Source organism: Arthrobacter sp. NPDC056727, from assembly GCF_042790555.1.
Taxonomy (GTDB): domain Bacteria; phylum Actinomycetota; class Actinomycetes; order Actinomycetales; family Micrococcaceae; genus Arthrobacter.
Window position 1 is genome coordinate 64,334 of sequence record NZ_JBHTZA010000004.1, and the last position, 113,014, is coordinate 177,347.

General features: G+C 66.9%; 102 protein-coding genes and 2 tRNA genes (1 of these 104 only partly in view). 37 read left to right on the forward strand and 67 right to left on the reverse strand.

Going from position 1 to position 113,014, the window contains the following annotated elements; genetic code table 11:
- Positions 1-74: 74 nt before the first annotated feature.
- Positions 75-1,109: a LacI family DNA-binding transcriptional regulator gene (locus ACFRAH_RS05240; protein ID WP_377989857.1), complete on the reverse strand. Its 1,035-nt coding sequence runs from the start codon at positions 1,107-1,109 to the stop codon at positions 75-77.
- A 129-nt stretch (positions 1,110-1,238) separates the two neighbouring features.
- On the opposite strand from ACFRAH_RS05240, the gene ACFRAH_RS05245 reads away from it, so the two are divergent.
- Both ACFRAH_RS05245 and ACFRAH_RS05250 read left to right on the forward strand, forming a co-directional pair.
- The gene (locus ACFRAH_RS05245) at positions 1,239-2,423 is read left to right on the forward strand and encodes a Gfo/Idh/MocA family protein (RefSeq protein ID WP_377989858.1); all 1,185 of its coding nucleotides are present in this window, start codon (positions 1,239-1,241) and stop codon (positions 2,421-2,423) included.
- A gap of 2 nt (positions 2,424-2,425) precedes the next feature.
- Positions 2,426-3,439: a Gfo/Idh/MocA family oxidoreductase gene (locus ACFRAH_RS05250; RefSeq protein ID WP_377989859.1), complete on the forward strand. Its 1,014-nt coding sequence runs from the start codon at positions 2,426-2,428 to the stop codon at positions 3,437-3,439.
- 40 nt (positions 3,440-3,479) lie between these two features.
- Here ACFRAH_RS05250 and ACFRAH_RS05255 read toward each other — a convergent pair whose 3' ends face one another.
- Entirely contained in the window at positions 3,480-4,760 is a 1,281-nt protein-coding gene (locus ACFRAH_RS05255; RefSeq protein WP_377989860.1) for an alpha/beta hydrolase, read from the reverse strand.
- A 152-nt stretch (positions 4,761-4,912) separates the two neighbouring features.
- On the opposite strand from ACFRAH_RS05255, the gene ACFRAH_RS05260 reads away from it, so the two are divergent.
- Complete coding sequence (locus ACFRAH_RS05260; protein ID WP_377989861.1) at positions 4,913-6,223, forward strand: alpha/beta hydrolase; 1,311 nt, start codon at positions 4,913-4,915, stop codon at positions 6,221-6,223.
- On the forward strand, positions 6,220-8,814 hold the full coding sequence (locus tag ACFRAH_RS05265; RefSeq protein WP_377989862.1) for a bifunctional lysylphosphatidylglycerol flippase/synthetase MprF: 2,595 nt from the start codon (positions 6,220-6,222) through the stop codon (positions 8,812-8,814). Before ACFRAH_RS05260 ends, ACFRAH_RS05265 begins: the two co-directional genes overlap by 4 nt.
- Here the strand turns inward: ACFRAH_RS05265 and ACFRAH_RS05270 are convergent.
- The 7 genes from ACFRAH_RS05270 to ACFRAH_RS05300 form a co-directional block, all read right to left on the reverse strand.
- The gene (locus tag ACFRAH_RS05270) at positions 8,811-9,362 is read right to left on the reverse strand and encodes a DoxX family protein (protein ID WP_377989863.1); all 552 of its coding nucleotides are present in this window, start codon (positions 9,360-9,362) and stop codon (positions 8,811-8,813) included. The genes ACFRAH_RS05265 and ACFRAH_RS05270 overlap by 4 nt on opposite strands.
- A 141-nt stretch (positions 9,363-9,503) precedes the next feature.
- Positions 9,504-10,538, reverse strand: a complete 1,035-nt coding sequence (locus ACFRAH_RS05275; protein ID WP_377989864.1) for a Gfo/Idh/MocA family oxidoreductase — start codon at positions 10,536-10,538, stop codon at positions 9,504-9,506.
- A gap of 26 nt (positions 10,539-10,564) precedes the next feature.
- Entirely contained in the window at positions 10,565-11,491 is a 927-nt protein-coding gene (locus tag ACFRAH_RS05280; RefSeq protein WP_377989865.1) for an ATP-binding cassette domain-containing protein, read from the reverse strand.
- Positions 11,492-11,507: 16 nt separating this feature from the next.
- Positions 11,508-12,557, reverse strand: coding sequence for an ABC transporter permease (locus ACFRAH_RS05285; protein ID WP_377989866.1), 1,050 nt, complete (start codon positions 12,555-12,557; stop codon positions 11,508-11,510).
- Between the two features lie 56 nt (positions 12,558-12,613).
- Positions 12,614-13,612: a substrate-binding domain-containing protein gene (locus ACFRAH_RS05290; RefSeq protein ID WP_377989867.1), complete on the reverse strand. Its 999-nt coding sequence runs from the start codon at positions 13,610-13,612 to the stop codon at positions 12,614-12,616.
- 136 nt (positions 13,613-13,748) lie between these two features.
- Positions 13,749-14,543, reverse strand: a complete 795-nt coding sequence (locus ACFRAH_RS05295; RefSeq protein WP_377989868.1) for a TIM barrel protein — start codon at positions 14,541-14,543, stop codon at positions 13,749-13,751.
- Complete coding sequence (locus tag ACFRAH_RS05300; RefSeq protein ID WP_377989869.1) at positions 14,540-15,673, reverse strand: Gfo/Idh/MocA family oxidoreductase; 1,134 nt, start codon at positions 15,671-15,673, stop codon at positions 14,540-14,542. Before ACFRAH_RS05300 ends, ACFRAH_RS05295 begins: the two co-directional genes overlap by 4 nt.
- Before the next feature lie 108 nt (positions 15,674-15,781).
- On the opposite strand from ACFRAH_RS05300, the gene ACFRAH_RS05305 reads away from it, so the two are divergent.
- Positions 15,782-16,777: a LacI family DNA-binding transcriptional regulator gene (locus tag ACFRAH_RS05305; RefSeq protein WP_377989870.1), complete on the forward strand. Its 996-nt coding sequence runs from the start codon at positions 15,782-15,784 to the stop codon at positions 16,775-16,777.
- Between the two features lie 56 nt (positions 16,778-16,833).
- On the opposite strand, the gene ACFRAH_RS05310 is transcribed toward ACFRAH_RS05305, so the two are convergent.
- On the reverse strand, positions 16,834-17,310 hold the full coding sequence (locus tag ACFRAH_RS05310; RefSeq protein WP_377990045.1) for a MarR family winged helix-turn-helix transcriptional regulator: 477 nt from the start codon (positions 17,308-17,310) through the stop codon (positions 16,834-16,836).
- A gap of 96 nt (positions 17,311-17,406) precedes the next feature.
- Here ACFRAH_RS05310 and bcp point away from each other — a divergent pair, with 96 nt between their 5' ends.
- From bcp to ACFRAH_RS05355, 9 genes are all read left to right on the forward strand, one after another.
- Positions 17,407-17,883: a thioredoxin-dependent thiol peroxidase gene (bcp, locus tag ACFRAH_RS05315; protein WP_377989871.1), complete on the forward strand. Its 477-nt coding sequence runs from the start codon at positions 17,407-17,409 to the stop codon at positions 17,881-17,883.
- A 130-nt stretch (positions 17,884-18,013) separates the two neighbouring features.
- Positions 18,014-18,095: transfer RNA gene (locus ACFRAH_RS05320), tRNA-Leu, on the forward strand.
- A gap of 180 nt (positions 18,096-18,275) precedes the next feature.
- Entirely contained in the window at positions 18,276-18,956 is a 681-nt protein-coding gene (locus ACFRAH_RS05325) for a fasciclin domain-containing protein (protein WP_377989872.1), read from the forward strand.
- Between the two features lie 193 nt (positions 18,957-19,149).
- The gene (locus tag ACFRAH_RS05330; protein WP_377989873.1) at positions 19,150-20,826 is read left to right on the forward strand and encodes an ABC transporter substrate-binding protein; all 1,677 of its coding nucleotides are present in this window, start codon (positions 19,150-19,152) and stop codon (positions 20,824-20,826) included.
- Positions 20,827-20,903: 77 nt separating this feature from the next.
- Positions 20,904-22,409: a malate:quinone oxidoreductase gene (locus tag ACFRAH_RS05335; RefSeq protein WP_377989874.1), complete on the forward strand. Its 1,506-nt coding sequence runs from the start codon at positions 20,904-20,906 to the stop codon at positions 22,407-22,409.
- A gap of 78 nt (positions 22,410-22,487) precedes the next feature.
- Complete coding sequence (locus tag ACFRAH_RS05340) at positions 22,488-25,706, forward strand: efflux RND transporter permease subunit (RefSeq protein ID WP_377989875.1); 3,219 nt, start codon at positions 22,488-22,490, stop codon at positions 25,704-25,706.
- 45 nt (positions 25,707-25,751) lie between these two features.
- Positions 25,752-26,036 (forward strand): hypothetical protein, encoded by a 285-nt coding sequence (locus ACFRAH_RS05345; protein WP_377989876.1) that lies wholly within the window; start codon positions 25,752-25,754, stop codon positions 26,034-26,036.
- 127 nt (positions 26,037-26,163) lie between these two features.
- Positions 26,164-27,309, forward strand: coding sequence for an LLM class flavin-dependent oxidoreductase (locus tag ACFRAH_RS05350; protein WP_377989877.1), 1,146 nt, complete (start codon positions 26,164-26,166; stop codon positions 27,307-27,309).
- The gene (locus ACFRAH_RS05355; RefSeq protein WP_377989878.1) at positions 27,306-27,803 is read left to right on the forward strand and encodes a MarR family winged helix-turn-helix transcriptional regulator; all 498 of its coding nucleotides are present in this window, start codon (positions 27,306-27,308) and stop codon (positions 27,801-27,803) included. The genes ACFRAH_RS05350 and ACFRAH_RS05355 overlap by 4 nt, the downstream gene beginning before the upstream one ends.
- Positions 27,804-27,830: 27 nt before the next feature.
- Here ACFRAH_RS05355 and ACFRAH_RS05360 read toward each other — a convergent pair whose 3' ends face one another.
- The gene (locus tag ACFRAH_RS05360) at positions 27,831-28,637 is read right to left on the reverse strand and encodes a transglutaminase family protein (protein ID WP_377989879.1); all 807 of its coding nucleotides are present in this window, start codon (positions 28,635-28,637) and stop codon (positions 27,831-27,833) included.
- 68 nt (positions 28,638-28,705) lie between these two features.
- Positions 28,706-29,509: a hypothetical protein gene (locus ACFRAH_RS05365; protein ID WP_377989880.1), complete on the reverse strand. Its 804-nt coding sequence runs from the start codon at positions 29,507-29,509 to the stop codon at positions 28,706-28,708.
- Positions 29,510-29,620: 111 nt separating this feature from the next.
- Between ACFRAH_RS05365 and ACFRAH_RS05370 the strand changes: the two genes are divergently transcribed.
- Positions 29,621-30,283 carry a DUF1684 domain-containing protein gene (locus ACFRAH_RS05370; RefSeq protein WP_377989881.1) on the forward strand — a complete coding sequence of 221 codons (663 nt, stop codon included), beginning with the start codon at positions 29,621-29,623 and terminating at the stop codon, positions 30,281-30,283.
- Between the two features lie 46 nt (positions 30,284-30,329).
- The gene (locus ACFRAH_RS05375) at positions 30,330-31,202 is read left to right on the forward strand and encodes a fumarylacetoacetate hydrolase family protein (RefSeq protein WP_377989882.1); all 873 of its coding nucleotides are present in this window, start codon (positions 30,330-30,332) and stop codon (positions 31,200-31,202) included.
- 8 nt (positions 31,203-31,210) lie between these two features.
- On the opposite strand, the gene ACFRAH_RS05380 is transcribed toward ACFRAH_RS05375, so the two are convergent.
- The 5 genes from ACFRAH_RS05380 to ACFRAH_RS05400 are packed head-to-tail and all read right to left on the reverse strand — an operon-like array spanning position 31,211 to position 37,044.
- Entirely contained in the window at positions 31,211-32,374 is a 1,164-nt protein-coding gene (locus tag ACFRAH_RS05380) for a cysteine desulfurase family protein (protein WP_377989883.1), read from the reverse strand.
- A gap of 7 nt (positions 32,375-32,381) precedes the next feature.
- Positions 32,382-33,254, reverse strand: a complete 873-nt coding sequence (gene nadC / locus ACFRAH_RS05385; RefSeq protein ID WP_377989884.1) for a carboxylating nicotinate-nucleotide diphosphorylase — start codon at positions 33,252-33,254, stop codon at positions 32,382-32,384.
- Complete coding sequence (gene nadB / locus ACFRAH_RS05390) at positions 33,247-35,016, reverse strand: L-aspartate oxidase (protein ID WP_377989885.1); 1,770 nt, start codon at positions 35,014-35,016, stop codon at positions 33,247-33,249. The genes nadC and nadB overlap by 8 nt, the downstream gene beginning before the upstream one ends.
- Positions 35,017-35,026: 10 nt before the next feature.
- Entirely contained in the window at positions 35,027-36,337 is a 1,311-nt protein-coding gene (nadA, locus tag ACFRAH_RS05395; RefSeq protein WP_377989886.1) for a quinolinate synthase NadA, read from the reverse strand.
- Complete coding sequence (locus tag ACFRAH_RS05400) at positions 36,334-37,044, reverse strand: NUDIX domain-containing protein (RefSeq protein WP_377989887.1); 711 nt, start codon at positions 37,042-37,044, stop codon at positions 36,334-36,336. The genes nadA and ACFRAH_RS05400 overlap by 4 nt, the downstream gene beginning before the upstream one ends.
- 193 nt (positions 37,045-37,237) lie before the next feature.
- Here ACFRAH_RS05400 and ACFRAH_RS05405 point away from each other — a divergent pair, with 193 nt between their 5' ends.
- The 3 genes from ACFRAH_RS05405 to ACFRAH_RS05415 all read left to right on the forward strand — a co-directional run bounded on the left by ACFRAH_RS05405 (position 37,238) and on the right by ACFRAH_RS05415 (position 40,342).
- On the forward strand, positions 37,238-38,620 hold the full coding sequence (locus ACFRAH_RS05405) for an amino acid permease (protein ID WP_377989888.1): 1,383 nt from the start codon (positions 37,238-37,240) through the stop codon (positions 38,618-38,620).
- Between the two features lie 121 nt (positions 38,621-38,741).
- Positions 38,742-39,569 (forward strand): alpha/beta fold hydrolase, encoded by an 828-nt coding sequence (locus tag ACFRAH_RS05410; protein ID WP_377990046.1) that lies wholly within the window; start codon positions 38,742-38,744, stop codon positions 39,567-39,569.
- Positions 39,570-39,688: 119 nt separating this feature from the next.
- Positions 39,689-40,342, forward strand: a complete 654-nt coding sequence (locus ACFRAH_RS05415; protein WP_377990047.1) for a phosphoribosyltransferase — start codon at positions 39,689-39,691, stop codon at positions 40,340-40,342.
- Positions 40,343-40,355: 13 nt separating this feature from the next.
- On the opposite strand, the gene ACFRAH_RS05420 is transcribed toward ACFRAH_RS05415, so the two are convergent.
- The 3 genes from ACFRAH_RS05420 to ACFRAH_RS05430 all read right to left on the reverse strand — a co-directional run bounded on the left by ACFRAH_RS05420 (position 40,356) and on the right by ACFRAH_RS05430 (position 43,901).
- Positions 40,356-41,687, reverse strand: coding sequence for an MFS transporter (locus ACFRAH_RS05420; protein WP_377989889.1), 1,332 nt, complete (start codon positions 41,685-41,687; stop codon positions 40,356-40,358).
- A gap of 178 nt (positions 41,688-41,865) precedes the next feature.
- Positions 41,866-43,320 carry a 4-hydroxyphenylacetate 3-monooxygenase, oxygenase component gene (gene hpaB, locus ACFRAH_RS05425; RefSeq protein ID WP_377989890.1) on the reverse strand — a complete coding sequence of 485 codons (1,455 nt, stop codon included), beginning with the start codon at positions 43,318-43,320 and terminating at the stop codon, positions 41,866-41,868.
- Positions 43,321-43,373: 53 nt separating this feature from the next.
- The gene (locus ACFRAH_RS05430; RefSeq protein ID WP_377990048.1) at positions 43,374-43,901 is read right to left on the reverse strand and encodes a flavin reductase family protein; all 528 of its coding nucleotides are present in this window, start codon (positions 43,899-43,901) and stop codon (positions 43,374-43,376) included.
- Between the two features lie 134 nt (positions 43,902-44,035).
- Here ACFRAH_RS05430 and ACFRAH_RS05435 point away from each other — a divergent pair, with 134 nt between their 5' ends.
- Entirely contained in the window at positions 44,036-44,770 is a 735-nt protein-coding gene (locus tag ACFRAH_RS05435) for an IclR family transcriptional regulator (protein WP_377989891.1), read from the forward strand.
- Here ACFRAH_RS05435 and ACFRAH_RS05440 read toward each other — a convergent pair.
- From ACFRAH_RS05440 to ACFRAH_RS05455, 4 genes are all read right to left on the reverse strand, one after another.
- Positions 44,758-46,161 (reverse strand): MFS transporter, encoded by a 1,404-nt coding sequence (locus ACFRAH_RS05440; protein ID WP_377989892.1) that lies wholly within the window; start codon positions 46,159-46,161, stop codon positions 44,758-44,760. The two genes, ACFRAH_RS05435 and ACFRAH_RS05440, sit on opposite strands and share 13 nt — an antisense overlap.
- A 79-nt stretch (positions 46,162-46,240) precedes the next feature.
- Entirely contained in the window at positions 46,241-49,300 is a 3,060-nt protein-coding gene (locus ACFRAH_RS05445; protein WP_377989893.1) for an AAA family ATPase, read from the reverse strand.
- Positions 49,297-50,478: an exonuclease SbcCD subunit D gene (locus tag ACFRAH_RS05450; protein WP_377989894.1), complete on the reverse strand. Its 1,182-nt coding sequence runs from the start codon at positions 50,476-50,478 to the stop codon at positions 49,297-49,299. Before ACFRAH_RS05450 ends, ACFRAH_RS05445 begins: the two co-directional genes overlap by 4 nt.
- A 55-nt stretch (positions 50,479-50,533) precedes the next feature.
- Positions 50,534-51,499 carry an MIP/aquaporin family protein gene (locus ACFRAH_RS05455; protein ID WP_377989895.1) on the reverse strand — a complete coding sequence of 322 codons (966 nt, stop codon included), beginning with the start codon at positions 51,497-51,499 and terminating at the stop codon, positions 50,534-50,536.
- Between the two features lie 162 nt (positions 51,500-51,661).
- Here ACFRAH_RS05455 and ACFRAH_RS05460 point away from each other — a divergent pair, with 162 nt between their 5' ends.
- Complete coding sequence (locus ACFRAH_RS05460; protein ID WP_377989896.1) at positions 51,662-52,774, forward strand: ADP-ribosylglycohydrolase family protein; 1,113 nt, start codon at positions 51,662-51,664, stop codon at positions 52,772-52,774.
- On the opposite strand, the gene ACFRAH_RS05465 is transcribed toward ACFRAH_RS05460, so the two are convergent.
- Both ACFRAH_RS05465 and ACFRAH_RS05470 read right to left on the reverse strand, forming a co-directional pair.
- Positions 52,761-53,276, reverse strand: coding sequence for a DUF4395 domain-containing protein (locus tag ACFRAH_RS05465; RefSeq protein ID WP_377989897.1), 516 nt, complete (start codon positions 53,274-53,276; stop codon positions 52,761-52,763). The genes ACFRAH_RS05460 and ACFRAH_RS05465 overlap by 14 nt on opposite strands.
- Before the next feature lie 9 nt (positions 53,277-53,285).
- Entirely contained in the window at positions 53,286-54,320 is a 1,035-nt protein-coding gene (locus ACFRAH_RS05470) for an exonuclease domain-containing protein (RefSeq protein WP_377989898.1), read from the reverse strand.
- A gap of 68 nt (positions 54,321-54,388) precedes the next feature.
- On the opposite strand from ACFRAH_RS05470, the gene ACFRAH_RS05475 reads away from it, so the two are divergent.
- Positions 54,389-55,162, forward strand: coding sequence for a VTT domain-containing protein (locus ACFRAH_RS05475; protein ID WP_377990049.1), 774 nt, complete (start codon positions 54,389-54,391; stop codon positions 55,160-55,162).
- 81 nt (positions 55,163-55,243) lie between these two features.
- Here ACFRAH_RS05475 and rdgB read toward each other — a convergent pair whose 3' ends face one another.
- The 6 genes from rdgB to clpS all read right to left on the reverse strand — a co-directional run bounded on the left by rdgB (position 55,244) and on the right by clpS (position 59,635).
- Positions 55,244-55,888: an RdgB/HAM1 family non-canonical purine NTP pyrophosphatase gene (rdgB, locus tag ACFRAH_RS05480; protein ID WP_377989899.1), complete on the reverse strand. Its 645-nt coding sequence runs from the start codon at positions 55,886-55,888 to the stop codon at positions 55,244-55,246.
- A gap of 14 nt (positions 55,889-55,902) precedes the next feature.
- The gene (rph, locus tag ACFRAH_RS05485; RefSeq protein ID WP_003805875.1) at positions 55,903-56,661 is read right to left on the reverse strand and encodes a ribonuclease PH; all 759 of its coding nucleotides are present in this window, start codon (positions 56,659-56,661) and stop codon (positions 55,903-55,905) included.
- Positions 56,662-56,763: 102 nt separating this feature from the next.
- Positions 56,764-57,561, reverse strand: coding sequence for an MBL fold metallo-hydrolase (locus tag ACFRAH_RS05490; protein WP_377989900.1), 798 nt, complete (start codon positions 57,559-57,561; stop codon positions 56,764-56,766).
- Positions 57,558-58,616 carry a glutamate racemase gene (gene murI / locus ACFRAH_RS05495; protein ID WP_377990050.1) on the reverse strand — a complete coding sequence of 353 codons (1,059 nt, stop codon included), beginning with the start codon at positions 58,614-58,616 and terminating at the stop codon, positions 57,558-57,560. The genes ACFRAH_RS05490 and murI overlap by 4 nt, the downstream gene beginning before the upstream one ends.
- Positions 58,617-58,704: 88 nt before the next feature.
- Positions 58,705-59,271, reverse strand: coding sequence for a DUF2017 domain-containing protein (locus ACFRAH_RS05500; RefSeq protein WP_377989901.1), 567 nt, complete (start codon positions 59,269-59,271; stop codon positions 58,705-58,707).
- A complete protein-coding gene (clpS, locus tag ACFRAH_RS05505; RefSeq protein WP_377989902.1) occupies positions 59,264-59,635 on the reverse strand; it encodes an ATP-dependent Clp protease adapter ClpS in 372 nt (123 codons plus the stop codon). The genes ACFRAH_RS05500 and clpS overlap by 8 nt, the downstream gene beginning before the upstream one ends.
- A gap of 38 nt (positions 59,636-59,673) precedes the next feature.
- On the opposite strand from clpS, the gene ACFRAH_RS05510 reads away from it, so the two are divergent.
- Together ACFRAH_RS05510 and ACFRAH_RS05515 are read left to right on the forward strand one after the other, a co-directional pair.
- Entirely contained in the window at positions 59,674-61,002 is a 1,329-nt protein-coding gene (locus tag ACFRAH_RS05510; RefSeq protein WP_377989903.1) for a nicotinate phosphoribosyltransferase, read from the forward strand.
- A 9-nt stretch (positions 61,003-61,011) separates the two neighbouring features.
- Positions 61,012-61,659: an isochorismatase family protein gene (locus ACFRAH_RS05515; RefSeq protein ID WP_377989904.1), complete on the forward strand. Its 648-nt coding sequence runs from the start codon at positions 61,012-61,014 to the stop codon at positions 61,657-61,659.
- Between the two features lie 15 nt (positions 61,660-61,674).
- Here the strand turns inward: ACFRAH_RS05515 and ACFRAH_RS05520 are convergent, their stop codons facing one another.
- The 8 genes from ACFRAH_RS05520 to ACFRAH_RS05555 form a co-directional block, all read right to left on the reverse strand.
- Positions 61,675-63,453 (reverse strand): DEAD/DEAH box helicase, encoded by a 1,779-nt coding sequence (locus tag ACFRAH_RS05520; RefSeq protein ID WP_377989905.1) that lies wholly within the window; start codon positions 63,451-63,453, stop codon positions 61,675-61,677.
- A complete protein-coding gene (locus ACFRAH_RS05525) occupies positions 63,453-63,794 on the reverse strand; it encodes a DUF3039 domain-containing protein (RefSeq protein ID WP_377989906.1) in 342 nt (113 codons plus the stop codon). The genes ACFRAH_RS05520 and ACFRAH_RS05525 overlap by 1 nt, the downstream gene beginning before the upstream one ends.
- 50 nt (positions 63,795-63,844) lie before the next feature.
- On the reverse strand, positions 63,845-64,627 hold the full coding sequence (gene nagB, locus ACFRAH_RS05530; protein ID WP_377989907.1) for a glucosamine-6-phosphate deaminase: 783 nt from the start codon (positions 64,625-64,627) through the stop codon (positions 63,845-63,847).
- A gap of 98 nt (positions 64,628-64,725) precedes the next feature.
- Positions 64,726-66,297, reverse strand: coding sequence for a transporter (locus ACFRAH_RS05535; RefSeq protein WP_377989908.1), 1,572 nt, complete (start codon positions 66,295-66,297; stop codon positions 64,726-64,728).
- Positions 66,279-67,043, reverse strand: a complete 765-nt coding sequence (locus ACFRAH_RS05540) for an ABC transporter ATP-binding protein (RefSeq protein WP_377989909.1) — start codon at positions 67,041-67,043, stop codon at positions 66,279-66,281. Before ACFRAH_RS05540 ends, ACFRAH_RS05535 begins: the two co-directional genes overlap by 19 nt.
- An 87-nt stretch (positions 67,044-67,130) precedes the next feature.
- Positions 67,131-68,234 carry an NADH:flavin oxidoreductase/NADH oxidase gene (locus ACFRAH_RS05545; protein WP_377989910.1) on the reverse strand — a complete coding sequence of 368 codons (1,104 nt, stop codon included), beginning with the start codon at positions 68,232-68,234 and terminating at the stop codon, positions 67,131-67,133.
- Positions 68,234-69,217 (reverse strand): co-chaperone YbbN, encoded by a 984-nt coding sequence (locus ACFRAH_RS05550; RefSeq protein WP_377989911.1) that lies wholly within the window; start codon positions 69,215-69,217, stop codon positions 68,234-68,236. Before ACFRAH_RS05550 ends, ACFRAH_RS05545 begins: the two co-directional genes overlap by 1 nt.
- A gap of 80 nt (positions 69,218-69,297) precedes the next feature.
- Positions 69,298-71,061 carry a hypothetical protein gene (locus ACFRAH_RS05555; protein ID WP_377989912.1) on the reverse strand — a complete coding sequence of 588 codons (1,764 nt, stop codon included), beginning with the start codon at positions 71,059-71,061 and terminating at the stop codon, positions 69,298-69,300.
- Between the two features lie 191 nt (positions 71,062-71,252).
- Between ACFRAH_RS05555 and ACFRAH_RS05560 the strand changes: the two genes are divergently transcribed.
- Positions 71,253-72,569 carry an AI-2E family transporter gene (locus ACFRAH_RS05560; RefSeq protein ID WP_377989913.1) on the forward strand — a complete coding sequence of 439 codons (1,317 nt, stop codon included), beginning with the start codon at positions 71,253-71,255 and terminating at the stop codon, positions 72,567-72,569.
- Here ACFRAH_RS05560 and ACFRAH_RS05565 read toward each other — a convergent pair.
- Entirely contained in the window at positions 72,566-73,366 is an 801-nt protein-coding gene (locus ACFRAH_RS05565) for an alpha/beta hydrolase (RefSeq protein WP_377989914.1), read from the reverse strand. The genes ACFRAH_RS05560 and ACFRAH_RS05565 overlap by 4 nt on opposite strands.
- A gap of 68 nt (positions 73,367-73,434) precedes the next feature.
- Positions 73,435-73,791 (reverse strand): ATP/GTP-binding protein, encoded by a 357-nt coding sequence (locus ACFRAH_RS05570; protein ID WP_377989915.1) that lies wholly within the window; start codon positions 73,789-73,791, stop codon positions 73,435-73,437.
- 128 nt (positions 73,792-73,919) lie between these two features.
- Between ACFRAH_RS05570 and nucS the strand changes: the two genes are divergently transcribed.
- Positions 73,920-74,615 (forward strand): endonuclease NucS, encoded by a 696-nt coding sequence (gene nucS / locus ACFRAH_RS05575; RefSeq protein WP_377989916.1) that lies wholly within the window; start codon positions 73,920-73,922, stop codon positions 74,613-74,615.
- Between the two features lie 282 nt (positions 74,616-74,897).
- Positions 74,898-75,101, forward strand: coding sequence for a cold-shock protein (locus ACFRAH_RS05580; protein WP_003804766.1), 204 nt, complete (start codon positions 74,898-74,900; stop codon positions 75,099-75,101).
- A gap of 95 nt (positions 75,102-75,196) precedes the next feature.
- Here the strand turns inward: ACFRAH_RS05580 and ACFRAH_RS05585 are convergent, their stop codons facing one another.
- From ACFRAH_RS05585 to ACFRAH_RS05640, 12 genes are all read right to left on the reverse strand, one after another.
- Positions 75,197-75,628 (reverse strand): DUF2550 domain-containing protein, encoded by a 432-nt coding sequence (locus ACFRAH_RS05585; RefSeq protein ID WP_306924354.1) that lies wholly within the window; start codon positions 75,626-75,628, stop codon positions 75,197-75,199.
- Between the two features lie 10 nt (positions 75,629-75,638).
- Positions 75,639-75,923 carry a F0F1 ATP synthase subunit epsilon gene (locus ACFRAH_RS05590; RefSeq protein WP_306924356.1) on the reverse strand — a complete coding sequence of 95 codons (285 nt, stop codon included), beginning with the start codon at positions 75,921-75,923 and terminating at the stop codon, positions 75,639-75,641.
- A 1-nt stretch (position 75,924) separates the two neighbouring features.
- A complete protein-coding gene (atpD, locus tag ACFRAH_RS05595; RefSeq protein ID WP_377989917.1) occupies positions 75,925-77,379 on the reverse strand; it encodes a F0F1 ATP synthase subunit beta in 1,455 nt (484 codons plus the stop codon).
- A gap of 79 nt (positions 77,380-77,458) precedes the next feature.
- A complete protein-coding gene (locus tag ACFRAH_RS05600; protein WP_377989918.1) occupies positions 77,459-78,349 on the reverse strand; it encodes a F0F1 ATP synthase subunit gamma in 891 nt (296 codons plus the stop codon).
- Positions 78,350-78,425: 76 nt separating this feature from the next.
- Complete coding sequence (gene atpA, locus ACFRAH_RS05605; protein WP_377951347.1) at positions 78,426-80,063, reverse strand: F0F1 ATP synthase subunit alpha; 1,638 nt, start codon at positions 80,061-80,063, stop codon at positions 78,426-78,428.
- An 83-nt stretch (positions 80,064-80,146) separates the two neighbouring features.
- Positions 80,147-80,974 (reverse strand): F0F1 ATP synthase subunit delta, encoded by an 828-nt coding sequence (locus ACFRAH_RS05610; RefSeq protein ID WP_377989919.1) that lies wholly within the window; start codon positions 80,972-80,974, stop codon positions 80,147-80,149.
- Positions 80,974-81,531 carry a F0F1 ATP synthase subunit B gene (locus ACFRAH_RS05615; protein WP_377989920.1) on the reverse strand — a complete coding sequence of 186 codons (558 nt, stop codon included), beginning with the start codon at positions 81,529-81,531 and terminating at the stop codon, positions 80,974-80,976. The genes ACFRAH_RS05610 and ACFRAH_RS05615 overlap by 1 nt, the downstream gene beginning before the upstream one ends.
- 53 nt (positions 81,532-81,584) lie before the next feature.
- Positions 81,585-81,803 carry an ATP synthase F0 subunit C gene (atpE, locus tag ACFRAH_RS05620; RefSeq protein ID WP_003804776.1) on the reverse strand — a complete coding sequence of 73 codons (219 nt, stop codon included), beginning with the start codon at positions 81,801-81,803 and terminating at the stop codon, positions 81,585-81,587.
- Between the two features lie 78 nt (positions 81,804-81,881).
- Positions 81,882-82,682 (reverse strand): F0F1 ATP synthase subunit A, encoded by an 801-nt coding sequence (gene atpB / locus ACFRAH_RS05625; protein ID WP_102972065.1) that lies wholly within the window; start codon positions 82,680-82,682, stop codon positions 81,882-81,884.
- Between the two features lie 81 nt (positions 82,683-82,763).
- Positions 82,764-83,102, reverse strand: a complete 339-nt coding sequence (locus ACFRAH_RS05630; RefSeq protein ID WP_377989921.1) for a hypothetical protein — start codon at positions 83,100-83,102, stop codon at positions 82,764-82,766.
- Positions 83,099-83,581: a hypothetical protein gene (locus tag ACFRAH_RS05635; protein ID WP_377989922.1), complete on the reverse strand. Its 483-nt coding sequence runs from the start codon at positions 83,579-83,581 to the stop codon at positions 83,099-83,101. Before ACFRAH_RS05635 ends, ACFRAH_RS05630 begins: the two co-directional genes overlap by 4 nt.
- A gap of 91 nt (positions 83,582-83,672) precedes the next feature.
- Positions 83,673-84,800, reverse strand: coding sequence for an MraY family glycosyltransferase (locus tag ACFRAH_RS05640; RefSeq protein WP_377989923.1), 1,128 nt, complete (start codon positions 84,798-84,800; stop codon positions 83,673-83,675).
- Positions 84,801-85,113: 313 nt separating this feature from the next.
- Here ACFRAH_RS05640 and ACFRAH_RS05645 point away from each other — a divergent pair, with 313 nt between their 5' ends.
- Positions 85,114-86,010 (forward strand): glycosyltransferase, encoded by an 897-nt coding sequence (locus tag ACFRAH_RS05645; protein ID WP_377989924.1) that lies wholly within the window; start codon positions 85,114-85,116, stop codon positions 86,008-86,010.
- Positions 86,011-86,042: 32 nt separating this feature from the next.
- On the opposite strand, the gene ACFRAH_RS05650 is transcribed toward ACFRAH_RS05645, so the two are convergent.
- The 10 genes from ACFRAH_RS05650 to argS all read right to left on the reverse strand — a co-directional run bounded on the left by ACFRAH_RS05650 (position 86,043) and on the right by argS (position 98,943).
- Positions 86,043-86,813, reverse strand: coding sequence for a WecB/TagA/CpsF family glycosyltransferase (locus ACFRAH_RS05650; protein WP_377989925.1), 771 nt, complete (start codon positions 86,811-86,813; stop codon positions 86,043-86,045).
- On the reverse strand, positions 86,810-87,592 hold the full coding sequence (locus ACFRAH_RS05655; protein WP_377989926.1) for an L-threonylcarbamoyladenylate synthase: 783 nt from the start codon (positions 87,590-87,592) through the stop codon (positions 86,810-86,812). The genes ACFRAH_RS05650 and ACFRAH_RS05655 overlap by 4 nt, the downstream gene beginning before the upstream one ends.
- A gap of 15 nt (positions 87,593-87,607) precedes the next feature.
- Complete coding sequence (prmC, locus tag ACFRAH_RS05660) at positions 87,608-88,522, reverse strand: peptide chain release factor N(5)-glutamine methyltransferase (RefSeq protein WP_377989927.1); 915 nt, start codon at positions 88,520-88,522, stop codon at positions 87,608-87,610.
- Positions 88,523-88,537: 15 nt separating this feature from the next.
- Positions 88,538-89,611, reverse strand: coding sequence for a peptide chain release factor 1 (prfA, locus tag ACFRAH_RS05665; protein ID WP_377989928.1), 1,074 nt, complete (start codon positions 89,609-89,611; stop codon positions 88,538-88,540).
- 162 nt (positions 89,612-89,773) lie between these two features.
- The gene (rho, locus tag ACFRAH_RS05670) at positions 89,774-91,945 is read right to left on the reverse strand and encodes a transcription termination factor Rho (protein WP_377989929.1); all 2,172 of its coding nucleotides are present in this window, start codon (positions 91,943-91,945) and stop codon (positions 89,774-89,776) included.
- Between the two features lie 457 nt (positions 91,946-92,402).
- Complete coding sequence (thrB, locus tag ACFRAH_RS05675; RefSeq protein WP_377990051.1) at positions 92,403-93,368, reverse strand: homoserine kinase; 966 nt, start codon at positions 93,366-93,368, stop codon at positions 92,403-92,405.
- A 14-nt stretch (positions 93,369-93,382) separates the two neighbouring features.
- The gene (gene thrC, locus ACFRAH_RS05680) at positions 93,383-94,486 is read right to left on the reverse strand and encodes a threonine synthase (protein WP_354258548.1); all 1,104 of its coding nucleotides are present in this window, start codon (positions 94,484-94,486) and stop codon (positions 93,383-93,385) included.
- Entirely contained in the window at positions 94,487-95,803 is a 1,317-nt protein-coding gene (locus ACFRAH_RS05685; RefSeq protein WP_354258545.1) for a homoserine dehydrogenase, read from the reverse strand.
- Positions 95,804-97,297 carry a diaminopimelate decarboxylase gene (gene lysA, locus ACFRAH_RS05690; RefSeq protein WP_377989930.1) on the reverse strand — a complete coding sequence of 498 codons (1,494 nt, stop codon included), beginning with the start codon at positions 97,295-97,297 and terminating at the stop codon, positions 95,804-95,806.
- Positions 97,294-98,943: an arginine--tRNA ligase gene (argS, locus tag ACFRAH_RS05695; protein WP_377989931.1), complete on the reverse strand. Its 1,650-nt coding sequence runs from the start codon at positions 98,941-98,943 to the stop codon at positions 97,294-97,296. The genes lysA and argS overlap by 4 nt, the downstream gene beginning before the upstream one ends.
- Positions 98,944-99,110: 167 nt before the next feature.
- Between argS and ACFRAH_RS05700 the strand changes: the two genes are divergently transcribed.
- The 6 genes from ACFRAH_RS05700 to ACFRAH_RS05725 all read left to right on the forward strand — a co-directional run bounded on the left by ACFRAH_RS05700 (position 99,111) and on the right by ACFRAH_RS05725 (position 103,687).
- Positions 99,111-99,593: a hypothetical protein gene (locus ACFRAH_RS05700; RefSeq protein ID WP_377989932.1), complete on the forward strand. Its 483-nt coding sequence runs from the start codon at positions 99,111-99,113 to the stop codon at positions 99,591-99,593.
- Positions 99,594-99,602: 9 nt separating this feature from the next.
- Positions 99,603-100,475, forward strand: coding sequence for an FAD:protein FMN transferase (locus ACFRAH_RS05705; protein WP_377989933.1), 873 nt, complete (start codon positions 99,603-99,605; stop codon positions 100,473-100,475).
- Positions 100,472-102,028, forward strand: coding sequence for an FAD-dependent oxidoreductase (locus tag ACFRAH_RS05710; RefSeq protein ID WP_377989934.1), 1,557 nt, complete (start codon positions 100,472-100,474; stop codon positions 102,026-102,028). Before ACFRAH_RS05705 ends, ACFRAH_RS05710 begins: the two co-directional genes overlap by 4 nt.
- 82 nt (positions 102,029-102,110) lie before the next feature.
- Positions 102,111-102,183, forward strand: a tRNA-Arg gene (locus tag ACFRAH_RS05715).
- 112 nt (positions 102,184-102,295) lie between these two features.
- Entirely contained in the window at positions 102,296-103,336 is a 1,041-nt protein-coding gene (locus ACFRAH_RS05720) for a M4 family metallopeptidase (protein WP_377989935.1), read from the forward strand.
- A gap of 60 nt (positions 103,337-103,396) precedes the next feature.
- Positions 103,397-103,687 carry a protealysin inhibitor emfourin gene (locus ACFRAH_RS05725; protein WP_377989936.1) on the forward strand — a complete coding sequence of 97 codons (291 nt, stop codon included), beginning with the start codon at positions 103,397-103,399 and terminating at the stop codon, positions 103,685-103,687.
- A 12-nt stretch (positions 103,688-103,699) separates the two neighbouring features.
- Here the strand turns inward: ACFRAH_RS05725 and ACFRAH_RS05730 are convergent, their stop codons facing one another.
- Positions 103,700-104,668, reverse strand: coding sequence for a GlxA family transcriptional regulator (locus ACFRAH_RS05730; protein ID WP_377989937.1), 969 nt, complete (start codon positions 104,666-104,668; stop codon positions 103,700-103,702).
- An 81-nt stretch (positions 104,669-104,749) separates the two neighbouring features.
- Here ACFRAH_RS05730 and ACFRAH_RS05735 point away from each other — a divergent pair, with 81 nt between their 5' ends.
- Together ACFRAH_RS05735 and hrpA are read left to right on the forward strand one after the other, a co-directional pair.
- Positions 104,750-104,917, forward strand: a complete 168-nt coding sequence (locus ACFRAH_RS05735; RefSeq protein WP_003804817.1) for a hypothetical protein — start codon at positions 104,750-104,752, stop codon at positions 104,915-104,917.
- 111 nt (positions 104,918-105,028) lie between these two features.
- Positions 105,029-109,009 carry an ATP-dependent RNA helicase HrpA gene (hrpA, locus tag ACFRAH_RS05740; protein WP_377989938.1) on the forward strand — a complete coding sequence of 1,327 codons (3,981 nt, stop codon included), beginning with the start codon at positions 105,029-105,031 and terminating at the stop codon, positions 109,007-109,009.
- Between the two features lie 83 nt (positions 109,010-109,092).
- Here the strand turns inward: hrpA and ACFRAH_RS05745 are convergent, their stop codons facing one another.
- Entirely contained in the window at positions 109,093-110,586 is a 1,494-nt protein-coding gene (locus ACFRAH_RS05745) for an MFS transporter (protein WP_377989939.1), read from the reverse strand.
- A 529-nt stretch (positions 110,587-111,115) separates the two neighbouring features.
- Between ACFRAH_RS05745 and ACFRAH_RS05750 the strand changes: the two genes are divergently transcribed.
- The gene (locus ACFRAH_RS05750) at positions 111,116-112,879 is read left to right on the forward strand and encodes an HNH endonuclease (RefSeq protein WP_377989940.1); all 1,764 of its coding nucleotides are present in this window, start codon (positions 111,116-111,118) and stop codon (positions 112,877-112,879) included.
- Between the two features lie 20 nt (positions 112,880-112,899).
- Here the strand turns inward: ACFRAH_RS05750 and ACFRAH_RS05755 are convergent, their stop codons facing one another.
- Positions 112,900-113,014 carry the 3' end of an HIT family protein gene (locus ACFRAH_RS05755; RefSeq protein ID WP_377989941.1) on the reverse strand. 314 nt of this gene lie beyond the right edge of the window, so 115 of the gene's 429 nt are visible here — the last part of the coding sequence; its start codon lies beyond the right edge, outside the window; its stop codon occupies positions 112,900-112,902.

Here is a 113,014-nt window from a genome sequence, read left to right on the forward strand (position 1 = left end):
GGTGCACCACAAAAGCCCCGCCTTCAAGGTCACAAGCCTGGAGGCGGGGCTTTGTCGTTCCCGGAGCCGTGGCCTCAGGCTCCCCCGGGCGCGCTGCCGGAGGAACCCCTGACTTGCAGCTCGCTGCTGACCAGGTGCTTCCGGCCCGGCAGCCCGGGGTTGCCCAGCCGCTCCAGGATGTACTTGCCGGCCTGGACGCCGACGGCAAGGTTGCCGTTGTCCACCGAGGTCAGGGACAGGTGGCGGATGCGGGCCAGGTACGTGTTGTCGTAGCCGACCAGGGAAAGGTCACCCGGAACTGTCACCCCCGAGTCCGCCGCGGCGGAGAGAACGCCGATGCAGGCAATGTCGTTGAAGGCGAAAATGGCCGTTGGCCGGGCAGCGGCAGTCAGCAGGGTCCTGGCCGCACTGTAGCCGCTTTCCTCACTCATGCCACCTGCCGCCGTGCGGGGTTCCAGCCCCGCAGCGTGCATCGCCTGCTCATAACCCGCCCGCCGCAGGCGTCCGATCTCGCCGGGGCCCTGAAGGTGGGCAATGCGCGTGTGCCCGAGGCCAATGAGGTGCTCCGTGGCCTTCCGTGCTCCGGCGGCGTCGTCGTTGACCACCACGTCCACGCCCGGCAGCTCAGGGTCAAGGGTGCCCGCCAGAACCACGGGAACCACCGCCGAGGCGCTCCTGATGGCCTCCGGCTCCGTGGTGGTTCCCACCACCACCAGACCGTCGATCCGCTGCTCCAGCAGCGCCTCGACTGACGGCCGGCCGATCCGGTGGTCCGTGTAGGAATCGGCAAGGACGGGCGAAACGCCGGCGGAGTGCAGGGAAGCGGAGAGACCTTCGAGGAGCTCGATGAACCAGGGATTCCGGAGGTCATTGAGCAGGACGCCAACTGTACCTGTGCGCGGCATGGAGAGTCCGCGGGCGAGCTTGTTGGGCCGGTAACCGAGCTCTTCCATCGACTCAAGCACCGCCCGCCGTCGGGCTTCACTGACGTTCCCGGAACCCTGCAGAACCAGCGAAACGAGCGATTTGGACACTCCGGCCCGTTCCGCCACATCGCGGATGGTGGGTTTCGCCGCGGGCGGGGCCCCCTTGGGAAACGATGTGCTCACTGTGATCCTCTTCCGGTCTTGGCAGTTGGCGCGGCCCGCCCGGTACCAGCCTAAGGGTTGACGGGCAGGTCGTTCGTCCTCGATCATGGACCGGTCCAAGAAAATTCCAAAGAATCAAAGAGGATCCTCATGAGTGAACCGCACGCACGGTGGCTGGTGGCCGGAATGGTCGGAGGCGGCGCAGGGGCAGACATCGGCAAGACGCATCGCCGGGCCATGCGCCTGGACGGCGAATTCGATCTCCGGGCCGGCGTCTTTGGCCGCCAACCGGAACACTCCGCTGCCCTGGCGTCCGAACTGGGCATTCCGGAGGACCGGCACTACGCCGGCTTCCGCGAAATGGCGGAACAGGAAGCAGGCCGGGAAGACGGCGTCGATGTGGTGGTTGTTGCCACCCCGAATGACAGCCACTTCGAGATTGCCCGCAGTTTCCTTGAGGCCGGTATCTCCGTGGTGTGCGAGAAGCCGCTGACCCGGGATTCAGTGACCGCCGCGGAACTGGTGCGGATCGCCGCCGACAACGGCGCCATCCTGGCCGTCCCGCACTGCTATTCCGCCTACGCCATGGTGCGGCACGCGGCCCGCATGGTGCGGGACGGGCAGCTCGGCACCATCACCTTCGCGGACGTGGAGCACGCCTCGGGCTGGGCGGCCTCTCCCCTCGAGCAGGGCGGCCACAAGCAGGCCACCTGGCGGACGGACCCGGATATCGCCGGCTTCCCCAGCGTCGTGGGAGACCTTGGCACGCACGGCTTCCACCTTCTTCGCTACGTCACCGGGCTTGAAGCGGAGCGGGTGTCCGGCCGGCTGAAGACCCTGGTTCCGGGCAGGCGGGTCTTCGACCACGCCACGGTCGAACTGCAGCTCACCGGTGAGGTTCCCGGCCGGTTGTGGGCCAGCATGGCCGCCGCCGGCCACAACCACGGCCTGCGCATCCGGGTTTTCGGCACGCAGGGGAACCTCGAATGGCAGCATGAGGACCCGCATCACCTGACGGTCCAGGACCTCGACGGGACCACGACGGTGCTGACGGAGGGGCTCAGCACGCTGTCGGAGGACGCCTCCCGCCTCACCAGGGTGGGCCTTGGGCATCCTGAAGGGTTCCTTGAAGCCTTCGCCAACTTCTACCGCGACCTGGCCGTGGAACTGCGCGCCCGCCGGGACGGTACCCTGCCGGAGACCCGGGAGCTGTCCTTCCCCACGGGATACGACGGCCTGGTAGGCGTCAGGTTCGTTGAGGCTGTCGCCGCATCACATGCCGAGGATGCCGCCTGGGTGGCCCCGGCAGGTGCCACGGAAATGGCAGGAGTCTGACGATGCAGCGCTTCGCACTCCTTGGCGCCGGCTTCATTGGTTCCGTTCACGCCGCCAATCTCGCCGCCCACCCGGATGTTGATTTCCAGCTGGTGTTTGATGTTGACCAGGACCGCGCGAAGGCCCTCGCTGCCACGCATGGCGCCCGCGCCGCTGCGGACCTGGCAGAAGTGTTTGACGCCGCGGCCATCGACGCGGTGTTCATCGCATCCTCCACAGATACCCATGCCGCGCATCTGCGCCGTGCCGCCGAGGCAGGACTGGCGGTGCTGTGTGAAAAACCGATCGACCTGGACCTTGGGCAGGCCCGGGAGACTGCCGCCTTTGTTGGCCGGCACGCCGTGCCGGTCATGGTGGATTTCAACCGCCGCTTCGACCGCGACTACGCCGAGCTCAAACGGATCGTCGATGCCGGGGAAATCGGAGACGTCGAGCTCATCCAGCTCACCAGCCGCGGCCCGGCCATGCCGCCGCTCCCCTACATCGCCACGTCGGGCGGCCAGATGCGCGACCAGGCCGTTCACTTCTTCGATCTGGCCCGCTGGCTGACAGGAGCGGACCCTGTTGAGGTTTTCGCCACCGGATCGGCCCTGGCCGAACCGCGGCTGGCCGAGTACGGCGATGTGGATACATCCGTGGTGTCCCTCAGGCTTCCCGGTGGCGCCCTGGTCCAGATCGACTGCGCGCGCCGTACCGGCTACGGCTATGACGAGCGGATCGAAATCATGGGTTCCCGCGGGATGGCTGAGGCCGGCCGCCACCGGACCGGCGCCGTGTCCCGGTATTTCGCGGGGCGGGTGGTGGCCGACGGCATGCATCCGGGCTGGTTCGAGCGGGTGCAGCCCACCTACGCCGCTGCGCTGGGCCATTTCGTCGCAGGTTTGGAGCACGGAACGGATAACGACGGCGGCGCACGGCTTACGCCGTCACTCCAGGATGGCCTGAAGGCACAGGCCATCGCTGAAGCGGCAACGCTGTCCCTACACACAGGAAGGACCGAGACGATCCAGTACTGACGCAGCGGGTTCAGGAGGCGGCCGTTCAGGAGGCAGCCGTTCAGGAGGCAGTGAGCCCGAACCGCGGATAGAGCAGTGGCAGTCCTGTTCGCACGCCGAAGTCCAGGGCATCTCCGCGGTGGCCCACACCGCTGCCCACAAAGCTCCGGGTCCGCATCCCGGCCGCCTTGGCATCCTGCGCGGCCGTCGCAGCCTGGGCTCCGTAGACACGGTCCAGGGATCCACTCGTAAAGATGGCGAGTTCGTCCGGATACCTGCGGGCTTTCATGATGTTGGCAGGTTCTTCCGCGGCGAAGGCTGCGTGGTTGCCCTTGAAAATGACGGCCACCGTGTGGGCCTCGGTTCCGTTGAGCGGCTTCAGCTCGCCGGAGATGTCGAGAATCGAGCCGAACAGATCGGGACGCTTGGCGCCAAAGGACAGCGCGCATTCGCCGCCGTTCGAATAGCCGCCCACCGCCCACTCGGTCCGGCGCGGATCCACGTTCAGGTTCCTGTGGATGTAATTGACAACGTCCTGGGTGACGTAGGTGTAGACCTTGCCCATGTCTGAGTCCACGCAGACGGGATTGTGGAACGGGTTTCCGAGCTGGTCGATGGTGAGCGTGATCGGGGCCAGGCCGTGGTTCTGCCTGGCCAGCGAATCGAGCACCCGGACCGTCGATTTGTCCTGCTCCGGCCCGCCGGGCTGGCCCATCATCATCACGAGGACGGGCAGTTCCGGCGGGTTGGGGACCAGTGCAGCCGGCGGCAGGTACAGGTGGGCGTCGCGGGCATGGAAACCCGAGGCAGTGGCCGGAATCGTGACTGCGCCGCTCCGCCCTGAAGCCGGCATGCCGGCGGGCGCTTTCCAGGTCTTCCACAGCGGCTGCCGGGATGCCGGTTTAGGGTCCAGCTTCGGCAGCGTGAGATGACCCGTTGTGTTCAGGTCCAGCAGTGCGCCCAGCGTGGTGTTCAGGCCGTAGGCGGCATTGATCCCGAGGGCCGCCGTCGAAATAAACAACGCGACGGACGCGACGGCGGCAATCTTGCGCCGCCACCGTGTGCGCCAAAGATTGACCAGGGCCAGGGCAACGCCACCGAAGGCGGCAACCACCCAGGCGCGGGTGTCCATGTCCAGCGGCAAACCGAAGACATTGATCCATGCTTCGCAGATGACGAGAGTAACAACCCCTGCTGCAACGCCGCCGGCAACCGCCAGGGCCGCAGTACGGATCCGCGTCAGGCCCGGCCTGAACAGCAGAAACAGCACAGCAAGGAGGCTTGCTGCATCAAAGGTGTCCAGCAGGGGTCTTTGAAGAATATTGAGGTCCAACAACTGCATCCTGGCTCCTTGCACGCCCCCAAAACAGGAGGGTAAGGCCGGAGCCTGACAGCTGCCTGAATGATTGCCGGGCGACGGCCCGGACCCTCAGCAAAGCTTCAGATTCGGGGTCTATGGTGATACCCGCCTGCAGAGCAAACAGGAGGATTCCGTTGTCGACGTGGCTGTATTCAACCAGTCTCCTGGAGGGCTGGTTCCCCAACACCCTGTGGGTGCTCGGTGCCGTATCGCTTGGATTCCTGCTGCTCCGCAGGCGCCGGCGCTGGTGGATCTTTGCCGGGGTAACGATGGGTGCCTCACTGGCAGCCTGCTTTGGCCTGGCATGGCTGCTGGTCCATGCGTTCTATGTCTGGCCGGAAGACCTTCCTCCGGAGGTTGTCGCCTGGACCGGGCTGGGCGCCTTTGCCGCCGCGGCGGCGGTAGGCAACATAGCCCGTGGCGGCCTTCTCCGGGCTCTGGCCGCGCCGGTTGCCGCCCTCTGTGTCCTGAGCCTGTGTGCCCTGCAGATCAACGCCTACTTTGGTTTTATGCCAACAGTCGGGACCCTGCTCGGGAAGTCCTCGTCCACGCTGCTGCCCCTGGAATCAGCGCTGAAAAAGCACGGCGACGCTGTGTCCTTCGAGACCTCACCCGTGTACGAGCGCTGGCACAGGCCGCTGAACCTTGCCGCGTCCGGCGTCATGCGGCACGCCGAAATCCCCGGCACCGTTTCCGGCTTCTCCGGCCGCCACGCGCACATCTACCTGCCGCCCGCTTACTTGGTGAAAAACCGGCCAAAGCTTCCGGTCCTGGTTCTGGTCGGCAGCCAGCCAGGGTGGCCCGGGGTATGGGCGGTCAGCGGAAATCTGGTCCAGGCGATGAACCAGTTCGCCGGGGCGCACCACGGGCTGGCGCCCGTGGTGGTGATCCCGGACCCGAACGGGACCGAGGACGGAAACACCATGTGCATGGACACGACATTCGCCAAAACCGATACCTACATGAGCGTGGACGTGCCGGACTGGATCAAGCACAACCTCGACGTGGACTCCGACCCGCGCCACTGGGCCGTGGGCGGCTTCTCCTTCGGCGGCACCTGCGCTGTCCAGATGGCCACCCGGCACCCCGGGGTCTACCCGAACTTCATGAGCTTTGCCGGCGAGCGCGAGCCTGCCCTCGCGGTCTCGCGGCAGGAGACGGCAGACAAGGCATTCGCCGGAAACCTGGCCGCGTTCACTGCTGAAGTCCCGCTGACCCTGCTGGCCCAACGGCACTACCCGGACAGCTACGGCTTTTTCGCGGCCGGCGCCGATGACAGCGAATTCCGGGACAACGCCGTCGTACTGTCAGCGGCCGCCGTCAAAGCCGGAATGCATGTCAGGACGGCCATCATTCCGGATGCCGGACATTCGTGGAAGGTCGTGCTGGACTCGATGCAGCAGGCACTGAACTTCATGGCCCGGCCCATGGGGCTGGTCCCGTGAGAGAAACGTTCGCGAAAGAAGCCCGGCCCGGCCGGGCCCCGAGGCTGATGGCGATCGGGCGCCTGTTCCTCAGAATTCCCCTCGCGTCGTGCCTGACCATCACCGTGTGGACTGCCGCCGTCGCATCACATTCAGTTGCTGCCGGCCCGCCGGCGGCAATCCGGAACGCGGTGGCGCCGAGCCTGTCCACTGCCGGCCAGGGCGACTTCCGGGCCCTGTTCCTCTCCATTTTCTTCACCGGGAGTCTGGCCTCCTACCTGCTGGCCAGCGCCGTCATCCTCGCCGCAGTGGGCTTCGCCGAGTCCACGATGGGCAGATGGCGGACGGCGGCAGCTTTCCTCGGCGGCCATTTTGGTGCCCTGGTGCTGTACCTCGCGGCAGTCGAGGCCGGCTCCGCACTCGGCAGCGACTGGCTGGCCAGCATGAAGCGGGCGGTCGTCATGGGGCCGTATGCAGGCGCTCTTGCTGCGGCCATGGCCGCCAGTCCCCTTGTCAGTGCGCTGTGGCGCCGGCGGCTGCGTTCCGTGGCCGTCGCCGTGACGCTGATGCTTCTCCTGTACGTCGGGCATCCGATAACTCTGGTGGCATTCCTGGGTTTGCTGTGCGGGTTGGTACTGGGCCAGGTCATGCACCGCAACACCGCCCGGGCCTCCCGCCTCTCCGCCCATTTCGCCCGTTCGTCAAGCAGGGAAACGAGGGCGCTGCTCTCCATGACTGTGGCTGTCTTTGCGGCCGGTCCGGCAATGGCCGCGCTGGCACAGGCCCCCTCGGGTCCGCTGGCCGTTCTTCGGGACCTGATCGTCAATCCGGTTCCCACCATCGGGCAGCTTCAGGCCAACTGCCCGGCGGCAATCGACCTCAGCTGCGCGCAGGTGGTCCACAGCCCCGGCCTCAACGGACCGGGCGGCGTCGCCCTGTCCGTGGTGCCGTTCCTGATGCTCCTCGTGTGCGCGGAAGGCCTCCGGCGGGGACACCGCCTGGCGCTCTGGCTGACCATCGGCGTGCACGTGGTGATCGCCGTTCTCTCGGCCCTGCACCTGCAGCTCTTCTCACTGTTCGGGACCTACATGCGCACCGGCGGCCGTGTGCTTTCCGTGGACTCGGCGATCGTCGAAGTGCTCCCGGTTGTGCTGGTCCCCTTCGTCATCGCAGCATTGCTGTTCGTCAGCCGCCGGCACTTCATTGTCGACCCGGATCCCGTGCTGCGGCACCGGACGCAGGTCCTGCTCCCGTCCCTTTTCGCCGTGTTTGTCCTCGGATACGTGATCGCATGGTTCGCCGAGGACAACTACCACCGCCGCGCCGGGCTGCTGGCCCTGCTCACCACGCTCCCGAGGATGTTCCTGCCCTACCCGTTTTCCTTCCGCTATTCCGTGTCGGTCTATCCGCACGGATTCTTTTCCACCCTGCTCTTCAGCTTTGGTGGGGCCATCTACTGGCTGGTGGCCATGATGAGCGTCCTCGGGCTCTTCCTCAGCCGCAGGCTGAGGGAGACGCGCCAGGAGTTCGAGCAGGCCCTGGCCAAGGAACTCGTCCGGATGGGTGGCGGCTCGTTGTCGTGGATGGCCCTGTGGCCCAATAACCGCTATTGGTTCAACGACGCCGGGACGGCCGGCATCGCGTACCAGGTCCACTTCAATGTGGCCGTCACCGTAGGCGGCCCCTTCGGCAGCCCCGCGGACGCGTACGCGGCCGCCGAAGAGTTCACGCGCTTTTGTGCAGCCCACTCCCTGGCGCCCTGCTGGTATTCCGTCGCCGATGACCAGTGGGAACACCTGGGGAGGCTGGGGTATCGGCGGGTCGCCGTTGCCGAGGAGACGCTGCTGCCCATCCGTGAACTCGAGTTCAGGGGGAAGGAGTGGCAGAACGTCCGCACCGCAATCAACAAGGCGCGGAAGCTCGGAATCGCCGCGCTCTGGTCGACCTATGGCGAACTGACAGGCAGCCTGCGGGCACAGGTCCACGAGATTTCCGAAGCATGGGTGGCCGACAAGGCCCTGCCGGAAATGGGGTTCACGCTGGGCAGCCTGGAAGAACTGAAGGATGACGAGGTTCTGCTGTGCCTGGCCGTGGACACCCAGGGCACAGTGCACGGCGTGACCAGTTGGCTTCCGGTGTTCGCCGGCGGACGTGTCGTCAGCCGGACCCTGGACTTCATGCGGCGCAGCCGCGGCTCCTTTCCCGGCGTCATGGAGTTCCTGATCGCCTCCGCCGTCATTCACTTCAAGGAGACCCTGGACGTCATATCGCTCTCCGGTTCCCCGTTGGTCAAGGCTGGTACCGCCAGCTCCGGACCGGCCGGCTCCCGTACCCCCGGCCCGGGTCCGGCGGCCGGAGCCGCCACAGCAGCCACAGAAGGGGATGTCCTGGGGAGGTTCCTGAACCTCCTGGGAAGTGGCCTCGAACCCGTTTACGGGTTCCGTTCGCTTGCAGCGTTCAAGGCCCGGTTCCAGCCCAGGCACCGGACCCTGTACATGATGTACCAGGACCCGCTGTGGCTGCCGCGCATCGGGCGCGCTGTCACCGAGGCATACATGCCCAACATCTCCTTCCGGCAGACAGCGAAGCTGGTGCGCGAAATTGTGGGCTAGGCGGCGGGCGGCGGTGGACCTGCCGGTTCCTCCGCAATTGCCCGGGCCGGGGCTGTCAGCGGCGTGCCCTGGCCCCGGTCCCGTGCCCTGGAGGGCGCGTGGGCGATCAATGCCAGTGTCGCGCCGATGAGGACGAGGTTCTTCATGACGAACTCACCGTCCGCTGTGAGGAGCAGCGGGTCGCCGTCGGCAAACATCAGCCCGGGCAGCATCACGAAGGTCAGGAACGTTCCGCACAGGTGCGCAGCCAGGGTCGGGAGTACCAGGCGCAAGGCCACCCCGGCGACGACCGCCGCGCCGAGCAGCACTTCAACTGCACCGAGAACGAGCACCACCATGTGCGGCTCTGCCCAGGGGAGAGTTCCGGCGACCATTTTCGCAACCGGCGAAACGCCTGCCACTTTCAGCGCTCCGAACCACATGAACACGACTCCAAGCAGAATACGCAGCGATGGCAACGCCGCAGGGCGAAGCACCCGCACGAGGCGTGCATCGGCAGCACACCCAAGACGCAACAGCAGCCCGCCCCCGCGCAGCAGATTTTTCATCGTTTCCCTCCCTGGCATTGGGGACAGCCGCCTCCCCGCTTATTGGATGCAGGGAGGCTACGGGAGGGCCCTTGTGTTTTCCTTTGGCACGCAGCCGCGGGGCGGGTCCCCGCAGGCGCCAGGGCGTGGCTCTTTTCCGCGTCAGCCCGCCGTTTGGAGCGCTACCCGCACCGGCTGGCCGGACTGCAGCGACGCCTGGGCGGCGTCGGCCACCATCGACGCCGCGACGGCATCCTCCGGTGTGCAGGGGTTCTCCCGCAGTCCCAGAACTACTTCCACGAAGGCAGCCATCTCGGCGCGGTACGCCCCGTGGAACCGCTCGGCGAAAGTCGTGTGCGGCGGCCCCGCCGGGAAACGCACTCCGGATTCGGCAGAGGACATGGCCATCTGTTCATCCATCCCCACCATGACGGACCCGGCGGATCCCTGGAGTTCCAGCCGGACATCATGGCCGGCCCCGTTGTAACGGGTGGCCGAGACCGTTCCGACGCTGCCGTCGTCGAACGTCACCACGGCCAGCGCGGTATCGACGTCGCCGACGGCGCCGATTGCAGGGTCACCGTTGTTTGACCCCTTGGCGAAAACCTCCACGATTTCCCTGCCCGTGAGCCAACGGAGGATATCGAAATCGTGGACGGAACAGTCGCGGAAGAGCCCGCCGGACGTCGCGAGGAACTCCACCGGCGGCGGCGTCATGTCGCACGTGACGGCCCTGACCGTATGGAGCCATCCCAGCTCCCCGGCGTCTAAGGCGCGCTTGGCCTCCAGGTAGCCAGGATCGAACCGGCGCTGATGGCCGATCTGCACCGTACCGCCCGTAGCCCGGATATGGTCGAGGACGGGCAGTGAATCCTGGACGTTCACTGCCACAGGCTTTTCGCAGAACACCGGAATGCCGGCGTCCACGCCCGCCCCGATCAGGTCCGGATGCGTTGCCGTTCCGGTGGCAATGACGAGGCCGTCGATGCCGGATTCAAGCAGCGCTTCAACGGACGGAACGAATCCGGCGCCTGTTTCAGCCGCCAGGGACCGGGCGTGCTCGGCGGCTACGTCGGTCAGCCTGAGGTTTACAGCCGTGCCCTGCGGCCCCGTCAGTCCGTTCAGCCCAGTGATGTTCCGGGCGTGCATAGCGCCGATCCGGCCCACTCCCACGAGCCCAAGTGTTACTTCTTTCATGCTGCTCCTTGCTGTCACGGGTTTCCCTACTCCGGTGCCCGGCCGGGTTCCGCCGTGGTCTCGTGCACGTCGGCGACCTCGGCCTGGACTTCCTTGAGGGCGTCGGTGTGGCCGCCGAGCTGTTCGAGTTCGTGGGCGAGTTCAGCGAGTTCGGCGCCGCCGGCCATCTGCGCGGTGAGTTCCTCCAGCGTGATGTCCTTCTTTTCGTAGTAGCCGATCGATTTGCCGCGCTTGAGCAGCAGGAACCGGTCCCCCACCGGGAAGGCGTGGTGCGGGTTGTGGGTGATGAAGATGACCCCGAGGCCCCGGTCCCTTGCCTGCAGGATGTAGCGGAGCACGACGCCGGACTGCTTGACGCCCAGGGCAGCGGTGGGTTCGTCCAGGATCAGGACCTTTGCGCCGAAGTACACGGCCCGGGCGATCGCGACACACTGGCGTTCACCGCCGGAGAGCTGCCCGATGGGCTGCTCGACGTCACGCAGATCGATGCCCATGTCCGCGAGTTCCTTCTTGGTGATGTCCTTCATCCGCTGGACATCCAGGCGTTTGAACGGCCCGGCCCCGGTGGTGATCTCCGAACCGAGGAAGAAGTTCCGCCAGATCGGCATCAGCGACACCACAGCCAGATCCTGGTACACGGTCGCGATGCCGACGTCGAGCGCCTCACGCGGGGAGCTGAATTTACGGGCCTCGCCCATGATGTTCAGGACGCCGTCGTCGTGCTGGTGCAGGCCGGCGATGATCTTGATCAGCGTGGACTTCCCCGCGCCGTTATCCCCCAGGACACAGGTGACCCGGCCGTTGTCCACCGCCATCGTCACATCGCTCAGCGCGATGATGTTCCCGTAATGCTTCCCGACTCCGTCGAGGGAGAGCAGATGCACCGGGGTGTGCGTCAGCGGGTCCTTCTCGTCCTTCAGCAGCGTCTGCTGGTCAATCTGATGTGCGTTCATGCCTCTTCGGCCCCTTCTACTTCAGTTCCGCGCGGCGTTTGACGATCAGGTTCACGATGGTGGCCAGCAGCAGCATCAGGCCCAGGAAGAACTTGAACCAGTCCGGGTTCCACTGCGCGTACACAATGCCCTTGTTCGCCATCCCGAAAATGAACGCTCCGATGGCTCCGCCCACAGCCGACCCGTAGCCGCCGGTTAGCAGGCACCCGCCGATCACCGCGGCGATGATGTAGAGGAACTCGTTGCCCACACCCTCACCGGACTGCACGGCATCGAACGCGAACAGGTTATGCATGCCCAGCACCCAGCCGCAGAACCCGACCGCCATGAACAGTCCGATCTTGGTCTTCGTCACCGGGACACCCACCGCCCGGGCAGCGTTCGCGTCCCCGCCTGCAGCGAAAATCCAGTTCCCCACCCGGGTCCGCAGCAAAACCCACGAGGCCACCGCCACCAGGGCAATCCAGATGAACACCGTGATCTTGACCTCCACCCCGCCGAGGGTGATCGAGGACGCGAAGATCGCCTGCGCCGAGGAGAACCCGTCCATCGTGGAGATCGACGGCGACGACACCGACCCGCCGATCAGCCTGGTCAGGCCCAGGTTCAGGCCGGTCAGCATCAAAAACGTCGCCAGGGTCACGATGAAGCTGGGCAGCTTGGTCTTGATCAGGATCCACCCGTTGATGAACCCGATGCCGAGGGAGACCACCAGGGCCAGGCCGACGCCGACCCACACGTTCGTGCTGAAATACCAGCTGAACAGCGACGCCGTCAGCGCCGAACTGATCACCGCCACACCGGTGGAAAGGTCAAACTCCCCGCCGATCATCAGCAGCGACACGCCTACGGCCATGATGCCGATGGTCGAGGACCCGTACAGCACGGTCGCGAACGCGTTCGGCTGGATGAAGGTCTGCGACACCGAAGCGAAGAAGACAAAAAGGACAACAGCGCCCACGAGGGCACCGACCTCGGGCCGGCCGAGGAGCTTCTGCAGCGGATTCTTCCTGCCGATCCGCTCGTCGGCCACGGCGGGTTTAGTCATGGTCTGGGTCATGGTCATTGGAATGCTCCTTGCTGCCCGGTCCGGCCATTGCGCCGGACCGGGCTGGCGGACTGCTAGCGGATGCCCTGCTGGGCGAAAGTGAGGGCGTTGGCGGCTCCGGCTTTGTCCACGATGGTGGGACCGGTCAGCACAGGCTGGCCGCCGCCGACCTTGAAGCCGCCGCGCTTGAACTGCCACAGCGCGTCCACGGAACCGTATCCCTGCAGCCAGGGCTGCTGGTCAACGGTGAATTCAACAGCGCCGTCCGCAATCTTCTGGGCGAGCTCGGCATTCATGTCAAAGGAGGCCACCTTGACCTTGCTGCCGGCCGCGGTCACCGCCTTAAGGATGGTCAGCGTGTAGGGCGCCCCCAGGCCGATGATGACGTCGGCGTCGGCCGTCGCCTGCAGCTTGGCGGTGACGGTGGAGGATACCTGGGTCATATCAGTACCCTGCACATACAGGATCTCCGTCGCCGGTACCTTCGACTTCACACCCGCGCAGCGGGCTTCGAGGCCAACGTGCCCCTGCTCCTGGATGACGCAGATCGCGTGCTTGAGTCCGAGGGAGTTGAGCTTGTCCCCCACGGCTTCACCGGCGAGCTTCTCATTGGAACCGAAGTGCGTGAACGCACCGAGCTGGGCAGAAACGGACTCACCCGCATTGAGGCTCACCACGGGGATGCCGGCGTCGGTGGCTTTCTTAAGGGCGTCCTTAAGGGCGTCCGGCTTGGCCAGGGTCACTGCGATGCCGTCCACCTTCTGGTCCACGGCCTGCTGGATCAGCTGGGCCTGGCGGCCACCCTCGGGGTCGGAGGTGTAGAGCAGTTCCACATTGTCCTTGGCGGCGGCTTCCTCGGCACCCTTGCGGACGATGTCCCAGAAGGTATCACCTGGAGCGGCATGCGTGATGAGGGCGATCTTGATGCGCGGCGTCGACGCGGCCTGGCCGCCGCCGCCCCCGGCATTGGCGTTCTCCGGTGCCCTGCCGCCGCTGGATGAGCAGGCGCTGAGGGCCAGCATCGGTACCACGGCGGCAACCAGGGCCACCCTCCGCCATGAAAATTTCTTCACCGAAAATCTCCTTTGATCCGGGGTCCGTCGGTGCCACACCGCACCGGCCGGAATGTTGATATCTCCGATCATCGTGACTCGGATCACGCTTGTCAATCTTTGTCCTAACATTAGGACGATATTAGTTTTCTCGCGCCTACTCGCCAGCGAAGGCGTGCCGGAACGCTGATAGGGCTTTGTCGCCCGCTGCCGGTCCCGAGCCGCCCGACGCGGCCGCCTCAAGGCCAATAACACCCGAGTAGCCGGCACCTGCGAGCGCTTTGGCCACGGCGCTGTAGTTGATCTCCCCTGTTCCGGGCTCGCACCGGCCCGGGACGTCGGCTACCTGGATTTCCCCGACCCACGGCAGTGCGCCGCGGACAAGTTCGATCAGGTTCCCTTCGCCGATCTGGGCGTGATAAAGATCCAGCATCATCTTCACGTTCGGGTGGCCAACCGCGGACACCAGTGCCTGCGTGTCTTTGGCCCGGGCCAGCGGTATCCCCGGGTGGTCCAGGACCGTGTTGAGGTTCTCGAGCGCAAAGACCACGCCGTGCCGTTCACCCAGGCTGCCCAGCCGCTCCAGGGTGCGGAGGCCGGTCAGCCACATCTGGCCGGTGGCGCGGTGGAGGGGCCGCACAGCAACCCCGCCGCCGCCGAGTTCAGCCGGATGGACGACCATCCGCTCGACGCCGAGCTCCAGCGCCGCCGGAATGAGCTTCGCCGCCGATTCAACAACGCGGTCCGAGCTCTCGGCGTCGATGAGGCTGCCCCCGAAGTAGCCGCTCATGGAGGAAAACCGGGCACCTGTGGCCACCAGAGCTGGAATGTCACGGTTCCGTGTATCCCACAGCTCCACGTCGAAGCCCTGCTCATGAATGCGCCGCACCCGTTCGAGGAAGGGCAGTTCGCCGTAGATCATTTCGGCGCAGGCTGCCAGCCGGAAGTTCATGCGCCGGGCCCCGCGTGCTGCCCCGTGCGCTCCAGCCCCGGCTCGGCCGGGCGCAGCCGCGCCACAGCCGATACCTCAACCGGGACGCCGGTTTCGTGCGACCGGACGGCCGCCAGCGCCACCGCGAGCGCATTGCGGGCATCGACGCCGCCAGGAGCCGGTGTTCCAACCGCTGCGCCGCCGGCGCAGCGCGCCGCAACGCCGTCAACAAAGCGGGCAAGTTCGGCCGTGTACGCATCGTGGAACAGGTCAATGTTCAGCCGCACGGTGTCCGAGGCAATGCCCGCGGCTGTGTAGCTCACGGCGCTCGATGCCTGTGGTCCGCCGGCAGCGACCATGCCCGCGGACCCGAAGACTTCGCCCCGGACGTCGTAGCCATACAGGGCATTGAAGTTGGCTTCGGCCACCGCGATGGCCCCGTTGCTGTAGGTCACAGTCACCACCGCCGTGTCCAGCAGTCCTCCGGCTTTCGCCTCGGGCGCCACGAGGGCGTCAGCCACTGCGTGCACCTTCAGCGGCACCGCTCCCGGATTCAGCCAGTTGAGGGTGTCGAAATCATGGATCAGCGTTTCCAGGAAGATCGTTCCGGGGGCGATGCGCTCCGGGGAGGCAATCCCGGCCGCGGTACCCGGGTCCCGCGTAAGGGAACGCATCAGCTGCGGAGTGCCCACGGCACCGTCGTCGATCAGCTTCCGCGCTGCAGCAAAGTCCGCCGCGAAGCGCCGGTTGAACCCGAACTGGACGTTGACCCCGGCAGCATCCGCAGCAGCCAGCGCCTCATCCAGTTCCTCGACAGTGCGGCCGCCCGGCTTTTCGCAGAACACATCCTTCCCTGCCCGGGCCGCAGCCGCGATCAGGCCGGAATGGAACCTTACCGGTGATGCAATCAGGACCGCATCAATCTCGGGGTCATTGATCACGTCCGCCGGATCTGCGGTAATTCTGGCAACGCCGAGCCTGCCTGCCAAGGCCTCGGCGGCGGCAAGGGCGGGATCAGCGACGGCATCCAGCCGCGCGTTCGGAAGCCGGTGCGCCACGGACTCGGCGTGGAAGGCGCCGATCCACCCTGCTCCAATCAGGCCAAGGCGCACGGGGCGGTTTTCGGCGGCCGGCTGGTGGACGTAGGTCATAATCAATCCTCTTCTGCAGTCTCTAGATCGTTCTAGTGAACTGATCGTGGCACAGCCTTGGTGTTCTGTCTAGATCGTTCTATAGACTGCTGGCAGCAAAGGAGGCACATGACTGAACAGCAACGGCGGCCCACCCTCATGGATGTGGCCGCAGCGGCCGGCGTATCACGGGCCCTGGTTTCCATCGTGATGCGCGGCGCCCCCGGCGCGGCCGAAGCCACCCGGAAAAAGGTGCTCGAGTCCGCACGCGAGCTGGGCTACCGGCCCGACAGCCGCGCCCGGCTGTTGCGCAGCACCCGCACCAAACTCCTGGGCCTCAGCTTCTCCACGGCCCATGCGTTCCATGCCGAGATTGTGGACGCCGCCTACGCCGAGGCCAGCGCCAAAGGCTACGAACTGGCGTTGGGCGGCGTCACGAGCGGCAGGCCCGAGTCCCGGACCATCGAGGCCCTTCTGGACTTCGGGTCCGAGGCCCTGATCCTGGTCTCGCCCACGCTCAGCAGCGACGAACTGGGGCGGTACGCCGGCCAGGTGCCGGTGGTGAGCCTCCTCCGGAACGACGTCGGCGACCTCACCGACTCGGTGAGCAGCGACGACCACGAGGGAATCCGGATGGCCGTGGAGCACTTGGTGTCCCTGGGGCACCGGCGGATTGTGCATGTCGACGGCGGTTCTGCCGTTTCTGCCGAACCGCGCCGCGCTGCCTTCAGGGCGGAGATGGAACGCCGCGGCCTGGAGCCGGCCATTGTTGCCGGCGGCGCGATGGAGGAAGACGGAATGGCCGCCGGCAATTCACTTCGCGAAGACATGCCCACAGCCGTCATCGCGTTCAACGACAGGGCGGCCCTTGGACTCATCGAGAGCCTCCGGGCACAGGGGCTGAACATTCCGGCGGATGTGTCAGTACTGGGCTATGACGACAGCCAGTTCGCGCGGCTCAGCTACGTGCAGCTGTCCTCGATCAGCCAGGACGCCCCGCTGCTGGCTGCGGCAGCCGTGGACCGGGCCGTGGCGCGGATAGAAGGAACCCAGCCAGCCGGGCATGTGGTGCGGATCCCGCACCTGGTGGCGCGCCGAACCACGGCCGCCCCTGCCGGCGGATAGGTGGGGTGCTAGGAATTGGCGGTGCTAGGAATTGGCGGTGCTAGGAATTGGCGGTGCTAGGAATTGGCTTCGACGGTCAGCCCGGCGTCGGCTCCGGCAACAATGGCGCTGGTCTCCGGCGAAGCGAAGCGCTTGGCCAGCTCCCGGACCACGGCCTGAAGTTCCTGGCGGAGCACGTCCGGGTCAATGGACGCCGCGGCGAGGACGGACCGTTCCATGTCCGCTGCAGCCATCACGGCTTCGGTGCCCCGCTCGGTGAGCGACACGACGTGGCTGCGGCGGTCCGATGTGCTGCGCTGCCGCACGATGTGCCCGTGCGATTCGAGGCGGCTGAGCGTCTTGCCCATGGTTTGGGCCTGCACCCGGACGAGCTGGGCAAGCTGCGCCTGCGTCATGGGGCCGCTGTTGTAGAGCACCTCGATGGCGATGACGCCGGCATGGGTCAGGCCGATGGCGCCCAGCTTCTCGTTCCATGAGTGCTCAACAAGGCGGGCCGCCGTGGACAAGAGGCGCCCTGTGGGCCAGCGATCCATATCAGGCATACCACCAAGTATAACTAAGCCTGATTAGTACCCGGCACGAAGCCCTTACTAAGCTGAAATGTCCTGACCTAGAACAAGGAGACAACGTTGGCTGAAAAACTTACGCCGGGCGACACCGCCCCCGGTTTCACGCTGAAGGACGCCACGGGTGCGGACGTCAGCCTCGGCGACTACCGCGGCCGGAACACCATCGTCTATTTCTACCCGGCTGCCGCCACGCCCGGATGCACCAAGCAGGCCTGCGATTTCCGCGACAGCCTGGCATCCCTTCAGGCCGCAGGCTACGAGGTCCTGGGGATCTCGCCGGACCCTGTGGGCAAGCTGGCCAAATTCGCCGACGCCGAGGGCCTCACCTTCCCGCTCCTGTCGGACGAAGACCATGCCGTCGCCGAGGCATACGCCGCGTGGGGCGAGAAGAAGAACTACGGCCGGACCTACGAGGGCCTCATCCGCTCCACCGTGGTGGTGGACCAGGACGGCAAGGTTGCCGTGGCCCAGTACAACGTCCGCGCCACCGGACACGTCGCCAAGCTGCGCAAGGACCTCAAGCTCTCAGAGGCTTGATGACCCTGCGCCCTGACGTTCCCGCTCCTGCCGCGGGAACCGCACAGGTGACGGTACAATTGAGGCTGGCATCCGCCGTCGTACGTTTTTGCTGCTGCCGGCAGCAGGAAGGCTCAACGGGCGGAGCCGGGCGCGAGTGGTGAAATTGGCAGACACGCAGGATTTAGGTTCCTGTGCCTTCGGGCGTGGGGGTTCAAGTCCCCCCTTGCGCACTGCAGATAAGACTGTGCACAAATACAAGAAGAGGAAATCCCGGGCTTCGGCCCGGGATTTCCCCATTTAAGAAACCCTCCGCCAGGAAATTTTCGGGTTCACCCATCCATGGCTGCAGAGCAGGCGAATACCCAGTGAGCCATCTGGCCCGTTCGTCGGCACAACTAAGGAGAACCCAAATGCAGTCCTTCAAGCGCCCCGCCTTCACCGCCGCAAGTCTCGCAGCCGCAGCCCTGCTGAGCCTCACCGCCTGCGGCGGCTCCGCCGGCACATCCGGCAGCTCATCGGCCGCACCCGAACAGTCGAGCATGGCACCGTCGAGCATGGCGCCGTCGCCGTCAGAGACTTCGGCGGCAGCCATGGATCCGGCCGCCAACCTCGCCGGGCCCGGCTGTGCCGACTACGCCAAGCAGGTTCCCAGCGGCAAGGGCTCGGTCGCCGGCATGGCCCTGGACCCCGTGGCCGTAGCCGCATCGAACAACCCGCTGCTGAAGACGCTGACAGCCGCTGTCTCCGGCAAGCTGAATCCGAAAGTCAATCTGGTCGACACGCTGAACGGCAGTCAGTTCACGGTGTTCGCGCCGGTTGACGATGCCTTCGCGAAAGTCGACGCAGCAACGATCGAGACCCTCAAGAAGGACGACGCGCTCCTGAGCAAGATCCTCACCTACCACGTGGTCCCGGGCCAGATCACCCCGGACAAGATCGTGGGAACGCACAAGACCGTGCAGGGCGGATCGGTGACGGTGACCGGCACCAAGGATGCCCTCAAGGTGGACGGGGCCAACGTGATCTGTGGCGGCGTCCAGACGGCGAACGCCACCGTTTACCTGGTGGACTCGGTCCTGATGCCCAAGTAACCGCCGGGCCTGGTCCCGGACGCGTCCCGGACAAAAGCCGCGGTCCGCACCCGAGCGTGCGGACCGCGGCTTTTTGTCTGCCGGGCGTGTCCTGGCTCACGCATAAGCCAGGGGTGTGCGATCCGTCAACTAGACTGGGTGCCGGGCAAGCAGCCGCCCACGCGCACCCCAGCAGTCCAGAGGTGGTAATCGAGTGCCCAGCAGCAGTATCCCGCGCCGTACGGCCCTCAAGACCGGCGCCGTCCTCCTGGGCCTGTCCCTCACGTCCTGCACGAGCGAAGCCCGGCCCACGCCGTCGTCCGCCGCGGCGAGCACCACAACAGCCGCCGCTGCACCGTCAGAGACCTTTACGTTCGGCACGGCCTCGCAGCCCCTGGGCCTGGACCCTGCCCTGGCCAACGACGTCGAATCGCAGCGGGTCACCCGGCAGGTCCTGGAAGGACTCGTGGGTGTTGACCAGACAACGGGCGAGCCCACGCCGCTGCTGGCGACCGAGTGGACAGAATCGGCGGACGGCATGTCCTACACTTTCACCCTTCGCCCGGGCATCAGGTTTCACGACGGCTCCCCTTTCAACGCCGACGCCGTCTGCACCAATTTCGAGCGCTGGTTCAAGTTTCCGGAGGCGCTGCGGAAGCAGGCGCCCGGCACGACCTTCAAGGGCGTCTTCAAGGAACACGCGGACCACGCGGAGCTGTCCGTCTTCAAATCCTGCACCGCCCTGTCCGCCCTGCGCGTGCGGATCAACCTCACGGAGCGCTTCACCGGCTTCCTCCAGGCCCTGACGCTGCCTGCGTTCGCCATTTCCTCCCCCAAGGCACTCGCCGCCGGAAAGGCCGACCAGCTCAGCCTGCGGCGCGGCAGCCAGGCACTGTCGGCTTACGCCACGCGCCCCGTGGGCACCGGCCCCTTCCGGTTCTCCGCCTGGGACAGCGCGGGCGTCACCCTCGCGGCCAACAAGGAGTACTGGGGCGCGCAGGGACAGATCGCCACGCTCAAGTTCATCACCTACGACCACCCGCAGACGCGGCTGCAGGCCCTGCTGGACGGCCGGATCGACGGCTATGACACCGTGACGGTGGGCAACTTCGACCAGCTGGTCAAGCGCGGCATGCAGATCATCCAGCGGGACCCGTTCTCGGTGATGTATCTCGGCATGAACCAGGAAATACCCGTGCTGAAGAACCTCAAGGTCCGCCAGGCGATCGAGCTCGCCATCGACAAGGACACGCTGATCAGGCGCTTCTTCATCGACAACACGGCCCAGGCCTCACAGTTCGTTCCACCCAAGCTCAGCGGCTTCAACAACAACGCACCCGCGCTGGGGCATGACCCCGCCAAGGCGAAGGAACTCCTGGCGGAGGCCGGCTACAGGGGCCAGGCGCTGAAGTTCTACTACCCCATGAACGTCACCCGGCCGTACCTGCCCACGCCGGAGAAGGTCTATGCGGAGATCAGCCGCCAGCTCACGGCAGTCGGCCTGAACATCAGACCCGTCCCCGTCGACTGGACGGACGGCTATCTGCAGAAGGTGCAGAACCCCGGCGACCATGCCCTGCACCTGCTCGGCTGGAACGGTTCCTATGCCGACGCGGACAACTTCCTCGCGCCGCTTTTCGGGGAAAAGAACGGCGAGTTCGGCTACCAGGACCCGCAGGTGTTCGCCAAGATCGACCGCGCCCGCGGCCTCCCGGACGGCCAGGAGCGCACGCAGCAGTACCAGACCATCAACGCCCAGATCGCTGAGTCGTTGCCGGCCGTCCCCATCGCGTTCCCGATCTCCGCACTGGCCCTGTCCGACCGGGTGATCAGCTACCCCGCCTCGCCGGTATTAAATGAAGTTTTCACCAAGGTCCAGCTGAGGCCTTGACGCCGGGGGCCAATTTCAGTTAGTGGGCGGTGCAGGGATATTCTGTGACAGCCAGAGCCGCCTATCGGAGACTGATTGTGACCTTCATTTCCAAGACCCAAAATGCCGACGTCGTCCTCATTGGCGGCGGCATCATGAGCGCCACGCTGGGTGCGTTCATCAAGCAGCTCGAACCCAACTGGACCATCTCCCTGTTCGAGCGGCTTGACGAGGCCGGCCTGGAGAGCTCGGGACCGTGGAACAACGCCGGCACCGGACACGCCGCGCTGTGTGAGCTTAATTACTCCCCCGCAGCCAAAGACGGCTCGGTCAATCCTGCCAAGGCACTGCACATCAACGAGCAGTACCAGCTGTCCCGCCAGTTCTGGTCCCACCTGGTGGACAACTCCCTGATCGGCTCGCCCAAGGGTTTCATCAACACCGTTCCGCACATGAGTTTCGTCATCGGCGACGACAACTCCAACTTCCTCAAGACCCGGTACAACGCGCTCAAGGAGCACACGCTGTTCCGGAGCATGGAGTACTCCGAGGACTTCGCCCAGATCGCCAAGTGGGCGCCGCTGATCGTCAAGGGGCGCGACACGAAGCAGCGCGTCGCCGCCACCCGCGCCGCCGAGGGCACCGACGTCGACTTCGGCGCCCTGACCCGGGAGCTGACCGGCTACCTCGCCAACAACGGCGTCGAGATCAACTACGGCCACGACGTCACCGATGTGCGCCGGGCGTCCGACGGCGGCTGGGACCTTTCGCTCAAGCACCCCGCTTCCGGTGAGCGCGGCAGCATCCGGGCCAAGTTCGTCTTCGTCGGCGCCGGTGGCGGGGCGCTGCACCTGCTGCAGGCCTCGGGCATCCCGGAAAGCAAGGGCTTCGGCGGGTTCCCCGTCTCCGGCCAGTTTTTCCGCTGCACCGACCCGTCCCTCGCGTCCCAGCACAACGCCAAGGTCTACGGCCAGGCTTCCGTCGGCGCGCCGCCCATGTCCGTGCCGCACCTGGACACCCGCTACGTCAACGGCAAGCGCTCCCTGCTGTTCGGCCCGTATGCCGGCTTCTCCACGAACTTCCTGAAGAACGGCAGCTACCTGGACCTCCCGCTGTCCATCCGGCCGAGCAACATCATTCCGATGCTCGCCGTGGCCAAGGACAACATGGACCTGACCGCGTACCTGGTCAAGGAGGTGGCCAAGCGCCACGGTGACAAGGTCGAGGCGCTCCGCGAGTACTACCCCGAGGCCAAGGACGGCGACTGGGAACTTATCACCGCTGGCCAGCGTGTGCAGATCATCAAGAAGGATCCGAAGAAGGGCGGTGTCCTGCAGTTCGGCACCGAGGTGATCGCCGCCCGCGACGGTTCCGTCGGCGCCCTCCTCGGCGCTTCGCCGGGGGCTTCCACGGCCGTGCCGATCATGATCGAGCTCCTGCAGAAGTCCTTCCCCAAGAACTTCAAGGGCTGGCAGTCCAAGCTCAAGGAAATGATGCCGGGCTACGGTGTCAAGCTCAACGAAAACCCGGAGCTGGCGGCTGAACTCGAGAAGGCCACCGCCAAGAGCCTTCAGCTGGAAGCATCGCCCGCAGTCCAGCGTTGACCTACCAGCGCTGACCCGGCGCGGGTTGCGGCAGGCATCACCGAAGGCAAACCGTCCGTCGACCCAGGAGATCATGCGATGTTCCGGCTGGCCCACCTATCCCTCGGGAACCGCGCACTCATCGCGCTGATCACCATCTTCGCCTCGGTGTTCGGCGTGATCACCATGTCCTCGCTGAAGCAGGAACTCATCCCCTCGATTGAGTTCCCGCGGATCACGGTGATCACGTCGATGCCGGGGGCGTCGCCCGAGGTGGTGGACAAGCAGGTCAGCCGACCGCTCGAGACGGCGCTGAACGGCGTCGAAGGCCTGGAGTCGACGTCGTCCACCTCCCGCAACGGCGTCTCGCAGATCAGCCTCGTCTTCACCTATGGCTCCAACCTGGACCGTGCCCGGAACCAGATCGACCGGGCCATTTCCAATGCGAAGCGCACGCTCCCGGACGACGTCCAGCCGCAGGCCATCGCCGGGAGCATCAGCGACTTCCCGATCGTCTTCCTTGCCGTTTCCTCCGACAAGCCGCTGAGTGAGCTGAACACGGATCTTCAGCGCCTGTCGGTGCCCCGGCTGCAAAAGCTCGACGGCGTCCGCGGCGCCGACGTGACCGGAGGCGCCAGCAGGCACATCCTCATCCAGCCGAACGCGGCCCGGATGGCCTCCGGCGGTGCCAGCATCCAGTCGCTCCGAAACGCCCTGACCAACAATGGCGACCTTGTCCCGGCGGGCACGATTGAGGAGAAGGGCCAAAGCCTCTCCCTGCAGATCGGCAGCCCGGTCGACTCGGTCGCAGCGGTGAAGGCCCTCCCGCTCAGCGGGGCCAAAGCCGGGACCACCATCGGTTCCGTGGCCGACGTCAGCATCAGGGACGACGCGCGGACATCGATCACCCGGACGAACGGCCTCGAAACGCTGGCCATCTCCGTGACCAAGAAGCCCGAGGGCGACACCGTGGCGATCTCGCACGCGGTCAAGGACCTGCTGCCGCAGCTCGAGGCGGAGCTTGGCTCGGGCGCCAAGATCACGCCCGTCTTCGACCAGGCACCCTTCATCGAGAAGTCCATCAAGGACCTCACCACGGAGGGGCTTCTGGGCCTCGGCTTCGCGGTGGCCGTCATTCTCCTCTTCCTCATGTCCGTCCGCTCCACCCTGGTCACCGCCGTCTCCATTCCGCTGTCGCTGCTGATCGCTTTCATCGGCCTGTCCGGCACGGGGTATTCACTGAACATCCTCACGCTCGGGGCGCTGACCATCGCGATTGGCCGGGTGGTGGACGATTCCATCGTGGTGATCGAGAACATCAAGCGGCACCTGAGCTACGGCGAAGCCAAGCTAACCGCGATCCTCACCTCCATCCGTGAAGTGGCCGGCGCGATCACCGCTTCCACGCTGACCACCGTGGCCGTTTTCCTCCCGATCGCCTTTGTGGGCGAGCTCGCGGGCGAACTGTTCCGCCCGTTCGCGCTGACTGTCACCATCGCCCTGCTCTCCTCGCTGCTGGTGTCTCTGACCATCGTGCCGGTGCTCGCGTACTGGTTCCTGAAGAACCCCGCGAACGAAGGCACCGGCGATGCCCCGCGGTCCGCCGGGGAAGTCCAGTCGCAGGCCCATGAGGCCGAACAGCGCAGCCTGCTCCAGCGCGGCTATCTTCCCGTGCTGAACAAAACCCAGAAGCACCCCGTCATCACGCTGATCGCAGCGGTCCTGGTCCTCGGCGGGACCGCCGCGATGACGCCGCTGCTCGCCACCGACCTGCTGGGCCGGTCCGGGGAGAACAGCATGACGGTCAAGCAGGAACTTCCCGCCGGCACCAGCCTCGACGACACCAGCGCCGCAGCCCGGAAGGTCGAGGACGTGCTCCTTGGCATCGACGGGATCAGGGACGTCCAGGTGACCTCCGGCAACGCGCAGGCCGGCTTCACCGCACTGACGTCCTCGGGCGCCTCCAATTCCTCCTTCACGGTTGTCACCGACGAAAAAGCCAACCAGGGCAAGCTGCAGGACACGGTCCGCAGCGAACTCGCGGCCGCAGGTGCGGCGGGCAAGATCTCTGTCGGCTCCCAGCAGGGAGGCTTCGGAACGTCCTCCACCGTGGACATCACCCTGAAGGCCGCCACGTCCGAGGACCTTAGGAAGGCCAGCGACGCCATGGTCAAGGCCATGACCGGAGTGCCCGGAAGCAGTGAGGTGACCACCAACCTGGCGGCCAGCCAGCCCGTGGTGCAGGTGAACGTGGACCGGGCCAAGGCCGTTGCCGCCGGCCTGACCGAAGAGCAGGTGGCAGGCGTCCTGGCCTCCACCATCAGCCCCGTCCCCGCGGGCACCGTCCGCATCGACACGGACGATTTCCCGGTCCAGATCGGCGAAGGCAAACGCTTCACCAGCATCGCCGCCGTCCGGGACATCCTGCTCCCCACCGCATCGGGAGCGGTCCCGCTCAGCCGGATTGCCGCCGTCGAACAGGTCGACGTCCCCGTCTCCATCACCTCAAGCAACGGCCAGCGGACGGCGCAGGTGTCCGTCACGCCGTCGGGGTCCAACCTGGGCGCCGTCAGCGCCGACGTGCAGCAGCGCCTCAAGGGCGTGGACCTTCCCGCCGGGGTGACCGCGGAGATCGGCGGCGCCACGACCCAGCAGGCGGAATCGTTCCGGCAGCTCGGCCTCGCGCTGCTGGCAGCCATCGCCATCGTCTACGTGATCATGGTGGCGACCTTCAAGTCCCTGGTGCAGCCGCTGATCCTCCTCGTTTCGGTGCCGTTCGCCGCCACCGGGGCCGTGGCCCTGCTCCTGGCCACGCGGGTGCCACTGGGGCTGCCGTCGCTGATCGGCATGCTGATGCTCGTGGGCATCGTGGTGACCAACGCGATCGTGCTGATCGACCTGATCAACCAGTACCGGAAGCCGCGCGGCGGCAAGCCGGGGATGGGCGTCGCCGACGCCATCACGCACGGCGCCCGGCAGCGGCTCCGCCCCATCCTGATGACCGCGCTGGCCACGGTCTTCGCGCTGACCCCGATGGCCCTTGGCATGACCGGCGGCGGCGGGTTCATTTCCCAGCCGCTGGCCATAGTGGTGATCGGCGGCCTTGTCTCCTCCACGGCGCTCACGCTGGTGCTCGTCCCCGTGCTGTACCGGCTGGTGGAAGGGCGGAAGGAGAAGAAGGAGCTCCTGCGCCAGCTCAAGCAGCGGCCCGGCTTCTCCCCTGCCGATGACGACGTCGATGCCGAGTTCGCCGACTGGACCACGGGCATGGTGCCCAAGCTCACCGGCCGCCGGGCCGCCCCCGGCTCCCCGGACTGATTCCCCTCGACCCAACTGACCGGCCCCGAGGGCTAGAGTGGGCCCATGAGCGAGCAATTCAGCGTTGAGCCGGTAAATGAGCACCAGTTCGTGGTGCGTGCCACCACCGACGGCGGGGTCATCGAATCCTGGTTCCGGGCCGATCCGGAGGTCATAGAAGAGCTGGGCCTGAACGACGTCGACGAAGTGGACATCGTGAAACAGACGGCGGTCTTCCTTGCCGAGCACCAGCCCGTGGAGGATTTTCCGCCGATGCTTGATCTGGTCGACGTCATGGCCAGCTACGACGACTATGCCGACAGGATCCGCGGGCAGCTTCGTTCCAGCTGATGTCCCCCTTTGGGCCGCCGGGAATATCCCCGCGTGGGGGACGTTTAGGTGGGTACATGCAAATGCATGTAAATCGGGTACACTGGTAACACAGGTCCGAACATCTTCGGCGAACGGAAGGCTCATCATGCAGATCGGCGTATTCAGCGTCAGCGACATCACCCAGGACCCCACCACGGGCCGGACCCCTACGGAGCACGAGCGCATCAAGGCCTCCGTGGCGATCGCCAGGAAGGTCGAAGAAATCGGCATGGACGTCTACGCCATCGGCGAGCACCACAACCGGCCGTTCTTCTCCTCCTCCCCCACCACCACGCTCGCCTACATCGCCGCACAGACAGAGCGCATCACGCTGTCCACGGCCACCACGTTGATCACCACGAACGATCCGGTCAAGATCGCCGAGGACTTCGCCATGCTGCAGCATCTCGCCGACGGCCGCGTTGACCTGGTGCTGGGCCGTGGCAATACGGCCCCGGTCTACCCCTGGTTCGGCAAGAACATCCAGGACGGGATCGAACTCGCCATCGAGAACTACAGCCTGCTGCGCAAGCTGTGGGATGAGGACACGGTCAACTGGTCCGGAAAGTTCCGCACGCCGCTGCAGAACTTCACCTCCACCCCGCGCCCGCTCGACGGCGTGGCCCCCTTTGTGTGGCACGGCTCCATCCGCACCCCGCAGATCGCGGAGGTGGCGGCGTACTACGGCGACGGGTTCTTCGCGAACAACATCTTCTGGCCCAAGGAGCACTACCAGCAGCTGATTGGCCTGTACCGCGAGCGCTACGAGCACTACGGCCACGGCAAGGCTGACCAGGCCATCGTGGGGCTCGGCGGACAGTTCTTCATGCGGAAGAACTCCCAGGACGCCGTCAGGGAATTCCGGCCGTACTTCGACAACGCCCCCGTTTACGGCCACGGCCCGTCACTGGAGGACTTCACGTCGCAGACCCCGCTCACCGTCGGGAGCCCGCAGGAGGTCATCGAGAAGACCCTCTCGTTCCGCGAGTTCTTCGGCGACTACCAGCGCCAGCTGTTCCTGATCGACCACGCCGGCCTGCCGCTGAAGACCGTGCTGGAGCAGCTGGACCTGTTCGGCGAGGAGGTCCTGCCGGTCCTGCGCAAGGAGTACGCCGACCGCACACCGGAGCACATCCCGGCTCCGCCCACGCACGCCGGACGGGTTGCCGCCCGGATCGCAGCCGAGGGCGCCGCAGCTGAGGGGATTGGCCAGGACACCGCTGCCGCCGCCTCCCCGACGGATTCACGATGACACCGCGGAACGCACCGGCGGCTTCCGGGCCGTCGGTGTCCGGGCGGTCAATGTCCGCAGTCCGGCTGGCCGCCGAAACCTGGGAGTCCCTGTTCCGGGCGCAGGTGGCCGTGATGCGCCGGCTGCAGTCCGGCCCCGCGTTCCGGAACCTGGCGGTGAATGAGTACGACGTGTTGTTCACCCTGTCGCGGTGCCCGTCCGGCTGGCTCCGGCTGAACGAGCTGAACGACAACGTGCTGCTGAGCCAGTCCAGCCTGAGCAGGCTGGTGGACCGGCTGGAGAAGCGCGGCTACGTGGAACGCATGCCGGCCCCCGACGACGGCAGGGGCGTGCTGCTGAAGCTCACGGAGGAGGGCGCCGCGCTGCAGAAGGAAATCGGCCGCGAGCACGTGCGGGACATCGCCGAGCTCGTCGGTCCGGCACTGACGGCGGCGGAGCAGCGGGAGCTGCTGCGGCTTACCGAAAAACTGCGGGCGTCGCTGCCGTCCCGTTAGGGACGGCAGGCAGTGAGCCGCAACCTGTCAGCGGATGACGGCCAGCTTGTCCGGGTCCTCCGCGGGGAGTTCGCCGTCCACGGTCGCGGACACCCGGATCTCTTTGAGGGACAGGCTTCCGCCCACCGTGGACAGGAACGCGGTGTCCGAGGAGTCACGCCCTGCCGTGATGCGCAGCATGGCCTCCCGGGGAGCCAGGCCGGTGGGGTCGATCACGTGCCAGGCCCCGTTGACATGTGCCTCGGCGACGGCGTGGAAATCCATCGGGGAAAGGCCGGGGGCGTACACTGCTGCCAGCCGGGCGGGCACGTTCTTGGCGCGGAGCAGCGATATCGCCAGGTGCGCATAGTCCCGGCACACGCCCCGCCGGTGCAGGAGTGTCTCCACGGCACCGTCCGTTCCCCGGGACGAACCGCTGACGTACCGCAGTTCGCTGAACACCCAGTTGCGCACAGCCTGCAGGAGCTCCTGCCCCTGGAGTCCGCCGAATTCCGCATAGGACGTGGGCAGCAGCCGGTCGGACTCCGCGTACCGGCTGGGCCGGACATACCGGATCAGTTCCATCAGCGGGGCCTCCGCGGGTTCTGCCCGGCCACCGACGGTTGCCGAGTAATCCACGGTGACTTCCGAGGGGTCCGCGAACTCCATGTAGTGGAACCTGCCGCCATGGTGGTCCGAAAGCTCGGTCAGCGGAACCTGTTCCCCGTCCGCCGTCACGCTGAGGTTCTCCTCGAAGGACGAGTAGCCGGCGTTCCGCGCCACGGAGATGGCCATGGCCACCTTGGTGTCGGCCACGGTCTTAAATACCAGGCGGGCAGCAACAGTTCGTTCCATGGGTCTCCGGGGTGTGAGGCGGTGTGAGTCAGCGGCTGCGGGCTGGGGTGTGCCGGAGCGCAGCGGGACTAGTTCTTGATCTTCAGAGACATTAGCATCCGCTGGACGTTGGCGAATTCGGAGCCCTTGTTGACGTACCCGGCGGCCTGGTCCAGCGTGTCAAAGGCCTTGGCCGGGGCCACCTTTTCATCCGGCGCGAATGCCTTCAGCGAGCGCACGTCGCTGAACGAGTAGTTCCCCTTGCCTGCCAGGCGCTGGACCACATTCTGCAGCTGGCACGCCTTTGAATCGGCGCCGCCCACCAGGTTGGTGATGCCGTAGGAGCCAAAGTAGCGGTAGCCCTGGATCACCCTGAACACCACGTGCGGGTCGATGGTCCCCTCCCCGCCGCTGTGCGGCAGCTCCACCGGGACACTGCTGACCACGACGTAGGGCTTGCGGGCCGACGCCGCGCAGGACGCGGCGCCGGTGCTGGGCAGGCCTGTCTGCAGGGTGGCAAGGTACGTGCCTTCCGCGTCCTTGACCTCGATCTTCACAGCACCCGGAAGGGTCCCCTTGTCAGGGTCCACCGACTGGGCAATCCAGTCCTGCGGAAGCTCGAAGCTCACCGTCTTGGCGGGGTCGGTGAAAACCTTCCACGCCGCCGCCGTGGCTCCGGCCGAGGCGGAGGCGGAGGCACCGGGCGTCGCGGAGCCGCCGGCTGCCGAGGGGCCCGCTGAACCCGTGGCGGCACCGCTCGCCGGGCTGGTACCCGGTTCCGCCGTCCAGGCGGGCGCCCCCTTGCCGTCACTGCTGCAGCCGGCCACCAGTCCCGCCGTCAGCAGCACGACGGCGGCGATGCCCATACGTCCGGAGGCCCTGGTCCCTGTCATGGATCCAGCCTAGCCGGGACGACTGGCCCGTCTGCCGGTTGCCGGCCAGCGTTTCGCCCAGCCACCAGGGGCACCGCAACGCGCCCGGGCAATTAGCAATAGGCTGTGATCATGCCCGAACATGAGTTGGACGCAGCGGAACAGACCCTGGCGCGCATGTCCGCCGTCGACATTGCCGACTGGCGGCTGCGGACGTTCGCCCTCTACGACACCGTGCGGAAAATCGCCGCGGACAGCCCGGCCGAGGCCCACGCCTACTGGCGGCAGGAGCGCGACCGCATGTTCGGCACGCACCCGGCGTCCGCCCTGACGGACCAGGCCAAGGCCTCCTTCTACGGGCTCAAGACGGTTGACTACGACCCCATCTACCGGTTCTACGTCCCCCTGACCAAGGAGGGCGCCGGACGGGAGATGAACGTCGAAACCGGGACGGACGGGCTGGTCAGGTTTGTCCGGCTTGGAACGTTCGACCTTCCCGAGATGGGGCAGCTCGCCGTGTGGAAGCTGCAGGGCTACGGCGGCGGGATCTTCGTCCCGTTCCGTGATGCCACGGCGGGAAAGCCCGGCGGAAGCTACGGCGCCGGCCGCTACCTGCTGGACACCATCAAGGGGGCGTTCCACGGCATCCGCGGTTCCGGGCCGGAGGCCCAGTACGTGCTTGACTTCAACTTCGCCTACAACCCCTCGTGCGCCTACAACGAGGCCTGGGCCTGCCCGCTGGCCGGCCCGGCCAACCGGCTGGCTGTGGAAATCCCCGTCGGCGAGCTGTACTGACGTCACGCAGTTCCTGGCCGCTCCGCCCCGCACATACGATGGCTGAATGACCCCACCTGTCCAGCGGCGGATCGCCCGCGTCCGCCCCCTCGTCCCCGCCCGCTCCTCGGCCCCGGACACGGCACCCGCCAAAGGGACGGCACAGCTTCCCGAGCAGTTCTTCGTGGCCAACGGTGCCGCGGACTTTGCGGGCACCGCGGGACGGACCTGGACCGTGGTGGAGTCGCCGTTCCCTGGCTCGCGGGCCAACGCCGCCAGCAACCACCGCGAGGGGTGGGAGCCCGGCGCCAAGGTCTCCGAGGACAGCTTCACGTTCCTGGCGCCGAGCGTGCCGGCCAATGTCCTGGGGATGGCCCACAACACCGGGCAGGCCGGCAGGGACCTTCCCCCGCAGGCCTTCCACAAGGCGGCCACCAGCGTGATCGGCCCGGGTGAGGCGATTGAACTGCCGGCCGGAATCGGGCTGGTGGAGCCGGAAGCGGAACTCGCCGTCGTCGTCGGCCGCGCAGCGAAAAACCTGACCCTCGACAACGCCCGGACGGCCGTGCTGGGGTACACCATCGCCAACGACGTCACCGCGCGCAAGCTGCAAAAGTCCGATGAGCTCTGGCTCAGCGCCAAAAGCCAGGACACCTTCACACCGGCCGGCCCCTGGATCGTGACCGGGCTGGACCACACGGACCTGCCCATCGGCGTCGTCCACAACGGAACGGAACTGCCCGCGGCAAGCACGGCCGGCCTCGGCTGGAAGGTGGACGAGATCCTCGTCTACCTGACGTCGTTCATGACCCTGCACCCCGGCGACCTGGTGCTCACCGGCTTCCCGGCGGCCAGCGCCGGCATCCGGCCGGGTGACACCGTCAGCTGCCGGGTGGGCGGAATCGGGGAGCTCTCCAACCCCGTCACAGCCGCCAGCTGACCGGAACCCTACCCCGGAATCAGGCCCAGGTTCCGGACGCTTCCGACGGCGGCCGTCACCGCAGCGGCGGCAGCCTCCAGGTCCGCGGCGGTCACCGAGGAATCAAAGCTGAAGCGAACGGCGGTCTGCGCCACCTCGGCTTCGATGCCCAGTGCCACCAGCACCGGCGACGGCGCATCCAATCCCGCAGCGCAGGCCGAGCCGCTGGAGCAGACCACGCCCTGGCGCTCAAGTTCCAGGAGCACGGACTCCCCGCTGGTGCCCGGGAAGCAGAACGACGCGACCGATGGCAGCCGCTGGGACGGATGGCCGGTCAGCATGGCCCCGGGGACGCTGTCCAGGACGGCCTTGATGAACTGGTCCCGCAGGCCCGTGACGCGGGCCGCGAGTGCGCGCTGGTCGGCGTGCGCCAGGGTGAGCGCGGTGGCCAGGGCCACGGCACCGGCGACGTTCTCCGTGCCGGAGCGCCGGCCACGTTCCTGCCCGCCGCCGTGAACCAGGGGCTCCACACGGGTCCGGCCCCGCACGAACAGGACCCCGTTGCCTTTGGGTGCCCCGAGCTTGTGCCCGGAGATGCTCAGCGCGTCCACGCCGAGCGCCCTCACGTCCAGCGGCAGCCAGCCGGCGGCCTGCACGGCGTCGGTGTGGAAGGGGATCCCCAGCCCCTTCGCCAGTGCCGCCAGATCGGCCACCGGCTGGACGGTGCCCACCTCGTTGTTGGCGTACATGATGCTGACCAGCGCGGTTTCGTCCCGCAGCACCGCGGCAAGCGCCCCCGGGGTGATCGTTCCGTTCCCGTCGACCGGCACCACGTCCACGGTGAAGCCGTGGAAGCGTTCAAGGTACCGTGCGGACTCCTCCACGGCAGGATGCTCGACGGCGCTGATCGCCACCCGATTCAGGGCAGGGTCCGCGGCCTGCCGCGCCAGGGCAATCCCCTTGACCGCGAGGTTGTCCGCCTCTGTTCCGCCCGATGTGAACGTGATCTCCCCCGGCCGGCAGCCCAGCACCGCGGCCACGGTCTTCCGGGCATCAGCGAGCGCCCGCGCCGCGGAGTCGCCGAGCGGGTGGTGGCTTGACGGGTTGCCGAATTCGCCGGTGAGGTAGGGCCACATGGCCTCCAGCACCTCTCGGCGGACGGGGGTTGTGGCTGCTGCGTCCAGGAAGATCATGGTGTGCTCACCCCACTGTCAGTTCGACGTCCAGGCCAAGGTCGAGGGCAGTGACGCTGTGCGTCAGGGCACCGACGGAGATCACGTCCACGCCGGCGGCGGCGATGTCAGCCACGGTGCGCAGGTTGACGTTGCCGCTGGCCTCCACCACGGCCCGGCCGGCGACCTGCCGGACCCCGGCGCGGAGTTCCTCGAGGCTGAAGTTGTCCAGCATGATGGTGTCCACGCCGGCGGCCAGGACGGGTTCGATCTGGTCGGCGCTGTCCACTTCCACTTCGAAGTGCGTGGTGTGTCCCAGCTGGGCCTTCGCACCGGCGAGGAGCGCGGTCAGGCGTGCGGGGTCTCCCCCGGTCATGACGGCAAGGTGGTTGTCCTTGGCCAGCACGGCGTCGGAAAGGCTGTAGCGGTGGTTGGCCCCGCCGCCGCACCGGACGGCGTAGCGTTCCAGCACGCGCAGGCCGGGGGTGGTTTTGCGGGTGTCCGTGATGCGGGCCTTGGTGCCGGCGGCCAGGGCCACGAATTCCGCCGTCTTGGTGGCGATGGCGCTCATCCGCTGTGCCAGGTTCAGGCCGACCCGTTCCGCCAGCAGCACGCTGCGTGCCCGGCCGGTGACCCGGGCGAGCTTCGTTCCGGCTGCGAAGGCCTCGCCGTCTGCCACGAGCAGCTCCACCTGCGTGTCAGGGTCCACCATCAGCATCGCGTCGCGGAACACGCTGCCGCCGCTGAAGACTCCCGGGACGCGGGCGTTGAGGACCGCGGTGGCGCGGGCCTCGGCCGGGATCAGCAGCTGCGAGGTGATGTCGCCGCTGGGCGCATCCTCCGCGAAGGCCCGCTCCAGGATCTCGCGGACGGGTGCTGCGGGGAGGGTCAGGCTAGTCATGGACAAGGCTCGCTTTCGGGCTCATTCTGAATTCTTCGTCTAGGGTGTCGGGCTGGCCAGCCAGGCTGAGGGCGGCTTCCGGCAGGCCGTCGTCCCGGTAATGCGCGCCCAGCGAATCGGTCCGCTCCCGCGCCGCATGGACCAGCAGCTGCGCTGCGAGCAACAGGTTGGCATCCTCGTGAACACGCGGGTCCGCACTCAGCGGCGCGATTTCCGGACACACATCTTCGAACCACCCGGCCAGCGCGGTCCCCGCCTCCCGCAGCAACTCGCCGCTGCGAAGCACCCCGGCCTTGGCAGTCATCAACCGCCGCAGAGCAAAACGAGAGAACTCCCCGGATGCCGCATCTCCCAATCCCTCCTCGGGGTAGGGCGCAGCGCTTCCGTCGTCCGCCGCGAAGTCGCGGGACAGTGCTACGGAAGCGTGCGTCAAGGGGAGGCCGCTCGCGGCCGAGCTAGCACGCGGAGTAGTGCTGGCTTGCGACGGCTCACGCTGTTCGCCAAGGAACGCTTCGACAGCCCGCCGCCCGAACACCAGTCCTTCGAGGAGCGAATTGCTGGCGAGCCGGTTGGCGCCTTGGACTCCGGTGCAGGCGACTTCGCCGGCTGCGAAGAGACCCGGGACAGTGGTGCGGCCGTGCAGGTCGGTGGAGACGCCCCCCATCCAGTAGTGCGCGGCCGGCGCGACGGGCACGAGCTCCCGGGTCCAGTCGAAGCCGGCTTCGCGGGTGCGCTGGGTGATGGTGGGGAAGCGCTTCGCCAGGAATCCTGCTCCCCGCGCCTGCTCGAGGACCCGGGCGTCGAGGTAAACGTGCCCGTTGGGTTCGCCGAGTGCGGCCAGGTGCAGGGCGATGCTGCGGGAAACAACGTCGCGCGGGGCGAGCTCGCCGTCGGGGTGGTAGCCGTGCAGGAAGCGGCGGCCGTGCGCATCAATGAGGATGGCCCCCTCACCGCGGACGGCCTCGGAAATCAGCAGCGGGTCGCTGGCGGCGTCGGTGTTGGCTCCCGTGCCGGGCGTGGCCAGGCAGGTGGGGTGGAACTGGAAGAACTCCAGGTCCGCGACGGCGGCACCGGCGCGCCAGGCGAGGGCCAGTCCGTCGGCCGTGGCAACGGACGGGTTCGTGGTCTGCGCGAACAGCTGCCCCGCCCCGCCGGTGGCCAGCAGCACGGCGTCGGCCTGGATCCTGCCCGCCCTTCCGTCCTGCAGGAACTCCACACCGGTTACCCGCCGTCCCTGCTGCAGGAGGGCGGTAACGGTGGCGTGGCCCAGGAGCCGGATCCTGCCTGTGGCCTGCGCCGCCAGCACCGCACAGATCAGGGCGTTGGCGATGCCGGCGCCGGTGGCGTCGCCGCCGGCGTGCAGGATCCGCGGCGCCGAGTGGGCGGCCTCCAGGCCCAAGGCGGGACCGCCGTCGTCGTCCAGGTCGAAGCGGACGCCGAAGCGTCCGAGCCCGGCGATGTCCCGGCGCGCCTCGGTGCAGAGAACGCGAACGGCCGCCGGGTTGCAGTGGCCGGCACCGGCCTTCAGCGTGTCGGCAATGTGCGCGGCCACGGTGTCTCCGGGCGCCGGCTCATCCAGGACGGCGGAAATGCCGCCCTGGGCGAAGTACGTGTTGCTCTCCGCGAGCGCGCCCTTGGTCAGCAGCACCACGTCGGCGCCTGCCTCCGCCGCGAGCAGGGCGGCATAGAGGCCGGCGATGCCGCTGCCGACGACGGCGAGCCGCCGGCGTCCGGCCGTTCCGTTTTCGCTGGGGATGGTCATTGCGGGCTCTCTATTGGGGCTTGGCGGCAAGCATGCGCTCGAGTGCCGTCCTGGCGTCCTGCTGCACGTCGTCGTCCACGGTGATGCGGTTGACCACCCGGCCGGCGACGAGCTCTTCGAGGACCCAGGCCAGGTAACCGGGGTGGATCCTGTACATGGTGCTGCAGGGGCAGATCACCGGGTCCAGGCAGAAGATGGTGTGCTGCGGGTACTGGGCCGCCAGCCGGTTCACCATGTTGATCTCGGTGCCGATCGCGAAGACCGTGGGCTCGGTGGCCGCCGCAATGGCCTTCTGGATGAAGTCCGTGGACCCGGCAGAGTCGGCTGCGTCCACCACTTCCATGGGGCATTCGGGGTGCACAATGACGTTGACGCCGGGGAAGTCGGCACGGGCCTTCTCGATCTGGGCCACGCTGAAACGCTTGTGGACCGAGCAGAATCCGTGCCACAGGATCACGCGGGAGTCCAGCAGGGCCTGTTCGTCGTTGCCGCCGAGCTCCTTGCGCGGGTTCCACATGGGCATCTGCCCGAGCGGGACGCCCAGCGCCTTGGCCGTGTTCCGGCCGAGGTGCTGGTCCGGGAAGAACAGGACGCGCTGACCACGCTCGAACGCCCACTCAAGGACCGTCTTGGCGTTCGAGGAGGTGCAGACGATGCCGCCGTTCCGGCCGCAAAAGGCCTTCAGGGCCGCGGAGGAATTCATGTAGGTGACGGGGATGACCGGAACGCGGCCTTCGGCGTCGGGCTCAGTGCCGAAGATCTCCTGAAGCTGTTCCCAGCACTCCTCCACGGAATCGGCGTCGGCCATGTCCGCCATCGAGCAGCCTGCGGCGAGGTTGGGCAGGATGACAGCCTGCTCCGGCGTGGAGAGGGTGTCGGCGGTCTCGGCCATGAAGTGCACGCCGCAGAACACGATCGCTTCGGCGTCGGGCCGCGTCAGTGCGGCGTTGGCCAGCTGGAAGGAGTCACCCACAAAGTCGGCGTACTGGACAACCTCGTCGCGCTGGTAGAAGTGGCCCAGGATGACGGCACGGTCGCCGAGTGCCGCCTTGGCGGCCCGGATCCGGGCATCGAGCTCGGCGTCGGTGGCCAGCTTGTACTCCTCAGGCAGCTGCCCCTGGCGCGGCGTGGAGGCGGGAGCGACGTCGGCGCTGGAAGCTCCGGGACCGTAGGCCGGAACACCGGCGAGGGCTTCCGCGACGTCATACTCCCAGGGACCCTGGGCAAGCGCGGAACTGCAGGTGCCGCCGGCGCCGGCTGCAGTGGCCTTCTCGGCCTGTTCACGCGTGATCAGCTGGATGGCAGTGTTGACGCTGCTCATGGGGTGCTCCTGTTATCTGGGTCGAGGCCGGGGCGGCCGGTAAATCGGTAAAGACGCGGCGGGCGGTGCTTGCCGCCCTGGAGGTATTCACCGGTTTCTTCGATTTCCGGCGTCGACTTGATCTGCCGGCGGAAGTTGGCGGGGTCCAGTTGCGTGTCCAGCACGGCTTCATAGACCTCGCGGACCTGGGCGAGGGTGAAGTACTCCCCCAGGAAGTGGTAGGCGATGGAGCCGTAGGCCAGCTTGTTCCGCAGGCGCCACAGGGCGTAGTCCACAATCCCGTTGTGGTCGAAGGCCAGGCTGCCGAGCTTGTCGGCACGGAACCACCGGACATTTTCGGATTCGTCCGCCAGGGCAGCTTCCGTGGGCTGGACCAGCGCCCAGTAGACGATGGACACCACGCGCTGGGTGGGCGAGCGGTGCAGGCCGCCGAAGGCGTAGAGCTGCTCGAGGTAGCTGGGGGCCAGCCCGGTGGTTTCCCGCAGGTTCCGCGAGGCCGCGTCCTGCAGCGACTCAGAGTGCGTCAGCGGACCGCCGGGCAGGGCCCACAGGCCTTTGAACGGTTCCCGGATCCGGCGGACCAGCGGCAGCCAAAGCGTTGGCCGGCCGGAGGATTCGCTGGGACGGAGGGCGAAAATCACCGTGGAAATGGCGAGCGACGGCGGCGCGGACTGCCGCTCGGCCACGTTGGCTGAGGTGGTGTACACGGTAATCACCCGCTTCGCTGCGACGGCCGGCCCTCAGGTCTGCCCTGGATTAGTTATGGTCAATTTGACCTGAACTGATTTTACGGCCCGTTCCCCTGGATGACAAATGTTTCGGACTTCGGGGCCGGAAGTTGGGTGTAAATTCGAAAGGTCCCAAAAGGACCAGTTCCCCAACCCCAAGAAGGTACGCAGCATGACGATGAAGTCCACGGCAGAGCGACCCGCAGTCCAGCTCCGCCACAGCATGAAGCCCCGCCAGCTCACCATGATGGGCCTGGGCAGCGCCATTGGCGCCGGGCTCTTCCTGGGCTCCGGTGCCGGCGTCCAGGCGGCCGGCCCGGCAGTCCTGGTTTCGTATCTGGTGGCCGGCACGCTCATCATCCTGGTCATGTGGGCACTCGGCGAAATGGCGGCAGCCAACCCCAACAGCGGCGCGTTCTCCGTGTACGCCGAACGCGCCATGGGCAAGACGGCCGGGGCAACCGTGGGCTGGCTGTGGTGGCTGCAGTTGGTGGTGGTCATCGCCGCCGAAGCACTCGGCGCCGCGGGGCTCCTGTTTTCGGTCTGGCCGGTGGTCCCGGTGTGGGCGCTCTCGCTCGTGTTCATGGTGGTGTTCACCGGCATCAACCTGGCCGGTGTGAAGAACTTCGGCGAGTTCGAGTTCTGGTTTGCCATCCTCAAGGTGACCGCCATCGTCCTGTTCCTCGCCATCGGTGCCGCGCTGCTCCTGGGACTCCTGCCGGAGGTGCAGTCCCCTGGGCTGGCCACCATCACCGGCGACTTCGCACCGGCGGGCCTGGGCGGCATCGCCACGGCCCTGTTCGTGGTGATTTTCGCGTTTGGCGGCACGGAAATCGTGAGTGTCGCAGCCGCGGAAACCGAAGATCCCGAGCACAGCGTCACCAGGGCCATCCGGACTGTCGTCTGGCGGATCCTTGTCTTCTACATCGGCTCGGTCTTCGTGATCGCCGCCGTCCTTCCGGCCACCTCGGGGGCCCTGTCCTCGCCGTTTGCCGGCGTCCTGGACGCCGCCCGCATCCCGGGTGCCGCCACGGCAATTACCCTGGTGGCCGTCGTCGCACTTCTGTCCGCCCTGAACGCCAACCTGTACGGGGCGTCCCGCATGGTGTTCTCGCTCGCGGAGCGGGGCGAGGCTCCCGGTTTCCTGTCCCGCCTCAGCGGCGCGGGGGTGCCGATGGCCGCCGTCGGCGTTTCCGTCGCGTTCGGATTCATCGCCACGGTCCTGGAGCTGCTCTTCCCCGAGCGCATCCTGCCCGCCCTGTTCCAGCTCGTCGGGTCCACGTGCCTGGTGGTCTGGGGTTCGGCACTGGTCTCCCAGCTCATTCTGCGCCGGCGGGCGGACCGCGACGGCACTCCCCTGCCGCTGCGGATGAAGGGCTTCCCCGGGCTCACGGTGTTCGGCCTCGTGCTCCTGGGGCTGGTGTTTGCGGTGGGCTTCAGTGCCGAGAGCAGCCGCATCCAGCTGATCAGCACGATCCTGCTGATTGCCGGGATCGCCGCCGCGTGCTGGGCGGGGGCACGGATCGCTGCGTCGCGGCGCGCCCGGCTCCGCTAACCGTGGATTTGCCCAGTCCGCCGACAGGTAGAGTGGTGCCCATCCACGGCGGACCGGCGACGAAGCAGTGCCGGCGAGCCCTGCACCTGACAAGGATTGAGACTTGACGAGGACTGAAGCGATGAGCGGCAAACACACCGGCGAACAGCACTCCCACACGGTCGAGGGCACCGACCCGCAGCTCTACGTCGAAGTGCATGACCCGCAGAACGACGCCGGGCTCCGCCCCATCCTCCTTATCCACGGCTTCTCCGCGTCCAGCAAGCTGAACTGGGAGGACACCGGCTGGATCCCGGCGCTGCTGGAGGCCGGCCGCCGGGTCATCGCCGTCGACCTGCCCGGCCACGGCCGGAGCGGCGCGCCCGAGGACATGGACTCCTACTCGCCCAGCCGGATCCGGGCAGACCTCCTGCAGATCGCGTTCGACGCCGGCGCCCGGCCCCTGCGCCACGGCGACCCCGCAAGCGGGCTGGACGTGATCGGCTATTCCCTGGGTTCCCGGCTCGGTTGGGAGTTCGGCGCCACCCAGCCGGAGCTGGTCCACCGCCTGGTCCTGGGCGGCCCGAACGTGGCCGACCCGCTGGCAGCATTCGACCTCGTGGCCGCCCAGCGCTACCTGGCGGACGGCACGCCCATTCAGGATGCGTCCACAGCCGGGCTCCTCAGCATGGCGCAGGCGCTGCCGAGCAACAACATCTTTGCCCTGCTGTCCCTCGTGGAGGCCATCAAGGGTGAACCGTACGACCCCGCCGAGGCGGTGCCGCACATGCCGGTGCTCCTGGTGGCCGGCGAAAACGACGAACGCGCCGCGTCCATGCCACAGCTGGCCGAGCTGGCCCGGAACGCCGGTTCCATGGCCGAACAGCTGGTGCTGCCCGGACGCACGCACACCAGCGCCATCACCAGCCGCGCCTTCAAGCAGGCGGCCATCTTGTTCCTCGGGAGCTAGGCAGGGCCGGTTTCCCCGCCCCCAACACCTGGCCGGAACGCCGTCGAATATCCCGGCTCCCGCCGGAGCCGACGGGCGTAGGCTGGAACGTGGGGGCGGAAACACCGGAAGAGGAACCCATGGGCATGGTTTTTGAGGACCGGGAAGACGCAGGACGGCAGCTTGCGGCCGCCCTTCCCCAATTCCGCGAGCGCCCGGACACGGTTGTGCTGGGCCTGGCCCGGGGCGGCATCCCGGTGGCCGTCGCCGCAGCTGACGTCCTGCACCTGCCGTTCGGGGCCCTGCTGGTCCGCAAACTCGGCATCCCCGGCCATGAAGAGACCGCGTATGGTGCGCTGGCCTACTCGGGCGGAAGGATTGTCCGCCTTCTCAACAGGCCTCTCGTGGAGCGGATTCTCGACGACGGCGTGCGGCAGGAGTGGCTCGACCACGTCGAGCACCGGGAGCGGAACGAACTGATGCGCCGCGCCGAGAGCTATCCGGCTGTGCACCCCGATATCCACGGCAAGACGGCCCTGCTCGTGGACGACGGACTGGCGACGGGGGCCACGATGCGGGCAGCCGTCGAGGCCGTCCGGATGGCAGGCGCGGCAACCGTGGTGGCTGCCGCGCCCGTCGGCTCGATCGAGGCGGAGAAGTCATTGTCCCGGGTCTGCAATGTCCTTTGCCTGCACCTGCCGGGAAGGTTCCGGGCCGTGGGGGCTTTTTACCGGCACTTTGATCAGCTGAGCGACGAGGACGCCATCGCCCTGCTGCACGGCGCACGCATCTAGTGGTCGCCAGGCATCAGTGCCGGCTGATGCCGAGCGGGCGGCCCCGCGTCTCCTTCGCCAGGACCACGCCGATGCCCGAGATGACGCACAGGATCATGATGTAGATGCCGATAGAGCCGGCCCACTTGGTGCTCTGCAGGAGTGACTCGGCGATGGTGGCGGCGAAGGCGCCGCCCAGGATGGCACCGAACGCATAACCGATCGAGATGCCCGAGTACCGCACGTTGGCGGGGAACATCTCCGCGTACATGGCGGACATGGGCCCGTAGGAAAGCCCCAGGCCGACCGTGAGGACGAACAGCGCCACGCCGTAGAGCACGATGTCCTTCGTGTCGATGAGGGCGAACATTGGGATCATCCATGCGAAGACGATCGCGTAGCCGGCCAGGAAGGTCTTGACCCGGCCGATCTTGTCCGAGAGCCAGCCGCCCACCAGGGTGAAGATCAGCCAGCCGAAGGATGCGAGGGTGGTGGCCAGCAGGATCTGCGGCGTGGGCATCTTCAGCGTCCTGGTGGCGTAGGCGATGAAGAAGGCAATCAGGAGGTAGCCGGCGGCGTTGTTGCCGATGAAGATCATCGTGGAGTAGAGGACGGCCTTCTTGTGGCTCCGGATGAGCTCGCCGAGCGGGGCCTTGCTTTCTTCCTTGCGCGCCGTCATTTCCTTGAAGACCGGGCTCTCACCCACGGCGCGGCGGATCAGGTAACCCACCACGATCAGCACGATGGACAGCAGGAAGGGAACGCGCCAGCCCCAGGAGGCGAAATCTTCCTTGGACATGCCGGTGTTGAGGAAGTACAGCAGCCCGGTGGCCAGGATCATGCCGACGGGGACGCCGATCTGGGGGTAGGCGCCGAACAGGCCGCGCCTGCTCTTGGGGGCGTGTTCCACCGCCATCAGGGCCGCGCCGCCCCATTCGCCGCCGGCAGAGAAGCCTTGGACAACGCGGAGGGCGATCAGCAGCACCGGCGCCCAGAATCCGATCTGGGCATACGTGGGCAGCATGCCGATCAGTGCTGTGGCGGCTCCCATCATGATGAGGGTGAACACCAGCATGGCCTTGCGGCCCAGCCGGTCGCCCAGGTGCCCGGCAACGATGGCGCCAAGGGGGCGGAACAGGAAGCTGATGCCGATCAGCGCGAAGGAGAGGATCTGCGCCAGGCCCGGGTTGGATTCGTTCAGCGGGGCCAGGAACAGCGGTGACAGCAGCGTCGCTGTCAGCTGGGCGAAGATGAAAAAGTCGTACCACTCGATGGTTGTGCCCACCAGGGTGCCGGCGAGGACTTTGCGTTCCTCGCGCTTGCTGCTGGGGCCCGCCTCTGAATCGACGTGTGAAGTTGCGGTCATTGAAACTCCGTGGCTGGGGGCAGTGCTACTGCCGGAGGTGGGAGCCGCCCGATTTACTGATCGAACGGTCAGTTAGTGGAAGGATACTATGAAAGTGTGATTTGGCGCACCCCTTGGGCGGCCCTGCGCACAGTCGCCCTTCGCATCGGTTGCCCTGCGCATCAGTCGGTCCGGTGCATCAGTCGGTCCGGTGCAGGAATTCGCGCAGGCGCGCCCTTACCGGTTCGCGGTCGTAGGTGTTGACCAGGGCCCCGGCCATCCGGACAGGGTCCCCAAAGAAGAAGTATTCATAGAGCGACTGCCGGCCGGAGAACCCTGAAATCGAGGCGTCGAACGCCAGCTTGAACAGCCGGACACGCTCAGGGCCGGTCAGCGTCTTCCCTTGCAGGTAGAGGTCGATGTCGGCCCTGGCTTCGCCGTTGACGTCCGCCTCACCGGGCAGTGCCATCAGCCCCGAGGCGGAGAACTTCCGGATGATCTGCGGGAAACGCTGCGCCATCTTCGGGTACCAGTTGCGGGCAGCGTTGAGTGTGGTCCATTTGGGCAACATCACGCCGGCCTCGTTGGGTTTGGCGTCCGCCTCCGACGCGCGGACCAGAGCCTTGCCTATTTCGACGTCGATGATCAGTTCGGCGATGTCCTCCTGGATATGCTGGAACCCGTCGATGCCAATGGAATCGGCGAGCTCGGAGGCCAGGCCCAGGAAGAACTCGCTCTTGGCGATGGTCCGGGTGACGACCTGGTGGGTCATCAGGGCACCTGCGCCGGTATCGGCGTAGAACGCGTTGCAGAGCTGCGGGTTGCCGAGCATGAAGATGCGCTCGCCTGGAACGAAGACGTCGTCAAAGACGGCCACGGCGTCCATTTCCTCGTAGCGGGACGCCAGCGGTTCATCGTGGATGCTTCCGCCGTTGTACAGCGAGGTCCGGCACAGGTACCGGAGCCCGGGCGCGTCATTGGGAATGGCGAACGCAAAGGAATAGGGGGCGTCCTCCGGCGTGCCGCGCAGCACCGTGGACGGAAAGACCAGCAGCTCATCGGCGATGGGCGCGATCGTGGCGAGCATGCGGGCACCCCGGACCACGATGCCGTCGTCGCGCTCCTCCACGATGTGGGCCGTGAGCTGGCCGCCGAGCTGCTCGGAACCCGATACCGACCTGTTCACCTGCGGCGGGATCAGCGTGTGGGTTGCCAGCATGTCGTTTTCGCGCGCCCACTCGTAATACCTGCTGATGTTTTCGGCGAATTTGGGATCCGCCTGCGAGAACCATTTCCCGGCCGTGCCCAGGGCGGTCAGCGCGGAGTTCATGTAGTCGCCGGTGCGGCCGAGGAATCCGTTGGTCGCCTCGGCCCAAGTGGAGGTCGCCCTGCGCCGGTGCTGCAGGTCCTCGATGGTCCGGGGCACCAGGAAGGACGCATTGACGGGGTCCCCCGTGGTGGGCGAGGCGTAGGTCAGCGCTTCCCGGTACCGCTGGTCGTGCTGCATGTCGAACAGCTTCGCGTACTGCCGGGCAACGTTGCGGAAGGCCGGGTGTTCGGCAACTTTCTCGCTGACCACTTCACCGTCGATCGCGATATGCGGGGTCATCGCGTTGAGTTTGTCCAGGTACTGCTGGCCGGTTCTGATGCCCATTGCTGCCTCCAGTCGTCGTTGAACTGTCATTGGTGGTGGTGAAAGCGCGGTGACTACAACAGGTCTTCTATCCCCAACTGGCTCTCCGGGATGGTGGTGAAAGCGCCGTTGGCGAAGGCGAGCGCATCGCCGTTGCGGTGGCCGAAATCCACCACCTCGCCGAGATAGAGGGTGTGGTCGCCGCCGTCGTAAGCTGCCCAGGGCCGGCACTCAAAGTAGGCAAGCACGCCCGCGAGCCGGGGGGCTGTTGCGCCCTCCACCCAGCGGGGCTCCGGGCCCGGACGTCCTGCAAAGTGCGTGGCCAGGTACCTCTGTTCGGCGCCCAGAATGTTGACCGTGAAGGGCCGGCCGGCCAGCTCATCGTGTGCTCTGGCGGTGCGGGCAATGCTGGCCAAAACCAGCGGCGGGTCCATGGAGACGGATGTAAAGGAATTGACGGTGATGCCGTGGCGCTTGGTGAGGCCGTCGAACGTAACGATCGCGACTCCCGTGGCAAACCGGCCCAGGCTGCCGCGGAACCGGTGGGCGCGGGGAACTGCGGTCCGCCCCGGAACGTCGGGGCCCGCTGCTGGATTGGCCATCATCGTTAACTGCCCTATAGTTGGAGTGTTCGATAGTTGAACAGGCAATTCCTATATGGAACCGTAGCCCAAGGTGAGGGGCTGCACAAGCCCTTGTGGCTGGCCTCCCCGCCGACCTGCCTAGGATGGACAGCATGACTCCCAACGCCGGTGCCGCAGCGCAGGTTGCCCCCGCCCAGGCCTCGCCGTCGCAGACCCTCTCCCGTGGCATCCGCGCACTGGAAATCCTCGCCGAAGCTGACCGCCCGCTGACCATCGCCGAACTGGCCGGGGCAATGGGCGTCCACCGCTCCGTCGCCTACCGGATCCTGCGGACCCTTGAGGACCATTCCCTGCTGGTCCGGGACGACGCCGGCCGGGTCCAGCCCGGCCCCGGCCTCGCCGTGCTGGCGCGGGGCGTCTCCCGGAACCTCCAGACAGCCGCCCTTCCGGAGCTGACCCAGCTGGCCAACACACTTAACATGACCGCGTTCGTGGCGGTGTGGGACCACCAGGACTGTGTGACGCTCGTGACGGTGGAGCCCAGGCATTCCGCCGCCACAGTGGTGCAGCATCCGGGGTCCCGCCATCCGATCAGCTCCGGCGCGCCCGGCATCGCCATCCAGTCCGCCCTGACCGAGCATGAGTGGAACCAGCTGGCTCCCGCCGTGACGTACCGAGCGGAGGCTGCCGAGGCGCGGAAGCGCGGCTACGCTGCGAGCCACGACGAAGTCATCGCCGGTGTTTCCTCACTTGCCGCACCCGTCCGGGTGCCCGGCGGACGCCCGGCGGCCGTCGCCGTCGTCTATATCCGCTCAGCGCAGGATCCGGAACTGGTGGCGGCGGCCCTGACCGCCAGCGCCGCCAGGATCGAAGGTCAGCTCGCCTGAGTTGCCCGCTCCCTGGAACGGACGACGACGGCGGCAACCGCCCCGAGCGCGAACAGCGCCGCCGCGGCGGCCAGGGTTACGAGGAAGGCGGCGCTGTGGCCGGCGCCCTGCGCCAGCTGACCGCCGAGGGACGAGCCAAGCGCGGTGCCGGCAACGATGCCGCTGGCCAGCGCCGTCATCACCGTGGCCAGGCGGCCCGCCGGTGCCACCATCCCGCCTATGGCAAAGACCGTGACCATGACCGGGCCCACCGGCAGGCCCAGCGCGAGCAGAACCAGCACCATGCCCCAGCCGTCGGTGGGAAGGAACAGCAGAGTGGACAGCCCGGCCATGGCTGCGGCTCCCGCCACCCACCGGGCTGTCACCGGGAAACCGGCAGGCCAGTAAGCCACCGAGATGGCGGCCGCGGCCGAGCTGATGCCCATGACGGCGTACAGGAGCCCGGCTGCCTCTGATGTTGCGAAACCGGCGGCAAAGGCGCTCAAGGCAGCCTGCGTCGAGCCGAAAAACGTGCCCATGCAGACCATGGCCAGGACCGGAAGTGCCACCGGGGCCATGCCGGCAAGCCGGCTGCCTGGCCGGGACTCGGCGTTGGGCGCGCTGCCGCGGTGAACGCGGCTGCCGGCAGCGCGCCGCGGGACGGCACTGTGGGTCGGGTGGACGGCGAAGGCCGGAACCAGCGTGAGCGTGAGCGCCGCGGCCAGGGCAAGCGGCAGCCACGGGGCGACCAGGCTGGCCAGGACGCCCACGAGGGCCGGACCAAGCACGAACGTCAGCTCATCGGCCGTGCTCTCATAGGACAATGCGACGTCAAGGTCGGTGCTGTCGCCCGCGCGCCGGCTGCCGGCCGTGAGTGCCATCCACCGGACCCGGGCCAGCGGACCAACCTGGGGGCAGCTCAGCCCGGCCAGGAACGCGGCCGTGATGACGACCCACGCCGCGCCGACGTCATGCACGCCGGGAATCAAGTACGCAGCGGCGATGACGGCAAGCACGGCCACGACATTCAGGACAGCCGAGACCAGCAGTACCGGCCGCTGGCTGAACCGGTCGGCCAACCAGCCGAGGACCGGCGCACCGGCGGCCGAGCCGATACCGACGGCGCCCGCAGCGGCTCCGCCAACTGCATAAGAGCCGGTGACCGAGGTGGCAAGCGTCAGGGTGCCCAGCGTCAGCATCGCGAGGGGCAGGCGGGCGAACAGGCCCAGGGGCAGGAATCCCCTGCCTGCCAGCGCCGGCAGGCGCGCGAAGCGGCCGCCGAACTTCGGCGCCGGCGCGTTGGTTTCAGGGGAGCCGGCGCCGGGAGAGTAGGTCCGCGGGGATTCGGTGCCGGCGGGCGGGGTGACGGGACGGGGGTCGGCGTGCGATTGGGACGCCGCTGGAGTGTGCATGTATCCGGGCTCGTTCAGTCATGCGCATCGTCCCTCCTCCCGATGCGCCGAACCCGGTAACAGTCCCATGGTACTGGAATCAGACCGTCACAAGCGCGTCCTCGATGTGCACCGTGGAGCCGTTGCGCTGTTTCACCACCTGGAGCTGGCTGCCGATTCGCTGCTTCATCTCCCCCACATGACTCACGAGCCCCACCACGCGTCCGCCGTCCCGGAGGCCTTCCAGGGCATCCATGACCTGCTCCAGTGACTGCTCGTCGAGGCTGCCGAAGCCCTCGTCAACGAACAGCGTTTCAATGTCGACGCCGCCGGCTTCCTGCTGCACCACGTCAGCGAGGCCGAGGGCCAGTGACAGCGAGGCCATGAAGGATTCACCGCCGGAGAGTGTCGAGGTGTCGCGGCGGCGGCCGGTCCATTCATCCACGACTTCCAGACCCAGCCCGGACTTCGCGTTCCGGGCTGCCCTCGCGTCCGAGTGCTGCAGTGTGTAGCGGCCGTCGCTCATGGCCACGAGCCTTTCCGATGCAGCAATGGCGACCTGCTCGAGCCGCGCGGCCAGGACGTACGCGTTCAGGCTCATGCGGTAGCTGTTGTCGCCGGAACCGCGGGCCGCTTCGGCCAGGCCTTTCAGGATTTCAGCGCGTTCCCTCGGCTCCCGGCCGGATTCAGCGAGCTTTCCATACTCGGCGCGCAGGCGGCCCAGGGTCCCGGCGGCCTGCCGGGCCAGGCCAGCCGCCAGTGCAACGTCCTTGGCAGCCTTGTCGGCCTGAGCAGCTTCGGCGCGCAGCGCGTCCAGATCCACTGCGGCGGCCGCTAAACCGGCTTCGTGATGCCCGGCTGCGTGTTCCACGGCGGCCTGTTCCTTCGTCGCAAGGACGAGCTCCTCGCTGGCGAACAGTTCCTCGAGCCGCATTTCCTCATCCCGCCCGGCCTGGACGGCCGACTCCAGTCGGGCCGCCTCCGGCGCCGGCAGCAGGGCCTGGCGGGCCTCAGCGGCCGATGTAAATCCGGCCTCGGGAAGAGCACGGTCGAGCTCGGCCCGTGCCTCGGCCAGACGTGCCGCGGCCTGCTCCAGCTGCGACTGGGCGGCGTCAGCCTGCTCGAGAATGCCGACGACCCGGCCGATGGCGTTGCTGCGCAGAGCGAGGCTCGCGTGGCCTGCACGGAGCGTTTCGAGCGACGATTCCAGTGCGGCGGACTGCCCCTCGATTTCGGTCAGGGCCGATTCCGTCTGCGCCAGCTGCGACAACGTCTCCACACGCACCTGATCCGTGGAGTCGATGCGGTCGGCCAGTTCCTCCTGCCTGCTCCTGCTGGCCGCCAGTTCCGCTACGGCGGCCGCTGCCTCGGCAGCGGATTCCCGGGCAGCCTTGGCGGCCTCCGCCGCTTCGGCAGGATCCGTATCGCCGCCCTGGCCGGCGAGAACGGCCACCAACTGCCTGGACTCCGACAGCTCGGCGTCCAGTGCAGAAAGCGCCTTCTCGGCTGCCTCGCTACGCTCCTTGGCACGTTCCTCTTTGTCGGCAAGCCCCAGTACCGAGTCCCCGGCGGGCACCGGAGCGGGATGCTCGGGGCTGCCGCAGACGGGACAGGGCGCCCCGTTTTCCAGCTGCGAGGCCAGTTCGGCCGCCGCGTTGGCCAGGCGTTCCTCGCGGACGTCCAGCCACTGACGGCGCAGTTCCTGGCGGTGTTCCCTGCCCCTGAGGTGCCGTTCGGTCACCGCTACACACTCGGCCGAAGCAATTCCGTAGCGCCTGACTACGTCCACCAGCTCATCCGCGGCGGCCGCTTCCTTGGTGCGAAGCACGGATTCCCCTGCCAGCTGTTCCAGCGGCTGCAGGGTGGACCGCAGGGCCTCCATCTCAGTACGGAGGGAAAGCAGCCGGGCGGCGTGGTCGTCGGCGGCACGGGCGAGTTCCTGCCGCCGCCGGGCCAGCCCGGCGGCCCGTTCCCACAGGCCGCCCAGCCGGACCTCATCGGCCAGGCGTTCTCCGATCACGGCGCCAAGGGCGCGCAGGCGCGACAGCTCCGCGGCCACGTCGACGGCGGGGAGTCCCCTGCCCGCCAATTCGAGGCTGGACGTGGCTGCCTCACGCACACTGGCGGAGGCGTGGTCAGCGGCTTTTTCCGCCTGGTCGAACATCGCCTCGGCGGAGGTCACGGACTTCAGCTGGCCGCCGAGGAGCTCCGCCTTCCGGTGCAGGTCAAGCGTGGCGCCCGCCCTCACCAGTCCGGGTGCGGCCGCCTCCGCGTCTGCCCTACGGCGCAGGGCGGCAGCAAGCTTCGAGCGCCTTCCCTCCCTGGCCAGCTCCGCTTCGAGCCGGTCCGCGCAGGCACGGCGCTGTTCCTCGGAGGATTCCGCATCGCCGGCCAGCGCCGAGGCGCGCGACGAGGCTGCCTCCTCCAGCCAGGACAGGAGTTCTGGATCGCCTGCGGATTCCGGTGCTGCATCGGAGCCGACTTCGAGGGCCGCGGCCTCTCCCTGCGCCCTCGCCACCAGCACGCCCAGCCTGCCTTCAAGGTCCGCCACTTCCCTGACAGCCCCGGCGGCCTGGACCGCCAGCTCCCGCTCCACTGCCTCGAAGCGCTCGGTCCCAAAGAGTTTCTGCAGCAGCTCGAGGCGGTCCGAAGCCTTCGAGCGGAGGAATGCTGCGAAGTCCCCCTGGGGGAGCATGACGACGCGGGTGAACTGTTCCCGGTCCATGCCAAGGAGCGCGGTGATTTCCGCCCCTGCTTCATCGTTCCGGCCGGATTTTTCCACCCAGGCGCCGGCGACGCGTTCGCGGAGGAGGGTCTTGGCCTGTTGCGTGGTGAAACCGTTGCGTCCGCGGGCGCTCGGCTTGTCCCAGGCCGGCGACCGGGAAACCTCAAAACGCCTGCCCCGGGCAGTGAATTCGCAGGTCACGCGGGGTTCGGCAGCCGGGTCCGCATGGTCGCTGCGCAGTCTCTTGCCGTCCTGCCGCGCTCCGGGCACGGACCCGTAGAGCGCGTAGCAGATGGCGTCCAGCACGCTGGTCTTGCCGGCGCCGGTGGGGCCATTGAGCAGGAACAGCCCGTGGGCGCTCAGCCGGTCGAAATCAACTTCCTCCGTCCCGGCAAATGGACCGAACGCCGAGATCTCCAGACGGTGGATCCTCACAGTGATGCCTCCTGCAGACGAACATTCTCCAAAGCTTCGGTGAGGGCGGCCTGCTCTGCCGCGTCCGGCTCCCTGCCGCGGACGTGTTCCAGGAATCCGCAGCAGACGGCAAGATCGTCCTCTGCCTCGGCCAGCCGGCTGCTGTAGCTCGACCCGGATACCGCGGTGGCTCCCTCCGGCTCGAATCCGAGGACAAGCGTGTCCGGGAACCTGGCCCGCAGCCGCTCCATCGCCTGGGCCGGCCGCTGGGCGTCCGTCAGGGTCACCTGGCAGTAGGCCTCCTCGGCCCAGGCGTGCTCAGGCGATTCCAGCAGCGCGTCGAGGGTTCCCCTGAGGATGGCAAGCTGCCGCGGGGCGTCCCAGAGGACCTCGTCCACGCCGCTGACGCCGGACTCATTAATGTCCACGAGCCAGCCGCCCTTCAGGTGCTTCGCTTCCGAGAAGGAATACGCCAGCGGCGATCCCGAATAACGCACGTCCGGGGAGAGGGACTGCCGGCCGTGCAGGTGGCCGAGTGCGGTGTAGCTGAAGCCGTCAAACAGGTCCAGCGGGACAGCGCCTACTCCCCCGATGCTCAGGTCACGTTCGCTGTCCGAGCTGATGCCCCCGCTGGCGAAGGTGTGGGCCAGCACCACGGAGTGGACGGTCCGGGACGAGCTGCGCGCGGCGATGTCTGCCCTGATGCGTTCCGTGGCGGCACGGGTGACTTCGAAGTGGCTGGCGGTGTCCACTCCAAGCTGCTCGGCCACCAGCCGGGGCTCGAGCCAGGGGATGCCGTAGATCGCCAGCACAGGACCGTCCTGACCCGGCCGGGCCCCGCCGAGCGGCAGGACGAGGGGGACGTCCAGTTCCTGGAGGCGGGTGCGCAGGTGAACGCCACCTTTCTCCAGCAGCCGGGAGGCGAATCCGAGCCGGATGGCGGAGTCATGGTTTCCGCTGGTCAGCACCACCTGGGCACCCGCCCCGGTCAGCCGGACCAGGGCGTCGTCCAGCAGGTTGACGACGTCAACGCCGGGCAGCGCCCTGTCGTAGACGTCGCCGGCAATCAGCACGACATCGACGGACAGTTCGCTGACCCTCGCAACCAACTGGTCGACAAAGGCGCGCTGGGCGTCCAGCATGCCGACGCCATGGAAAGACCGGCCCAGATGCCAGTCGGAAGTGTGCAATAACCGCATATTCATAAGCTAAACGCGGGCACTGACAATATTGCCGACGCCGCGCTTCGGCGCGTCAAGACTGTTTGCTGCGCGGCCCGTCGAAGAAGTCGCGCGCCTCATCGCGGTCCGCTTCCGGCGCTGCGGCCGGGAGGTCCGCACCTGCTGTGTGGCCGTCATCCGTCCGTGTGCCTGCCGCACCGGGCTCTTCGTCCGAGTCGCCGTCGAAGTCGTCCAGTTCGGTTCCCTCAGGCTCAGCGTCCACCACGGCTGCACTGCGGCCCCGGGCGTCAGCGAACCCACGGAAAACAAGGCCGGCGATACCGGCACCGACGATGGGCGCCACCCAGAACAGCCACAGCTGCTCCAGTGCCCAGCTGCTGCTGAAGAGGGCGGAGGCGGTGGCCCGCGCGGGGTTGAAGGGCGCGTTGCCAAGGGCCTGGCCCAGCTGCAGAAGCACCGCAAATGCCAGCCCGACGGCGAAGGGGGCCGCGGCGGCGTGGTTGTTGCGGCGGGATGTCATGGCAAGGAACACGGACACCAGGACGGCTGCTCCCAGCACTTCGGCGAGCAGCACGCCGGCCATCGAGGTCTGGATCACTGAGTGCTCACCGAATCCGGCCGTAACGGTGTCAAAGGCCGTACGGGCGTCGGGGATGCTGGGTACCGTGCGGAGGATGCCGAACAGGGCGAGCGCGCCGGCCGCCGCGCCGACCAACTGCGCGCCGATGTAGGATGCCGCGGCGGCGATGCCGATCCTGCCCGCCACGAGGTTGCCCAGCGTGATGGCCGGGTTGAAGTGGCCTCCCGAGATGTACGCAAACGCCAGCATCACCGCTGTCACGGCGAGGCCGCCGGCGAGCGCACCGGGGAGCGGGTTGGACTGCGGAAGGGTGAAGAGCGGCACGCCCAGCCCGGCGACCACCAGGAACAGCGTTCCGAACGCCTCCGCTCCGAGCCTGGCCAGGAGTCCGGGCCGGAATCCGTTGTCACCGGCGGAAGGCCGGCCGTCGGTCGGGGGGACGGACACAGGGGTGCTCATGGGGAAATCCTTAGGTTTTGGTCAGCGGGGAACGCCGCTCGGTTCGGGAACCGGCCCCAGCAGTCTGGCAGCAAAGTCTGGACACTTGCTGAATCCGAGCTTATCGTCCGGTGTCCGGACCCCCGGCATCGGGAGGGCAGGATCACAGGTAAATTTGCCTGCATGAGCAATGTTCCCGGCCCCAGCGTTTTTTCTGGCACGGCGCCGTCCCCCGAGTCCCGCATCCATGGCTGCCTGCTGGGCGGCGCCCTGGGCGACTCACTCGGCTACGCCGTCGAGTTCGATCCGATAGAGGAGATCCGGCGCCGGTTCGGCGCCGCCGGCCTCCGGGATTTTGCCGTGCTCGACGGCGGGACCCACTTTTCGGACGACACTCAGATGACGCTGTACACGGTGGACGGGATTGTCGAGGCCCTGGAGTGGGCCAACTCGGGTGTCGGTGCCGACGCCAACGCCTGCGTGTGGCTTGCGTACCTGCGCTGGCTGGACACACAGGGCGAGACCCTTCCTGACTCAGCGCCCCGGCCGCAGCCGCGCTGGATTGACAGCCAGGAAGTGTTGCGGCACCGGCGGGCGCCAGGCAAGGCGTGCCTGAGCGGGCTGGCCACCGGCGAAATGGGAACGGCCGCCCGCCCGGTCAATCCTGATTCGAAGGGCTGCGGAACCGTGATGCGGTCCGCCCCCTTTGGCCTGGTTCCGCACATTCCGGCCGACTCCGTGTACAAGCTGAGCGCCGACGCGGCCTCCCTCACCCACGGCCACCCCTCCGCCCGGCAGAGCGCAGGCGCTTTCAGCCTGATCATCCATGCCCTCGTGCAGGGCAGCAGCCTGGCCGGGGCGGCGAAGGCTGCACTCGCGCGGGTGCTGGCGGATGGGGAGGCGGCGCCCGAACTCCGCGAGCGGCTGGAAGCCGCGGTCCGCCTCGCCGGCGAGGCGGGATCCGGCACCATCCTCAACCCGGAGGACCTGGTCGGTGAACTCGGGGAGGGCTGGGTGGCTGAGGAGGCACTCGCCGTCGGACTTTATGCGGTGCTGGCCACTGCGCCCCAAACACAGGTGGACGGCCTGCCGGACCCAGTGGAGCACTTCAAGGACGCCATCGCGCTGGCCATCAACCACAGCGGCGACAGCGACTCCACCGGGTCCATCGCGGGCAACATCCTCGGCGCGTACTACGGCACGGCCTGCCTGCCGGCAGAGTGGCTGGAGGCGCTTGAGGCCCCCGAGGTGATCCGCGGCATGGCCGGTCAGCTGGTTGCCGTCACAACTGCCTGAGCGGAATGTTGTTGCAGGCCTCGCAGACGTCCTCGGGGATAAGGCCCCGGCGCTGCAGCAGGCCGAAGATGGCACAGCCGAGGCAGACCCCTGCGAAGGCTTCCAGCGAGGCGGCAATAATGAGCACGGCAAGCAGGATCCACGCCGCCGGCGCCAGGCCGGCTGCAAGCAGGACGGCGGCCGCCGTGGACATTGCGGCGCCGATGCCTTGGGCGAAACGCTTAGGCGGTCCGGGCACCAGCTTGACCCGTCCCAGCCTCGGCGCGAGGACGTGGACCGAAAGCAGTGCCAGCGGGGAAATCCTCGGGCCGAACAGCACGCGCAGCCAAAACCCCCCCGCAATGACGGCGAGCCCCCAGCCGAAGCCGGTGAGCAGGGTCGCGGCAGCCAGCAGGACCACCAGCCCGGCGGTGATGCGGGCTGCGTATTCGTTGACCGGATTGGGAAAGGCGAACACCGCACCCACGCCGCCGGGACTGCCCAGTTTGCCTAGCTTGGCCATGCACCGAGCCTAGGATGCGGCCGACGGCGCAGGGAAGCTTTGTTGCGCCATGTGTACCGGCGCGCCGCCCACCATCTGCAGGAACTCCCCTTCGGAAATCACCTCGATGGCCTGGCCGCGGTCGTGCAGTTCAAGGACGCGTTTGGCCTTGCCTGTGAGCCTGCCCGACCGCAGATCGTCGGAGACGAAGCCGTCCCCCACCACCAGGACGCTGGTCCGGGCCGTGACGCGGCTTTCCGGGCGCGCGCCCAGTTCAGCGGACCGCACCTTCGCCTCGGGCCGCGGCATGGCAAGTTGGCCGGTGAACACAACGGTCTGGCCGAACAGCGGATTCCCGGGTTCGGCGTCGGGATTGGGCTCGGGGTTGGGCCCTTCCTCGGGCCACCCGCTGCGGAACGGCCGGGCCGCACTGCTGCCGCCCGCGGAGGCGAGCGCCGCAACGGTCGGTTTGGAAAGCTCGCCGGTGGACGGGTCGAACGCCGGCTGCTGCGGTATGGCCAGCCCCAGGGAAAGATATAGCTCGGCGATGCTGTTGGCCCGGTTGCGCCCCGCGATGTCGATGAGGATCCCGGCGCACGCCCGGGCATCCTCGGCTGCGTCGTGGTGGTTCACCAGGGGCACGCCCGCCTCCTCCGCGGCAAAGGGCAGGGAATTCGAAACCAGCGAGTAGCAGCGCCGGGACAGCATCACGGTGCAGACGTAGTCGTAGGCGGGCCCGGCAAGTCCCGAGACCTCAAGCGCGGAACGGATGACCCCGAGGTCAAAGGCAGCGTTGTGTGCCGCGAGGATGTCGGCGCCGATGAATGCGCCGATCTCCGGAAACAGCTCGCCGAACCGGGGAAGGCCAGCCACCTGCTCGGGCCTGATGCCGTGGACACGGACGTTGTGATAGTCAAAGGAGTCGTGGTTGGCCGGGGGCCGCATGAGCCACGAGGCCTCCTCGACGATGACGCCGCCACGGACCTTGGTGAGGCCAACGGCACACGGCGAACCGCGGAAGCCGTTGGCAGTCTCGAAGTCGATCGCCGTAAAGTCCAAACCCACGGGGACAACTGTAGCCCGGCAGGGGCGCCGAACCCGTCAAGTACCCTTGAAACGTGAACTTTAATGCATTGAGCGACTTTGCCGTGCCCGCGCTGGGTGGCGCCGGCCCCGTCCAGCCGCATCTGGCATCATTCCTGCCGGACTGGCTCAACCCCCAGGTCTTCCTGGCCGATCCGGCCCTTGCCCCGTGGGTTGTTCTGCTGGTCTGCGGCATCATCTTCGCCGAAACCGGGCTGCTGATCGGATTCTTCCTGCCCGGCGATTCCATGCTGTTTACCGCCGGCCTGCTCGTGGCCACGGACACGATCAAATTCAACATCTGGCTCTTCGCCGCGCTGATCGTCGTATCCGCCATCATTGGCAACCAGTCGGGCTACTTCATCGGGTCCAAAGCCGGCCCGGCCATCTTCAACAAGCCTGACTCCAGGCTTTTCAAGCATGAAAACGTGGACAGTGCGCACAAGTTCTTCGAAAAGCACGGCGGCAAGGCCCTGATCCTTGCGCGGTTCGTGCCCATCATCCGCACTTTCGTCCCGGTCATCGTGGGTGTTGCCGGCATGGACAAGCGGAAGTTCTTCCTGTTCAACGTCATCGGGGCGTTCCTGTGGGGCGGCGGAGTGACCCTGCTCGGCTACCTGCTGGGGGACAAAGTCCCGTGGGTCCGCGACAACCTGGACATCATCTTCATCGCCATCGTCCTCATCTCGGTGATTCCGGTCGCCATTGAAGTGGTCCGCGGCATGACGGCCAAGCGGGAGGCTGCGGCCTTCGGCACGGACCCGGTGGAAGAGTTCATCGAGGAGCACGAGCCCGAGGCCGAGCGCAAAACGAACCTCGACTGACGGGGCCGCACTAGCAACGCGGGGTCACTTAGCGCCCAATGTTATGACCGGATTGGGCGGTAAGTGACCCCGCGTTGCTGTTTAACGCAGGGCTTCGACGATCGACGGAAGCAGCGCACGGAACGCCAGCCCGCGGTGGCTGATGGCGTTTTTCTCCTCCGGGCTGAGCTCGGCGCAGCTGCGGTCCAGGCCCACGGGTTCCAGCACGGGGTCGTAGCCGAACCCACCTTCGCCCCGCGGCGCACGGAGCAGCGTCCCGGCCAGCTGCCCGTACTCCACCACTTCACGGGCCCCGTCCCCGGATGCGGACGCCGGCACGGCGAGCGCGGCAGCGCACACAAAGGCGGCGCCGCGGTGGCCGTCCGGCACGTCGGACAGCTGGGCCAGCAACAGGCGCAGGTTGGCGTCGTCGTCACCGTGACGGCCCGCCCACCGCGCGGAAAAGATCCCCGGCGCGCCGCCGAGCACATCCACGGACAGCCCGGAGTCGTCCGCGATCGCTACCAGGCCCGTGGCTTCCGCCACTGCCCGCGCCTTCAGCAGCGAGTTCTCTGCGAACGTCACCCCTGTCTCCGCGACGTCGGGCGCGCCGACGGCGGCCGCGTCCACCACCTGGGTGTCGACGTCGAGCCCCGGGATCTGCCCGCGCAGCAGCTCACGCAGCTCACGCAGTTTGCCGGCGTTGCGTGTGGCCAGCACCAGCCGCGGAGCGTGGGAAGCACTCACGCCGCTGTTTCCACTCACGGCGCTTCGGCCAGGGTCTCGCGCTGGATGGCGGCCAGCTGTTCCGTCCCCAGCAGGGCCAGGTCCAGCAGCTTGTTGAGCTCGTCCCGGTCAAAGGGGGCGCCCTCGGCCGTGCCCTGGACCTCCACGAACTTGCCGGAGCCGGTCACCACGACGTTCATGTCGGTTTCGGCCCGCACGTCCTCGATGTACGGCAGGTCGAGCATCGGAATGCCGTCGATGATCCCCACCGACACGGCGGCGATGGTGTCGATCAGGGGCTGGGCGTTGCGGGCGATCATCTTGTTCTCGCGGGCAAAGCGGATGGCCTCGGCGAGCGCCACGTAGGCGCCGGTGATGGCTGCCGTCCGGGTGCCGCCGTCGGCCTGCAGGACATCGCAGTCCAGCACAATGGTGTTCTCCCCCAGTGCCTTGGTGTCGATGATGGATCGCAGCGAACGGCCAATCAGGCGGGAGATCTCGTGGGTGCGGCCGCCGATCTTGCCCTTGACGGACTCGCGGTCCGAGCGGGTGTTCGTGGCACGCGGGAGCATCGCGTACTCGGCGGTCACCCAGCCCCGGCCTTCGCCCTTGAGCCAGCGCGGAACGCCTTCGGTGAGGGAAGCGGTGCACAGGACCCGGGTGTTGCCGAACTCGATGAGGGCCGATCCCTCGGCCTGCTTGGACCAGCCGCGGGTGATGCTGATGGGGCGGAGCTGGTCCGGGGTGCGGCCGTCGGCACGGATGACGGGGGCAGTGGTTGCTTCGGAAGTCATGCCTTTAGCTTATCTAGGCTGCAGGTCCGACGGCGCCACGTCAGCTGGTGCCAGCTCCGGCGGTCCCAGCCCCGGCAGTCCAGGTCAGACGGAGCAGTGCAGTCAGACGGTGTAGTGCACGCCCGCCACGGCCACGGCCACGTCACCGGCGAAGGCGGGACGGGCCTCGGCCATGACCTTGGTCTGCGAGGTCCATACCGGAATATGGGTGAGGAGCAGGCGGCGGGCGCCGGCGGCGGTTGCCGCCTCCCCGGCCCGCTTGCCGGTCAGGTGGACGTCCTTGATGCCGTCGTCGCGGCCTTCCTCGAAGGCTGCCTCGCACAGGAAGAGGTCGGCGTCCTTGGCCGCCTCCTCCAGCCCGCGGCACGAGTCCGTGTCCCCCGAATAGGTCAGCACGCGCGTCGCCGTACCGCCGGCCGCGTCCGGCTCGGTGACCTCGACGCGCAGCGCATAGGCCTCCTCCACGGGGTGGTTCACGGCGAACGGGGTGACGGTGAAAGGCCCGACCGTGACCGACTGGCGTTCGGTCCAGTTGGTGAAGTCGAACTCCTCGTGCATGCCCGGATCAAGGTCCAGCCCGTAGGCAGTCGCCATCCTGTCGGCGGTGGCGGCGGGCCCCCAGACGGGGATCCTGCCGCGGTCCCAGCCGCCCGGCTTCCACCGCACCGCCACGTGCAGGCCGCAGAGGTCCATGCAGTGGTCTGGGTGCAGGTGTGTGAGGAAGATCGCGTCGATGTCCTCAAGGTCGGTGTAGCGCTGGATGGCGCCCAGGGCCCCGCTGCCGAGGTCCATGACCACCTTCCACACCCGTTCGCCGTCGTTGGCGGTCAGCAGGTAGCAGGAGGCAGGCGAGCCGGGGCCGGGAAACGAGCCCGTGCAGCCGACGATGGTGAGCTTCACAGGAAGGACCCCCCGCCCAGCGGCCCGGCAGCCTGCCCGACAAAGTTGGAGATGCGCGGGCGGGCGGCCGCCTCCCGGGCAGCGGCGATCATTTCAGGGGTGATCCGCGCCAGGCTGCCGGTGGGGTACTGCGCGGCGACGTGGTCCACGTGCTTGACGCTGAGCACCTCCGGTCCGAGGAACCTGCGGGCCAGCGCCTCGAACTGGCCGGGATCGCCGGTGGCGATGAAGCTGTGCCCGGGCGCCGCGGCGTCCGTCCGTTCAAGGCCGTTGCTGGCCAGTGCCCGGTAGACGTCCTTTGCGGTTTCCTCTGCGCTGGAGACCAGGGTGACGTCCTCGCCCATGACGTAGGAGATCACGCCGGTCAGGAGCGGATAATGCGTGCAGCCGAGCACCACGGTGTCCACGCCGGCTGCTCTCAGCGGCGCCAGGTACTCGCGTGCGACGTCGAGGAGTTCCGGCCCGGTGGTGATGCCGGCCTCCACGTAGGGCACGAACGCGGGGCAGGCCACGGAGGTGATCTCCAGGTCGGGTGCGGCGGCAAACGTGTCCTCGTAGGCCCGGGAGCCCACGGTGGCTGAGGTGCCGATCACGCCCACCCGGCCGGTGCGGGTGGCCGCGACGGCCCGGCGCACGGCCGGCTGGATCACCTCGATGACAGGGATCCCGTAGCGCGCCGTGTACCGCTCGCGGGCGTCGCGCAGCACGGCCGCCGACGCCGAGTTGCAGGCTATGGTCAGCAGCTTGACGCCGGAGTCCACGAGTTCGTCCATGACGCCAAGGGCGTTGGCGCGCACCTCCGCGATGGGCAGCGGGCCGTACGGGCCGTGGGCGGTATCACCGACATAGAGGATGGATTCATTGGGCAGCTGGTCGATGATCGACCGTGCCACCGTGAGGCCGCCGACCCCGGAGTCAAAGACGCCGATCGGCAGCGATCCCACATTTACGTCGCCGGCCGTTGCGGACTCCGCTGCAGCTCCCGCTGCCGGATCCATGCTCGATGCTGAAGTCATGATTATTTGAGGATAGGTCTTCCCGTGAGGTGCGGCCATCACTTGTGGCGAGCGACTCATGTCGAATTTGTCACACTCGGCGCGGCGGAAAACGGCCCACGCCGGACCGCGAACCGCGAAAAACCGTTCAGTGCCGCGAGTCCAGCGATTGCAGCATCGCCTGCACGAGCGACTCCTGCAGCCAGGTGGTGAAGTTGTAGACCAGCGCGAGGTAGCTTTCGACGTCCTCGGCCTGGGACCAGTCCTGCATCTGGTGCACGTGGTCGGCGTCCGCCTCGTCCCGGATGTCAAGGCGTTCGGCAAGCACCAGCCGCACGTCGTTCAGGGCCGTGGACCAGTGCCGGGCATCAGCCGGCGTCAGGACCAGATCGTCCTTGTCCAAACCCAGCGCGGCAGCGCGCAGCGCGCCGATCTTGCTCTCCCGCAGCGAGCGTTCGGTGAGCTGGCGGAACTCAAGCGAGGCGGCGGCGTCGTCCTTCACGGCGTTGGGGAGCAGCCGGCGGAGGGCGCGGTCAGACGGTTCCCGGGCCTCCAGGTCCAGTCCGATCAGTGCGGCGAGCGGATCCTCGGAGCCACGGTCCGCCGGCTCCAGCATGGAGATGACGTCGGCGAAGAGGCTGCGCAGCAGTTCCCGCTCGGCCGGTTCCAGGAAACCGGTGATGCCCTTAAGTCCGTATTTAAAAGCCTTAGCCACGTTTTCCCTTGCCCTTGCCCGGCTTGCCGCCCCCGCTGTCTCCGCCGGTGGCCTTCTCCACGGTGGCCCACAGGCCGAACCCGTGCATGGCGACCGCGTGCTGCTCCACCTGTTCCTTGCTGCCGTGGGCAACGATGGACCGGCCCTTCCTGTGGACCTCGAGCATCAGCTTGTTGGCCTTGGTTTCCGAGTAGCCGAAATAGCTCTGGAAAACGTAGCTGACGTAGCTCATCAGATTCACGGGGTCATTCCAGATGACAAGGTTCCAAGGGACGTCCGGGGCGGTCAGGGCCTCGGTGGACACCGCCGTCCCGGTCTGGATGCTCTCCTGGGTGTCAGGGCCGAGCGCAACGCTTGAGGTCATCTGTCCATTCTATGGGGAAGCCTACTAGAGTGATTTTTGTGAGTAACTCCGCCGGCTGGGAGCAGCCCCGCACGTCCCTGTTCACCGACCATTACGAGCTGACCATGCTGCAGGGGGCCCTCCATTCCGGCGCCGCGCACCGCAAGGCAGTGTTCGAGGCGTTCGCGCGGCGGCTGCCGGACGGCCGCCGCTACGGGATTGTGGGCGGCACGGGCAGGCTCCTGGAAGGCATCATGGCATTCCGCTTCGGCGAGGCGGAGCTCGAGTTCCTGGCGCGCACCGGCGTCGTTAATAAGGAGACCCTGGACTACCTGGCCGATTTCCGGTTCACCGGCGACATCTGGGGTTACGCCGAGGGCGAGGCCTACTTCCCCAACTCCCCCATCCTGATCGTCGAATCCACCTTCGCCGAGGCGTGCATCCTGGAGACGTACGTCCTGTCCGTCCTCAACCACGACAGCGCGATTGCCTCGGCCGCCTCGCGCATGGTGATGGCCGCCGGCCAGCGGCCCTGCATCGAGATGGGCTCCCGCCGCACGCAGGAGGAATCCGCCACGGCCGCCGCCCGGGCCGCCGTCATCGCCGGGTTCGACAGCACTTCAAACCTTGAGGCCGGCCTGCGGTACGGCCTCAAGACGGTGGGCACCGCCGCCCACTCCTTCACGCTCCTCCATGACACCGAGCGGGACGCCTTTGAGGCGCAGGTCGCCTCCCTCGGGGCCGGCACCTCGCTGCTCGTGGACACGTACGACGTCGAGACCGCCGTCCGTACGGCCGTGGACATTGCGGGGGACAAGTTGGGCGCCGTCCGGCTGGACTCCGGCGACCTGGTGGAACAGGCGCAGTGGGTCAGGCAGCTGCTGGACGAGCTTGGCAACCACCACACGCGCATCACGGTGACCTCTGACCTGGACGAATACGCGATTGCGGCACTTCAGTCCGCGCCGGTTGATTCGTACGGCGTGGGCACGTCCCTTGTGACGGGCTCGGGGGCTCCCACGGCAAGCATGGTCTACAAGCTGGTCAGCCGGACCAACGACGCCGGTGACTTCGTCCCGGTGGCCAAAGCCGCCAAAAACAAGACGAGCAAGGGAGGGCGGAAGTATGCCCTCCGCCGGCTCAACGACAACGGGACGGCAACCCAGGAGCTCATCGGCGTGGGCCACCGGCCTGCCGATGACGGCAACGACCGCACGCTGCTGCAGCAGTTCATCAAAAACGGTGAGCTCCTGCCCGGCTGGACGGGCCACGAGGGCGTCCTGCGCGCACGGCAGCGCCACACCGATTCGCTGGCCGAACTGCCGGCAGTGGTGCACCGCCTGCACCGCGGCGAGCCTGCTATCCCGACGCTCTACGAGGACAACTGAGGAGAACTGATGGCACGGGCACTCATCATCGTCGACGTCCAGAACGACTTCTGCGAGGGCGGCACGCTGCCCGTGGAGGGCGGGGCTGCCGTGGCCGGGGCCATCAGCGAGTACGTCGAGAACCACCACGGCCAGTTCGACCACATCGTGGCCACACAGGACTGGCACATCGATCCCGGTACCCACTTCTCGGAGGCCCCGGACTTCAAGGACACCTGGCCGCCGCACTGCGTCGCCGGGACCCAGGGTGCCGAGCTGCACCCTGAGCTGGACACCGAACACATCCAGGCGTACTTCCACAAGGGCCTCTACACGGCGGCCTACTCCGGGTTCGAGGGTCTGCTGGCACCCGAGGACGCCGTCCCCACCGGGGAGCGGCAGCCCGGTTCCATGCCCGGTTCAATGTCGGGCGCGGCCGACCCCGGCTACGCGCCCGAAGAGGACGCCATCGGCCTGGACGACTGGCTGCAGAGCCACGACGTGGAGGACATCGTGGTGGTTGGCCTGGCCACCGACCACTGCGTCATGGCAACATCCCTGGACGCCGTCCAGGCCGGCTACTCCGTCACCGTGATCAAACGGCTGACTGCCGGCATCGCCGATGACCTCGACGACACCTACGCCGAAATGGAGCTGGGCGGCGTCGACCTCGAGTAGCTGTGTCCTGCCTGGTTACGTCCTGCCGATGAACCAGTCCTGAAGCTTCTTCAGCCTGGACTGGAGCTGCTCCTCGTTCGCCTGGGCCACCGGCGGGCCGCCGCAGACGGTCCGCAGCTTCGTGTGCACCACCCCGTGCGGGGTACCCGTCCGCGCCGACCAGGCCGCCACGTTCTTGGCCAGCTCATTGCGCAGGTCCATCAGCATCCGGTGGTCGGGTACCGCCGGCGCAGCGGGCGCCGCTGCGGGGCTCTGGCGCTTTTTCCGGCCCTGCTGCTCGTGCTGGCGCTGGCGCAGCAGCGTGCCCACCTGCTCGGCGTCCAGCAGGCCCGGGATGCCGAGGAAGTCGAGTTCGTCCTCGGAGCCGATGTCGCCTCCCATGCCGAACTCGCCGCCGTCGAACAGCACGCGGTCAAAGGAGGCCTGCGAATCCAGGGCCTCGAACTTGCCCTTGGTCAGGCTGTCCGAGGCCTTCTCCTCGCGGTTGGCCTCGTCCATGAGGGACTCTTCGAGGTCCATCAGACCGTCCGGGTCGTCATTCTGCGGCCGGTCCAGGGCATGGTCACGTTCGGCTTCCATGGTGTTGGCCAGCGCCATCAGCGGGGGAACTGACGGCAGGAACACCGACGCCGTCTCGCCCCGCTTCCGGGAACGCACAAAACGTCCCACGGCCTGTGCGAAGAACAGGGGGGTGGAGGTGGACGTGGCGTAGACGCCCACCGAGAGGCGCGGCACGTCCACGCCTTCGGAAACCATGCGCACGGCAACCATCCAGCGTTTGTCGCCCGCGCTGAACTCCTCGATCTTGTTCGAGGCCTTCGCATCATCGGACAGAATGACGGTCGGCGACTCGCCGGTGATCTTCTTGAGCTGGCCGGCGTACGCCCGTGCGTCCTCGTGGTCGGTCGCGATCACCAGGCCGCCGGCGTCGGGAACGGACCGCCGGACCTCGCTGAGCCGTTTGTCCGCTCCCGCCAAAACGGCCGGGATCCATTCCCCCGCCGGGTTCAGCGCGGTCCGCCAGGCCTGGGACGTGATGTCCTTGGTGACCGCCGCCTCGCCGAGGGAGGCAGCCATCTCGTCGCCCGCACTGGTGCGCCAGCGCATCTGCCCGGAATAGGCCATGAAGATCACGGGGCGCACCACGTGGTCGCGCAGCGCGTTGCCGTAGCCGTAGGTGTAGTCCGACTTGGAGCGCCGGATGCCCTCGCGGTCCTCGATGTACTCCACGAACGGAATAGGCGAGGTGTCCGAGCGGAAGGGGGTGCCGGTCAGGGACAGCCGCCTGGCAGCCGGATCGAAGGCCTCGCGGAGACCGTCGCCCCAGGACAGCGCCTCGCCGCCGTGGTGGATTTCATCAAGGATCACCAGGGTGCGGGCGGCCTCGGTCTTGGCCCGGTGCAGCAGGGGCTTGCTGGCCACCTGTGCGTAGGTCACGGCCACGCCGATGAACCCCCGGCCGTGCTGGCCGTCGGAATTCTTGAAGTTCGGGTCGATGGCGATTCCCACGCGCGCCGCGGCGTCAGCCCACTGCCGCTTCAGGTGGTCGGTGGGCGCCACGATGGTTACCCGGTTCACCGTGCCGGCCTCGATGAGCATGGAGGCCACCCTGAGCGCAAAGGTGGTCTTGCCGGCGCCCGGGGTGGCCACGGCCATGAAGTCGCGCGGAGCTTTACTGAAGTAAAGGTCCAGGGCTTCCTGCTGCCAGGCACGGAGCTTCGGGGCGGTTCCCCAGGCTGCACGTTCCGGGTAAGCCGGGGGCAGGGTGGGTCCGCCGAAGAGTGTCTCCGTCACTATTTGTTGTTGCCTGAGTCTCCGCCGGACCCTTTGCCGCCGTCGTTGCCCGGGCGGAGGCCGTCATAGACCTCTTTGCACATGGGGCAGACCGGGAACTTCTGCGGATCGCGGCCGGGGGTCCAGACCTTGCCGCACAGCGCGATGACCGGTTCACCCGTCATGGCGGACTCCATGATCTTTTCCTTGCGCACGTAGTGTGCAAAGCGCTCACGGTCGCCGGGTTCCACTTCCTGGCGCAGTTCCTCGCGCTCAATGGTTGCGGTGGACGATCCGGCGCCGGAAAGCTCACGCATGGGGTCGTTGTCGAGAGGATCCGTCATGCTACTCATGGCATCCATCTTAGCCGTTCTGAAGGTGCGTCCGCGGGAGCCCCGGACACAGGTTCCGCTCAGAGCCCCTGCCACTCCGGTTTGTGCTCATAGGTGTGCCGGTAGTAGTCGGCGAGTTTCAGCGACGACGCTGCGGCCTCGTCCACCACGATGGAGGCATGCGGGTGCAGCTGCAGTACTGAGGCGGGACAGATCGCGGCAACGGGCCCCTCCACCAGGTCATGGACCGCCTGCGCCTTCTGGGCTCCCGTCGCCAGGAGGATGGCATGCCGGGACTCGAGGATGGTGCCCAGCCCCTGGGTCACCACGTGGTGCGGCACCTCGTCGAGGCTGCGGAAGAAGCGGGCGTTGTCCCGGCGTGTCTGCTCGATGAGCGACTTGATGCGGGTGCGGGAGGCCAGCGAGGACCCCGGTTCGTTGAACCCGATATGTCCGTCGGTGCCGAGGCCCAGCAGCTGCAGGTCGACGCCGCCGCGCTCCCTGATCCGCTCCTCGTAGGCCCGGCAGGCGGCGGGAAGGTCAGCGGCGCCTCCGTCCGGTCCGAGGACGTTGTCCGGGTCGATGTTGACCCGGTTCGCGAAGTCGCGGCGGATCACCTCGCCGTAGGACTCGGGATGGCCGGGTTCCAGCCCGACGTACTCATCGAGTGTGAATCCACAGGCCCGGCTGAAGTCCAGGCCGGCCTGCCGGTGGCGCCGGGCGAGTTCGTCGTAGACCGGCAGCGGCGATGATCCCGTGGCTAGCCCCAGGACGGCATCGGGCTTGCTGCGCAGCAGGCTTTCCACCGCGTCCGCCACGAGGGAGGCTATCTGCCTGCCGCCCGGAAGAATGACGACCTCCATGATCAGGCCTTTCTCTCAGCTGTCCTGCTAGTCAACCATGGCCGGAGTCCGCCCGGCAGAGCCACTTAGCGGTTGGCGTTTTCACCGGTTGCCTGGCTTCAGCGGTTTACGGCGACCTGGGCCAGGAGTTCCGGGCCGCGGGCATCGAGCCAGCGCCCGCCCACCCGGACCCCGGCAGTGAACAGTGCGGCGCCGAGGACAGGGCCAACTGCAAGGTTGATCCAGCCAAACAGCTGGTCTCCGGTGAGCATCTGCGCCAGGACCAGGCCGGCCTCGGGGAGGACCAGCACCAGCAGCACCCCCATCCCGCCAAACTGCACGGCGAGGGTCTGTCCCACATTGCCCGGGGGCTTTTTGAACGGGCTGTCCCCGGGAAGCGGCACGGCAATGGTGTAACGGGCGGACACCACGGACGACAGGCCCAGCCCCGTCAGCAGCACCCCCACGGACATCCCCAGGATGGCGGGCCACCACGCCCAGTCCCCCGTGATGAAGAACGGCACGACGGCGAGGATCAGCACTGTGGGCAGTGCGAAAGCCAGGCAGGCAAGGGCGCGCCCCAGCCGGTCATCGACACCGCGCACGCCGGCGGCGAGGTGCAGGGCAAAGGCTGTGTTGTCGTAGGACACATCACCCGAAATGGACCACGCCAGGAGGAACGCCGTGAGCGGCCCGGTGATCATGAGGACCCCGTAGTCGTTGGTCTGGCTCCCCTGGAAAGCCAGCACCACCGGCAACAGCGGAATCACCACCAGCGAACCTGAGTACCTGGGATCACGGAACCAGTAGGTCAGGGAGCGGGCCGTGACGGCCCCGGCCGGCGTCGCAGGCAGCACGGAGAACAGCCCCAGGCGCCCGCCCTTCCGGCGGCTGCTTCCGCTGTACGGAGGCGTCACCAGGGCCCGTGCCAGCAGCACCTTCCAGCACCAGGAAAGCCCCGCGAGCGTGGCCGCGGCGATGAGCAGTTTGAGCCCCGCGGCGCCAGCCTGTCCGGCTTGGAGGTCGCCGCCCAGCGACCACGCCGCCCCCAGAGGCGTCCACGAAATCCTGCCGGCCAGCTCGGACAGGAAGGCCCCGGAGCCCGCCATCCCCTGGAAGATGCCGGCGGTGATCGGGCCCAGGAGAACCAGCGGAACCATGAAGGCGATGCCGCTGACGTCCTTGAACCGCCGCGAGGCCGCCAGGCTGGCAGTGGCGGTGGTGACCACGCGGGAAAACACCACACAGGTGAGCACGCCCAGGACAGCGCCGGCCAATGCGCCGGCCGCGGGCAGGACACCGCGGGACCATGTGACAACGGTGGCCAGGGCGACGAGCAGGGTGGCCAGCCCGGGCAGCCCGATGAGGCCGCCGAGCGCCAGGCCGGCCAGGAGCTGCGGCATGGGCACGGCGGACGTCGTGAACCGGGCCGGGTCCAGCGTCATGTCCACGGCCGAGGCAATGACCGGCACAATCCCCCAGCCGAACAGGGCCGCTGAGCCGCCGAGAACCACCACGGTCCGGGCGAGAACCGGATCCTCCTGCCGCAGCAGGACCAGCAGCACCACGCACGTCCCGACCATTAACAGCGCATAAAGTCCGCCGAACGCCAGCCCGACGAGCTGCCAGGGGCTCCGCCGCAGGCCGTTCCGCAGCAGCGTGAGCTTCAGCCTCAGGAGGTGCGCAACCATTCGAGCCCCTCCGTCCGGCTCCTGCCGCCCACGAGCTGCACGAACCGCTCCTCCAGGGTTGCTCCGGCACGCACCTGCTCAACGGTTCCGGCAGCCAGAATCCGGCCGGCGGCAACCACGGCGACGTGGTCGCACATCCGCTGCACAAGGTCCATCACATGGCTGGACACGATCACGGTGCCGCCGGTGGCCACATACCTGTCCAGGATGTCCCTGATATTGGCGGCGGAGACGGGGTCCACGGATTCGAAAGGCTCATCCAGCACGAGCACTTTCGGAGCATGGATCAGTGCGGAGGCCAGCGCGATCTTCTTGGTCATGCCGGCGGAGTAATCCACCACCAGGGTGCCCGCGTCCTGGCTGAGGTCCAAAGCTGCCAGCAGCTCCCCCACCCGGGCAGCCACCACGTCACGGGCCATGCCCCGGAGCAACCCGGCATAGGTGACCAGTTGCTCGCCGCTGAGCCGGTCGAAAAGCCGCACCCCGTCAGGCAGGATGCCCATCAGCTTCTTGGCTTCGAGCGGCTGCGCCCAGACGTCCACCCCGTGGACCACCGCCGTTCCGAAGTCCGGGCGGAGGAGACCCGTAGCCATCGACAGGGTGGTGGTCTTTCCGGCGCCGTTGGGCCCGACAATGCCGAAGAACGAACCGGCGGGAACGTCGAGGTTGATGCCGTCCACCGCGATCTTGCTGCCGAACCGTTTGGCCAGCCCCCTGATCGAGAGGGCTACTAAGGGAGTGCTCATGCACTCACCCTAGCTGCGGCCGGTCCCCACGGGGATCCTCCGGAAGGAGTAAAACCGGCGGCTAGAAAGCACGGCTAAAAAGCACGGCTAAAAGGCACGGCGCGGCACAGCCCGTTCGTACTGCGGCGCCCAGCGCAGGTCGTGGCCCAGTTCAAAAGCTGCCCGCAGCCACCAGTGCGGATCCCGCAAGGCCGCCCGGGCAATGAAGACGCCGTCGGCCTGGCCGGTGGCGACCACATGCTCTGCCTGTCCGGGGGACGTCAGCAGCCCGACGGTCCCCGTGGCCACTCCCGTTTCGCGCCGGATCCGTGCGGCGAATTCCGTCTGGTACCCGGGCCCCGGCTGGATCCGCTGGTGTGCCACCGCGCCACCGCTGGAGACGTCAACGAGGTCCACCCCGTGCTCGCCGGCCTGCGCGGCCAGCCGGACGGAATCCTCGATGCCGATTCCGCCTTCGGCCCAGTCGGTTGCCGAAATGCGAAGCAACAGCGGCATGGAGTCGGGAATGACGTTGCGTACCGCATCAATGACGGCCAGCGTCAGCCGGTTCCGCCCGGCCGCGTCGCCGCCCCAGGCGTCCGTGCGGCGGTTGATCAGCGGGCTTTGGAACTGGTGGAGAAGGTAGCCGTGGGCACCGTGCAGCTCGATCGTGTCGAAGCCGATGGCGACGGCACGGGATGCCGCGGCGGCAAAGTCGGCGATGACGCGCTGGATGCCATCCTCGGTCATGGCGGCGGGCGAGGCGTAGCCATCGAAGGCCTCGGCGCCCGGTCCCACAGTCTCCCAGCCGCCGTCGGCCGCCGGCACCGATCCGCTTCGTCCGGAGAACGGCCAGTACGTGGAGGCCTTCCGCCCGGCGTGGGCCAGCTGGGCGCCGATCTTCGTCTCGGCGGCACCGTGGCGGTGCACAAAGCGGACGATCCGCTCCCAGGCAGCAGCCTGCTCATCGTTGTAGAGCCCCGCGTCCCGCGGACTGATGCGGCCTTCGGCGTTGACTGCCGCGGCCTCGGTCAGAATGAGGGCCGCTCCCCCGGCGGCGAAGGATCCGAGGTGCATCAGGTGCCAGTCATTCGGCACGCCGGGCGCCTCGTCAGGTTCGCAGCTGTACTGGCACATCGGCGAAACCCAGCCGCGGTGCTGCAGCTCAAGGGACCGGAGCGCCAGGGGCTGGAACAGCGCGGGAACCGCCACTAAAAGAGCACCCGGGCCAGGGCCTGGCGGGCCTTGCCCACGCGTTCATCCGTGGTCCCCACGACCTCGAACAGCTCCAGCAGACGCACACGGGCGGTCTCGCGCTCGGGTCCGAGGTTCCTGCCGATGAATGCAACGACCCGGTTCAGGGCATCCTCCACGTGACCGCCCGCAAGGTCCAGGTCCGCGATGCCCAGCTGGGCCGTGAGGTTGTCGGGTTCATCCGCGGCGAGCTGGCGCAGGGCCTCGCCCTCGGGTCCGGAAAGGCTCTGCAGGCGCTCCATGAGTTCCACCTGCGCCAGTCCCGCCTTTGCCTCGGCATCGGCCGGCATCTCGGCCAGCGCCTGGCGGTAGGCGGCTGCGGCGGTGGCGTAGTCACCCTCTTCGATGGCGTCGAAGGCCTTCTGGTGCAGGGGCGGCAGAGTGGCAGGTGCGGGTTCTTCGGACGCGCCAGCGCCGCCGCCGACGTTGCCCGTTACTCCGTTCGCAGCCGCGACAGTCAGCAGCTCGTCCAGCAGGGGGCGGATCTGCTGTTCGTCGGCGCCGCCCTGGAAGAGCGGAACCGGCTGGCCTTTGAGTACGGCGACGGCGGTGGGGACCGCCTGCACCTGGAAGGCCTGGGCCAGCTGCGGGAACGCTTCGATGTCCGCAGCGGCGAGGACCAGGCTGCCGCCATAGCTCTGGATGATGCGCTCCAGGGCCTCCAGCAGGCTGGTGGATTCGGGCGAATAGCCCGCCCACAGGGCAAACACCACCGGCACTTGGGCGGACAGCTCGATCAGGCTCTGGAAATTTGCCTCGGTGACGTCCACCCGGAGGGCGGGTCCGCCGTCGGCCTGCTGGGCCGGCGGGGCGCCTGCCCCGGCGGCATTGTTCGGCGCCGGCGGCGCCGGCCGCTGCTTGAGCGAGGAGAGGTCGACGGCGCCGCGAAGGTTAATCTGGCTCGCGGCCGAAGGGACAGGACGGGAAGCTGGCGAACTCATAGCTCCCACTCTAGCCACAAGAGCGGCCGCGGTAGCACCGCGGCCGCTCCAGTGACGGCAGGTTTAGGGAAAGCCGTTCCCTACTTGAAGCTGGCGCCAACCAGTCCGCGCGTGGCGGCCACGAGCTTCATCGGATCCTTCGAGTCCGCCGGCGGGACGTACACGGCCACGGATTCGGCGAACTTCAGCACCATGCCGGTGGTGGTTTCCTTGCCGCCTGCGAGGACGGCCGCATCGTTGCCGATGGACAGCTTGTCGCCCTCCGCCTTGGGCGTTCCGTCGAAGTTGAAGGTCAGCCGGCCCAGGACCAGGGCCCCGCCATCTTCCGTGCGGTACACAACAGTGTTCTCCGGAACAACCTTGTGCGTGAACGCGAACTTGCCGTCCACGCCGTCCTTCACGATGTCAGCCTGGTAGGACAGCGTGTCCGCGATGTACGGGGAGGACTCCCCTTCCACGAGCTTGCCCTTGAAGGTGGAGTTGGACTTGGTCAGCCGGTCCGCCAGACCGGCGAGCGCTTCCTGCCCGCTGTAGAGCAGGCCTGACTTGTCCCCTGCGGCGAGCGACTCGGTGCCGCCGCGGACGATCGCCGGGAAAGTGGTGCCGGGCTGCAGCGGGGACGTGCCCACGAGCTTGTAGTTCTCCCGCGGGGACTCCTGCACGAGCGTGAGCAGCTGCGGCACAACATTGCCTTCACCCTGCGTGACGGCAAGGACAGAGCGCGGCCATTCGCGCTTGTCCGTGACCACCGTGGTCAGGAGCTTGGTGGACCGCACGGGCATGCGCGCGTCGTAGGAGGCCACCCGCGACCTGATCTTGTAGTTCTGCGTGCGGACTTCGAGCTCCGTCCCGGCAACGCGGGCGGCAAGCTTCCTGGCGTCCTTGGCGGCGTCGCCGGCGTCAGTGGCGCTGGCCACCTGCTCCAGGATGCGGCGGAACTGGGCGTCCAGGACCACCGGCGTGCCGCCGGCCCGTGGGGCGGCAGAGGCGCCCGTCGTCGCTGCAGTCGTGGAGGTGGGGGCAGAGGACGTACTGGCCTGGGCGGCAGCCGCGGTGCCGGCGAGAACGGCGGCGGTGCTGGCCGCAACCAGCAGACTGAGCCGTGCGGAGGAGGACCGGTCGCCGGCCTTGGCTGCTGCCTTGGCGCGGGCGCGCCGCGCAAACAGGCTGCCCTGCTTCTGGCTGTCCGTGCTGCCGGAGGACCCGCCGTCAGCAGACCCGCCGTCCCGGGGCGCGCCGCCCTTGGGCTTGAGGACCAGCAGTGCGCCGCCGGCCACGATCAGGAGCCCGCCAAGGACCATGAGCGGCACGGCCCACGGCATGGTGGTGTCATTGGGGAACGTCATGGAGATGGACGACGGCGCGGGCTTCTTTCCGTCCGCTGCGAGCAGCAGGGACCACTCGCCGTCGGCCGGGGCGGACCACGTGTAGTCCAGCTCGCCGCTGGCGTTCTCGGTGCTGACCCAAAGGTCGGAGCCGGCAGGCGACGGCGCGCTGGCTTCTCCCCCGGTGTGCTTTACCTGCAGCGATTTCTTGTCGTCGGAGAGCCCCGTGACGGTGTTGTGGGCGGTCTTGCCTACCCACGCGTCGACGTCGTCCGGCCGTCCTGCCGCGAGCAGGAAGCTGCCCTCGCCCTTGACCTTGATGGTGACCGTTCCACCTTCGAGGGTGCGCAGCTTCTGGTCGATAACTGTCAGGGGGGCGGCTTCGCCGGCGGAAGCCGTGGCCGTCACGGTCTCGGCGGGGGCCCAGAAGGTCTTCTGCCCGATGCCGGCCAGCAGTGTCAGGAGGCCGAGCAGCACAAGTGCAACTGCAGTCTTGAAACGCAAAGGAATACCTATCATCAGCGGGGGTTTAGCTTCAATAGTAACCGTTTTGTTACCAATAGGCCGGATCGGGGGCTCGAGAGGCAGGCTGCCACTCCGGGGAAACGCCGCCCGCCCGTCTATTCACAAGGCTGCTGATAGTGTTTGCGATGATCATCACACCCGGCCCGCAGCGGCGGCGCCACGGACGGTAAAGGCATCAAAAAGCAGTGACTGAACACACGGATCCGTCCAAGCGCGGCCCCGAAGATCTGCCCGACGCCGCCTCCTCCCGGAGCCTGCCCGCCCCCCACGAAACTGCAGCCCAGGACACTCCGGCAAAGACGAAGGGCCGCCCGGCCGCCCTGGGCACGGTCCTCAGGCGCCTGCGCCAGCCAATCCCCGGCGCCCAGCCCAGGCTCCGGTTTGAGTTTCCGCCTGAACATCCCGACAACGTCGAGGCAGAGGAAACCGGGGACACCGAACGTTTCGGTTCCCCCGGGCCCCGCATCTCCACCCAGCACCCGCTGTACCTCGGTTTCATGGGCACCGTGGGCGTTGGCCTGGCCCTGCTGGTGTACTGGATCGGATCCCACACCACCCAGCTGCTGCTCTGGATCGTTGCTGCCCTGTTCATCGCGCTCGGCCTGGACCCGGTGGTGCGCTGGCTGGAGGGACGAAAGATTCCCCGGCCCGCCGGCATCCTCGTCTCGGTATCCGTGCTGATGATCGCCGTCGTCGGCTTCTTTGCCACGCTCATCCCCACGATCGTGGAACAGGTGACCGAACTCGTGAAGCAGGCCCCCGTATGGGTGCGGGACTTCATCAATTCAGATTTCTTCCGGACCCTCGACAACCAGTTCGGCGTCCGGGACCGCATCACCGAGGAGCTGGACAAGTTCGTCAAGAACCCCGAGGCCATGAGCGGCATCTTCGGCGGCGTCCTCGGCTTCGGGTCAACGGTGGCCAACGGCCTCTTCGGCACACTGATCGTGCTGGTGCTCAGCCTGTACTTCCTGGCAGCGCTCCCCGCCATGAAGAGATGGGGCTACCGGCTGGCGCCGCGGTCCCGCCGGCACCGCGTGGAAGCCCTCTCTGAGGAGATCACCCGCTCGGTGGGCAACTACGTCATCGGGCAGGCGGTGGTCGCCCTGCTGAATGCCACCTTTGCCTTCATCGTCATGTCCATCATCGGCGTGCCGTTCGCCGTGCTGCTGGCCTTCATCGTGGCACTGCTGGCCTTCATCCCGCTGGTCGGCGGGCTGATCGCCGGCGTGGTGGTCATCCTGATCACCCTGACGCTCGGCTGGCAGTCGGCCCTGGCCTACGCCATCTGCTACTTCGCCTACCTGCAGTTCGAGGCGTATTTCATCTCGCCGCGCATCATGCAGAAGGCCGTGGCGGTGCCCGGCGCCGTCGCCGTGATCTCGGTGATTGCCGGCGGCAGCCTGCTCGGCGTCCTGGGGGCGCTCATTGCCATCCCGACGGCGGCCGCCACCCTGCTGCTCATCAAGGAAATTTATATCGTCCGCCAGGACAAGCACTAGACGCTTGCGGTGGCCACCGGCCCTTCCCATTCCTGCGGGAGGCCCGCGGCGCCGGAGCCGTCCCGGGTGACGTCGTCGACGATCTCGTTCAGCACCCGCGCGGCCTGCTTCTCCCCCACCCAAAGGTGCTTGGCGCCGTCGACCCCCACCACCCTGGCCTGGGGCACAAGGCTGAACCGGGCCTCCGCTGCAGCGGGCCGCAGGTAGTCGTCGTGTTCGGGCACCAGGACAGTCAGCGGCTTGCCGGATGCCGCCCAGAGCTTCAGGTGCTCGTCCGTGGCGCGGTGCAGGGGCGGGGACAGCAGAACGGCGCCCTCCACCGCGGAGGCCACCGGTTCCACGGCGCCGTACATAAGGGCGAGTTCAGTTCCGAAGGACCAGCCCACGAGCCATCGGTTGGGCAGTTGCCGCTCCACGGCGAAGCGAACAGCCGCCTCCACGTCGTACCGCTCGCCAATGCCTTCCTCAAACGTTCCGTCGCTGGTTCCGCGCGGCGAGGAGGTGCCCCGGGTGTTGAATCGCAGCACGGCCACGCCCGCCAGCGCCGGGAGACGGTAGGAGGCTTTGCGGTACACGTGGGAATCCATGAAGCCGCCGTGGGTGGGCAGCGGATGCAGGGTGATCAGCGTGGCGGTGACCGGACCCGATTCGGGCAGCGCCAGCTCGCCCACCAGCGTGTGGCCGTCCTCAGTGCGCATTTCAATGTTCTCGCGCCGGGCAGGAAGCACCGTTGAGGCGCGGATGGCAGTGGATGCTGATGGCTGGCTGAAAACGTACGACGCCGGGTCAAAAGTCATGCGCACCAGCTTATCTTCCGGCCGGGTTGCGCCCGGACACGGTCCCGTCCGTTATCTGAATCGGAGATTTACCGGTACCGGAAGTTCCGCGACGTCCAGCAATTGGTGTGCCAGTGGCGCCGCTCAGCCAGTCCCGCGGCGGCGCCGAACAGGTGGTCGTCCGCCCAGACCACCAGGTGGGCGATGCCCGGCGGAACAGCCGTGGAGCAGCCCGGGCAGATGTACGTTTTTTCGGCGTTGCGGGCGGTCATGGTCCGCACCATCCAGTCCCCGTCCGGCGCGCTTTCCCGGCGGGCAATTCCAGCCCGCGCCCGCTCCAGGTCAAGTTCCGGCGCCGGACCTGCACCATGCTTCCGGCCCCCCGGGGCATTTCCGGCCGCACCGCGACCGGTGTTGGTACGGCGGGGACGGTTGGAGCGGGGCATGCTTCCATTCTGCCCTAGCCGGGGGCCCGCCCCGCCCAGCGTGACCCTGTGCTACTGGCAGCCATGCCGCGCCCCTGCGCTGGGGCCCACTGCGGGGAAGCCACCGCGGAGAAGGTATGGTGTAGGGCGTGCGTCTCGTCATAGCCCGTTGCTCCGTTGATTATGTTGGCCGGCTTAAAGCCCATCTCCCCCTCGCCACCCGGCTCCTGCTGGTGAAGGCCGACGGCTCTGTGCTGGTGCACTCCGACGGCGGCTCCTACAAGCCCCTGAACTGGATGAGCCCGCCCGCCGTCCTCCGCGTCACCTCCCCGGAGGACACCGACGTCGAGGTGGGCGTCGTCGAGCAGTGGACGGTGCAGTCCGCCAAAACGGACGACCGGCTCATCATCAACATCCATGAGCAGATTCACGACAGCTCGCACGAGCTGGGACAGGATCCCGGCCTGATCAAGGACGGCGTCGAAGCGGACCTGCAGCGCCTCCTCGCCGACCAGATCGAAACCCTCGGCCAAGGATTCTCGCTGATCCGGCGGGAGTACTTCACCGCCATCGGGCCCGTGGACATCCTTGCCCGGGACGCCGACGGCGCCACAGTGGCCATTGAGCTCAAACGCCGGGGCGACATCGACGGCGTGGAGCAGCTGACGCGCTACCTTGAACTGCTCAACCGCGATCCGCTGCTGGCACCGGTGCGGGGCATCTTCGCCGCCCAGCAGATCAAGCCCCAGGCCAGGGTGCTCGCCACGGACCGCGGCATAGACTGCGTGACGCTGGATTACGACGCAATGCGGGGCGTTGACGACGTCGAATCCCGGCTTTTCTGACCGCCCGGCTCCGTAGCCACGGGGTGATCAGGCGTTTACCCGGCTTTTGCCCAAAATTTGCCGGAATTCGCGTTTTGACCGTTGACCAGACCGTTTGCCCATGAAATTCTTGTATCAGTCTTTGTGTAGGTGTTTTTCATGCTCGCAAGACATGTTGCGAGCGCGAAGCTCCTGCAATGCAATTCCGGCTATCGGGGGCGCTGCCAGGATTCTTCTCGCGGAGTAACCAAGACCAGTACGAGGTGTGCTGGCCTTAAAAAGTTCCATACTGAGGAGAAATAAATGGCACAGGGAACCGTCAAGTGGTTCAACGCTGAAAAGGGCTTCGGCTTCATCACCCCGGACGACTCCGATGGCGATGTCTTCGTTCACTACTCCGAGATCCAGACCGGCGGCTTCAAGACCCTCGACGAGAACCAGCGCGTTCAGTTCGAAATCGGCCAGGGCGCCAAGGGCCCCCAGGCTACGGGCGTAACGGTCGTCTAGTTTCGGCTTAAACCAAATGATCCTCGGCATTCGTGCCGGGGATCATTTTTTGTCACTAATGTTTTCAAATCCTGAAACATTTACCGCCTGACAGCTCAGCGCCACGTTCCGACGCCAATGACCGGGCCCGCCTCCAGCCACGAGGACAAACCCGTGTAGGCGTCGAACTTCATTGCCAGGAAAACGTCCTGCCCCTCGTAGCGAAGCTCCACAATCACGACGTCAGGCTGCACCTTGACCAGCTCAGCCTCCGTGGGCTGGCGCCGGCCCAGCAGCTCCAGCGAGCTCCGCTTGAAGCGGTGGCGGGGCCGGACACTCAGCGACAGGAGTTTGAACCACTCAAGCTCATTGTCCTGATAACGACAAACCCCCATCCGCCAGCTCTTTCCAGCCGTACGAATGGAGGCGTCCACCGTGCCCAGGGCGCGCCGCAGGTTGAAGCGGCGCACCCCAAACAGGCACAGCGTAAAAATCAGCACCGCAAACACGGTTGCTATCGCGATGAACGGAAAGGAAGTAACGTCCATCAGGGTTGTGCTATCGGATCCCCGCAGTGGCCGCGTCACCCAGTTGGGCGTTGTCAGCAACGATTACCACACGGTTGTTATCGACGGAGAAGAAACCGCCGTCAACATCCACGGCAATGCGGTCGCCGGAAACCGGCTCGATTGCCAGCTGACCCTCGGCCAAAATCGCCAGCACGGGCGAGTGGCCGGGCAGGATTCCGATTTCACCATCGCTGGTGCGGGCCTTGACCATCTTGGCCGCCCCGGACCACACAAAGTGGTCCGCTGCGACAATCTCAACCTCAAGCTCAGCCATATTACTTGGTCTGTTCCTGAATCTTGGCCCACTGGCGCTCGACGTCGTCCAGGCCACCGACGTTGAAGAACGCCTGCTCTGCAACGTGGTCAAGTTCGCCATCGCAGATGGCCGCGAAGCCTTCCACGGTGTCCTTGATGGAAACGGTGGAGCCCTCAACGCCGGTGAACTGCTTGGCGGTGTAGGTGTTCTGGGAGAGGAACTGCTGGATGCGGCGTGCACGCGACACGACGATCTTGTCCTCTTCAGAGAGTTCGTCAACACCGAGGATGGCGATGATGTCCTGGAGTTCCTTGTTCTTCTGCAGGATCTGCTTCACACGGACGGCCGTGTTGTAGTGGTCCTTGCCGATGTACTGCGGATCCAGGATGCGGGAGGTCGACGTCAGCGGGTCAACGGCCGGGTACAGACCACGGGAGGCGATTTCACGGGAAAGTTCCGTGGTCGCGTCGAGGTGTGCGAAGGTCGTGGCCGGAGCCGGGTCGGTGTAGTCATCTGCGGGGACGTAGATGGCCTGCATCGAGGTGATGGAGTGGCCCTTGGTGGACGTGATGCGCTCCTGGAGGAGACCCATCTCGTCAGCCAGGTTGGGCTGGTAGCCCACGGCCGAGGGCATGCGGCCGAGGAGGGTGGAAACCTCGGAGCCTGCCTGCGTGAAGCGGAAGATGTTGTCGATGAAGAGCAGCACGTCCTGGTTCTGCACATCGCGGAAGTACTCCGCCATGGTCAGTGCGGACAGTGCCACGCGCAGACGCGTTCCCGGCGGCTCGTCCATCTGGCCGAACACAAGGGCGGTGTCCTTCAGGACGCCTGCCTCTTCCATTTCAACCCAGAGGTCGTTGCCTTCACGGGTACGCTCGCCGACACCGGCGAACACGGAGGTACCACCGAAGTTGCGGGCAACACGGGTGATCATTTCCTGGATCAGGACGGTCTTGCCCACGCCGGCGCCGCCGAACAGGCCGATCTTTCCACCCTTGATGTACGGGGTGAGAAGGTCGATAACCTTGATGCCCGTTTCGAGCATTTCGGTGGAACCCTCGAGGGACGCGAAGGAGGGGGCCTTACGGTGGATCGGCCAGTAGTCCGAAGCCTGGATCTCGGACTCTTCGACGTCCAGCGGCTTGCCGAGGACGTTGAAGATGTGGCCCTTGACGCCGTCGCCGACAGGCACGGAGATCGGGGAACCGCTGTCCACTACGGACGTGCCGCGGACCAGGCCGTCGGTTGCCTGCAGGGAGATAGCGCGGACGAGGTTGTCACCCAGGTGCTGGGAGGTCTCGAACGTGATGGTCTTGGTCTCACCGTTGAGAGTGATCTCGGTGGTGAGTGCGTTGTAAATCGAGGGGATTGCGTCAGCCGGGAATTCGACGTCGACAACCGGGCCAATGACACGTGCGATACGGCCGGTGGCACCGGCCGTTGCGGCTACGTGTTCGGTAGCGGTGGCAGTCATCTCTCTCACTTCACTCGTAGATGGCGTGGGGTTAAGTTTATCTGTTGTGCAGGTCTGGCTGGATCCGAGATCCGGCCGGTCAGGACGCGAGTGCGTCGGCGCCGGCCACGATTTCGGAAAGCTCCTGCGTAATCTCTGCCTGGCGGGCGGTGTTGCGCAGACGCGTGTACTTCTTGATGAGCTCCGTGGCGTTGTCGCCGGCGGATTTCATCGCCCGCTGGCGTGCAGCGAGCTCGGAAGCCGCCGCCTGCAGCATTGCCGCGAAGATGCGGGATTCGATGTAGCGCGGCAGCAGGGCGTTGAGCACCTGTTCCGGCTCCGGTTCGAACTCGTACAGCGGCAGAAGTTCCGACTCGGAGACTGCCTGCTCTTCCACAACTTCGAGGGGAAGAAGGCGGATGACGGTTGGCTCCTGCGTCACCATGGACTTGAAGCGGGTGTACACAACGTGGATCTCGTCCACGCCGCCCTCTTCGAAATCAATGGCGAAGTCCTCGAGGAGTGCCGCGCCGATTTCCTGCGCCGTGGCGAACTCAGGGGCATCCGTGTTGCCGGTCCAGACTCGCCCGTACGGACGGCTCCGGAAATCGAAGTAAGCCTGCGCCTTGCGTCCCACGAGGTACGTCTTGACTTCCTTGCCTTCGGCGCGGAGCAGTTCGTTCAGGCCTTCGGCCTGCTTGAGCACGCTGGCGGAGTAGGAGCCTGCAAGGCCGCGGTCTGAGGTGATAACCAGAACGGCGGCCCGGCGGATCTGCTCCGGCTCGGTGGTCAAGGGGTGGTCGATTTCGCTTTGGCTTGCAACGGCGGAAACGGCGCGCGTGATCGCGTTCGCGTAAGGCAGTGAAGCTGCTACCCGGGCACGGGCCTTGCCAATGCGCGACGTAGCGATCAGTTCCATCGCCTTGAAGATCTTGCGCATCGACGTCGTCGAGCTGATCTTCTGGCGGTAGACCCGGATCTGGGCTCCCATACTTATCCTTTCCTAAGATCCCGGTGGCCGGGACTGCCGGACCCCCGAAGGGCTCCGGCAGTCCCTGCCAGCGAAACTAGCGCTTCTGCCTGACGATTTTTTCCTGGTCGACCTGACCCTCGGAGATAGCTTCATGCTCCTCGTGGCCGGCACCAACCAGCTTGTCGTCCCCCTCGCCGAAGAAGCCCTTCTTGAAGTCCACAATGGCGGTCTTCAGCGCTTCGACGGTGTCGTCGTCCAGGACGTTGGTCTGAGCCAGCGTCGTGAGGATTGAGGACTTGTGCTTAAGGTGCTCCAGGAATTCGGACTCAAAGCGGCTGATGTCCTCAACCGGGACGTCGTCCAGGTAGCCCTGGGTACCGGCCCAGATGGACACAACCTGGTTCTCGACCGGGAACGGCGAGTACTGGCCCTGCTTGAGCAGTTCCATCAGGCGGGCACCGCGGGTCAGCTGCTGGCGCGACGCGGCATCGAGGTCGGACGCGAACATCGCGAACGCCTGCATGTCGCGGTACTGGGCAAGATCCAGCTTCAAGGTACCGGAGACCTTCTTCATGGACTTGACCTGCGCGGCACCGCCAACGCGGGAAACCGACACACCAACGTCAACAGCGGGGCGCTGGTTGGCGTTGAAGAGGTCCGACTGCAGGAAGATCTGGCCATCGGTAATGGAGATCACGTTGGTCGGAATGTAGGCGGAAACGTCGTTTGCCTTGGTTTCGATGAGCGGCAGGCCGGTCATCGAGCCTGCACCGAGCTCATCGGAGAGCTTGGCACAACGCTCCAGCAGGCGGGAGTGCAGGTAGAAGACGTCGCCCGGGTAGGCTTCGCGTCCCGGCGGGCGGCGGAGCAGCAGCGACACGGCGCGGTAGGCTTCGGCCTGCTTGGACAGGTCATCGAACACGATCAGGACGTGCTTGCCGCCGTACATCCAGTGCTGGCCGATGGCCGAGCCGGCGTAGGGAGCGAGGTACTTGAAGCCGGCCGGGTCGGAGGCCGGGGAGGCGACGATCGTGGTGTACTCGAGCGCGCCGTTGTCCTCCAGAGTCTGGCGGATAGCGGCAATCGTCGAAGCCTTCTGGCCGATCGCGACGTAAACGCAGCGGACCTGCTTCGTCACATCACCGGAAGCCCAGTTGTCCTTCTGGTTGATGATCGTGTCGATGGCAATGGCGGACTTGCCCGTCTGGCGGTCACCAATGATCAACTGGCGCTGGCCGCGGCCGATCGGAATCATGGCGTCGATGGCCTTCAGGCCGGTCTGCATCGGCTCGTGCACAGACTTACGCTGGGTAACGCCCGGTGCCTGGAGTTCCAGGGCACGGGTGGTCTCGGCCTTGATCTCGCCGAGGTCGTCGATGGGAACACCCAGGGGGTCCACAACGCGGCCGAGGAAGGCGTCGCCGACCGGCACGGACAGAACCTGTCCGGTGCGGTGGACTTCCTGGCCTTCTTCGATGCCAGTGAAGTCACCGAGTACGATGACACCGATCTCGCGCACGTCGAGGTTCTGGGCCAGGCCCAGGGTGCCGTCTTCGAAGCGAAGCAGCTCGTTCGCCATGACCGAGGGAAGGCCCTCAACACGGGCGATGCCGTCACTTGCGGTGGTCACACGGCCGACCTCTACGCGCTCTGCGTTTCCGGGTTCGTAGGACGCCGCGAATTCGTTCAACGCATTACGGACGTCGTCGGCGTTGATGGTCAATTCGGCCATCTGCAGTCCCTGCTCTCCTGTATTCGTGATCATCGTTGCTCACGATGACCGGGGTTTCTATCAGTTGTGTTGTGCTTGTCCGGCTAGCCGGCCAGCTGGCGCTGAAGCTCGTTCAGGCGGGTGAGGACCGAAGCGTCGAGCACTTCGTCCCCCACCTGAACCCGGATGCCGCCGATCAGCATGGGATCAACCTTGACGTTGACCTTCAGTTCGCGCCCGTAGAGGGAGTTCAATCCCGCCTGCAGACGGCCTGCCTGCGTCTCCGTCAGGGGACGAGTAACGCTGACCGTCGCAATCCAGCGCTGCTGGCGCTTGGCGGCGAGCTCGGCGAAACGGCTCACGAGCTTGGTTGCCTTGATGCCACGCGGCTGCGTGACTGCCTGTCCGATGAGGACCTTTGCTTCCTCACTTGCGGAAGGAACCAGCCTTTCGGCCAGGACAGTCTTTGCTGCGGCGCTGGCCTGCGGTTCAGACAGGGCGCGCTGCACGTCGTGGTTGGCAGCCACGGCCTGGTTGAAGGAGAAAAGATCGTTCTCCAGCGCTTCCAGGCCGGTGATACCGGAGGCAGAAACGGCCGACTTGTTTTCAGCAACGGCGATGACCACCGTTGCGGCAAGCGTCTCGAGTGCATCGCCGATGTCTCGCGCCGATGCCCAGCGTGAGCTGGCCAGACCGGCTGCGATGTCCACGGCTTCGGCGGAAGCTTTTCCGCTGAAGAGCCGCTTGATCAACGCCGACTTTTCCTCACCGCTGCGGGAGGGGTCAGTCAGGGCACGGCGCAAGCCTGCCGAGCTGTCTACCGTTCCCAGGATCCCGAAAAGTTCCTTTGCCAACTGCAGCGATGCAAACGGAAGCTTTGGCTCCAGCTCGGTCAGCGCCTTGGTCAGCGATTCGCTCGATACACCTGCCATTACTTAGCTACACCTGCGTTCTGGGTCTCCAGATCGGCCAGAAAGCGGTCAACAACGCGTGCTGCGCGTGCGTCGTCCTCGAGGGTTTCCCCAACGATGCGGCCCGCAAGCGTGGTGGCAAGGGTGCCCACCTCCGAACGCAGCGACACAACGGCCGCCTGGCGCTCGGACTCGATCTGCGCGTGTGCCTGAGCGGTGATGCGCGCAGACTCGGCTGCAGCCTTCTCCTTCAGCTCCGCCAGGATCTGGGCGCCTTCGGCACGCGCTTCCTCGCGGATACGGTTGGCCTCAGCACGGGCATCAGTGAGCTGCTGCTTGTACTCTTCGAGTGCAGCGGAAGCCTCAGCCTGAGCCTTCTCAGCCTTGGCGATGCCGCCCTCGATAGCCTCGGCACGCTCTGCGAACGTCTTCTCGAACATCGGGACAACGAACTTGACCACGATGAAAAAGAGGACAGCAAAGCCGGCGAGGACGACGCCCATTTCCCAAACATTGGGAACGAGCGGGTTAGCCGCCGCGGCGCCTTCAGTGGCGGCTGAGATGATCAGCTGATTCATATTTCACCCGTCCTTATCTACTCGGTTCTGAATGTTCGCTTGGTTCTGAAGGTTTACTTGAGAACGAAAGCGAAGACCAGGCCCAGGATGGCGAGGGCTTCAGTCAGCGCAAGGCCGAGGAATGCGATCGGCTGCAGGACGCGCTGGGCTTCCGGCTGACGGGCCACACCGTTGATGTAGGCAGCGAACACGAGACCCACACCGATACCACCGCCGATGGCCGAGAGGCCGTAGCCGATGAGGTTGAGGGAGCCGTTGATGGAGCCTTCCATTTTTCTTCCTTTCAAGATGCCATGTATATGGCAGGTTGTTTGGGTTGCTTCATCCCCGCGAGGGGAAGTTTGAGGTGCCTAGTGGCTGTCGGCGTGGAGTGCGCCTTCGATGTAGATCGCGGTCAGCAGTGTGAACACGTACGCCTGCAGCGCCATGATCAGCGCTTCGAGCATGTACATGGCAATCGCACCGGCGAGAACCAGGACAGAGGTGCCCTTGAGGAGGACGTTCTCCTGCATCACGAGGTATTCGATCCCGGAACCGGCAATCATGACGATCAGGTGGCCGGCCAGCATGGTGGCGAAGAGACGCAGGCTGTGCGTGACCGGGCGGACCAGGAAGTTGGAGATGATCTCGATCGGAATGACGATCGGGAGGATGTAGACCGGGACACCGGAGGGAACGGTGGCCAGCTTGAAGTAGCGCAGGCCGTTCTTCTTGATGCCGATGCCGATCCACGTGACGTACACGATGGCTGCCAGCACGTAGGCACCGCCGACGTGCGAGAAGCTCGGGAGCTGGATCACCGGGATGGCGCCGTAGATGTTGTTCACCAGGATGAAGAAGAACAGGCTGAACAGGAGCGGGACGTACTTGATGAAGTCCCTGCCACCGATGATGTCCTTGGCGATGCTGTTACGGACGAAGCCGTACGCGGCTTCACCTGCGAACTGCAGCTTGCCGGGAACGAGCTGCTGCTTCCGCGCAGCGAGCACAAAGAATGTGGCGATAATGACGACGGACAGGATAACCAGCAGCATCTGCTTGGAGAATCCGTCTGCCGCACCCCACGGCAGGATAGCCGGCAGGTGCATTTCTTCAATTCCGGGAGGAGTGAACTCTCCTGAATTTTGGGCCGGGAGCGCAAGCGCGATCAACGCGTTTCCTCTCTGCAGTGTCCATCGTTGGGCGTTGGTCGGGTTCCGGCGCGCGTCATGCTTGCCCTCCCCCTCGTGAAATTATTTGGCATTACTGTTCCCGTCCTCGGACGGGCCGCTGGCTGCACCGCTCCCGCCAGTTGGTTTCCTTGAACTGGTGAGGCCGTGCATATGGGACAGATAGAACCCTCCTGCTGCTCCAAGCAGAGCGCCTGCGAGCACAATCCAGCGGGTTCCCCACAGATAATCCAGTCCCCAGCCTATCAAACTCCAGACGATGATTCCGCCAATTATGTAGCTAAAGACGGCCATTCCAGCGTTGTAACCGCCGTCGGAATTCTCGCCGGGTACAGCGGCAGGACCGGGCGTCGGTTCGGGAGTCCCAGGCGTATTTTTTCCTGGGTTGTTGCGCTTGGTCATTTGGTGCTGCCCTCGTCCGGTTTGGGGTCGTTGAAGATCTGCAGGCGGGCCTTGCTGAAGCCGTAGATCTCAGCCGCCTGCCATGTGACCACAGCTACGACGGCACCAATGACGAACCACCGGCCGTGCAGCCAGTCGGGAGCCCCGAGGGCGAACAGCACCACGGCGAAGCCGATGACCTTGACGAAGTATGTCGCCACGAACAGGCCGACGGCACCTGAAGGGTTGTTGCGCCCCACAAAGTGTCCGATGAGCAGGCTGATCGCGAAGAACACGATCACCAGCAGGCCGCCGAGGCTGCTGGACACAACTCCGGTCCAGCCATTTAGCAGGGCAGCCACTACGCCGGTGAGAACCAGGGCACCGCCGGCGACCGCAGAACTTAGTCCAAGCAGCCCGAGCCAGAGCGACCGCGTGGGCCCGGAGACGCCAACGGATCCTTTGCCGGACACAGGTCCGGGCTCGGCGTTGGAGGTCATGCGAACCCAATCTTCGGGGCAGGGTGGAGTGGTGCAGGAAAGACCTGCACCTGAATTCTACACGAGATAGAAATTTTCCGAAAAGCGCGTCTTACTCCGGCGCTTGCCCCACTCCGCCGTTCTCCCCGCGCCGGCTCAGGTACGGCCACGCGGTGACCAGCCCCATGATCAGCGTGGCGGCGATCATCACGGCCAGGACAACCTGCCACGGGTAGACGGCAAAGGCCAGGCCGCCGAAGGACAGGACAGCCGCCCACAAGTACAGCAGCATGACCGCGGTGCGGTGGGAGTAACCGATGTCCATGAGCTTGTGGTGCAGGTGTCCGCGGTCGGCGGACCACGGTGAACGGCCGACGGCGGTGCGCCGCACCACCGCGAGGCAGAGGTCCAGGAGCGGCAAGAACAGCACAGCAAACGGCAGCAGGATGGGGATGATCGTGGGGATACCGTTGACGCGGTCATAAAGGCCCGACGTGATCTGCCCGGTGGAGACCACGCCTGCGGAGGCCATCAGCAGGCCTATCAGCATCGCGCCGGAATCGCCCATGAAAATCTTCGAGGGAAACCAGTTGTGCGGCAGGAAGCCCAGGCAGCTGCCCACAAGGACTGCCGTCAGCAGCGTGGCGAGGTCGGAACGGTCCAGGATAGGGGCGTTCCGGTGGACCCAGTAGGCGGTGAGGAAGAACGCGGACCCGCCGATGATGGCCACCCCTGCGGCCAGCCCGTCCAGCCCGTCGATGAAGTTGAACGCGTTCATCGTGACGACGATCAGGCCGGTGGTAAGGGCGATGTTGACCGGGTCCGACTCGAACCGGATCGGCTCCGGAACGAACGGGATGATGGTCATGCGGACACCCCAGACGGCCACCACGAGCGCGGCGAAAGCCTGCCCGATCAGCTTGACCCACCAGCGAAGGTCCAGCAGGTCATCCGCGACCCCCACGACCACGATGACGGCGGCACCCGCCAGGACGCCCCACGGAGCTGCGTTGTTCCGGAAGATGTCTTTGACGAAGAAGGACTGGCTCGCGATGGCCAGCGCCACCAGGACGCCCGCGAAAATCCCGAGTCCGCCGAGCCGCGAGACCGGGCTGGAATGCATGTCCCTGCTGCGGATGGGGGCGAACAGCTCAAGCCGGTTGCCGATCAGCCGGGCGCCCCACGTTGCTCCGTAGGAGACGATCGCGGCTGTCAGCATCATGGACAGGTACATGATCATGGCGCGGCCACCGTCCCCGTGGCGCTGTATTTACTGCCAGCGCTGCGTACCCTGCCACGCTGCAGGCTAGGCGGATGCGGTTTGGGGGTCAGGCCGGGCGGACCATGCGGGCTCGTTAGGTGTGGATCTGACGTGCAATAAATGAAACTTCTCCGTCGCCATGCGCACAGACAGGCAGTGCATAGTGCCTGACGGGGCTGTATTACAGTGGACTCTAGTCAAGATACTAACGCCAACGGGTACATCGCTTCGCGTCACACGGCCTCACGCCGGCGGGAAACTTGCCGACGGCTGTGCTGAAAGGATCCCCGCAATGCCAGTGTCGGTCGCAGTTGCCGCCGTGACGTTTGACCGTCCCCAGGAGCTCGCCGTCCTGCTGAAGGCCATCAATGGCCAGACGGCCCCGGTGTCCACAATCTGCCTCGTTGACAGCGGCACGAAGCCCGCGAAGGACGTCGCGGCACAGCATGCAAACGTGGACTACGTGCGCTCCGAAGCCAATCTCGGCGGCGCCGGCGGCTTCTCCCTCGCGGCGCTCAAAGCCGTCGCCAGCGGCGCGGACTGGGTGTGGATGATGGACGACGACGCCGAGCCGGCGGACGCGGAGTGCCTGGCCACGCTGATCCGGGAAGCGGAGGCGCGGGACCTGGAGGCTGTGGTGCCCCTTGTGGTGGCCCCGGGCCATCCCGACCAGCTCTCCTTTTTCTTCCGCCTGGACGGCAAGGTCACCCATGACCGGGCTGCACTGGAGAAGGTCGGCTTCCTGCCCAACGACGGCCACTTTTTCAACGGCGCGCTCATCCGCTCGGACGTCTTCTTCAAAGTGGGGCTGCCGGACATGCGCCTTTTCATCCGCGGCGACGAGGTGGACTTCACCATCCGGCTGCGCAAGGCCGGCATCCGGTTCGGCACTGTGACCACGGCTGCGATCATGCACCCGCACGCGTTTTCGGAAACGAAGCACGTGTTCGGGGCCCGCTGGCACGTTATCGTCCCGGAGAGCGCCTTCAAGCGGTATTACTACTACCGCAACCGCGGGTACCTGATTCGCCGTCATTTCCGCGCCAAGTCCCTGGTGGCGGATGTGGGCGGCTACCTCGGCTACTTCCTGCGCCGGGGCGACCTCCGCGGGCTGGCGGACTGGTTCCGGGCCTTCTCCACGGGGCTCCGCGGCAAGGGGTTTGCGCCGCTCAAGGACCAGAAGTTCTAGCGTAGGCGGGACTGACCAGCTTTCCCGGCCCGTCAGTCCCGCCCGCGCAGCCGGCGGCGGAGCAGGAGTGCCAGCAGGACCCATGGTTCGCCAAACACGCGGTATGCCACCCGGCGCGGATGCAGCAGCAGCCGCCAGGCCCACTCCAGCCCCAGCCGGCCCAGCCAGCGGGGTGCCAGTTTCTGAATGCCGGCGATCTGTTCGATCGCTCCCCCGACAGCGCAGTAGACGGCGGGCGGCAGCGATGGCAGGCGCCGCCACAGCACCTCTTCCTGCAGCGGCATGCCAAGGCCGATCAGCACCAGCTGCGGCTGGAGTTCCGCCAGCCACGCGGCAGCCTTCTCTTCCAGCTCCGGGTTCCAGTCCTCCCCCGGCATTCCGGAGACAGTGGCGCCCGGAACGATGGCCTGCAGCTTCGCGACGGCCTTGGCGTTGGCGGACGCTCCGGCGCCCACGACGGCGATGCGGTGGAGGCCGTCCAGCTGGCCCAGTGCGGGAATCCAGTCTGTCGAACCAAGCCGGTAGTCCATGACGGGCCGTGTGTCCCCGCCCGACTTTTCCCGGCCTCTCCCCCACAGCCACAGGACAGGTGCGCCGTCCAGAAGGACAACGTCACTGTTCTCGTAGAACTTCCTGAACTGCGGTTCGGAATGGAACAGCGTCACGCTGTGGAGATTGTGTCCGACGACGGTTCTGGTCCTGCCGTCAGCCAGGAATCCGTCGAGGACTGCGGTGAGCCCATCAACGTCCAAAGGCGTGGCATCCACTCCGAGGACCGGTACCGGTTGCCTCTGCAGCGTCATTCGGCGCTTGCAGGCTTTTCGCCGGCGTCGGACGGGCCAGCCTCGCCGGCGGTGGCCTCAGCCCCATCGGCGGTGACCTCGGGCTCGTCCGCCGTGGCCTCAGGCTCGTCGGCAGCGTTGCCGTTGATGTCGAGGACTCCGGGAACCACCCCGCGCAGCCGCTCCAGGCTGATGGCCCCCTCACGGACCACGCGCAGCGGCAGCGAAGTCGCATCCACGATGGTGGACGGCGTGGCGTCGGTCCCCTCCACTGGCCGGAAGCCGCCTTCAAGGTACACCTCAACGGACTCAGCGAGCTGGGAACGGGCTTCAAAGGCCGTCTGTGCCGGTGCCTGGCCGGTCCGGTTCGCCGAGGACACGGCGAGGGGCCCGGTGACGGTCAGCAGGTCGATCGCCACCTCGTCGTCCGGAATACGAAGGGCCACGGTGCCCTTGGTCTCACCCAGGTCCCAGTCGAGCGACGGCTGGGCGTGGAAGATCAGGGTCAGCCCGCCTGGCCAGAAGGCCTCGGCCAGCTCGCGTGCATCCGGGTACACATCGGTGGCGAGGCCGTCGAGCGCATTCAGGCGCGGAATCAGGACCGGCGGCGGCATGTTCCGGCCCCGGCCCTTGGAGACCAGCAGCATGGTGACAGCCTGCGGGGAAAAGGCATCGGCCGCGATTCCGTAGACGGTGTCCGTGGGAAGGACAATGCACTTCTTCTCGAGAATCGCCCGCCGCGCGTGCGCAATACCGGCTGTCCGCTCGTCGTCGGCCGTGCAGTTGTACGTAGTGGTCACTGCCTCATTCTTTCATTACTCCGCGGGCGGCGAGGAAAGGACGGCGCTGGTGGCGCGTTCCTTGCCGTTCAGGTCAAAATGCGTGGTGACGTCGGTCCAGAATCCGGTCTTCTTCAGCATCGTCGCGATCCAGCCGGCCTGGACTTCGGCGTGTTCCATCACGAAGTAGCCGCCGGGAACCAGGAGCCGGGCCGCCGAGGCGGCGGCCGCCGTCGGCAGTTCCATGCCGTCCGCTCCGCCGCCGTAGAGCGCCTCCGGCGGATCGTGGAGCGCCACTTCGGGTTCGTTCGGGATGGCTTCCGCGGGAATGTACGGCGGGTTGGACACCACGACGTCGAACGTTCCGTTAAGTTCGGGCAGAGCGTTCCGCAGGTCCCCCAGCAGCAGGGTGACACCCAGGGGGCGGAGGTTCTTGGCCGCCCAGGCGTGCGCGAATTCGCTGAACTCCACCGCGAAAACCTCGGCCTCGGGCACCTCGTGCGCTACTGAACCGGCGATGGCGCCGGAACCGGTTCCCAGGTCCACCACCTTCGGACGGACCACGCCGGCACGTTCCAGTGCGCGCAGCCGGTCGATAACCAGCTGCACCACGGATTCGGTTTCAGGGCGGGGAATGAAGACGCCGGGCCCCACCGCTAGCTGGAGGTAGCGGAAGTGGGCCACGCCGGTGATGTGCTGGAGCGGAATCCGGGTGGCGCGCTCGGCAACGAGTTCGGCGTAGCCGGCCGGGGCAGGAGCGTCCCCGAGCATCATGGCCCGCAGCCGCCCCAGCCCCACCCCCAGCAAATGGTCCGCCAGGAGTTCGGCGTCCACCCGGGGGCTGGGGACACCGGCCTCGGCAAGGCGTTCAGTCGCCTCGCGGACCGCAACTGCCAGGGACTGGGCAGGCAGACGGTGCTCCGGCGGCTCCGGAGTGTGCTCGGACGTCATGGGATCCAGGGGCTCCTAGTCGCCGATGGCGTCCAGCCGCGCCTGTTCATCCATCTCGATGGCGGACTGGATGACCGGCTCGAGGTCGCCGTTCATGACCTGGTCAAGGTTGTAGGCCTTGTAGCCGGTGCGGTGGTCGGCGATCCGGTTTTCCGGGTAGTTGTAGGTCCGGATGCGCTCGGACCGGTCCATGGTGCGGATCTGGGACTTCCGCTGCTCGGAGTTGGCGGCGTCGATCTGCTCCTGCTGGTGGGCCAGGATGCGGGCACGGAGGACGCGCATGCCTGCTTCACGGTTCTGCAGCTGGGACTTTTCGTTCTGCATGGCCACGACGATTCCGGTGGGGAGGTGCGTGATGCGGACGGCGGAGTCGGTGGTGTTGACGGACTGGCCGCCGGGGCCCGACGAGCGGTAGACGTCGATCTTGAGATCGTTCTGGTTGATTTCGAGCTCTTCGGGCTCATCCACCTCAGGCAGGACCAGGACGCCTGCGGCCGACGTGTGGATGCGGCCCTGCGATTCGGTGACGGGCACGCGCTGGACGCGGTGCACGCCGCCCTCGAACTTGAGCCTCGCGTAGACGCCCTCGGCTGGATCGTTGGAGTTGCCCTTGACGGCCACCTGAACGTCTTTGTAGCCGCCGAGGTCCGACTCGGTGGAGGAGATGATCTCCGTCTTCCAGCCGCGGGATTCCGCGTACCGGGTGTACATGCGCAGCAGGTCGCCGGCGAACAGGGCAGCCTCGTCGCCGCCTTCGCCGCCCTTGACCTCAAGGATCACGTTGCGTGCATCGTCCGGGTCCCGCGGGATGAGCAGCCGCGTCAACCGCGCCGCCGCCGCCTCTACCGCTTCCTCCAGTTCAGGCACCTCTGCGGCAAACTCAGGATCCTCCGCAGCCATCTCCTTGGCAGCGGCGAGGTCATCCTGCAGCGCGTGCCACTTGTGGTAGGCGTCCACAATGCCGTTCAGCTGCGCAGACCGCCGCCCCAACTTCCGAGCCAGCTTCTGGTCAGCATATACAGCCGGATCCCCCAACTGCGCCTGGATGGAATCATGCTCATCCAACAGGCCCTGTACGGACTCAAACATTTTCAAACCTCTTTCGACTTGTAACCAAGTCTAGTTACTGCAACGCGGGGTCACTTACCGCCCGATCCGGCGGCATCATTGGGCTGTATCTGACCCCGCGTTGAACGGAACGACAAAGGGTGGGGCCCGCGAAACTACGCGACGGCCCCACCCCTGGCTCAGCTACTTGTCGTTATCCGACTTCGAACCAAGCGTCGTCTTCTGAACCTGCATGAGGAACTCGACGTTGCTCTGCGTTTCGCGGATCTTGTTGGTCAGGAGTTCCAGGCTCTGCTGGGTCTCCAGGCCGGAGAGGACGCGGCGCAGCTTCCACATGATCTTGACCTCTTCGGCCGAGAGCAGGTTTTCTTCGCGGCGCGTGCCGGAGGCGTTGACGTCCACGGCGGGGAAGATGCGCTTGTCCGCCAACTGGCGGGACAGGCGGAGCTCCATGTTGCCGGTGCCCTTGAACTCTTCGAAGATGACCTCGTCCATCTTGGATCCGGTCTCCACGAGGGCCGTTGCCAGGATGGTCAGCGAGCCGCCGTTTTCGATGTTGCGGGCAGCACCGAAGAACCGCTTGGGCGGGTACAGGGCTGCGGAGTCCACACCACCGGACAGGATGCGGCCGGAGGCCGGGGCTGCCAGGTTGTAGGCGCGGCCCAGGCGGGTCATGGAGTCCAGGAGCACCACGACGTCCATGCCCATTTCCACGAGGCGCTTGGCGCGTTCGATGGAGAGTTCGGCCACGGTGGTGTGGTCGTCGGCGGGACGGTCGAAGGTGGAGGCAATGACCTCGCCCTTGACCGTGCGCTGCATGTCCGTGACTTCTTCGGGACGTTCGTCAACCAGCACCATCATGAGGTGGACCTCAGGGTTGTTGGTGGTGATCGCGTTGGCGATGGACTGCAGGATGAGCGTCTTGCCGGCCTTGGGCGGCGAAACGATCAGGCCACGCTGGCCCTTGCCGATCGGGGCGACCAGGTCGATGACGCGGGGGCCGATCTTCTTGGGGTCGGTCTCGAGGCGCAGGCGCTCGGACGGGTACAGCGGGACGAGCTTGGCGAACTCCACGCGGTCCTTGAGGTCCTCGGCGGTCTTGCCGTTCACCGAGGTGACGCGGACCAGCGCGTTGAACTTCTGGCGGGCGGACTGCTGGCCGCGGTCCTCGCCGTCGCGCGGTGCGCGGATGGCGCCAACCACGGCGTCGCCCTTGCGCAGGTTGTACTTCTTGACCTGGGCCAGGGAGACGTAGACGTCGTTCGGGCCCGGGAGGTAACCGGACGTACGGATGAACGCGTAGTTTTCCAGGACGTCCAGGATGCCGGCCACCGGCAGCAGGACATCGTCGTCGGTGATCTCGACGTCGTCGACGTCGGGCCCCTGGCTGCGTCCGCGGCGGCGGTCATTGCGGTCGCGGAACCGGTCGTTGCGGTTGCCGTCGCGGCTGTCGGACCGCTCGTTGCGGTCGTTCCGGTCGCGGCGGTTCCGCCGGTTGCGGCGGCTGCCGCCGTCTTCGTCGCTTTCGCGGGTGTCGTCACGGCGGGTGTCATCGCGGCGGGTGTCGCGTCCGCCTGCCTCGCCCGCGTCACGGCCACCGCGGCCGCGGGTGTCGCGGCGTTCGCGCTGGCCGGCTTCGCCTTCCGGAGCCTGCTCGCGGGCCTCGGCGCCGCGTGCTTCCGTGCCACGTGCTTCCGTGCCACGTGCTTCAGTGCCACGTGTCTCCGGGGCAGCTTCGGCGGGAGCAGCGGGTGCCTCGGCGGGAGCGGCTGCAGCTGCTTCCCCGCGGCGGCGGTTGCGGGTGCGCGGCTGGCGGCGTTCTGCGCCTTCGGCCTCGGTGGCAGCTGCGCCTTCAGCGGCGGCGGGAGCCTCGACGGCCGGAGCGGCTGCCGGTGCTTCAGCGGCACGTGCTTCAGTGGCCGGAGCCTCCGCAGCAGGCTGTGCTGCCGCTTCCGCCGCGGGTGCGGCAACAATGCCGTCGCTCACTGCCCGGCGGCTGCGGCCACGGCCACGCGCACGGGTTTCCTGGGCCGGTGCCTCGGCTGCTTCCGCGGCCGGGGCTGCGGCCTCGGCCGCCGGAGCTGCCGGGGCGGTTGCAGCAGCCTTGGCTGCGCTCCGCGCCGGTGCCTTGGCGGCGGGGGCGGACGTACCTGCACGGTGGGCGGAAATAGCCGCCACCAGGTCGCCCTTGCGCATGCGGGAACCGCCGGAGATACCAAGCTGGCTGGCAAGGGCCTGCAGCTGGGCGAGCTTAAGGCCGGCAAGGCCGCTGCTCTTGGCGGGCGCTTCCGTCAACGTTCCGGAAGCAGAAGATGGTGTGTCCACAGCTGGCGACAGCTCAGTGGTTTCGGTCACGAAGGATCCTTCCCCCTCGACGGCGTCCAGACTGTGAGCTGGACGCGATGATTGGATCTGGGCTGCAGTTCAGATCTGCAGCCGCGATGTCGGCCTTGCCGGTTGGAGTTCGGCCAGCAGGGCCGGATACTGATCACCTTCAAACGCTCCGCATGCTGGCGGGGCGGCGGACTGGCGGTTCAGGGAACAGAAACACGTCTGTACTTTCCTGGCCAGGCCAAGCAGGTGGCGCCGGAGGATATTGCGCAATAAGAGATCGAAGCAGCAGCAGCAGATCGAAGCAGATTCTGACCCGATGACCGGTTAAGGCCATTCTCGGAGTCGTTGACTGCACGGTCTCTTGGCTGCAGGGCCCTCTCGACTGCAGAGTCGCCGTCTGGCTGCATCAATGAATACTGTGTTCGATAAAGACCGTGTTCAGTGAATGCGGTGATGACTGCGGGGACTGCATGCGGTGTTACCGCCGGTGCACTCCCACTTTAGCACCTTCGACGTCGACTGCCAGCTTCATCACACGCCAGTTGATATCCGGCGTATTTGCCTCGGAGAACGCGGCAATGAATTCCAGCACGGACGCGGCTTCCGCCTCGCCGTTGGCCAGCACCAGAACCGTGGGGCCTGCTCCGGAGACGACGGCGGCGTGGCCGGCTCCGCGCAGGGCTTTGATGAGGCTGGCGCTGGGACGCATGGCCTCCGCACGGTAGCTCTGGTGCAGGAAGTCCTCGGTGCCGGCGGGCAGGAACTCAGGCTTCTGCGTCAGCGCGTGGATCAGCAGTGCTGCGCGGCCGGAGTTCATCGCGGCCGCGTGATGGCCGATGGACGCAGGCAGCAGGGCCCTGGCGGCCTCGGTGGAGAGCTCGTAGTCCGGAACTGCCACGATGGGGACGACGGCAGCGTCGACGGTGGCGCACGTGGTGCTGTACTGGTCACTGTCCTGCCACGACAGCGCCAGTCCGCCGTAGATCGCCGGAGCGACGTTGTCCGGGTGGCCTTCCATCTCGCTGGTCAGCTGCAGGATCCAGTTCCGGTCCTGCTGCTCCCCCGCCGGCAGCAGGGCGTTGGCTGCCGTCACGGCAGCCACAACGGCTGATGCCGACGAACCAAGGCCGCGGCCGTGCGGAACGACATTTTCTGCCGTGATCTTCAGGCCGGTGTGCCGGTAGCCCAGCCGCCCGAAGGCGGCATTCATGGCCCGGACCACCAGGTGGCTGGCGTCCCGCGGCAGGGACTCGGCCCCCTCACCGCTGAGTTCGAAGATCAGCTCGTCGGTGTCCAGGCTCTCCACGGTGAGGGTGTCGTGCAGCGTGAGTGCCAGCCCGAGGCTGTCATATCCGGGACCGAGGTTGGCGCTGGTGGCCGGAACCCGGACCGTCACCTGCTGCCCGGCCTGGATGGCGGGCAGCTGGGCGGTCTGCGGCAGCATGGTTTCCACTGTTATTAGTCTTCCAGTCCCAGTTCTGCAGCAACGGTCACGACGTCGTTCGGCACCTTGACGGGCTGGACATCGCTGCCGTCCTCGGTGCGGAGCGCCCACTGGGGGTCCTTGAGGCCGTGGCCGGTGACGGTGATGGCGATGGTCTTGCCCGAGGGCACCTCACCTGCGGCGTGCTTCTTGAGCAGGCCTGCGACGCCGGCAGCCGAGCCGGGCTCCACGAAGACGCCCTCGCGGGAGGACAGCCAGCGGTGCGCGGCGAGGATTTCCTCGTCAGTGACGGAATCGATGAACCCGCCCGACTCGTCGCGGGCGGCGATGGCGCCGTCCCACGAGGCCGGGTTACCGATCCGGATGGCGGTGGCGATGGTGTCCGGTTCCGTGATGGGGTGGCCGGCGACGAACGGCGCGGCGCCCGCGGCCTGGAAGCCCCACATGGCGGGGGTCTTGGTGGAGACGGGAGCAAGCGTCCCGGCCGTTTCGGACTCGAACGGAGCGGCGTACTCCTTGTAGCCCTTCCAGTAGGCCGTGATGTTTCCGGCGTTGCCGACCGGGAGGACGTGGATGTCCGGGGCGTCGCCCAGGGCGTCGACGATCTCGAAGGCGCCGGTCTTCTGGCCCTGGATGCGGGCCGGGTTCACAGAGTTGACCAGGAACACCGGGTAGGACTCGCCCAGCTTGCGGGCGATGTCCAGGCAGTTGTCGAAGTTGCCGTCAACCTGCAGGAGCGTGGCGCCGTGGGCGATGGCCTGGCTCAGCTTGCCCATGGAGATCTTGCCCTCGGGAACCAGCACAGCGCAGGTAAGCCCCGCGGCGGTTGCGTACGCCGCAGCCGAGGCGGACGTGTTGCCGGTGGAGGCGCACACCACGGCCTTGGCTCCGGCCTCAACAGCCGCGGTCATGGCCATGGTCATGCCGCGGTCCTTGAAGGACCCGGTGGGGTTCATGCCCTCAACCTTGAGGTAGACGTCCGAGCCTGTCAGCTCCGACAGCTTCTGGGCGTGGACCAGGGGCGTGCCGCCCTCGCCGAGGGTGATCACGCGGGTTGCCGCGGTTACGGGCAGACGGTCAGCGTATTCGCGGATGACACCGCGCCATTGGTGAGCCACTTAAGCTCCTTCTACCCGCAGTACGGATGTAACGGAATTAATCACGTCAAGGCCCTTGACGGCTTCGACGGTCGCTGCCAGTGCAGCTTCGCTTGCGCGGTGGGTGACGATCCGCAGCTCGGCCGATTCCACGTTGGAGTCGGCATCGCGGTGGATGGTCTGGCGCATGATTTCGATGGAGACGCCGTGCTCGGCGAACAGCTGGGCGATCTTCGCCAGCACGCCGGGCTGGTCTGCAACGTCCAGGCCGATGTAGTAGCTGGTGGTGGCGGCGTCGATGGGCAGCGCCGGAACGTGGCCGGTGGTGGACTCGATGCGTCCGGGTCCGCCGAGGACAATGCGGCGGGCTGCTGAGACGAGGTCACCCAGCACGGCAGACGCCGTCGGGGTTCCGCCTGCGCCCTGGCCGTAGAACATCAGCTCGCCGGCGTTCTCCGCCTCGACGAAGACGGCGTTGAACGCCCCGCGGACGGCTGCCAGCGGGTGTTCGCGCGGCAGGAGGGTCGGGTGGACGCGCACCGAAACGCCCTCGCTGCCGTCGCCGTTGCCGATCTTTTCGGCGATCGCCAGCAGCTTGATGACAAAGCCGGCTTCCTTCGCCGCGGCAATGTCGGCGGCGCTGACGCGCGTGATGCCCTCGCAGTAGACATGCTCCAGGTCGAAGCGCGTGTGGAAGGACAGGGACGCCAGGATGGCTGCCTTGGCGGCGGCATCGTGGCCCTCGACGTCGGCCGTGGGGTCGGCTTCGGCGTAGCCGAGCCGCTGGGCCTCGGCCAGGGCATCGGCGAACTGCGCGCCGGTGGAGTCCATCTGGTCCAGGATGAAGTTGGTGGTGCCGTTGACGATGCCCAGCACACGGGTGATGCGGTCGCCGGACAGGCTGTCGCGGATGGGGCGCAGGATGGGGATGGCCCCCGCCACGGCGGCTTCGTAGGACAGTTCGACGCCGGCCTTGTCCGCCTCTTCGTAGAGTGCGGGGCCGTCGGCGGCCAGCAGGGCCTTGTTGCCGGTGACGACGCTGGCGCCGTTCTGGATGGCGGACAGGATCAGCGAGCGGGCAGGCTCAATGCCGCCCATCAGCTCGATTACGAGGTCGGCATCCTTGACCAGCGTTTCGCCGTCGGTGGTGAACAGCTCGCGCGGGAGATCCACCTCGCGCTCGGCGTCGAGGTTCCGCACCGCGATGCCGGCCAGTTCCAGGCGGGCGCCGGTGCGCGGCGCCAAGGTGCCGGCGTCGTCAATCAGAATCCGCGCCACCTGAGCCCCGACGTTGCCACAGCCCAACAGGGCCACTTTCAGGGTTCGCAATTCGGTCATTCAGGCTCCCATGTCGCGGTTCAGCAGATCTTCTTCGGTTTCCCCGCGGACAATCAGCCGGGGAGATCCGTCGCGCACAGCGACAACGCCCGGCCGGGCCAGATAGTTGTAGTTGCTTGACAGGGCCCAGCAGTAGGCGCCGGTCCCCGGTACAGCGAGCAGATCACCGGCTGCCACGTCCTCGGGCAGATATACATCTCTAACAACTATGTCGCCGCTCTCGCAATGTTTGCCCACTACGCGGGACAGCTGCGGGGCCGCCGCGGAGGTCCGTGAGGCGAGAATGGCCGAATAATCCGCGTCGTACAGCACCGGACGGGCGTTGTCGCTCATGCCGCCGTCCACCGACACATAGCGGCGCGGGTGCGTAACGTTTTTAGCGTTATTCTCACCGGCTGCACCGGCGTCACCGGCCGGGGCGTCCACGCGGACGGTTTTCAGCGTGCCCACCTCGTACAGCGTGAAGGTGCTGCTGCCCACGATCGCGCGTCCGGGCTCGATGGAAATCCGGGGCGCGGTTATCCCCAGTTCCGCGCACTTGGAACGCACGACGGCGGCCATCGCCTGCGCGATGTCGGCGGCCGGGCGGGGCGTGTCCACCGGGGTGTAGGCGATGCCGTAGCCGCCGCCGAGGTCAAGCTCGGGCAGGGTGATGGAGTACTTCGCCTGCACGGCAGCCAGGAAGGTCAGGAGCTTCTGCGCAGCCAGGGCAAAGCCGTCCGGCTCGAAGATCTGCGAGCCGATGTGGCAGTGCAGGCCCAGCAGCTCCACGCTGCCATACGACGTTGCCGCGGCGACGGCCTCCTCGGCGGCCGACAGGCCCGCCTCATCGGTCGAATCCTCCGCCATGGAGAGACCGAATTTCTGGTCCTCGTGAGCGGTGGCAATGAACTCGTGGGTGTGGGCGTGCACCCCGGGCGTCAGCCGCAGCATGACCCTGGCGGTCTCGCCGCGGCCGGAGGCGATCTTGGCAACCCGCTCCAGCTCGTCCAGGCTGTCGACGACGATGCGGCCGAGGTTCATGTCCAGCGCCCGGTGGATCTCGGCGTCGGACTTGTTGTTGCCGTGCAGCGATAGGTTTGCACCGTCGATGCCGGCGCGGGCGGCGACGGCAAGCTCGCCGCCGGAGCAGGTGTCCAGCCGCAGCCCCTCTTCGGCAACCCACGTCGCGACGGCGGTGCACAGGAAAGACTTGCCGGCATAGTAGACGTCCACTCCCCCGCAGATGTCGGCGAAAGCGTCATCGAAGGCATCCTTGAAGGCGCGGGCGCGGGCCCGGAAGTCCGATTCGCTCATGACGAAGAGCGGTGTGCCGAACTGCTCCTTGAGGCTGCTGACCGGGATGCCGTCAACGGCCAGCTCGCCCCCGGCGTTCCGCTCCACCCCGCCGGCCCACACCGGGGTGTGGAGGGCGTTAACGTCCGCGGGGACGGCGAGCCACGCCGGTGCCAGCGGCGAGGCTGAATTACTGCTGGCGGTTTGCAACCTGATCACATCCGTTCCGGCGCCGAGACGCCCAGCAGTTCGAGCCCGTTGGCGAGCACCTGGCTGGTGGCGTCATTAAGCCAGAGCCTGGTGCGGTTGGTGTCCGTGACGGGTTCATCGCCCATGGGCGCCACGCGGCAGGCGTCATACCAGCGGTGGTAGGCGCCGGCGATGACTTCGAGGTGGCGTGCCACGCGGTGCGGCTCGCGGAGTTCGGCGGCCTTGGCCACAATCGACGGGTAGCTGCCCAGGTAGGACAGCAGTTCGTTTTCCGTGGCGTGGTCCAGAGCGGAGGCGTCGAAGGCGCTCCGGTCGACTCCGGCGGCAACGGCGTTGCGGGCAGTGCCGCGGGAACGCGCGTGGGCGTACTGCACGTAGAAGACGGGGTTCTCGTTGGAGTGCTTCTTGAGCAGCTCGGGGTCCAGGGTGAGCGGCGAATCCGCGGGGAAGCGTGCCAGCGAATAGCGCACCGCGTCCGTGCCCAGCCAGGAGATCAGATCCTTGAGCTCAATGATGTTGCCGGCACGCTTGGACAGCTTGGCGCCGTTGACCGAGACCAGCTGGCCGATCAGGACCTCGATGTTGACCTCGGGATCGTCACCGGCCGCGGCGGCGATGGCCTTGAGGCGGTTGATGTAGCCGTGGTGGTCGGCGCCCAGGAGGTAGATCTTCTCCGTGTAGCCGCGGTCCTTCTTGGAGAGGTAGTACGCGGCGTCGGCGGCGAAGTAGGTCGGCTCACCGTTCGCACGGATCATGACGCGGTCCTTGTCATCACCGAAATCGGTGGTGCGCAGCCAGACGGCACCGCCGTCGTCGAACACGTGGCCCTGCTCGCGAAGGCGCGCGACGGCACTTTCGATGGCGCCGGCGTCGTGCAGTTCCTGCTCGGAGAAGAACACGTCGAAGGAGACGCCAAAGTCCGCCAGGGTGTCCTTGATGTCCTTGAGCTGCGCCTCGTAGGCTGCGGCGCGGATCACGGGCAGGGCCGCCGCGTCCGTCAGTTCACGGATGTCCGGGTGCTGCGTCAGCACCTCGTGGCCGAGGTCGCGGATGTACTCGCCCGGGTAGCCGCCCTCAGGCACATCGCGGCCGTGCAGGCGCGACAGGACCGAGTTGGCGAAGACGTTCATCTGGGAGCCGGCGTCGTTGATGTAGTACTCGGCGGTGACGTCGGCACCGGAGGCACGAAGCACCCTGGCGATCGAGTCGCCGAGGGCCGCCCAGCGCGTGTGGCCGATGTGCAGAGGCCCGGTGGGGTTGGCGGAAACGAACTCCATGTTGACCGTGTGGCCGGCGAGCGCGGCGTTGGTGCCGTACTCCTGGCCCGCTTCGACGATGGCCTTGGCGAGGGCACCGGCTGCGGCAGCGTCAACGGTGATGTTCAGGAAGCCGGGACCGGCGATTTCCACACCGTCGACGCCGTTGATGTCCTTGAGCCGGGCGCTGAGCAGCGTGGCGAATTCGCGCGGGTTGGTGCCGGCCTTCTTGGCCAGCTGCAGGGCGATGTTGGTTGCCCAGTCGCCGTGCTCCCGGTTCTTCGGTCGCTCCACCAGGACGGAGTCCGGTATGGCCGCCTCGGCAAGGGCAATGTCACCGGCGGCAACGGCGTCTTTCAGGCAGGCGGATATTGCGAGGGAGAGTTCTTCGGGAGTCACACTCCTAGCCTACCGGGGAGCCCGTCATGGCGCGGAATCCTGCCGGGTCCGGCAGCCCCTCGGCGTCACAGCAAATCGATGGGAAATTCACAGGAAAAGCCCTTAACCTTGATTTGTTGAAGCATCAACGCCGTCCCCAGAGTGCCAATCCCACGAAAAGAGACCCCGTGAAGCCATCAATCCGCAAGACTGTTTTCGCCGGCATGGCAGGCCTGTCCCTCGCCGGAACGGTGGCAGGCTGCGCGCCTTCTGCCCAAACTGCCGCGCAGGAGACCGAACCGGCCCCGGCATCCTCGGCACCGTCTGTGGCCACCGGATCCGGAACGGCATCGGCCCCTGCCGGTTCATCCGCTTCAGGCTACAAGGACGGTACCTACAGCGCCGACGGGAACTACCGGTCCCCCAACGGCACCGAGACTGTGGGTGTCCAGCTGACTCTGGCCAACGGCACGGTGTCCGCCGTGGAGATCACCCAGCACCCCTCCAACCCCAACACGCGCAAATTCCAGGGCGAGTTCGCCGACGGCATCGCCGACCAGGTGGTGGGCAAGAGCCTGGATGAGATCAAGGTCTCCAAAGTGGCCGGCTCCTCCCTGACCAGCGGCGGCTTCAACCAGGCGGTCGAAGCCATCAAGGCGCAGGCACTGTAGGCGGCTGCCGTGCCGCATACAGGCTGGCACAGCTTCCGCTTTGACGGCATCGGGACCGGCTGGGAAATCGCCACCCCTGGCCCGTTGCCCCCGGCGCTGCGAAGCTCCGTGTTGGCCGAAGTGGAGCGCTACGACTCCACGTGGTCCAGGTTCCGCGCGGACTCCCTGGTGACCCGGATGGCCGTGGCCCCCGGACAGTACCGGCTGCCGCCCGAGGCCTCCGGCCTGGCCGCACTGTACCGGCAGCTTTATACGCTCAGCGGCGGCGCCATGACGCCCCTCATCGGGAAAAGCCTCGAGAGGCTGGGCTACGATCCGCAGTATTCACTGCAGCCCCGCGGCGAAGCCGCGCCTCCCCCGGCCTGGGACGCAGTCCTGGAATGGCACGGAACATCACTGCGGACCACGGCCCCGGTGGTGCTGGACATCGGCGCGGCCGGCAAGGGCCAGCTCGTTGACCTATTGGCCGGCCTGCTCAGGAGCAACGGGGTTCCGGATTTCTTTATCGATGCCAGCGGCGACCTGCTGAACGGCGGACAGGAGCCGGTGCAGGTGGCACTGGAGCATCCTTACGACATCACCAAGGCGATAGGAACTGTGCCCCTGGGGTCCGGCGCGCTCTGTGCTTCGGCGTCGAACCGGCGGGCCTGGGGAGACGGGCTCCATCACGTCCTGGACGGCACCACCGGGGCGCCGGTCAGGACGGTCGTGGCCACCTGGGCACTGGCGGAGACCGCCATGGCGGCGGACGCCCTCGCCACCGCCCTGTTTCTCGTTCCGGCCGGCGACCTGGAGCGGCACTTCCGCTTTTCCTGGCTCAAGGTCTTTTCCAACGGCAGCGCGGAATATTCCGCGGAATTCGAAGGAGCTCTGTTCACATGAGTTCGACCACCTCCCGGCAGCACGCCGCACCCGGCACCGCCCTGGACGCGAACCTTGGCCGGTTCACGATGTACCGGCTGGTGCTGCTGGTGCTTGCCGTGCTGGCCGCCTACAGCCTCCTCCTCGACGCGCTGGGCTGGCTGACGTTCGGCATCCCGAACATGCTCGCCCACCTGGCCCTCTGCCTGGGGCTGACGTACGCTTCCAACCGCGCTTTGGCAGCACTGTTCCGGGTTCAGCCGCACACGGAATCCTCGCTGATTACCGGCCTCCTGCTCTACTTCCTGTTCTGGCCCACCGGGCTCGGCCCCGCGTTGGGGCCGATGGACCTGGCCGGGGTGGCCCTGGCCTGCGTCCTGGCGTCGGCCTCCAAGTACGCCCTTGCCTGGCGTGGCCGCCATGTGTTCAACCCCGCGGCCGCCGGCGCGTTCATCGCCGGGCTCACCGGGCTGAACATTGCCACCTGGTGGGCCGGCACGCCGGCCATGCTGTGGCTCCTGGTCCCGGGCGTCCTGCTGGTGCTCTACCGGACCAGGAAAATACTCATGGCCGTGGTGTTCATACTGGTGGCCACCGCCGTCGTGGCAGTGGTCCAGGTGCCTTCCGGCATGGACCTCGGAAGTGCCGTGTGGCAAACCCTGGCGCAGGGACCCGTGCTGTTTCTTGCCGGGTTCATGCTCACCGAGCCGCTCACCCTGCCGCCCCGGCGCTGGCAGCAGCTGGCGATGGCCGCCGTCGTCGGTGTCCTTCTGGCCACGCCCTACAACTTCGGCGTTGTGGCGAACTCACCCGAACTGGCGCTGCTGGCCGGCAACCTGCTGGCGTTCCTGGCAGGCCAGCGTGGAAGCGTCCGGCTGCTGTTCAGCCACTCCCGCGCGCTGACGCCGACGACGACGGAGTTCGTCTTCCGCCCCCGGCGCCCGCTCCGCCATGCACCCGGCCAATACCTCGAACTGGATCTTCCGCACACCAAGCCGGACGGACGCGGCAGGCGCCGCGTCTTCAGCCTGACCAGCCCGCCCGACGCGAAGCATGTGACGATCGGCGTCGGCACCGCACACCCCGTCTCTGCCGCCAAACGCAAGCTGCTGTCCCTTCAGCCCGGCGAGCAGCTCACGGCCACCAGTGTCGCCGGTGACTTCGTCCTGCCGAAGGGCCAGGATCCCGTGCTGCTCATTGCCGCGGGCATCGGCATCACGCCGTTCCTGGCGCACCTGTCCGGCGGAGTGGCCAGCGAGCGCGACACCGTGCTTCTCTACCTTGCCCGGAACGCAGCGGAACTTGCCTACGCCGCGGAACTGGAGAATTCCGGCGCCCGTGTCGTTGCCCGGCTCGCCGACGGATCGGCGCCGCCGGACTTCATCGAGGACGCCGGGACGCTACTCCCCCAAGGGGCACGGCTGGACGGCCACGCGCTGAAACGGCTGGTGCCGGACATCGGCGAGCGTAGGGTGTTCGTCTCGGGTTCACCGGCCAGTGTGGGCTCGCTGCGGCGCGCGGCGCGGCGTGCCGGCGCGCGCCGTATCCACGTGGATTCCTTCGCGGGATACTAGATGGGAGAGCCCGTTTTCCTTTCCGGCCCACCTACCTGCTAAGCTCTAGGACGTCCGGCCGGGAACGGCAGGATCCCTGGATGCCCTCGTAGCTCAGGGGATAGAGCGTCTGCCTCCGGAGCAGAAGGCCGTAGGTTCGAATCCTATCGAGGGCACAGAAGAAACCCCCGCCGCTTACTGAAAGCGGCGGGGGTTTCCTGCATTCCCAGTGCGACTTCCCAGTGCGCCTGACGAAGAATGTCAGAGGCCGTTCGTAGTGTGGGCTGCATGGTCTGTTCAATCGTTCCGCCGTACATCCTCCGCCGCCTGGCCGCCCAGGGTTCCCCCCGGTTCTCGGCCGTCGCCCGCGCCGCCAGGGAGGCCCTGCTTCACGTCGGCGCCCTTCACGCGGCCCGCACATCTGCGCCGTCGGCTCCTGCCGGCATCCGGCAGCTGGAGCCCGCCCCGGTCAACAGGTCCGTCTTTGACGCGAAGTCCGGCGAGTCGCTGCCCGGCCAGGTTGTCCGGAAGGAGGGTGACGCGGCCACCGGCGATCCCGCAGTCGATGAGGCCTATGACGGCCTCGGCCACACGCACAGCCTGTACGCCGACGCCTTCGGGCGCAATTCGATCGACGGCCAGGGAATGCCGCTGAAGGCCACCGTCCACTTCGGCCGGATGTACGACAATGCGTTCTGGGACGGCCAGCAGATGGTGTTTGGCGACGGCGACGGCGAGGTCTTCGAGCGGTTCACCCGCTCGCTCAGCGTGATCGGCCACGAACTCGCCCACGGCGTGACGCAGTTTTCAGCCGGACTTGCCTACCGCAACCAGGCCGGGGCCATCAACGAGTCCGTCTCCGACGTCTTCGGCGCCCTCGTGGAGCAGTACTTCCGGAAGCAGGCCACCGCCGAAGCCTCCTGGCTGATCGGCGAGGGCCTGTTCACGCCGCAGGTCCAAGGGTCCGCGCTGCGCTCCATGAAGGCACCGGGGACGGCGTACGACGACGACGTCCTGGGCAAGGACCCGCAGCCGGACTCCATGGACTCCTACGTCCGCACACGGGCCGACAACGGCGGGGTGCACATCAACTCCGGCATTCCGAACCGGGCGTTCTGCCTCGTCGCCCTGGCCCTGGGCGGGAATGCCTGGGACGCGCCGGGGCAGATCTGGTACGAGACCCTGACCGGCGGCTCGCTCAGCCCCACCACCACCTTCACAGCCTTCGCCAAAGCCACCGCGGCCACGGCGAAGGAACTCTTTGGCGAGGAGTCCGCAGAGCATGACGCCGTGCGCGGGGCGTGGGAGACTGTGAAGGTAAAGCTCTAACCGACGCCGGGACTGTGGCCTTCCGCTTCCCGGCAGCCGCGGAAACCCGGGAACCTCGCCATGAAAATCACAGTCGAGCGCAGCGGCGGGATAGCCGCAGTCACCCGCGTCTGGACGGTGCTGGCCGTCACGCCAAGCGACAAAAACCGCTGGCAGCCCCTCGTCGAGGCCTGCCCGTGGGACGCCGTCGACGACCCCCGGCAGGCGGCGGACGGCCAGCCGGACCGCTTCATGTACTCCATCCGCGCAGGCCAGCGCCGCGCCACGCTGCCGGAGACGGCGGTCACCGGTCCGTGGCGCGTTCTTGTGGAGTCGACCCGGGCAGCCGCTGAAGAATCCCGGCCGTCCTAGCCGGAGCAGACCCTAGCTCGCCGGCGCCATCTGGCCGCGGAAGGCCCGGCGGTAGGACTGCGGACTCGTGTCCAGCACCTTGGCGAAATGGTGCCGAAGCAGCACCGGGTGTCCGAACCCTGACTGCCGGGCAATCTCGTCGATGTTCAGCTCCGTGGATTCCAAAAGCTCCTGGGCGCGCAGGACGCGCTGGGAATTGAGCCACGCGGCCGGGGTGGCGCCCGTTTCGGCGCGGAACCGGCGCGCGAAGGTGCGCGGCGACATGTGCACTCGGGCGGCCAGCTCCTGGACCGGATGCTCCTCGTCCAGGTTCTCCACCATCCACCGGAGGAGTTCCTCCATGGGCTGGGAGCCGCACTCGGGCATGGGCCGGTCGATGAACTGGGCCTGGCCGCCGTCGCGATGGGGCGGGACCACCATGTCCCTGGCGATGGCGGCCGCGACGGCTGCCCCGAATTCGAGCCTCACCAGATGGAGGCAGGCGTCGATGCCCGCGGCCGTGCCGGCGCTGGAGATGATGCGGCCGTCCTGGACATAGAGGACGTTCTCGTCAACCAGGACCTTGGGGTACTGGGCCGCGAGTTCCTCGGAGTAATGCCAGTGCGTGGTGCACCGGCGCCCGTCCAGGAGCCCGGCCCGCGCCAGCGCAAAGGCCCCGGAGCAGATGGACATCACCCAGGCGCCGCGGCTGTGCGCCGCCCGGAGCGCTTCAAGGACGGATTCCGGAACATCTTCATCCCGCCCATACGGCGCCATGATCACCAGGTCCGCATCGGCCGCGGCTTCAAGGCCGAGGCCCACATTCATTGTCAGGCCGGACTTCAGCGGAACTTCGCCGGGCGCCGGAGTGCACACGCGGAAGTCGAACTGCGGCACGCCTGTTCCCCGGTCCGAACGGTCGATGCCAAACACCTCAAAAGCGGTGCCGAACTCAAAGATCGAGAAGTTGGGAACCACGATGACTGCCACTGATTTGAGCATGAATCCAGTATGGCAGAAATTTGTACTTTTTAGGCATTTCTGCCACTTTTTTCTGCGGTCCAGCGGGAGAACCATGGAGACATGGAAATCTTCGGAATCGCCCTCCTTGTCCTGGTCCTCGTTGCAGCCGCCGCCACGGTCGGCGCCATCCTTCGGGATGGCCGCGGCCACACGCCTCCCGAGCACTCGGTCCGGGACTGGTCCGCGCTGGACCTCCCCAGCAGCAACTACACGATGCGTATCTTCTAGCGGCACCTGGCCGCGGGCTCGAACGTCAACCGTCCACCTCAACCAAGAAACCCAAACCAAGGACCCGGCGCACGCCGGGTCCTTTTACGCGGCAGTAGACTTGGGGGAGCCATGACTTTTCATATCTCATACCCCGCCGAGCTGCCGGTTTCCGAGCGCCGCGAGGACCTGATGGCCGCAATCGCCGCCAACCAGGTGACGATCATCGCCGGTGAGACCGGCTCCGGAAAGACCACCCAGATTCCCAAGATGTGCCTGGAGCTGGGCCTGGGCGAGAACGGCCTGATCGGCCACACCCAGCCGCGCCGGCTCGCAGCCCGCACGGTGGCCGAACGCATAGCCTCCGAACTCGGCGTCGACATCGGCCAGGAGGTGGGCTTTCAGGTCCGGTTCACCGGCGAGGTGAGCAAGTCCACCAAGGTCAAGCTGATGACCGACGGCATCCTGCTGGCCGAAATCCAGCGCGACAAACTGCTCCGCAAATACAACGCGATCATCATCGATGAAGCCCACGAACGCAGCCTGAACATTGACTTCATCCTCGGCTACCTCAAGCGGATCCTGCCGCAGCGGCCGGATCTGAAGGTGATCATCACCTCCGCTACCATCGATCCCGAGCGCTTTGCGAGGCACTTCGGCTCGGACGAGGACCCGTCGCCCATCGTTGAAGTGTCCGGGCGCACCTTCCCGGTGGAGATCCGCTACCGCCCGCTGTCCCAGCCCGCCGGCGGCCCGTCCGGCGATGACGAGGACAACTCCTCCGATGATGAACTCGAGGAAGACCGCGATCCCCTGGACGCGGTGTGCGACGCCGTCGACGAGCTTGCCCTCGAAGCTCCCGGCGACATCCTCATCTTCTTCTCCGGCGAGCGCGAGATCCGGGACGCCGCGGATGCCCTGCAGTCCAGGATCCAGTCCAACCGGCGGCTGGCCGGCACCGAGGTCCTCCCCCTGTTCGCCCGGCTGAGCCTGCAGGAGCAGCACCGCGTGTTCAACCCGGGCGGCAAGCGGAGAATCGTGCTCGCCACCAACGTGGCCGAGACCTCCCTGACCGTGCCGGGCATCAAGTACGTCATCGACACCGGCACCGCCCGCATCTCGCGCTATTCACACCGCACCAAAGTGCAGCGGCTGCCCATCGAGCGGGTGTCCCAGGCCTCTGCCAACCAGCGTTCCGGTCGCTGCGGCCGCGTCTCGGACGGCATCGCCATCCGGCTGTACTCCGAGGAGGACTTCGAGTCCCGGCCGCTCTACACGGATCCGGAAATCCTGCGCACCAACCTGGCGGCTGTCATCCTGCAGATGACAGCCATGGGAGTGGCCCGCGGACCCAAGGACATCGAAAACTTCCCGTTCGTGGAACCGCCGGACTCGCGGGCCATTAACGACGGCGTGACCCTCCTCCGCGAGCTCGGTGCCCTAAGTTCACCGCAGGCAGCAACTGGCGCGCCGCAGGCAGCTGCCGGCCGCAACGGCGGCAGTGGGCTGACCGCCGTCGGACAGAAGCTTGCCCAGCTGCCGGTGGACCCGCGGCTCGGCCGCATGATTGTGGAAGCAGGAAAGCGCGGCTGCGTCCGCGAAGTCATGATCCTGGCGGCGGCCCTGACCATCCAGGACCCCCGCGAACGCCCCACGGACAAACAGCAGCTCGCAGCAGAGAAACACGCCCGTTTCCGGGACGAGAACTCCGACTTCACCGGCTACCTGAACCTCTGGAACTACATCCACGAGAAGCAGCAGGAGCTGTCCTCCACGCAGTTCCGCCGCCTGTGCCGCAACGAATTCATCAACTACCTGCGCGTCCGCGAATGGCAGGACCTGTTCACGCAGCTCCGGCAGCTGGCCCGGCCCCTGGGCATCAGCCTGGACAACAAGCGCGAGGCGGACCCCGTGGGCAACCACGAGGGCATCCACATCAGCCTGCTCTCCGGGCTGCTGAGCCACGTCGGCATCCTCGATGAGCGCAAGCGGGAATACGCCGGCGCCCGTGGCAGCCGGTTCGCCATCTTCCCGGGCTCGGCACTCTTCAAGAAGTCGCCCACGTTTGTCATGGCCGCCGAGCTCGTCGAAACCAGCCGGCTGTGGGCACGCGTCGCGTCCAAGTTCGAGCCCGCATGGGCCGAGCAGGTCGCTCCGCACCTTATCAAGCGCAGCTACAGCGAACCCCACTGGTCCACCAAGATGGGCGCCGTGATGGCCTACGAGAAGGTCACCCTCTACGGCGTACCCATCATCGCCCAGCGCCGGATCAATTTCGGCAAGGTGGACCCTGTCCTAGCCCGCGAGCTGTTCATCAGGCATGCACTGGTGCAGGGCGAATGGAAGACTCACCACAAGTTCTTCCACCGCAACCGGGCACTGCTGCAGGAAGTGGAGGAGCTCGAGGCCCGGATGCGCCGCCGGGACCTGCTGGTGGACGACGAGACGCTCTTCGAGTTCTACGACGCGCGGGTGGGCAAGGACGTCGTCTCGGAACGGCACTTCGACAAATGGTGGAAGGAGGCCCGGCAACAGGATCCCGCACTCCTGGACTTCGATGAGGCCCTGCTGCTCAGCGAAGACGCCGACGACCTCGACGAGGCCGCCTACCCGAAGACGTGGCTGCACAAGGGCTTCGAACTGCCCCTGAGCTATGAATTCCATCCCGTCGCGCCCGGCTCGACGCCCAACCCGTCCGACGGCGTTACGGCTGAAGTCCCGGTCCTCTTCCTGAACCAGCTCGACGACGCACCCTTCCGCTGGCTGATCCCCGGCCAACGGGTGGAGCTCATCACCGCGCTGATCAAGTCCCTGCCGAAGCAGGTCCGCAAGAGCTTCGTTCCGGCCCCCGACGTGGCACGGCAGGCAGTGGCGGCCCTGGAAGCTGATTTCGACCCCGCCGAGGACGAGCTGGAACCATCACTCGAGCTTGTCCTCCGCCGCCTGAAGGGCCAGATCGTTCCGCCCGGGTCCTGGAACTGGGACGCGGTGCCGCCGCACCTGCGGGTGAGCTTCAAGGTGGTGGACAGCCGGGGCAAAGTCCTGGACGAGGGCAAGGACCTCGAAGCCCTGCAGGAGCGGCTGGCGCCGGCCACCCGCCGGGCCATCGCGGAATCCCTGGGCGCCACCCCCGCCACCGCCGGCCCGCGCTCCCCCAACTCAGGGACAACGAAGAAGTCCCAGCAGCAGGCATCTGCGCCGAAGGACAGCCTGCCGGAATCCCGTCCGCAGGCGCACGCCGGGTTCAAGGAACAGTCGGGCCTGACCCAGTGGCAGTTCGGCTCCCTTCAGCGGGAAGTCAGTGTTACCGTCAAGGGCCATACCGTCACGGGTTTTCCCGCGCTCGTGGACGAAGGGAAGTCCGTGGGCCTGCGCGTCTTCCAGACGGCGTCGGAGCAGCTCGAGGCCATGCGGGGCGGCGTCATCCGGCTCCTCGCGCTGCGCGTGCCGGCGCCGGACCGCTACGTCCTGGAACACCTGAACAACACGGAGAAGCTGACGTTCAGCCAGAATCCGCACGGGTCCGTCTCGGCCCTGATCGCCGACTGCGTCCTGGCGGCGGTGGACAAGCTCACGCCTGCAGAGCTCCCGTGGGACCAGGCGGCGTTCGACGCCCTGTACGAGCATGTCCGCGCGGAGCTGATCGACACCGTATTCAGCGTCACGGCCGTCGTGGAGCGCATCCTCGCCAGCACGCGCAGGATCGAAAAACAGCTCAAGGGCACCACCAGCCTGGCGCTCATCAGCGCGCTCAATGATGTCCGCAGCCAGCTGGAGCAGCTGGCGTTCCCCGGCTTTGTGGCCAAGACCGGCTATGCGCAACTGAGCCAGCTGCCGCGCTACCTCTCCGCCATCGAGAAGCGGCTGGAGAAGCTGCCGGGCAACGTACAGCGCGACGCGCTGCACATGTCGGCGGTCCAGCAGTTGGAGGACGATTACGACGACGCCGCGTCGGCGCTGCTGCCCGGCCGTCGGGCAGGCGCTGAGCTGACTCAGGTGCGGTGGATGATCGAGGAACTAAGGGTGAGCCTGTTCGCCGTCGAGCTCGGCACGGCCTATTCCGTGTCCGAGAAGCGGATCCGGACGGCGCTGAACAAGGTACTGGCGGCGTAAGCCGTTATTAGCACAAGACGACGGCCACCTCCTACCGGAAGTGGCCGTCGTCGTATGCCCCGTCGAGGGCAACTGATTATGGGTCAGCGGGTGCCCGCACCCACGGATTCGGCCTGCGCGGGTTCCGCCCGCCCGACCGAGAGCGGCATGGTTGTGGTGTCGATGCGGTCGTTGGTGTCCTGGTCGCGGACCAGTTCCTCTGCTTCCGCGCGGCTGGCGACGACGGGTACGGAGCCAAGGAGTGGGCGGGCGGCCGTTTCGCGCATCTTCACCATCGCCAGGAGTGCCACGGCAGAGAAGAACATCACGTAGAACGCCGGTGCGTAGGAGTTGCCGCTGACCTCAACGAGGATCTGGCTGACCAACGGTGTGGTGCCGCCGAACAGCGAAATGGCCACGTTGTGGGTCAGGCCGACTCCGCCGTAGCGGGACGCCGTGGGGAACAGCTCGGACATCGCGGCGCCGGTCAGGGACAGGAAGAAGGCGCTGGGGAGTGAGACCATGAACAGCGCCAGGTACAGCGACCACACCTGGCCGACGTGCATCAGGGCAAAGGCCGGCAGGAGCAGGACGAGGTTGCCGACGGTGGCGATGGCGTAAATGGGGCGGCGCCCGATCCGGTCAGACCAGCGTGCCACCACGGGCACGATCAGTGCTTGGATGAGCAGGATCACGACTGTCGCTACTGCTGTGTACACAGTGGCCATGCCCACCTGCATTTCCAAGTACGTGGGCATGTAGCTCGTGACCATGTAGGAGGAGGTCCCGTCCGCGGCGATCAGGGCAATGCCCACCAGGATCTGCGGCCAATACAGCCGGACGATGTTCGCCAGGTTCTGCCGGACGAAGATCGGGTTGGTGTGCTCCGTCGCCGTTTCCTGTGCCACCTCGAAGCTGGGCGATTCGGGAATGCGTTTGCGCAGCGAGATGGCCACCAGGCCCAGCGGCAGGGCAAGCAGGAACGGAATCCGCCAGCCGCCGTCGCGCATTGCAGTCTCGCCCCACGCGGAAGTGGTGACCATGGTGGTCACCGCCACCACGGCGGCGCCGGCGGCGAAGCCCAGCTGCGCGCCGGTGTTCAGCAGCGCGGTCCAGAAGCCACGGCGGCTGTCCGGGGAGAATTCGGCGACGTAGGTCGCGGCGCCAGAGTACTCGCCGCCGGTGGAGAATCCCTGCACCATCTTCAGCAGGTACATCGGAACCAGGACCCACAAGCCCACCTGGCCTGCAGTCGGCAGCAGACCAATGATGGTGGTGGCTGACGCCATGATGGCCATGGTGAAGAAGAGGACCCTGCGGCGGCCGATCCTGTCGCCGAGCGGGCCCAGTATCATGCCGCCGAGCGGGCGCACGATGAACGAGACCGCGAAACCCAGCAGTGTCACCAACAGGCCCATCCGCTGGTCCATGCCCTCTGTAAAAACGCTGGTCATGGTGATCGCCAGGTACCCATAGATCCCGATGTCGTACCACTCGATGAAGTTGCCGACTCCCGCGCCGATCTGGGCCTTGCGAAGCTCGCGCTTGTCGACGACGATGCAGTCGTCCGTCCGCAGCCGGCGCGTGGTTGTATTCATCGCCGGAGGTTGTTTTCTGGACTGATGGAACATCCTTGTCCTTCTTTTCCTAGAAACGAGAAGCGCAGTTCGTGGCCGCAGGGGACGTGGGTGTTTGCGCTGCCTCGTTGGGATCGTTGGTTCGAACGGAACTGAAGCTCTCCGGCCAGGTCACCGCCCGGATGTCCGGCATCAAACGCCCGGCCCCGCTCGTTCATATGATGAACGTCGCGTTCACAAGTATGGCATGCGACACAGGTGTGTCAAACAGCACAGCGCGATGTGGGCGATCACTAAGGCGTTCAAACCTACGGCGTCGGGCGGATCGTGCGGCTGAAAACGCGTACGACGGCGGCGCTGCCGCGGCTTGCACTTTCTGCTCTGCCGTTACCACTTTCTGCTCTGCCGTACCCGGGCTTCCAAGGCTAGGAACGCCGGGATCTGCTGCCTGGTTTTTGTTCTCGGATGGATCCAAAAAAGTTTCTGGATCCGTCTCCATCTGGGGTCGGAACGGCCCTTTAATGTCAGTGGCCCTTGGCAGACTGTGTTCATGGAGGTCATCGGGGATTCAGCACTGGCAGGAGCGGCGCCGCACAGCGCCGCCCTGCATGCTGCCGCGCTTCCCGAGGCCCTTGTTCCGGACACAGTTTTCCCCAGTGACACGATTCCCGCCGGGTGGTTCACGGGCGAGACTTTTCCGCTCGATGAATTCACGGACGAGGAGTTCGTGTATGACGATGACCTCGACGCCGCCTATCCGGACCCTCTCCCGCAGGATCCGTTCCCCGAGGCCCGGTTTTACGATGACCGGTTTTACGATGTCGTTTTCACCGACGCCCCCGAATTCACGGACACCTCCGGCACCGGCGGCAGTCCCTCCGGCGCTGATACACGTCCTACAACTCGGGTGAGTCTCGACGACCGGATCGGGGAGGTAAAGACTCTTTTGCGGGCCGATCTCACCGCTGACGGTCCCGGGCTGATCGACCAGATCCGGGCGGGCGAGAACATCAAAGCCATGATCGCCGGGCAACAGGCCAGGCTAGCCGTCGCGCTCGAGGCGAGACAGCGGCAGGAACAAGCCGAACTCGAAGCCGGGACCAGCCCAGGGCAGGCCCACCGCAGCACCCTGGCGGCCGAGGACCTCGGCAGGAAACGCCCCAAAGAACACACGACCGGCGTGGCCGAACAGATCGCCCTGGCCCGGGGCGAGTCCCCGCACCGCGGCGGCCGGCTGCTCGGCATGGCCAAGGCCCTGGTCACCGAGATGCCGCACGCCCTCGGTGCACTGGATACCGGCGGGCTGAATGAAGAAAAGGCCATGTATGTCGTGAAGGAAACGGCCTGCCTGACCGTCGAAGACCGGGCCGCGGTCGATGAGGAACTCGCCGCCGACACCGGGACCTTCGACGGGGTCGGGACCCGCGGCGTCATCGCCGCCGTCAAAGCCGCCGCCACCCGACGGGATCCGCGCTCGGTCACCCAACGCGCCAGCCACGCCGCCTCCGAGAGGTCCGTCAGCCTGCGCCCGGCCCCCGACTGCATGACCTACCTGACAGCCCTGCTGCCCGCCCACCAAGGCGTCGCCGTCTACACGGCCCTGACCCGGCAGGCCGACGCCCTCCGCACCGCCGGGGACCCGCGGTCCCGGAACCAGGCCATGGCCGACACCCTCGTCGAAAGGACCACCGGCACCCCCGGCGGCATCACCGGCATCGAGGTCAACCTCGTCATGACCGACCGCACCCTCCTCCAAGGCGACAGCGAACCAGCAAGACTCACCGGCTACGGCATCGTCCCCGCCGCATGGGCACGGAACCTCCTCAACCCCGAACAGGCACAGGAAACCGCGCACCAGGAAGCCGCCGCAAAAGACGCGGTCAAGGACCTGAAAATCTGGCTCCGGCGGCTCTACACCGCCCCGGACACCGGCGACCTCGTCGCCATGGAATCGAAACGCAGGCTCTTCCCGCCACCGCTGCGCCGCTTCATCCAAATCCGCGACGACACCTGCCGCACACCCTACTGCGACGCACCCATCCGCCACCACGACCACATCATCCCCTGGCACAACAACGGCCCAACATCCCTCGCCAACGGAGCCGGACTCTGCGAAGCCTGCAACCACACCAAAGAACTCCCCGGCTGGAAAACACAACCCAAACCAGGACCAAGACACACCATCGAAATCACCACCCCCACCGGCCACACCTACCGCTCAACCGCACCACCGCTACCGGGAAGTGGATCGCGCTGGCCGGACCAGGGCGAAGATGGATTGTCAGAAACCGAGCAGCCCGGCCCGGGTCCTTAACAGGACAGCCTGGGCAGGACTTAAGCCTCGGGTACGAACTCCCCGTAGCCGGCGTCGCGCAGGCCTGCGCGCAGCTTCTCGGCGTTGGCGTCCAGCCTGGCCGGATCCGGGTTGTGCTCGGCGGTGGCAAAGTTG

What these genes read in the sequence shown, in the direction of transcription:
- ACFRAH_RS05245 (WP_377989858.1), top strand. Translation starts at nt 1,239, where the DNA reads ATGAGTGAACCGCACGCACGGTGGCTGGTGGCCGGAATGGTCGGAGGC.
- ACFRAH_RS05250 (WP_377989859.1), top strand. Translation starts at nt 2,426, where the DNA reads ATGCAGCGCTTCGCACTCCTTGGCGCCGGCTTCATTGGTTCCGTTCAC.
- ACFRAH_RS05255 (WP_377989860.1), bottom strand. Translation starts at nt 4,760, where the DNA reads ATGCAGTTGTTGGACCTCAATATTCTTCAAAGACCCCTGCTGGACACC.
- ACFRAH_RS05270 (WP_377989863.1), bottom strand. Translation starts at nt 9,362, where the DNA reads ATGAAAAATCTGCTGCGCGGGGGCGGGCTGCTGTTGCGTCTTGGGTGT.
- ACFRAH_RS05275 (WP_377989864.1), bottom strand. Translation starts at nt 10,538, where the DNA reads ATGAAAGAAGTAACACTTGGGCTCGTGGGAGTGGGCCGGATCGGCGCT.
- ACFRAH_RS05280 (WP_377989865.1), bottom strand. Translation starts at nt 11,491, where the DNA reads ATGAACGCACATCAGATTGACCAGCAGACGCTGCTGAAGGACGAGAAG.
- ACFRAH_RS05285 (WP_377989866.1), bottom strand. Translation starts at nt 12,557, where the DNA reads ATGACCATGACCCAGACCATGACTAAACCCGCCGTGGCCGACGAGCGG.
- ACFRAH_RS05295 (WP_377989868.1), bottom strand. Translation starts at nt 14,543, where the DNA reads ATGAACTTCCGGCTGGCAGCCTGCGCCGAAATGATCTACGGCGAACTG.
- ACFRAH_RS05300 (WP_377989869.1), bottom strand. Translation starts at nt 15,673, where the DNA reads ATGACCTACGTCCACCAGCCGGCCGCCGAAAACCGCCCCGTGCGCCTT.
- ACFRAH_RS05305 (WP_377989870.1), top strand. Translation starts at nt 15,782, where the DNA reads ATGACTGAACAGCAACGGCGGCCCACCCTCATGGATGTGGCCGCAGCG.
- ACFRAH_RS05310 (WP_377990045.1), bottom strand. Translation starts at nt 17,310, where the DNA reads ATGGATCGCTGGCCCACAGGGCGCCTCTTGTCCACGGCGGCCCGCCTT.
- ACFRAH_RS05325 (WP_377989872.1), top strand. Translation starts at nt 18,276, where the DNA reads ATGCAGTCCTTCAAGCGCCCCGCCTTCACCGCCGCAAGTCTCGCAGCC.
- ACFRAH_RS05340 (WP_377989875.1), top strand. Translation starts at nt 22,488, where the DNA reads ATGTTCCGGCTGGCCCACCTATCCCTCGGGAACCGCGCACTCATCGCG.
- ACFRAH_RS05345 (WP_377989876.1), top strand. Translation starts at nt 25,752, where the DNA reads ATGAGCGAGCAATTCAGCGTTGAGCCGGTAAATGAGCACCAGTTCGTG.
- ACFRAH_RS05350 (WP_377989877.1), top strand. Translation starts at nt 26,164, where the DNA reads ATGCAGATCGGCGTATTCAGCGTCAGCGACATCACCCAGGACCCCACC.
- ACFRAH_RS05355 (WP_377989878.1), top strand. Translation starts at nt 27,306, where the DNA reads ATGACACCGCGGAACGCACCGGCGGCTTCCGGGCCGTCGGTGTCCGGG.
- ACFRAH_RS05360 (WP_377989879.1), bottom strand. Translation starts at nt 28,637, where the DNA reads ATGGAACGAACTGTTGCTGCCCGCCTGGTATTTAAGACCGTGGCCGAC.
- ACFRAH_RS05365 (WP_377989880.1), bottom strand. Translation starts at nt 29,509, where the DNA reads ATGACAGGGACCAGGGCCTCCGGACGTATGGGCATCGCCGCCGTCGTG.
- ACFRAH_RS05370 (WP_377989881.1), top strand. Translation starts at nt 29,621, where the DNA reads ATGCCCGAACATGAGTTGGACGCAGCGGAACAGACCCTGGCGCGCATG.
- ACFRAH_RS05375 (WP_377989882.1), top strand. Translation starts at nt 30,330, where the DNA reads ATGACCCCACCTGTCCAGCGGCGGATCGCCCGCGTCCGCCCCCTCGTC.
- ACFRAH_RS05380 (WP_377989883.1), bottom strand. Translation starts at nt 32,374, where the DNA reads ATGATCTTCCTGGACGCAGCAGCCACAACCCCCGTCCGCCGAGAGGTG.
- nadC (WP_377989884.1), bottom strand. Translation starts at nt 33,254, where the DNA reads ATGACTAGCCTGACCCTCCCCGCAGCACCCGTCCGCGAGATCCTGGAG.
- nadB (WP_377989885.1), bottom strand. Translation starts at nt 35,016, where the DNA reads ATGACCATCCCCAGCGAAAACGGAACGGCCGGACGCCGGCGGCTCGCC.
- nadA (WP_377989886.1), bottom strand. Translation starts at nt 36,337, where the DNA reads ATGAGCAGCGTCAACACTGCCATCCAGCTGATCACGCGTGAACAGGCC.
- ACFRAH_RS05405 (WP_377989888.1), top strand. Translation starts at nt 37,238, where the DNA reads ATGACGATGAAGTCCACGGCAGAGCGACCCGCAGTCCAGCTCCGCCAC.
- ACFRAH_RS05410 (WP_377990046.1), top strand. Translation starts at nt 38,742, where the DNA reads ATGAGCGGCAAACACACCGGCGAACAGCACTCCCACACGGTCGAGGGC.
- ACFRAH_RS05415 (WP_377990047.1), top strand. Translation starts at nt 39,689, where the DNA reads ATGGGCATGGTTTTTGAGGACCGGGAAGACGCAGGACGGCAGCTTGCG.
- ACFRAH_RS05420 (WP_377989889.1), bottom strand. Translation starts at nt 41,687, where the DNA reads ATGACCGCAACTTCACACGTCGATTCAGAGGCGGGCCCCAGCAGCAAG.
- hpaB (WP_377989890.1), bottom strand. Translation starts at nt 43,320, where the DNA reads ATGGGCATCAGAACCGGCCAGCAGTACCTGGACAAACTCAACGCGATG.
- ACFRAH_RS05430 (WP_377990048.1), bottom strand. Translation starts at nt 43,901, where the DNA reads ATGGCCAATCCAGCAGCGGGCCCCGACGTTCCGGGGCGGACCGCAGTT.
- ACFRAH_RS05435 (WP_377989891.1), top strand. Translation starts at nt 44,036, where the DNA reads ATGACTCCCAACGCCGGTGCCGCAGCGCAGGTTGCCCCCGCCCAGGCC.
- ACFRAH_RS05440 (WP_377989892.1), bottom strand. Translation starts at nt 46,161, where the DNA reads ATGCACACTCCAGCGGCGTCCCAATCGCACGCCGACCCCCGTCCCGTC.
- ACFRAH_RS05450 (WP_377989894.1), bottom strand. Translation starts at nt 50,478, where the DNA reads ATGCGGTTATTGCACACTTCCGACTGGCATCTGGGCCGGTCTTTCCAT.
- ACFRAH_RS05455 (WP_377989895.1), bottom strand. Translation starts at nt 51,499, where the DNA reads ATGAGCACCCCTGTGTCCGTCCCCCCGACCGACGGCCGGCCTTCCGCC.
- ACFRAH_RS05460 (WP_377989896.1), top strand. Translation starts at nt 51,662, where the DNA reads ATGAGCAATGTTCCCGGCCCCAGCGTTTTTTCTGGCACGGCGCCGTCC.
- ACFRAH_RS05465 (WP_377989897.1), bottom strand. Translation starts at nt 53,276, where the DNA reads ATGGCCAAGCTAGGCAAACTGGGCAGTCCCGGCGGCGTGGGTGCGGTG.
- rph (WP_003805875.1), bottom strand. Translation starts at nt 56,661, where the DNA reads ATGACTTCCGAAGCAACCACTGCCCCCGTCATCCGTGCCGACGGCCGC.
- murI (WP_377990050.1), bottom strand. Translation starts at nt 58,616, where the DNA reads ATGGCCGCACCTCACGGGAAGACCTATCCTCAAATAATCATGACTTCA.
- clpS (WP_377989902.1), bottom strand. Translation starts at nt 59,635, where the DNA reads ATGACCTCAAGCGTTGCGCTCGGCCCTGACACCCAGGAGAGCATCCAG.
- ACFRAH_RS05515 (WP_377989904.1), top strand. Translation starts at nt 61,012, where the DNA reads ATGGCACGGGCACTCATCATCGTCGACGTCCAGAACGACTTCTGCGAG.
- ACFRAH_RS05525 (WP_377989906.1), bottom strand. Translation starts at nt 63,794, where the DNA reads ATGGATGCCATGAGTAGCATGACGGATCCTCTCGACAACGACCCCATG.
- nagB (WP_377989907.1), bottom strand. Translation starts at nt 64,627, where the DNA reads ATGGAGGTCGTCATTCTTCCGGGCGGCAGGCAGATAGCCTCCCTCGTG.
- ACFRAH_RS05535 (WP_377989908.1), bottom strand. Translation starts at nt 66,297, where the DNA reads ATGGTTGCGCACCTCCTGAGGCTGAAGCTCACGCTGCTGCGGAACGGC.
- ACFRAH_RS05540 (WP_377989909.1), bottom strand. Translation starts at nt 67,043, where the DNA reads ATGAGCACTCCCTTAGTAGCCCTCTCGATCAGGGGGCTGGCCAAACGG.
- ACFRAH_RS05550 (WP_377989911.1), bottom strand. Translation starts at nt 69,217, where the DNA reads ATGAGTTCGCCAGCTTCCCGTCCTGTCCCTTCGGCCGCGAGCCAGATT.
- ACFRAH_RS05555 (WP_377989912.1), bottom strand. Translation starts at nt 71,061, where the DNA reads ATGATAGGTATTCCTTTGCGTTTCAAGACTGCAGTTGCACTTGTGCTG.
- ACFRAH_RS05565 (WP_377989914.1), bottom strand. Translation starts at nt 73,366, where the DNA reads ATGACTTTTGACCCGGCGTCGTACGTTTTCAGCCAGCCATCAGCATCC.
- ACFRAH_RS05570 (WP_377989915.1), bottom strand. Translation starts at nt 73,791, where the DNA reads ATGCCCCGCTCCAACCGTCCCCGCCGTACCAACACCGGTCGCGGTGCG.
- ACFRAH_RS05580 (WP_003804766.1), top strand. Translation starts at nt 74,898, where the DNA reads ATGGCACAGGGAACCGTCAAGTGGTTCAACGCTGAAAAGGGCTTCGGC.
- ACFRAH_RS05585 (WP_306924354.1), bottom strand. Translation starts at nt 75,628, where the DNA reads ATGGACGTTACTTCCTTTCCGTTCATCGCGATAGCAACCGTGTTTGCG.
- ACFRAH_RS05590 (WP_306924356.1), bottom strand. Translation starts at nt 75,923, where the DNA reads ATGGCTGAGCTTGAGGTTGAGATTGTCGCAGCGGACCACTTTGTGTGG.
- atpD (WP_377989917.1), bottom strand. Translation starts at nt 77,379, where the DNA reads ATGACTGCCACCGCTACCGAACACGTAGCCGCAACGGCCGGTGCCACC.
- ACFRAH_RS05600 (WP_377989918.1), bottom strand. Translation starts at nt 78,349, where the DNA reads ATGGGAGCCCAGATCCGGGTCTACCGCCAGAAGATCAGCTCGACGACG.
- atpA (WP_377951347.1), bottom strand. Translation starts at nt 80,063, where the DNA reads ATGGCCGAATTGACCATCAACGCCGACGACGTCCGTAATGCGTTGAAC.
- ACFRAH_RS05610 (WP_377989919.1), bottom strand. Translation starts at nt 80,974, where the DNA reads ATGGCAGGTGTATCGAGCGAATCGCTGACCAAGGCGCTGACCGAGCTG.
- ACFRAH_RS05615 (WP_377989920.1), bottom strand. Translation starts at nt 81,531, where the DNA reads ATGAATCAGCTGATCATCTCAGCCGCCACTGAAGGCGCCGCGGCGGCT.
- atpE (WP_003804776.1), bottom strand. Translation starts at nt 81,803, where the DNA reads ATGGAAGGCTCCATCAACGGCTCCCTCAACCTCATCGGCTACGGCCTC.
- ACFRAH_RS05630 (WP_377989921.1), bottom strand. Translation starts at nt 83,102, where the DNA reads ATGACCAAGCGCAACAACCCAGGAAAAAATACGCCTGGGACTCCCGAA.
- ACFRAH_RS05635 (WP_377989922.1), bottom strand. Translation starts at nt 83,581, where the DNA reads ATGACCTCCAACGCCGAGCCCGGACCTGTGTCCGGCAAAGGATCCGTT.
- ACFRAH_RS05640 (WP_377989923.1), bottom strand. Translation starts at nt 84,800, where the DNA reads ATGATCATGTACCTGTCCATGATGCTGACAGCCGCGATCGTCTCCTAC.
- ACFRAH_RS05645 (WP_377989924.1), top strand. Translation starts at nt 85,114, where the DNA reads ATGCCAGTGTCGGTCGCAGTTGCCGCCGTGACGTTTGACCGTCCCCAG.
- ACFRAH_RS05650 (WP_377989925.1), bottom strand. Translation starts at nt 86,813, where the DNA reads ATGACGCTGCAGAGGCAACCGGTACCGGTCCTCGGAGTGGATGCCACG.
- prmC (WP_377989927.1), bottom strand. Translation starts at nt 88,522, where the DNA reads ATGACGTCCGAGCACACTCCGGAGCCGCCGGAGCACCGTCTGCCTGCC.
- prfA (WP_377989928.1), bottom strand. Translation starts at nt 89,611, where the DNA reads ATGTTTGAGTCCGTACAGGGCCTGTTGGATGAGCATGATTCCATCCAG.
- thrB (WP_377990051.1), bottom strand. Translation starts at nt 93,368, where the DNA reads ATGCTGCCGCAGACCGCCCAGCTGCCCGCCATCCAGGCCGGGCAGCAG.
- ACFRAH_RS05685 (WP_354258545.1), bottom strand. Translation starts at nt 95,803, where the DNA reads ATGACCGAATTGCGAACCCTGAAAGTGGCCCTGTTGGGCTGTGGCAAC.
- ACFRAH_RS05710 (WP_377989934.1), top strand. Translation starts at nt 100,472, where the DNA reads ATGAGTTCGACCACCTCCCGGCAGCACGCCGCACCCGGCACCGCCCTG.
- ACFRAH_RS05720 (WP_377989935.1), top strand. Translation starts at nt 102,296, where the DNA reads ATGGTCTGTTCAATCGTTCCGCCGTACATCCTCCGCCGCCTGGCCGCC.
- ACFRAH_RS05725 (WP_377989936.1), top strand. Translation starts at nt 103,397, where the DNA reads ATGAAAATCACAGTCGAGCGCAGCGGCGGGATAGCCGCAGTCACCCGC.
- ACFRAH_RS05730 (WP_377989937.1), bottom strand. Translation starts at nt 104,668, where the DNA reads ATGCTCAAATCAGTGGCAGTCATCGTGGTTCCCAACTTCTCGATCTTT.
- ACFRAH_RS05735 (WP_003804817.1), top strand. Translation starts at nt 104,750, where the DNA reads ATGGAAATCTTCGGAATCGCCCTCCTTGTCCTGGTCCTCGTTGCAGCC.
- hrpA (WP_377989938.1), top strand. Translation starts at nt 105,029, where the DNA reads ATGACTTTTCATATCTCATACCCCGCCGAGCTGCCGGTTTCCGAGCGC.
- ACFRAH_RS05745 (WP_377989939.1), bottom strand. Translation starts at nt 110,586, where the DNA reads ATGAATACAACCACGCGCCGGCTGCGGACGGACGACTGCATCGTCGTC.
- ACFRAH_RS05750 (WP_377989940.1), top strand. Translation starts at nt 111,116, where the DNA reads ATGGAGGTCATCGGGGATTCAGCACTGGCAGGAGCGGCGCCGCACAGC.